Origin of the sequence: Arthrobacter sp. AOP36-C1-22 (assembly GCF_052377515.1) — a bacterium.
Classification (GTDB): Bacteria; Actinomycetota; Actinomycetes; order Actinomycetales; family Micrococcaceae; genus Arthrobacter_H.
On the sequence record NZ_JBQSWW010000005.1, the window covers coordinates 1 to 112,630 of the forward strand.

105 protein-coding genes, 5 tRNA genes, 1 pseudogene and 1 riboswitch are annotated in these 112,630 nt (G+C 66.6%); of the genes and pseudogenes, 42 read left to right on the forward strand and 69 right to left on the reverse strand.

The genetic code is table 11. The features are described from left to right. Positions 1-385: recombinase family protein (locus tag ACT3S6_RS04265; protein ID WP_444553923.1), on the forward strand; the 385-nt coding region annotated here is incomplete at its 5' end. Positions 386-491: 106 nt separating this feature from the next. Here ACT3S6_RS04265 and ACT3S6_RS04270 read toward each other — a convergent pair. Further along, positions 492-1,475, reverse strand: a complete 984-nt coding sequence (locus ACT3S6_RS04270) for a heme o synthase (RefSeq protein ID WP_444553924.1) — start codon at positions 1,473-1,475, stop codon at positions 492-494. A gap of 297 nt (positions 1,476-1,772) precedes the next feature. Between ACT3S6_RS04270 and tkt the strand changes: the two genes are divergently transcribed. From tkt to ACT3S6_RS04295, 5 genes are all read left to right on the forward strand, one after another. Beyond that, entirely contained in the window at positions 1,773-3,857 is a 2,085-nt protein-coding gene (gene tkt / locus ACT3S6_RS04275; RefSeq protein WP_444553925.1) for a transketolase, read from the forward strand. A 108-nt stretch (positions 3,858-3,965) separates the two neighbouring features. After that, positions 3,966-5,090, forward strand: a complete 1,125-nt coding sequence (tal, locus tag ACT3S6_RS04280) for a transaldolase (protein ID WP_444553926.1) — start codon at positions 3,966-3,968, stop codon at positions 5,088-5,090. Next, positions 5,087-6,715, forward strand: a complete 1,629-nt coding sequence (locus ACT3S6_RS04285) for a glucose-6-phosphate isomerase (RefSeq protein WP_444553927.1) — start codon at positions 5,087-5,089, stop codon at positions 6,713-6,715. Before tal ends, ACT3S6_RS04285 begins: the two co-directional genes overlap by 4 nt. 65 nt (positions 6,716-6,780) lie before the next feature. Next, the gene (gene zwf, locus ACT3S6_RS04290; RefSeq protein WP_444553928.1) at positions 6,781-8,352 is read left to right on the forward strand and encodes a glucose-6-phosphate dehydrogenase; all 1,572 of its coding nucleotides are present in this window, start codon (positions 6,781-6,783) and stop codon (positions 8,350-8,352) included. Further along, positions 8,349-9,290: a glucose-6-phosphate dehydrogenase assembly protein OpcA gene (locus ACT3S6_RS04295; RefSeq protein WP_444553929.1), complete on the forward strand. Its 942-nt coding sequence runs from the start codon at positions 8,349-8,351 to the stop codon at positions 9,288-9,290. Before zwf ends, ACT3S6_RS04295 begins: the two co-directional genes overlap by 4 nt. Before the next feature lie 126 nt (positions 9,291-9,416). Here the strand turns inward: ACT3S6_RS04295 and secG are convergent, their stop codons facing one another. The 13 genes from secG to ACT3S6_RS04360 all read right to left on the reverse strand — a co-directional run bounded on the left by secG (position 9,417) and on the right by ACT3S6_RS04360 (position 23,604). After that, positions 9,417-9,668 carry a preprotein translocase subunit SecG gene (gene secG, locus ACT3S6_RS04300; protein WP_444553930.1) on the reverse strand — a complete coding sequence of 84 codons (252 nt, stop codon included), beginning with the start codon at positions 9,666-9,668 and terminating at the stop codon, positions 9,417-9,419. 33 nt (positions 9,669-9,701) lie between these two features. Beyond that, positions 9,702-10,517, reverse strand: a complete 816-nt coding sequence (gene tpiA, locus ACT3S6_RS04305) for a triose-phosphate isomerase (RefSeq protein WP_444553931.1) — start codon at positions 10,515-10,517, stop codon at positions 9,702-9,704. A 6-nt stretch (positions 10,518-10,523) separates the two neighbouring features. Then, positions 10,524-11,753 (reverse strand): phosphoglycerate kinase, encoded by a 1,230-nt coding sequence (locus tag ACT3S6_RS04310; RefSeq protein WP_444553932.1) that lies wholly within the window; start codon positions 11,751-11,753, stop codon positions 10,524-10,526. Positions 11,754-11,779: 26 nt separating this feature from the next. Continuing rightward, positions 11,780-12,790, reverse strand: a complete 1,011-nt coding sequence (gap, locus tag ACT3S6_RS04315; RefSeq protein ID WP_444553933.1) for a type I glyceraldehyde-3-phosphate dehydrogenase — start codon at positions 12,788-12,790, stop codon at positions 11,780-11,782. Positions 12,791-13,051: 261 nt separating this feature from the next. After that, positions 13,052-13,681 carry a superoxide dismutase gene (locus tag ACT3S6_RS04320; RefSeq protein ID WP_444553934.1) on the reverse strand — a complete coding sequence of 210 codons (630 nt, stop codon included), beginning with the start codon at positions 13,679-13,681 and terminating at the stop codon, positions 13,052-13,054. A gap of 95 nt (positions 13,682-13,776) precedes the next feature. Then, positions 13,777-14,757 (reverse strand): DNA-binding protein WhiA, encoded by a 981-nt coding sequence (gene whiA / locus ACT3S6_RS04325; RefSeq protein ID WP_444553935.1) that lies wholly within the window; start codon positions 14,755-14,757, stop codon positions 13,777-13,779. A 2-nt stretch (positions 14,758-14,759) separates the two neighbouring features. Beyond that, positions 14,760-15,815, reverse strand: a complete 1,056-nt coding sequence (locus ACT3S6_RS04330; protein WP_444553936.1) for a gluconeogenesis factor YvcK family protein — start codon at positions 15,813-15,815, stop codon at positions 14,760-14,762. A 4-nt stretch (positions 15,816-15,819) separates the two neighbouring features. Beyond that, positions 15,820-16,713, reverse strand: a complete 894-nt coding sequence (gene rapZ / locus ACT3S6_RS04335) for an RNase adapter RapZ (RefSeq protein ID WP_444553937.1) — start codon at positions 16,711-16,713, stop codon at positions 15,820-15,822. 35 nt (positions 16,714-16,748) lie between these two features. Then, a complete protein-coding gene (gene uvrC, locus ACT3S6_RS04340; RefSeq protein ID WP_444553938.1) occupies positions 16,749-18,740 on the reverse strand; it encodes an excinuclease ABC subunit UvrC in 1,992 nt (663 codons plus the stop codon). A gap of 10 nt (positions 18,741-18,750) precedes the next feature. Further along, complete coding sequence (locus tag ACT3S6_RS04345; RefSeq protein WP_444553939.1) at positions 18,751-19,419, reverse strand: lysophospholipid acyltransferase family protein; 669 nt, start codon at positions 19,417-19,419, stop codon at positions 18,751-18,753. Further along, on the reverse strand, positions 19,420-20,124 hold the full coding sequence (locus tag ACT3S6_RS04350; RefSeq protein WP_444554047.1) for an HAD hydrolase-like protein: 705 nt from the start codon (positions 20,122-20,124) through the stop codon (positions 19,420-19,422). Positions 20,125-20,227: 103 nt separating this feature from the next. Next, on the reverse strand, positions 20,228-23,095 hold the full coding sequence (gene uvrA, locus ACT3S6_RS04355) for an excinuclease ABC subunit UvrA (protein WP_444554048.1): 2,868 nt from the start codon (positions 23,093-23,095) through the stop codon (positions 20,228-20,230). A gap of 131 nt (positions 23,096-23,226) precedes the next feature. Beyond that, a complete protein-coding gene (locus ACT3S6_RS04360) occupies positions 23,227-23,604 on the reverse strand; it encodes a GntR family transcriptional regulator (protein ID WP_444553940.1) in 378 nt (125 codons plus the stop codon). A gap of 110 nt (positions 23,605-23,714) precedes the next feature. Between ACT3S6_RS04360 and ACT3S6_RS04365 the strand changes: the two genes are divergently transcribed. Beyond that, positions 23,715-24,386, forward strand: a complete 672-nt coding sequence (locus tag ACT3S6_RS04365; protein WP_444553941.1) for an MBL fold metallo-hydrolase — start codon at positions 23,715-23,717, stop codon at positions 24,384-24,386. Positions 24,387-24,404: 18 nt separating this feature from the next. Here the strand turns inward: ACT3S6_RS04365 and ACT3S6_RS04370 are convergent, their stop codons facing one another. Next, entirely contained in the window at positions 24,405-24,608 is a 204-nt protein-coding gene (locus ACT3S6_RS04370; RefSeq protein WP_444553942.1) for a hypothetical protein, read from the reverse strand. A gap of 599 nt (positions 24,609-25,207) precedes the next feature. Between ACT3S6_RS04370 and ACT3S6_RS04375 the strand changes: the two genes are divergently transcribed. Continuing rightward, positions 25,208-26,371, forward strand: coding sequence for a S1C family serine protease (locus ACT3S6_RS04375; RefSeq protein WP_444554049.1), 1,164 nt, complete (start codon positions 25,208-25,210; stop codon positions 26,369-26,371). A gap of 48 nt (positions 26,372-26,419) precedes the next feature. Here ACT3S6_RS04375 and ACT3S6_RS04380 read toward each other — a convergent pair whose 3' ends face one another. After that, positions 26,420-27,217, reverse strand: a complete 798-nt coding sequence (locus ACT3S6_RS04380; RefSeq protein ID WP_444553943.1) for a trans-aconitate 2-methyltransferase — start codon at positions 27,215-27,217, stop codon at positions 26,420-26,422. 81 nt (positions 27,218-27,298) lie between these two features. Here ACT3S6_RS04380 and ACT3S6_RS04385 point away from each other — a divergent pair, with 81 nt between their 5' ends. Beyond that, positions 27,299-29,833 carry a DEAD/DEAH box helicase gene (locus ACT3S6_RS04385; RefSeq protein ID WP_444553944.1) on the forward strand — a complete coding sequence of 845 codons (2,535 nt, stop codon included), beginning with the start codon at positions 27,299-27,301 and terminating at the stop codon, positions 29,831-29,833. A gap of 37 nt (positions 29,834-29,870) precedes the next feature. Here ACT3S6_RS04385 and ACT3S6_RS04390 read toward each other — a convergent pair whose 3' ends face one another. Next, a complete protein-coding gene (locus ACT3S6_RS04390) occupies positions 29,871-30,725 on the reverse strand; it encodes a metal-dependent hydrolase (RefSeq protein WP_444553945.1) in 855 nt (284 codons plus the stop codon). Positions 30,726-30,865: 140 nt separating this feature from the next. On the opposite strand from ACT3S6_RS04390, the gene ACT3S6_RS04395 reads away from it, so the two are divergent. Continuing rightward, the gene (locus tag ACT3S6_RS04395; protein WP_444553946.1) at positions 30,866-32,206 is read left to right on the forward strand and encodes an alpha/beta fold hydrolase; all 1,341 of its coding nucleotides are present in this window, start codon (positions 30,866-30,868) and stop codon (positions 32,204-32,206) included. A gap of 14 nt (positions 32,207-32,220) precedes the next feature. Here the strand turns inward: ACT3S6_RS04395 and ACT3S6_RS04400 are convergent, their stop codons facing one another. The 6 genes from ACT3S6_RS04400 to ACT3S6_RS04425 form a co-directional block, all read right to left on the reverse strand. Beyond that, positions 32,221-33,564 carry an MFS transporter gene (locus ACT3S6_RS04400; RefSeq protein WP_444553947.1) on the reverse strand — a complete coding sequence of 448 codons (1,344 nt, stop codon included), beginning with the start codon at positions 33,562-33,564 and terminating at the stop codon, positions 32,221-32,223. A 49-nt stretch (positions 33,565-33,613) separates the two neighbouring features. Next, positions 33,614-34,645 carry a TerC family protein gene (locus ACT3S6_RS04405; RefSeq protein ID WP_444553948.1) on the reverse strand — a complete coding sequence of 344 codons (1,032 nt, stop codon included), beginning with the start codon at positions 34,643-34,645 and terminating at the stop codon, positions 33,614-33,616. 196 nt (positions 34,646-34,841) lie between these two features. After that, positions 34,842-36,944 (reverse strand): excinuclease ABC subunit UvrB, encoded by a 2,103-nt coding sequence (gene uvrB, locus ACT3S6_RS04410; protein WP_444553949.1) that lies wholly within the window; start codon positions 36,942-36,944, stop codon positions 34,842-34,844. A gap of 102 nt (positions 36,945-37,046) precedes the next feature. Further along, positions 37,047-37,379: a hypothetical protein gene (locus tag ACT3S6_RS04415; RefSeq protein WP_444553950.1), complete on the reverse strand. Its 333-nt coding sequence runs from the start codon at positions 37,377-37,379 to the stop codon at positions 37,047-37,049. After that, positions 37,376-38,023, reverse strand: coding sequence for a dephospho-CoA kinase (coaE, locus tag ACT3S6_RS04420; protein WP_444553951.1), 648 nt, complete (start codon positions 38,021-38,023; stop codon positions 37,376-37,378). The genes ACT3S6_RS04415 and coaE overlap by 4 nt, the downstream gene beginning before the upstream one ends. Positions 38,024-38,069: 46 nt before the next feature. Beyond that, positions 38,070-39,701: an FAD-dependent oxidoreductase gene (locus ACT3S6_RS04425; protein ID WP_444553952.1), complete on the reverse strand. Its 1,632-nt coding sequence runs from the start codon at positions 39,699-39,701 to the stop codon at positions 38,070-38,072. Positions 39,702-39,894: 193 nt separating this feature from the next. On the opposite strand from ACT3S6_RS04425, the gene ACT3S6_RS04430 reads away from it, so the two are divergent. Together ACT3S6_RS04430 and ACT3S6_RS04435 are read left to right on the forward strand one after the other, a co-directional pair. Continuing rightward, a complete protein-coding gene (locus ACT3S6_RS04430) occupies positions 39,895-40,587 on the forward strand; it encodes an IMPACT family protein (protein WP_444553953.1) in 693 nt (230 codons plus the stop codon). Then, on the forward strand, positions 40,584-41,738 hold the full coding sequence (locus ACT3S6_RS04435) for a class I SAM-dependent methyltransferase (RefSeq protein WP_444553954.1): 1,155 nt from the start codon (positions 40,584-40,586) through the stop codon (positions 41,736-41,738). Before ACT3S6_RS04430 ends, ACT3S6_RS04435 begins: the two co-directional genes overlap by 4 nt. Before the next feature lie 83 nt (positions 41,739-41,821). Here ACT3S6_RS04435 and rpsA read toward each other — a convergent pair whose 3' ends face one another. The 3 genes from rpsA to polA form a co-directional block, all read right to left on the reverse strand. After that, complete coding sequence (gene rpsA, locus ACT3S6_RS04440) at positions 41,822-43,300, reverse strand: 30S ribosomal protein S1 (protein WP_444553955.1); 1,479 nt, start codon at positions 43,298-43,300, stop codon at positions 41,822-41,824. Positions 43,301-43,524: 224 nt separating this feature from the next. After that, positions 43,525-44,853 (reverse strand): GNAT family N-acetyltransferase, encoded by a 1,329-nt coding sequence (locus ACT3S6_RS04445; RefSeq protein ID WP_444553956.1) that lies wholly within the window; start codon positions 44,851-44,853, stop codon positions 43,525-43,527. Then, positions 44,853-47,486, reverse strand: coding sequence for a DNA polymerase I (gene polA, locus ACT3S6_RS04450; protein ID WP_444554050.1), 2,634 nt, complete (start codon positions 47,484-47,486; stop codon positions 44,853-44,855). Before polA ends, ACT3S6_RS04445 begins: the two co-directional genes overlap by 1 nt. Positions 47,487-47,571: 85 nt before the next feature. On the opposite strand from polA, the gene ACT3S6_RS04455 reads away from it, so the two are divergent. Both ACT3S6_RS04455 and ACT3S6_RS04460 read left to right on the forward strand, forming a co-directional pair. Beyond that, positions 47,572-48,069 (forward strand): hotdog fold thioesterase, encoded by a 498-nt coding sequence (locus tag ACT3S6_RS04455; RefSeq protein WP_444553957.1) that lies wholly within the window; start codon positions 47,572-47,574, stop codon positions 48,067-48,069. A 76-nt stretch (positions 48,070-48,145) separates the two neighbouring features. Beyond that, entirely contained in the window at positions 48,146-48,397 is a 252-nt protein-coding gene (locus ACT3S6_RS04460; RefSeq protein WP_444553958.1) for a hypothetical protein, read from the forward strand. 12 nt (positions 48,398-48,409) lie between these two features. Here ACT3S6_RS04460 and ACT3S6_RS04465 read toward each other — a convergent pair whose 3' ends face one another. The 4 genes from ACT3S6_RS04465 to ACT3S6_RS04480 all read right to left on the reverse strand — a co-directional run bounded on the left by ACT3S6_RS04465 (position 48,410) and on the right by ACT3S6_RS04480 (position 51,126). After that, positions 48,410-48,832 (reverse strand): hypothetical protein, encoded by a 423-nt coding sequence (locus ACT3S6_RS04465; RefSeq protein WP_444553959.1) that lies wholly within the window; start codon positions 48,830-48,832, stop codon positions 48,410-48,412. Between the two features lie 75 nt (positions 48,833-48,907). Next, positions 48,908-49,486, reverse strand: a complete 579-nt coding sequence (locus tag ACT3S6_RS04470) for a dihydrofolate reductase family protein (protein ID WP_444553960.1) — start codon at positions 49,484-49,486, stop codon at positions 48,908-48,910. Between the two features lie 45 nt (positions 49,487-49,531). Beyond that, positions 49,532-49,768 (reverse strand): hypothetical protein, encoded by a 237-nt coding sequence (locus tag ACT3S6_RS04475; protein ID WP_444553961.1) that lies wholly within the window; start codon positions 49,766-49,768, stop codon positions 49,532-49,534. Next, positions 49,765-51,126 carry an anion permease gene (locus ACT3S6_RS04480; protein ID WP_444553962.1) on the reverse strand — a complete coding sequence of 454 codons (1,362 nt, stop codon included), beginning with the start codon at positions 51,124-51,126 and terminating at the stop codon, positions 49,765-49,767. Before ACT3S6_RS04480 ends, ACT3S6_RS04475 begins: the two co-directional genes overlap by 4 nt. 198 nt (positions 51,127-51,324) lie before the next feature. Here ACT3S6_RS04480 and ACT3S6_RS04485 point away from each other — a divergent pair, with 198 nt between their 5' ends. Further along, entirely contained in the window at positions 51,325-51,945 is a 621-nt protein-coding gene (locus ACT3S6_RS04485) for an L-threonylcarbamoyladenylate synthase (protein WP_444553963.1), read from the forward strand. 43 nt (positions 51,946-51,988) lie between these two features. Here the strand turns inward: ACT3S6_RS04485 and ACT3S6_RS04490 are convergent, their stop codons facing one another. After that, on the reverse strand, positions 51,989-53,167 hold the full coding sequence (locus tag ACT3S6_RS04490; RefSeq protein WP_444553964.1) for an acyl-CoA dehydrogenase family protein: 1,179 nt from the start codon (positions 53,165-53,167) through the stop codon (positions 51,989-51,991). Positions 53,168-53,251: 84 nt separating this feature from the next. Next, positions 53,252-53,866 (reverse strand): TetR/AcrR family transcriptional regulator, encoded by a 615-nt coding sequence (locus ACT3S6_RS04495; RefSeq protein ID WP_444553965.1) that lies wholly within the window; start codon positions 53,864-53,866, stop codon positions 53,252-53,254. A gap of 94 nt (positions 53,867-53,960) precedes the next feature. Here ACT3S6_RS04495 and ACT3S6_RS04500 point away from each other — a divergent pair, with 94 nt between their 5' ends. Continuing rightward, positions 53,961-54,896, forward strand: a complete 936-nt coding sequence (locus ACT3S6_RS04500; RefSeq protein WP_444553966.1) for a CoA transferase — start codon at positions 53,961-53,963, stop codon at positions 54,894-54,896. Positions 54,897-55,426: 530 nt separating this feature from the next. On the opposite strand, the gene ACT3S6_RS04505 is transcribed toward ACT3S6_RS04500, so the two are convergent. Next, positions 55,427-55,507: transfer RNA gene (locus ACT3S6_RS04505), tRNA-Leu, on the reverse strand. 154 nt (positions 55,508-55,661) lie between these two features. On the opposite strand from ACT3S6_RS04505, the gene ACT3S6_RS04510 reads away from it, so the two are divergent. After that, on the forward strand, positions 55,662-56,264 hold the full coding sequence (locus ACT3S6_RS04510; protein ID WP_444553967.1) for an ANTAR domain-containing response regulator: 603 nt from the start codon (positions 55,662-55,664) through the stop codon (positions 56,262-56,264). A gap of 80 nt (positions 56,265-56,344) precedes the next feature. Here ACT3S6_RS04510 and pyk read toward each other — a convergent pair whose 3' ends face one another. The 10 genes from pyk to hisI form a co-directional block, all read right to left on the reverse strand. Further along, on the reverse strand, positions 56,345-57,886 hold the full coding sequence (pyk, locus tag ACT3S6_RS04515) for a pyruvate kinase (protein ID WP_444553968.1): 1,542 nt from the start codon (positions 57,884-57,886) through the stop codon (positions 56,345-56,347). Positions 57,887-57,947: 61 nt separating this feature from the next. Continuing rightward, a complete protein-coding gene (locus tag ACT3S6_RS04520) occupies positions 57,948-59,405 on the reverse strand; it encodes a glutamate synthase subunit beta (RefSeq protein ID WP_444553969.1) in 1,458 nt (485 codons plus the stop codon). Then, positions 59,398-63,987, reverse strand: a complete 4,590-nt coding sequence (gene gltB / locus ACT3S6_RS04525; RefSeq protein WP_444553970.1) for a glutamate synthase large subunit — start codon at positions 63,985-63,987, stop codon at positions 59,398-59,400. The genes ACT3S6_RS04520 and gltB overlap by 8 nt, the downstream gene beginning before the upstream one ends. 416 nt (positions 63,988-64,403) lie before the next feature. After that, entirely contained in the window at positions 64,404-65,201 is a 798-nt protein-coding gene (gene trpA / locus ACT3S6_RS04530) for a tryptophan synthase subunit alpha (protein WP_444553971.1), read from the reverse strand. Further along, positions 65,198-66,499 (reverse strand): tryptophan synthase subunit beta, encoded by a 1,302-nt coding sequence (gene trpB / locus ACT3S6_RS04535; RefSeq protein ID WP_444553972.1) that lies wholly within the window; start codon positions 66,497-66,499, stop codon positions 65,198-65,200. Before trpB ends, trpA begins: the two co-directional genes overlap by 4 nt. 47 nt (positions 66,500-66,546) lie before the next feature. After that, the gene (gene trpC / locus ACT3S6_RS04540; protein WP_444553973.1) at positions 66,547-67,377 is read right to left on the reverse strand and encodes an indole-3-glycerol phosphate synthase TrpC; all 831 of its coding nucleotides are present in this window, start codon (positions 67,375-67,377) and stop codon (positions 66,547-66,549) included. A gap of 2 nt (positions 67,378-67,379) precedes the next feature. Continuing rightward, entirely contained in the window at positions 67,380-67,649 is a 270-nt protein-coding gene (locus tag ACT3S6_RS04545; protein ID WP_444553974.1) for an HGxxPAAW family protein, read from the reverse strand. Between the two features lie 122 nt (positions 67,650-67,771). Beyond that, positions 67,772-68,494 carry a Trp biosynthesis-associated membrane protein gene (locus ACT3S6_RS04550; protein WP_444553975.1) on the reverse strand — a complete coding sequence of 241 codons (723 nt, stop codon included), beginning with the start codon at positions 68,492-68,494 and terminating at the stop codon, positions 67,772-67,774. Further along, positions 68,491-70,047 (reverse strand): anthranilate synthase component I, encoded by a 1,557-nt coding sequence (locus ACT3S6_RS04555; RefSeq protein ID WP_444553976.1) that lies wholly within the window; start codon positions 70,045-70,047, stop codon positions 68,491-68,493. The genes ACT3S6_RS04550 and ACT3S6_RS04555 overlap by 4 nt, the downstream gene beginning before the upstream one ends. Positions 70,048-70,080: 33 nt before the next feature. Continuing rightward, on the reverse strand, positions 70,081-70,479 hold the full coding sequence (gene hisI, locus ACT3S6_RS04560) for a phosphoribosyl-AMP cyclohydrolase (RefSeq protein WP_444553977.1): 399 nt from the start codon (positions 70,477-70,479) through the stop codon (positions 70,081-70,083). Positions 70,480-70,570: 91 nt separating this feature from the next. Between hisI and ACT3S6_RS04565 the strand changes: the two genes are divergently transcribed. Beyond that, complete coding sequence (locus ACT3S6_RS04565; protein WP_444553978.1) at positions 70,571-71,206, forward strand: TIGR03085 family metal-binding protein; 636 nt, start codon at positions 70,571-70,573, stop codon at positions 71,204-71,206. 3 nt (positions 71,207-71,209) lie between these two features. Here the strand turns inward: ACT3S6_RS04565 and ACT3S6_RS04570 are convergent, their stop codons facing one another. The 3 genes and pseudogenes from ACT3S6_RS04570 to ACT3S6_RS04580 form a co-directional block, all read right to left on the reverse strand. Continuing rightward, the gene (locus tag ACT3S6_RS04570) at positions 71,210-71,569 is read right to left on the reverse strand and encodes a DUF488 domain-containing protein (RefSeq protein ID WP_444553979.1); all 360 of its coding nucleotides are present in this window, start codon (positions 71,567-71,569) and stop codon (positions 71,210-71,212) included. Positions 71,570-71,634: 65 nt separating this feature from the next. Then, positions 71,635-72,615: pseudogene (locus tag ACT3S6_RS04575) on the reverse strand (squalene cyclase). 59 nt (positions 72,616-72,674) lie between these two features. Then, positions 72,675-73,457 carry a DUF2785 domain-containing protein gene (locus tag ACT3S6_RS04580; RefSeq protein WP_444553980.1) on the reverse strand — a complete coding sequence of 261 codons (783 nt, stop codon included), beginning with the start codon at positions 73,455-73,457 and terminating at the stop codon, positions 72,675-72,677. A 121-nt stretch (positions 73,458-73,578) separates the two neighbouring features. On the opposite strand from ACT3S6_RS04580, the gene ACT3S6_RS04585 reads away from it, so the two are divergent. Both ACT3S6_RS04585 and ACT3S6_RS04590 read left to right on the forward strand, forming a co-directional pair. After that, positions 73,579-73,935 (forward strand): ArsR/SmtB family transcription factor, encoded by a 357-nt coding sequence (locus ACT3S6_RS04585; RefSeq protein ID WP_444553981.1) that lies wholly within the window; start codon positions 73,579-73,581, stop codon positions 73,933-73,935. Then, positions 73,932-74,480, forward strand: a complete 549-nt coding sequence (locus ACT3S6_RS04590; RefSeq protein ID WP_444553982.1) for an SRPBCC domain-containing protein — start codon at positions 73,932-73,934, stop codon at positions 74,478-74,480. The genes ACT3S6_RS04585 and ACT3S6_RS04590 overlap by 4 nt, the downstream gene beginning before the upstream one ends. 37 nt (positions 74,481-74,517) lie before the next feature. On the opposite strand, the gene ACT3S6_RS04595 is transcribed toward ACT3S6_RS04590, so the two are convergent. The 14 genes from ACT3S6_RS04595 to ACT3S6_RS04660 form a co-directional block, all read right to left on the reverse strand. Then, positions 74,518-75,237: a GNAT family N-acetyltransferase gene (locus tag ACT3S6_RS04595; RefSeq protein WP_444553983.1), complete on the reverse strand. Its 720-nt coding sequence runs from the start codon at positions 75,235-75,237 to the stop codon at positions 74,518-74,520. 22 nt (positions 75,238-75,259) lie between these two features. Continuing rightward, positions 75,260-76,030, reverse strand: a complete 771-nt coding sequence (hisF, locus tag ACT3S6_RS04600) for an imidazole glycerol phosphate synthase subunit HisF (RefSeq protein WP_444553984.1) — start codon at positions 76,028-76,030, stop codon at positions 75,260-75,262. A gap of 11 nt (positions 76,031-76,041) precedes the next feature. Next, positions 76,042-76,890, reverse strand: coding sequence for an ATP phosphoribosyltransferase (gene hisG, locus ACT3S6_RS04605; RefSeq protein ID WP_444553985.1), 849 nt, complete (start codon positions 76,888-76,890; stop codon positions 76,042-76,044). Positions 76,891-76,970: 80 nt separating this feature from the next. Then, complete coding sequence (locus ACT3S6_RS04610; RefSeq protein WP_444553986.1) at positions 76,971-77,234, reverse strand: phosphoribosyl-ATP diphosphatase; 264 nt, start codon at positions 77,232-77,234, stop codon at positions 76,971-76,973. A gap of 88 nt (positions 77,235-77,322) precedes the next feature. Then, the gene (ribH, locus tag ACT3S6_RS04615) at positions 77,323-77,805 is read right to left on the reverse strand and encodes a 6,7-dimethyl-8-ribityllumazine synthase (protein ID WP_444553987.1); all 483 of its coding nucleotides are present in this window, start codon (positions 77,803-77,805) and stop codon (positions 77,323-77,325) included. Next, the gene (gene ribB / locus ACT3S6_RS04620) at positions 77,805-79,121 is read right to left on the reverse strand and encodes a 3,4-dihydroxy-2-butanone-4-phosphate synthase (RefSeq protein WP_444553988.1); all 1,317 of its coding nucleotides are present in this window, start codon (positions 79,119-79,121) and stop codon (positions 77,805-77,807) included. Before ribB ends, ribH begins: the two co-directional genes overlap by 1 nt. Further along, positions 79,118-79,744, reverse strand: coding sequence for a riboflavin synthase (locus tag ACT3S6_RS04625; RefSeq protein WP_444553989.1), 627 nt, complete (start codon positions 79,742-79,744; stop codon positions 79,118-79,120). Before ACT3S6_RS04625 ends, ribB begins: the two co-directional genes overlap by 4 nt. Continuing rightward, positions 79,744-80,841: a bifunctional diaminohydroxyphosphoribosylaminopyrimidine deaminase/5-amino-6-(5-phosphoribosylamino)uracil reductase RibD gene (gene ribD, locus ACT3S6_RS04630; RefSeq protein ID WP_444553990.1), complete on the reverse strand. Its 1,098-nt coding sequence runs from the start codon at positions 80,839-80,841 to the stop codon at positions 79,744-79,746. Before ribD ends, ACT3S6_RS04625 begins: the two co-directional genes overlap by 1 nt. Then, entirely contained in the window at positions 80,838-81,542 is a 705-nt protein-coding gene (gene pnuC, locus ACT3S6_RS04635) for a nicotinamide riboside transporter PnuC (RefSeq protein WP_444554051.1), read from the reverse strand. Before pnuC ends, ribD begins: the two co-directional genes overlap by 4 nt. Before the next feature lie 97 nt (positions 81,543-81,639). Beyond that, a riboswitch (FMN riboswitch) is annotated at positions 81,640-81,772 on the reverse strand. Between the two features lie 20 nt (positions 81,773-81,792). Continuing rightward, positions 81,793-82,464, reverse strand: coding sequence for a ribulose-phosphate 3-epimerase (gene rpe / locus ACT3S6_RS04640; protein WP_444553991.1), 672 nt, complete (start codon positions 82,462-82,464; stop codon positions 81,793-81,795). 15 nt (positions 82,465-82,479) lie between these two features. Then, on the reverse strand, positions 82,480-84,006 hold the full coding sequence (locus ACT3S6_RS04645) for an RsmB/NOP family class I SAM-dependent RNA methyltransferase (protein WP_444553992.1): 1,527 nt from the start codon (positions 84,004-84,006) through the stop codon (positions 82,480-82,482). Further along, on the reverse strand, positions 84,003-84,950 hold the full coding sequence (locus ACT3S6_RS04650; RefSeq protein ID WP_444553993.1) for a methionyl-tRNA formyltransferase: 948 nt from the start codon (positions 84,948-84,950) through the stop codon (positions 84,003-84,005). Before ACT3S6_RS04650 ends, ACT3S6_RS04645 begins: the two co-directional genes overlap by 4 nt. Next, positions 84,947-85,519: a peptide deformylase gene (gene def / locus ACT3S6_RS04655; RefSeq protein WP_444553994.1), complete on the reverse strand. Its 573-nt coding sequence runs from the start codon at positions 85,517-85,519 to the stop codon at positions 84,947-84,949. Before def ends, ACT3S6_RS04650 begins: the two co-directional genes overlap by 4 nt. A gap of 94 nt (positions 85,520-85,613) precedes the next feature. Continuing rightward, positions 85,614-86,459, reverse strand: a complete 846-nt coding sequence (locus ACT3S6_RS04660; RefSeq protein WP_444553995.1) for a cytochrome — start codon at positions 86,457-86,459, stop codon at positions 85,614-85,616. 205 nt (positions 86,460-86,664) lie between these two features. On the opposite strand from ACT3S6_RS04660, the gene ACT3S6_RS04665 reads away from it, so the two are divergent. From ACT3S6_RS04665 to ACT3S6_RS04685, 5 genes are all read left to right on the forward strand, one after another. Then, positions 86,665-86,738 (forward strand) — tRNA-Gly (locus tag ACT3S6_RS04665). 63 nt (positions 86,739-86,801) lie between these two features. Further along, positions 86,802-86,872, forward strand: a tRNA-Cys gene (locus ACT3S6_RS04670). Positions 86,873-86,900: 28 nt separating this feature from the next. After that, positions 86,901-86,972 (forward strand) — tRNA-Val (locus tag ACT3S6_RS04675). Positions 86,973-87,006: 34 nt separating this feature from the next. Next, positions 87,007-87,083 (forward strand) — tRNA-Gly (locus ACT3S6_RS04680). Between the two features lie 134 nt (positions 87,084-87,217). Next, on the forward strand, positions 87,218-87,445 hold the full coding sequence (locus ACT3S6_RS04685) for an Rv0909 family putative TA system antitoxin (RefSeq protein ID WP_444553996.1): 228 nt from the start codon (positions 87,218-87,220) through the stop codon (positions 87,443-87,445). 92 nt (positions 87,446-87,537) lie between these two features. On the opposite strand, the gene ACT3S6_RS04690 is transcribed toward ACT3S6_RS04685, so the two are convergent. Further along, positions 87,538-88,146: a helix-turn-helix domain-containing protein gene (locus ACT3S6_RS04690; protein ID WP_444553997.1), complete on the reverse strand. Its 609-nt coding sequence runs from the start codon at positions 88,144-88,146 to the stop codon at positions 87,538-87,540. Positions 88,147-88,202: 56 nt separating this feature from the next. On the opposite strand from ACT3S6_RS04690, the gene ACT3S6_RS04695 reads away from it, so the two are divergent. Genes ACT3S6_RS04695 through ACT3S6_RS04705 form a run of 3 tightly spaced genes read left to right on the forward strand, consistent with a single transcriptional unit; the run spans position 88,203 to position 90,150 of the window. Next, complete coding sequence (locus ACT3S6_RS04695; protein ID WP_444553998.1) at positions 88,203-89,393, forward strand: benzoate/H(+) symporter BenE family transporter; 1,191 nt, start codon at positions 88,203-88,205, stop codon at positions 89,391-89,393. Positions 89,394-89,432: 39 nt separating this feature from the next. Next, positions 89,433-89,666, forward strand: a complete 234-nt coding sequence (locus ACT3S6_RS04700) for a class I SAM-dependent methyltransferase (protein WP_444553999.1) — start codon at positions 89,433-89,435, stop codon at positions 89,664-89,666. Then, complete coding sequence (locus tag ACT3S6_RS04705) at positions 89,647-90,150, forward strand: class I SAM-dependent methyltransferase (protein ID WP_444554000.1); 504 nt, start codon at positions 89,647-89,649, stop codon at positions 90,148-90,150. Before ACT3S6_RS04700 ends, ACT3S6_RS04705 begins: the two co-directional genes overlap by 20 nt. Before the next feature lie 7 nt (positions 90,151-90,157). Here the strand turns inward: ACT3S6_RS04705 and zapE are convergent, their stop codons facing one another. Beyond that, positions 90,158-91,198 carry a cell division protein ZapE gene (gene zapE, locus ACT3S6_RS04710; RefSeq protein ID WP_444554001.1) on the reverse strand — a complete coding sequence of 347 codons (1,041 nt, stop codon included), beginning with the start codon at positions 91,196-91,198 and terminating at the stop codon, positions 90,158-90,160. Between the two features lie 173 nt (positions 91,199-91,371). On the opposite strand from zapE, the gene ACT3S6_RS04715 reads away from it, so the two are divergent. Genes ACT3S6_RS04715 through ybaK form a run of 3 tightly spaced genes read left to right on the forward strand, consistent with a single transcriptional unit; the run spans position 91,372 to position 93,283 of the window. Next, complete coding sequence (locus ACT3S6_RS04715) at positions 91,372-92,283, forward strand: sulfurtransferase (protein ID WP_444554002.1); 912 nt, start codon at positions 91,372-91,374, stop codon at positions 92,281-92,283. A 29-nt stretch (positions 92,284-92,312) separates the two neighbouring features. After that, complete coding sequence (locus tag ACT3S6_RS04720; protein ID WP_444554003.1) at positions 92,313-92,759, forward strand: SufE family protein; 447 nt, start codon at positions 92,313-92,315, stop codon at positions 92,757-92,759. Between the two features lie 11 nt (positions 92,760-92,770). Beyond that, positions 92,771-93,283, forward strand: a complete 513-nt coding sequence (gene ybaK, locus ACT3S6_RS04725) for a Cys-tRNA(Pro) deacylase (RefSeq protein WP_444554004.1) — start codon at positions 92,771-92,773, stop codon at positions 93,281-93,283. Here ybaK and ACT3S6_RS04730 read toward each other — a convergent pair. Further along, positions 93,280-94,545 (reverse strand): alpha/beta hydrolase family protein, encoded by a 1,266-nt coding sequence (locus tag ACT3S6_RS04730; RefSeq protein ID WP_444554005.1) that lies wholly within the window; start codon positions 94,543-94,545, stop codon positions 93,280-93,282. The two genes, ybaK and ACT3S6_RS04730, sit on opposite strands and share 4 nt — an antisense overlap. Positions 94,546-94,664: 119 nt before the next feature. On the opposite strand from ACT3S6_RS04730, the gene msrB reads away from it, so the two are divergent. The 5 genes from msrB (at position 94,665) to ACT3S6_RS04755 (ending at position 99,499) form a co-directional block, all read left to right on the forward strand. Further along, positions 94,665-95,099 carry a peptide-methionine (R)-S-oxide reductase MsrB gene (msrB, locus tag ACT3S6_RS04735; protein WP_444554006.1) on the forward strand — a complete coding sequence of 145 codons (435 nt, stop codon included), beginning with the start codon at positions 94,665-94,667 and terminating at the stop codon, positions 95,097-95,099. 190 nt (positions 95,100-95,289) lie between these two features. Next, a complete protein-coding gene (locus tag ACT3S6_RS04740) occupies positions 95,290-96,681 on the forward strand; it encodes a DUF6421 family protein (RefSeq protein WP_444554007.1) in 1,392 nt (463 codons plus the stop codon). A 9-nt stretch (positions 96,682-96,690) separates the two neighbouring features. Next, a complete protein-coding gene (locus tag ACT3S6_RS04745; protein ID WP_444554008.1) occupies positions 96,691-97,422 on the forward strand; it encodes an SDR family NAD(P)-dependent oxidoreductase in 732 nt (243 codons plus the stop codon). A gap of 63 nt (positions 97,423-97,485) precedes the next feature. Next, positions 97,486-98,517, forward strand: coding sequence for a threonine aldolase family protein (locus ACT3S6_RS04750; protein WP_444554052.1), 1,032 nt, complete (start codon positions 97,486-97,488; stop codon positions 98,515-98,517). Continuing rightward, the gene (locus ACT3S6_RS04755; RefSeq protein WP_444554009.1) at positions 98,405-99,499 is read left to right on the forward strand and encodes a DUF817 domain-containing protein; all 1,095 of its coding nucleotides are present in this window, start codon (positions 98,405-98,407) and stop codon (positions 99,497-99,499) included. Before ACT3S6_RS04750 ends, ACT3S6_RS04755 begins: the two co-directional genes overlap by 113 nt. Here ACT3S6_RS04755 and ACT3S6_RS04760 read toward each other — a convergent pair. Beyond that, the gene (locus ACT3S6_RS04760) at positions 99,407-100,900 is read right to left on the reverse strand and encodes an L-lactate permease (protein ID WP_444554010.1); all 1,494 of its coding nucleotides are present in this window, start codon (positions 100,898-100,900) and stop codon (positions 99,407-99,409) included. The genes ACT3S6_RS04755 and ACT3S6_RS04760 overlap by 93 nt on opposite strands. A 239-nt stretch (positions 100,901-101,139) precedes the next feature. Between ACT3S6_RS04760 and ACT3S6_RS04765 the strand changes: the two genes are divergently transcribed. From ACT3S6_RS04765 to ACT3S6_RS04790, 6 genes are all read left to right on the forward strand, one after another. Continuing rightward, positions 101,140-101,748, forward strand: coding sequence for a DUF3000 domain-containing protein (locus ACT3S6_RS04765; protein ID WP_444554053.1), 609 nt, complete (start codon positions 101,140-101,142; stop codon positions 101,746-101,748). A 22-nt stretch (positions 101,749-101,770) separates the two neighbouring features. After that, positions 101,771-103,063: an HRDC domain-containing protein gene (locus ACT3S6_RS04770; RefSeq protein WP_444554011.1), complete on the forward strand. Its 1,293-nt coding sequence runs from the start codon at positions 101,771-101,773 to the stop codon at positions 103,061-103,063. 136 nt (positions 103,064-103,199) lie between these two features. Beyond that, a complete protein-coding gene (locus ACT3S6_RS04775) occupies positions 103,200-104,441 on the forward strand; it encodes a thiolase family protein (RefSeq protein ID WP_444554012.1) in 1,242 nt (413 codons plus the stop codon). A 3-nt stretch (positions 104,442-104,444) separates the two neighbouring features. After that, positions 104,445-106,574: a 3-hydroxyacyl-CoA dehydrogenase NAD-binding domain-containing protein gene (locus tag ACT3S6_RS04780; protein WP_444554013.1), complete on the forward strand. Its 2,130-nt coding sequence runs from the start codon at positions 104,445-104,447 to the stop codon at positions 106,572-106,574. A gap of 89 nt (positions 106,575-106,663) precedes the next feature. Further along, entirely contained in the window at positions 106,664-107,110 is a 447-nt protein-coding gene (locus ACT3S6_RS04785) for a Rieske (2Fe-2S) protein (RefSeq protein ID WP_444554014.1), read from the forward strand. A 51-nt stretch (positions 107,111-107,161) separates the two neighbouring features. Beyond that, entirely contained in the window at positions 107,162-107,590 is a 429-nt protein-coding gene (locus ACT3S6_RS04790) for a Rieske (2Fe-2S) protein (protein ID WP_444554015.1), read from the forward strand. Between the two features lie 19 nt (positions 107,591-107,609). Here ACT3S6_RS04790 and ACT3S6_RS04795 read toward each other — a convergent pair whose 3' ends face one another. The 5 genes from ACT3S6_RS04795 to dxs form a co-directional block, all read right to left on the reverse strand. Continuing rightward, positions 107,610-108,347: a hypothetical protein gene (locus ACT3S6_RS04795; protein WP_444554016.1), complete on the reverse strand. Its 738-nt coding sequence runs from the start codon at positions 108,345-108,347 to the stop codon at positions 107,610-107,612. Between the two features lie 11 nt (positions 108,348-108,358). Then, positions 108,359-109,333, reverse strand: a complete 975-nt coding sequence (locus ACT3S6_RS04800; RefSeq protein WP_444554054.1) for an aldo/keto reductase — start codon at positions 109,331-109,333, stop codon at positions 108,359-108,361. A 95-nt stretch (positions 109,334-109,428) separates the two neighbouring features. Further along, positions 109,429-110,001, reverse strand: coding sequence for a hypothetical protein (locus ACT3S6_RS04805; RefSeq protein WP_444554017.1), 573 nt, complete (start codon positions 109,999-110,001; stop codon positions 109,429-109,431). A 76-nt stretch (positions 110,002-110,077) separates the two neighbouring features. Beyond that, positions 110,078-110,665: a DUF402 domain-containing protein gene (locus ACT3S6_RS04810; RefSeq protein WP_443383500.1), complete on the reverse strand. Its 588-nt coding sequence runs from the start codon at positions 110,663-110,665 to the stop codon at positions 110,078-110,080. After that, positions 110,662-112,629, reverse strand: a complete 1,968-nt coding sequence (gene dxs, locus ACT3S6_RS04815) for a 1-deoxy-D-xylulose-5-phosphate synthase (RefSeq protein WP_443346163.1) — start codon at positions 112,627-112,629, stop codon at positions 110,662-110,664. The genes ACT3S6_RS04810 and dxs overlap by 4 nt, the downstream gene beginning before the upstream one ends. Position 112,630: the final 1 nt, after the last annotated feature.

A 112,630-nucleotide genomic window follows, 5' to 3' on the forward strand; every position in this document is an offset into this window, starting at 1 on the left:
CCCCCGCTCCGTCCGGGACGCCCACGAAATTGCCGATGACCTCGCCAGACGCGAAATCAAACTCAGCATCGGCGGTCCCGTCCATGACCCTACCGACCCAATGGGCAAACTCCTGTTCAACGTGTTGGCGATGATCTCCGAGTTCGAAGCTGACCTTATTCGGATGCGCACCCGCGAAGGAATGAAGGTTGCCAAGGCCAAGGGCAGGCTGCGGGGCAAGCAGCCCAAACTCTCAGCGAAGCAGGAAGAGCACCTCCTCGAACTGCACGCCGCTGGGGAACACAGCAAGGCGGAGCTACCTGAGCTGTTTAGCGTCGGTCGCTCCACTGTCTATCGAGCCATTGAACGCGGGCGGCTGCGCAACGCAAACCACGGAAGCCCCTGACATTACATGCGCTCGATTTCGAACAATTAGCTGCTCATAGTCGTCGGCAGGCAGAAGCCAAGCGGCCGGCCCCCGCAGTGCAGGGGCCGGCCATTGAGCAAAAGATTTAGCCGAAGATCGGAGTCCCGACGAACGGGTCGATCGCCAGCCCGACGAACAGGACCGTGAGGTAGCTGATGGAGATGTGGAAGACCTTCATCGCCTTGCGGTTCATGTCGCGTGGCAGGTGTTCTCGCTGTGCCTCGCGGTAGAGCACATGGGATTCGAAGATGAACCAGCCACCGGAAACCGCGGCCAGCACTGTGTAGACGATACCGGCGTCACCCATCGGAACCAGCAGCAAGGAGCAGGCGACGGTGGCCCAGGCGTACAGGACGACCTGCACGGACACGGTCCGGGCCCCGGCAATGGCCCCGAGCATCGGGACGTGGGCGTTGTTGTAGTCGTCGGCATACTTCATCGACAACGGCCAGTAGTGCGGTGGGGTCCAGAGGAAGATGATCAGGAACAGGATGATGGCCGGCCAAGCCAGGGTCCCGGTGACCGCTGCCCACCCGATGAGCACGGGCATGCAGCCGGCGATTCCGCCCCAGACGATGTTCTGCGAGGTGCGGCGCTTGAGGATCAGTGTGTAGAAGACCACATACAGCAGGATCGCGGTGAGTCCGAGGACAGCGGTGAAGAGGTTTGCACCGGCCCAGAGGATCCCGATCGAGGCCAAGCCGATCACGTACGAGAAGATCAGTGCTTCACGGGGCGTGGCTTCGCCGGTGACCAGCGGACGCTTCGAGGTCCGGTGCATGAGCCGGTCCATGTCCCGGTCGAAATAGCAGTTGAAGGCGCCGGCGCTTCCGGCGGCCAGGGCGCCACCCAGCAGGGTCGCCACGATCGTGATCAGGTCGGGGAAGCCGCGCTGCGCGAAGATCATGGTCGGCAGCGTGGTGACCAGAAGCAACTCGATGACTCGCGGCTTGGTCAGGGCCACATAGGCCCGGGCCTTGCGTCCGATGAAACCACCCAGGGATTCATCGGTTTGACGTGACGCACGAGGTGCGAGCTCTACGTCGGTCGGTACGGTCTTCACGGACATGCCACTCAGTTCTTCGCGGGAAATACACAGACAACCCCAATCATACCCTTTTACCGGCTGTAGAACTCAGGCATCTTTCCCCCAGCCGCGAACGCCCCGGAAATTATCGGAATAAACAGGCCACGGGCACCCCCAAAGAGATATGGTTGAAGCGATGTGCCGGAGCGCTGGAGCTCAGTATTCGTACGTGGGCGTGCAGCATCTGTGCTTCCCCCGACTCCACTCCTCGGCACCGACCGCCAATACAGGACCAGAGAGAGGGGCCGCCACGTGGCGCCACAGTCAGATGTTCGGGAATTGTCGTGGACGGAATCGGATCAGAAGGCCGTGGACAGCATCCGCGTCCTGGCAGCCGATGCGGTGGAGAAGGTCGGAAGCGGCCACCCCGGTACGGCGATGAGCCTGGCCCCCGCGGCCTATCTCCTGTTCCAGCAGCATCTGCGCCACGATCCGAGCGACCCGCATTGGATCGGCCGCGACCGGTTCGTCCTCTCCCCCGGGCACACCTCCCTGACGCTCTACCTCCAGCTCTTCCTCTCCGGCTACGGCCTGGAGATGAAGGACATCGAAGCGCTGCGCACCTGGGATTCACTCACCCCCGGACACCCGGAGGTCGGCCATACCAAGGGCGTGGAGATCACCACCGGCCCGCTGGGACAGGGCCTGGCCTCCGCCATCGGATTCGCCTACGCCCAGCGTCGCATGCGCGGCATGCTCGATCCGCAGGCGGCAGCAGGGACCAGCCCGTTCGACCACTCCGTCTTCGTGATCGCCTCCGACGGCGACCTACAGGAAGGCGTGACCTCCGAAGCCTCCTCCTTGGCCGGCCACCAGGAACTGGGCAACCTGGTCGTCATCTATGACGAAAACCACATTTCGATCGAAGACGACACCGACGTGTCCTTCACCGAGGACGTCCTCGGCCGGTACTCCGCCTACGGGTGGCACACCCAGCGCGTGGATTGGACCCGCACCGGCAACTACGTCGAAGACGTCAAGGCCCTGCACCTGGCCATCAACGAGGCCAAGGCCGAGACCAGCCGCCCGTCGATCATTTCGCTGCGCACCATCATCGGATGGCCCGCGCCGACTAAGCAGAACACCGGTGGCATCCACGGCTCGAAGCTGGGAACCGAGGAACTCGAGGCACTGAAGAAGGAACTGGGCTTCGACCCTGCCGCGCACTTCGCCCTCGATGACCAGGTCCTGGCCCATGCCCGCGAAGTCGCCGATCGCGGGGCCGCCGCCCACGCCGAATGGCAGAAGGGTTTCGACGCCTGGAAGGCAGCCAACCCGGAGAACGCCGCCCTGCTCGAGCGCATCCAGGCCGGAAGGCTCCCGGAGGGATGGGATGCCAACCTCCCCGAGTTCGAAGCGGGCAAGGATCTGGCCACCCGTGCCGCCTCGGGACAGGTCATCAATGCCATCGCCGATGTCCTGCCGGAACTCTGGGGCGGTTCGGCCGACCTGGCCGGCTCGAACAACACGACCATCAAATCGGCGCCGTCGTTCATCCCCGAAACCAAGCAGACGGACTCTTGGAAGGGCGACCCGTTCGGCCGGGTCCTGCACTTCGGCATCCGCGAGCACGCCGCAGCAGCCATCGTCAACGGGATCACCCTGGCGTCGCCGACCCGGGCGTTCTCCGGTACGTTCCTGATCTTCTCCGACTACCAGCGGCCGGCCATCCGGCTCTCGGCGTTGATGGGTGTGCCGTCCATCTATGTCTGGACCCACGATTCCATCGGTCTGGGCGAAGACGGTCCGACCCACCAGCCGGTCGAGCAGCTGGCCTCGCTACGTGCCATCCCGAACCTCGACGTCGTCCGCCCGGCGGACGCCAACGAGGTGTCCTGGGCCTGGAAGACGGTCCTGGAGAACACCTCCAACCCCGCGGGGCTCGTGCTCTCGCGTCAGGGACTGCCGGTCTACGACAGGAACCAGCCAGGATTCGGGCCGGCTTCCGGAGTCGCCGACGGTGGCTACGTGTTCGTCGATGCCATGCGTGACGGCCAGGTCGTGGACCCGGACGTGGTGCTCATGGGCACCGGTTCGGAAGTCCAGCTCGCCGTCGATGCCCGCGAGGCATTGGCCGCTGAAGGCATTGCCGCCCGGGTGGTCTCGCTGCCCTGCGTCGAGTGGTTCAACCGGGCGGAGCAGTCCTACCGCGACTCCGTCCTCCCGCCGTCGGTGAAGGCCCGGGTGAGCGTCGAGGCCGGCGTGGCCCAGGGCTGGCGCGAACTGGTCGGCGACGCCGGCCGCATGGTCTCGCTGGAGCACTTCGGTGCCTCGGCAGACTACAAGCGCCTCTACACCGAATTCGGCATCACGGCCGAGGCCGTGGCCCAGGCGGCGCGCGACTCGATCAACGCAGCGAAATAGCACGACGCCGGTCGGCCACTGGAATAGTGGCCGACCGGTTTCCGTTCCCGTGGCCCGAACCCGCAGGAACGGCGCAGACCTCATTTCCCTCCTGGAAGGATCCATCTCATGAGCAACCCCAACACCCAGGCCCTCTCCGATGCCGGCGTCTCCATCTGGCTCGATGACCTCTCCCGCTCCCGCCTGACCTCGGGTTCGCTGCAGAAGCTCATCGGCGAGCGGAACGTGGTCGGTGTGACCACCAACCCCTCGATCTTCGCCGCGGCCCTGTCCAAGGGCGACGCCGACTACACCGAGCAGGTGGGTGAACTCGCTGCCGCCGGCGCCGACGTCGAAGAAGCGGTCTTCCAGATCACCACCCAGGACGTCACCCGGGCCTGCGACCTCTTCGCCCCCGTGGCCACCGCCAGCCAAGGCATCGACGGGCGGGTCTCGATTGAGGTCGATCCCCGTTCGGCGCATGACGCAGCCGCCACCATCGCCGAGGCCAAGAAGCTCTCCGCCAAGGTCGACCGCGAGAACGTCTTCATCAAGATCCCGGCCACCGTCGAAGGGCTCGAAGCCATCACCGCGACGCTGGCGGCAGGCATCAGCGTCAACGTCACGCTCATCTTCTCGCTGGAGCGTTACCGCGCCGTGATCAACGCGTTCCTCTCGGGCATGGAGCAGGCCAAGGAAAACGGCCACGACCTGTCCAAACTGCACTCCGTTGCCTCCTTCTTCGTATCCCGCGTGGACACCGAGATCGACAAGCGTCTCGACGCCATCGGTACCGAAGAAGCCACCGCGCTCAAGGGCAAGGCCGGTCTGGCCAACGCCCGTCTGGCCTACCAGGTCTTCGAGGAGGACTACTCCTCCGAACGCTGGGGCGTCCTAGCCGCGTCCGGCGCCCGTCCGCAGCGTCCGCTCTGGGCGTCCACGGGGGTGAAGGATCCCGCGCTGCCCGACACCCTGTACGTCACCGGGCTCACTGCCCCACAGGTCGTGAACACGATGCCAGAGAAGACGCTGGATGCCACGGCCGACCACGCCGAGGTCACCGCCGACACGATCACCGGCACCTACGACGAATCGAACCGGGTCCTGGATTCGCTGGCCGCACTGGGCATCGACTACAACGAGGTCGTCCTGCTGCTGGAGAACGAAGGGGTGGAGAAGTTCGAGGCCGCCTGGACCGATCTGCTGGCCGATGTCCGCCAGGCACTGGAAGCAGCAGGAAAGGCGTCGGCATGAGTGCCCTGGGGTTCACGGCCACCGGAGCCGCACAAGCTGCCATCCAGGCGCATGTCCCTGCCCTGGTCGCCGAGAAGACGGCCTCGCGCATCGCGGCCAAGGACGACACCCTCTGGGGTCCCGAGGCCCAGGCCGAGGCCTCCAAGCGCCTCGGCTGGGTCGACTTGGCCGAGACCTCGCGTCCCCTGGTCGAGCCCATCCTGGATCTGCGCCGGGAACTGCAGGCGGACGGCATCGACCGGATCGTCTTGGCCGGAATGGGCGGTTCCTCGCTGGCACCCGAGGTCATCACCGCCACCGCCGACGTCGAACTCGTCGTCCTGGACAGCACCGACCCCGAAATGGTCGGCAATGCCCTGACCGACCGGTTGGCCACCACGGCTCTGGTCGTCTCCTCGAAATCCGGGTCGACCGTGGAAACCGATTCCCAGCGACGGGTGTTCTCCCAGGCGTTCGAGGATGCGGGAATCGATGCGGCATCGCGCATCATCGTGGTCACCGACCCGGGGTCCCCCATGGATAAGGCCTCGCGCAAGGCCGGCTACCGGGCGGTCTTCAACGCCAACCCGGACGTCGGAGGACGGTATTCCGCCCTCACCGCCTTCGGGCTGGTGCCTTCCGGTCTGGCCGGTGTGGATATCGCCACCTTGCTGGACGAGGCGGAGGAAGCCGCGGAATTCCTGGCCGACGACGACGAGGACAACCTCGGACTCGCCTTGGGCGCGGCCCTGGCCGGGACCACGCCGTTGCGCAATAAGATCGTCTTCGTCGACGAGGGATCCGGCATCGTCGGATTCGCCGATTGGGCCGAACAGCTCATTGCCGAATCCACCGGCAAGCACGGCACCGGCCTGCTACCGGTCGTGGTGGAACCCGGGGCCGAGGAGACGGTCCACCAGGCCGACGACGTGCTCCTGGTCCACCTGGTCTCCGACGACGAGGACCCGGTCATCGCCACCCAGGGACACCATGTGTATGTCTCGGGATCGTTGGGCAGCCAGATGCTGTTGTGGGAGTACGCCACCGTCGTGGCCGGCAAGCTGCTGGGCATCGACCCCTTCGACCAGCCGGATGTCGAGGCGGCGAAGATCGCTGCCCGCGGGCTCCTCGATGCCACCCCCGAGCCGGAGACCGCCCAATTGGTCGACGGCGACATCGAGCTCCGGGCCACCGAAGGCCTGCTCGAGGGGGCGGCAGGCGTCACGGACGCCGTGGCCAACCTGCTCGGTGCCCTGCCGGCCGACGGCTACCTGAGCATCCAGGCGTATCTGGATCGCATCGGGCACGCCGATCTGGCGACCCTGCGCGAGGATCTGTCCGTGGCCTCGAACCGTCCGACGACGTTCGGGTGGGGCCCACGCTTCCTGCACTCCACCGGGCAATTCCACAAGGGTGGACCCCGCATCGGGGTCTACCTGCAGATCACCGCCGACTCCGATACGGACATCAGCATCCCCGACCGTCCATTCACGTTCGGTGAATTGATCTCCGCCCAGGCCACCGGTGACGCCCAGGTGCTCGCCGACAACGGCCGCCCGGTCCTGCGCCTGCATTTGGGCTCCCGGGACGAAGGAATCCGCCAGCTGCGTGCCGCGATCAGCGCACTGCCCGGAATTCACCAGTAACATCGGGGGCGGGCGGCCCCGGTGGCCGCCCGCTCCCCCCGTTGTTTCACCACAGAAAGCACCCCATGGCAGATACCACCGCGCACAACCCCCTGCGCGATCGTCGGGACCGCCGCCTGAACCGGATTGCCGGGCCATCTGCCCTGGTGTTCTTCGGCGTCACCGGCGACCTGGCCCGCAAGAAACTCATCCCCGCGGTCTACGACCTCGCCAACCGCGGGCTCCTCCCGCCCAGCTTCGCCGTCGTCGGCTTCGGTCGCCGCGATTGGTCGCCCGAGGACTTCGTCGCCCAGGCCAGGGAATGGGTCCTGGCCAGCGCCCGGACCCCCTTCAACGAAACCGTCTGGGCCCAACTAGCCGGCGGCTTCCGCTTCGTCACCGGCGGGTTCGGCGATGAAGAAGCCTACGAACGTCTCGGCGAGACCCTGGATGAGCTCAAGATCTCCCGCGGCACCCGCGGAAACCACGTCTTCTACCTCTCCATCCCCCCGAACTCCTTCGAGCAGGTCTGTGAGCAGCTTTCCCGCCACGGGCTGGCCCAGGACGAGCAGATCCACGCCGACGCCTCCGCGGAGCCGCAGGAGCCGGCCCCCTGGCGCCGGGTGGTCATCGAGAAGCCCTTCGGCCACGATCTGGAATCGGCCCGCGAACTGAACACCATCGTGGAATCCGTTTTTCCCCCCGACGCGGTCTTCCGCATCGACCACTACCTGGGCAAGGAAACCGTCCAGAACCTGCTGGCCCTGCGTTTCGCCAACCAGCTGTTCGAGCCGCTGTGGAACGCCAACTACGTGGACCATGTGCAGATCACCATGGCCGAGGACATCGGCATCGGTGGCCGGGCGGGATACTACGACGGCGTCGGGGCCGCCCGCGACGTCATCCAGAACCACTTGCTCCAGCTGCTGGCCCTGACCGCGATGGAGGAACCGATTTCCTTCAACGCCGATCACCTGCGCGCCGAAAAGGAAAAGGTCCTCGCCGCGGTCAAACTCCCCGAGGACCTCTCCCGGCACTCGGCCCGCGGTCAATACACCGGGGGCTGGCAGGGAGGCGAGGAGGTCACCGGTTTCCTCGACGAGGAAGGGTTCAACCCGGAATCGCAAACCGAGACCTATGCCGCCATCCGCGTGGACATCAACACGCGCAGATGGTCCGGGGTGCCCTTCTATCTGCGCGCCGGCAAGCGGTTGGGGCGTCGGGTGACCGAGATCGCCGTCGTCTTCAAACGGGCGCCCAACCTGCTCTTCCGCGACAACGCCTCCGAGGAGTTCGGCCAGAATGCGGTGGTCATCCGCGTTCAGCCCGACGAAGGCGCCACCATCCGTTTCGGTTCCAAGGTCCCGGGCACGCAAATGGAGGTCAGGGACGTGACCATGGACTTCGGGTACGGCCACTCCTTCACCGAGTCCAGCCCCGAAGCCTATGAGCGGCTCATCCTGGACGTCCTGCTCGGCGAACCCCCCCTGTTCCCCCGGCATCAGGAGGTGGAGCTGTCCTGGAAGATCCTCGACCCGTTCGAGGACTATTGGGCGTCCCTGGACGAACAGCCCGAACCGTATGCCCCCGGAAGCTGGGGCCCGAGTTCGGCTGATGAACTGCTGGCCCGAGATGGAAGGACGTGGCGGCGACCATGATCGTAGACCTGCCGAACACCACCACCTCGAAGGTGGCCAAGAAGGTCATGAACCTCCGCGAGACCGGCGGTGTCGTCGCCCTGAGCCGCGTGCTGACGCTTGTGGTGGTCACGCAGTCCGGGTTCGAGGAGGAGGCCATCGCCGCGGCGAACCTGGCCAGCCGGGAGCACCCGTGCCGCATCATCGTCGTGGTCGAAGGGGCCACCGACGCCCCGACGAGCCTCGGGGCACAGATCAGGGTCGGCGGTGATGCCGGGGCCTCGGAAGTCATCGTCCTCCATGCCGACGGGGACCTGGCCACGGCCAACGAATCACTGGTCAACGCGCTCCTGCTCCCCGATGCCCCCATCGTCGCCTGGTGGCCCCATGGGATGCCCGAATGTGCCTCCGAAACGGCCATCGGCAGGATCGCGCACCGCCGGATCACCGATAGCCGGACCGCCGATGAGCCGCAAAAGGCGCTCTTCGCCCTGGCGAAGAGCCATGTGGCCGGGGACACCGACCTGGCGTGGACGCGGTTGACCCTCTGGCGGGCCCAATTGGCCGCCGTCCTAGACCAGCTCGATGCCTCCTGCCTGACGGCCGCCACCGTGAAGGGTTCGTCCTCGAGCCCCAGCGTGCTGCTGCTGGCTGCCTGGTTGACGCTCCGGCTGGACATCCCGGTCACGATCGCCTCCTCCTCCAACGGGACCGGGGTGCGCAGCGTGAGGTTCTCCCGCGAGGACGGCGACGTGGTGCTGACCCGCCCCCATGACGACGTGGCCGAGTTGTACCAGCCGGGACAGCCCGTCCAACGGGTGTCGTTGCCGCGGCGCAACACCTCGGTCTGTCTTTCGGAGGAACTGCGCCGGCTGGACCCCGACGAGGTCCTCGGCGAGGTCCTGCGGGAGGGTCTGGCCCAGACCAACCTGCGCTCCGTGACCGCTTCCGAACGCTGAGCCTGCGGGCACCACGAAACGCCAAAGAGGCGGCTTCCCCCGTGGGGGAAGCCGCCTCTTCATGGTTCTACGGCGGTGGGCGCGCCGGGCCTGGGCCCGGGATGCCCCCGCGGGGATTGCGGGGTCCTAGATCTCCGAGCTCAAGCGCATGATGATGCCCAGCGCCACGATGATCGCGCCCCAAGACACCCCGAGCACGACGGTGATCCGGTTGAGGTTCTTTTCGGCAACACCTGAGGACCCGAGACTGGTGGTCATGCCGCCGCCGAACATGTCCGACATGCCGCCTCCACGTCCCTTGTGGAGCAGGATCAGCATGACCAGCAACAGGCTCACGAGTCCCAGCACCACCTGCAGGACAATCTTGAGTGTGTCCACTACTACCTTTCGGTCGAGAACGGCCGCAGCCGGTTAGTCCGTCACCAGATGATGCTCGAACCTAATAATGTTAGCAAATTCCGCGGCGTCCAGGCTGGCACCCCCGACGAGCAGCCCGTCGACATCGCTGCCACGCATGATGGCGGCGGCGTTGGCGGCCTTGACCGAACCGCCATAAAGCAGCCGGATTCCTGCTGCCGTGTCGGCTCCGTAGAGACTCACGAGCTCGGCGCGGAGCGCCGCGGCCATCTCCTGGGCGTCCTCGGGTCCGGCGACTTCCCCGGTGCCGATGGCCCAGACGGGCTCGTAGGCCACCACGAGATCGGCGGCCTGGGCCGCATCCAATCCCGCCAGCGAGCCACGCAACTGCTCGAGCGTGTGCTCGACATGGCGCCCGGCCTGCCGGACCTCCAGGCCCTCGCCCACGCAGAGCACCGGCACCATTGAATGCCTGTAGGCTGCTGCGACCTTGCGGGAAAGCAACTCATCGGTTTCGCCGTGGATGGCCCGGCGTTCGCTATGCCCGACCAGGACATACCGTGAGCCGAGCTTGGAGAGGAAGGCCCCGGAGATGTCCCCGGTGAAGGCGCCGGAATCCTCCGGTGAGAGGTCCTGGCCCCCGTAGACGACCGGCAGGTCATCGCCGGCGACCAGCGTCTGGACGCCGCGCAGATCGGTGAACGGCGGGAAGACGGCGACCTCGACCCGGTTGAAGTCGTGTTTGGCATCCTCGAGGGTCCACGCCAGCTTCTGCAGCAGCGTGATGCCCTGGACATGGTCCATGTTCATCTTCCAGTTGCCGGCAATCAGCGGCTTCCGGTCGAATTGACCGTTCGTGGAGGTGGTCATAGGTGGCTAGTTCCCTTCGAGCGCGGTGAGTCCGGGCAATTCCTTGCCCTCCAGGTATTCGAGGCTGGCCCCGCCTCCGGTGGAGATATGGCCGAAATCGTCCTCGCTGAAACCCAGGGTGCGGACGGCTGCGGCGGAGTCCCCGCCCCCGACGACGGAAAACGCCTCGGAGTCCGCCAGGGCCTGGGCCACGGCCCGGGTTCCCCCGGAGAAGGCCTCGATCTCGAAGACCCCCATGGGGCCGTTCCAGAACACGGTGTTGGCGGAGCGGATGTAACTGACGAAGGCCTCTCCCGAGGCCGGTCCGATGTCGAGGCCCAGTCCGGTATCGCCGAACCGACCGTTTTCGATCCCGTCGACGGGGCGCACCTCGTGTTCGGCGTCGGCCCCGAACTTGGAGGCCACCACGACGTCGGTGGGCAGGATGATGTCGCAGCCGGTTTCCTTGGACCGGGCCAGGTATCCGCGGACGGTTTCGAGCTGGTCTTCCTCCAGCAATGATTTCCCGACCGGGTGTCCCTGGGCGGCCAGGAAGGTGAAGGCCATGCCACCGCCGATCAGCAGGTGGTCGGCGCGGCCGAGGAGCGTGTCGATCACCGCGAGCTTATCGGAGACCTTGGACCCGCCCAGGACGACGACGTAGGGCCGCTGGGGGCCCTCGGTGAGCTGACGCAACACCTCCATCTCGGTCCTGACCAGATCGCCCTGGTAGGAGGGCAGCAGTGCGGCGATGTCGACCACTGATGCGTGCTTGCGGTGCACGGCACCGAAGGCATCATCCACGTAGGCACCGTTGCTGCCGGTCAGGTCGGCCAGCTCACGGGCGAACGAGGCCCGTTCGTCGTCGTCCTTGCTGGTCTCGCGCGGATCGAAGCGGACGTTTTCCAGGACCAGCACGGAGCCGTCCTGGAGTTTCGAGGCCAGTTCGCGGGCGCTGCTGCCCACGACGTCCTGGGCCACCTCGACCGGGAAATCGGCGAGCTCGTCCAGCCGGTCGGCGGCGGGACGAATGGAGTACTTCGGCTCCGGGGCCCCCTTCGGGCGGCCCAGATGGGCCATCACCAGGACCCGGGCACCGGCCTCGGAGAGTTTCGCGAGGACGGGAAGGGACGCGCGGACACGTCCGTCGTCGGTGACGGTGGAGCCATCGAGCGGCACGTTCAGGTCGCTACGGACCAGAACGTGCCGCCCACGGACACCATCGGCGAGCAGATCGTCGAGAGTGTTGGAAGTCATGACTTCAGGCTATCGGATCGCCGCGACTACGCCAGCTTCGAGCCGACGTATTCGGTCAGGTCGACCAGGCGGCTGGAATAGCCGAATTCGTTGTCGTACCAGCCGATGACCTTCACGGTACTGCCGATGACCTTGGTCAGCGGCGCGTCGAAGATCGTCGAGTGCGGATCGGTGACGATGTCGCTGGAGACGATCGGGTCCTCGTTGTACTTCAGGTACGGGGCCAGCTGGCCCTCCTCGGCGGCCGCGCGGAATGCCGCGTTGACTTCCTCGACGGTCGTTTCGCGGGCCAGGGTCACGGTCAGGTCGGTGGAGGAGCCGGTCGGGACCGGAACGCGCATTGCATAGCCGTCGAGCTTGCCCTTGAGCTCGGGCAGGACCCGGCCGATCGCCTTGGCGGCACCGGTGGAGGTGGGAATCATGTTCAGCGCGGCGGCCCGGGCACGACGCGGATCCTTATGCGGGCCGTCCTGCAGGTTCTGGTCGGCGGTGTAGGCGTGGATGGTGGTCATCAACCCGTCGACGATGCCGAACTGGTCGTTGAGGACCTTGACCATGGGGCCGAGGCAGTTGGTGGTGCAGGAGGCGTTGGAGATGATGTCGTGGTTCTCCGGGTCGTACAGGTTGTCGTTGACCCCCATCACGATGGTGATGTCCTCGCCCTTGGCGGGGGCGGAGATGATGACCTTCTTGGCGCCGGCTTCCAGGTGCTTGCGGGCGCCTTCGGCCTTGGTGAAACGGCCGGTGGATTCGATGACGACGTCGGCACCGAGTGCGCCCCAGCCCAGATCGGCCGGATCCTTCTCGGCGAGGATGCGGATGCGGCGTTCGCCAACGACCAGATCCTGCCCATCGACGGACACTTCCTCGGAGAGCCGGCCGAGGACCGAATCGTATTTGAGGAGCATGGCCAGGCTGTCGATGTCAGCCAGGTCGTTGATGGCGACGATCTCGACGTCTGCCTGGTTCATGAGCGCGGCGCGCAGGTAGTTACGTCCAATGCGTCCGAAGCCATTGATGCCAACACGGGTAGTCACGTGAATATTCTCCTTGCCGGAAGGTAGCCACCACCGTGCTCCGGGTAGGGAGATATGGACGCGGGGATGGCAATGGAAATTTTGTGACACCCCGTTGTGTCCTTGGCCTGTGGGCCGACCGGTTCAGCGGGCTCCCGATCCGGGGAAAACCGGATGCGGGGCCCACTGAAGCCGTTGATAACATCTTACGCCATAAGGCCTTTGATGTGTGAGCAAAATTACCTGCTCTTTTCCCCGGGTCCGAGGACCCGGGGGCGCGGGCTACTTGCCCGGAACGATCAGCGACTTCGCGCCGGAGCGCGCCGCCTCGAAGCGGGCCGACACGTCGGCCCAGTTCACGATGTTCCAGAACGCCTTGACGTAATCCGCCTTGACGTTGACGTAGTCCAGGTAGAAGGCGTGCTCCCACATGTCCAACATCAGCAGCGGGGTGGTGCCCACCGGCACGTTGCCCTGCTGGTCGTAGAGCTGCTCGATGACCAGGTTTTCACCCAGGCCCTCGAAGGCCAGCAGCGCCCAGCCCGAGCCCTGCAGGCTCAGTGCGGCGTTGGTGAAGTGGTTGCGGAAGGCATCGAACGAGCCGAAGGCGTCATCGATGGCCGCAGCGAGCTCACCCTCGGGCTTGTCCCCGCCTTCGGGGGAAAGGTTCTGCCAAAAGATCGAGTGGTTGGTATGCCCACCGAGGTGGAACGCCAGATCCTTGGACAGCTTCGGGATGTTGCCGTACTCGCCCTTTTCGCGGGCCTCTGCCAGCTTGTCCAGCGCGGTGTTGGCGCCGGCGACATACGACGCGTGGTGCTTGCTGTGGTGCAGCTCCATGATGCGCGCGGAAATGTTCGGCTCCAGCGCCGCGTAGTCGTACGGCAGGTCAGGAAGTTCGTACTTCGCCATGATCTCCTCCATTTGTCTCTCACACGCCCGCTCTACGGGCATGCTGGTGGGTAGTGCTTCCCGTGCCTCGCGGCGACGGAAATCCAGCGGCTTGATCAGCCGTCGAGCATATCTGCGGTAACGCTGGCCTCGGTCCCGGGTATTCCCAGTTCAGCGGCCCGGCGGTCCGCCATCGCCAACAGGCGACGGATCCTTCCGGCGATGGCGTCCTTCGTCATCGGGGGGTCGGCCAGGTGGCCCAGTTCATCCAGGCTGGCCTGTTTATGCGCCACGCGGAGGGCCCCGGCATATTGCAGATGGTCCGGGACGTCGTCTCCCAGGATCTCCAGGGCCCGTTCCACCCGGGCACCCGCCGCCACGGCGGCCTGGGCCGAGCGGCGCAGGTTGGCGTCATCGAAGTTCGCCAGCCGGTTGGCCGTCGCCCTGACCTCCTTGCGCATGCGCCGTTCCTCCCACACCAACAACGTGTCGTGGGCGCCCATGCGGGTCAGCAATGCGGCGATGCTGTCGCCGTCGCGGATGACGACGCGGTCAACCCCCCGCACTTCGCGGGCCTTGGCGACGATATCGAGCCGCCGGGCGGCCCCGACCAGGGCCAGGGCCGCTTCGGGGCCCGGGCACGTGACCTCCAGTGCCGACGAGCGGCCGGGTTCGGTCAGCGAGCCATGGGCGAGGAAGGCTCCGCGCCAGACGGCTTCGGCGTCGGCGGTGGAACCGTTGACGATGACCGAGGGCAGTCCCCGGACCGGGCGGCCCCGGCCATCGAGCAGACCCGTCTGGCGGGCCAACGATTCGCCGTCCCTGACCACCCGGACGACATAGCGGCTGCCCCGGCGCAGGCCCCCCGCGGAGACGACGATGATCTCGGCGATGTGTCCGTAGACCTCGGAGATGGCCTGACGCAGCCGCCGGGCGGTGGCGGCAAGATCGACTTCCGCCTCGATGACGATGCGACCTGAAATGATGTGCAGTCCCCCGGCGAAGCGCAGGGTCGCCGACACTTCGGCTTTACGTACGGAGGACTTCTTGACGTCCAGCCGGGACAGCTCGTCCTTGACCGAAGCGGTCAGTGCCATGGCTACTCTTCCTCACGTCGCGTTGTATTCCGGGCAAACGCCTCAAAGACATCCTGATACTCCGCCGCAAGCCGCAGGGGCTCGTGGACGGCACGGTCATGCCCAGTAGCCACCTTACCGAAAAAGCACTCGGCGCCGAGCCGGCCGGCTGCCGCACGGAAGGCCTGCTCGTCATCGACGGACGATGGATCGGCCAGAACGGCGTCGATTCTCAGGTCCGGGGCGTAGCGGGCAATCACGTCAAGATGTGCTGCGGCGGTCATTCCCGAGGTCTCCTGGGTATCGGTGACCAGGTTCATCGTCAGCAGGCGACGGGCCGGGGTGTTCTGCAGTGCCTCACGCATTTCCGGCAGGAGCAGATGCGGCAAAACCGAGGTGTACCAGGAGCCGGGGCCCAGGATGACCCAGTCGGCCAGTTCGATGGCGTCCAACGCCTCGGGGCAGGCCGGGGCATCGGTGGGGGCCAACGTCACATTGCTGACCAGGGTGTCGTTTCCGGCTTCGGCCAGAGCCGCCTGCCCATGGATCCGTCGTCGGACTAGGCTTCCGTCCCCGGCGGTGGCCAGGACCTCCCCGGAGATGTATAGCGGCACGGTACTCATCGGCAGCACGGCGCCGCGGGCCCCGAGCAGGGCACCGGCCCAGCGCAGCCCGGCCACGGCATTTCCCAGCAGCTCCCATAGGGTGATGATCAGCAGGTTGCCCACCGCGTGGTTCTCCAGCGAGGTTTCTACCCCTTCGGAGCCGACGAAACGATGCTGCATGACGTCGCGCCAGGTCCGTCCCCAGTCCGATTCGTCACAAAGGGCGGCCAAGGCCATGCGTAGGTCACCGGGCGGCAGGACGCCCAATTCGCGGCGCAATCGTCCGGAGGATCCGCCGTCGTCGGCGACCGTGACGATGGCCGTGATGTCATTCGTGAGCCGCCGGAGCGCCGAGAGGGAGGCCGAAAGGCCATGTCCGCCGCCGAGTGCTGCGACCCGGGTGGTGGTCATCTCATCGCCGCTGCCCGCCGGACGTGGGGGAAGCATCGGCATCTGTCCGGTCAGGAACGTCATGGACTTACTCCCGGCCCAGATCGCGGTGGTTGACCATGACCGTGACGTTGGGGATCTGCCTGAGTCGGCGCGCCATCTCCTCGCTCACGGCCACCGACCGGTGCTTGCCACCGGTGCACCCGATGGCGATGGTCGCGTAGTGCTTGTTCTCGCGGCGATACCCCTCCAGGACCGGTTCGAGCGCTTCAAGATAGTGGAAGATGAAGTCGGCCGTCCCGTCGGCTTCCAGGACGTAGTCGCTGACGACCTTCTCCTGGCCGGTATGCGGGCGGAGCGCGGGTACCCAGTGCGGGTTCGGGATGAACCTGACATCGGCCAGGAAGTTCGCATCGGTGGGCAACCCGTATTTGAAACCGAAACTCATCACGTTCAGCCGCAGGACCACCGGTCCCGAATCGGAGAACAGTTCGATGATCGACCGGCCCAGGGCATGGACGTTCAAGGGGGTGGTGTCGATGACGATCTCTGCGTGGTCCTTGATTTCCTTCAGGACCTCGCGTTCGGCGGTGATGCCGTCGGAGATCCGCCCCTCCCCCTGCAGCGGGTGGGGACGCCGCCCCTGCTCGAAACGACGGATGAGCAGTTCATCGCTGGCGTCGAGGAACAACACCCGGTATTCGATCCCGGCGGCCCTGAGCTGGCCCAGGTTCTCGCGCAGTTCGGCGAACAGCGCCCGGCTCCGGACGTCCATGACCACGGCCAGCTTGGGGATGGACCCGGGGGTGCGGGCAACCAGATCGGTCAGGGTGCCCAACAGCTGCGGGGGCAGGTTCTCCACCACGTACCAGCCCAGGTCCTCCAGGGCGTGGGCGGCGGTGGTGCGGCCGGCACCGGACATGCCGGTCACGACCAGCATTTCTGATGCTTCGGGCTTGACGGGGCTCAGCTCGATACTCATGGTTTCAGTCTAGTCGTGTTCCGACACGGCCGTTCTCAGTCGAGCAGCTCCCCGGTGGTGGTGTTGACCGCCGGGGTGGCACCGTCGTCGTCCTCTGCGGTGTCGTCGGGCTCCTGCGGCAGGGCCAAGGCCTCGACCAGGTGTCCGGCCAGGACGGTTCCGACCCCCTTGACCCGGGTGAAGTCCTCGGCGGTCGCCGCCCGCATGCGCTTGAGCGAACCGAAGTGCTTGATGACCGCCTGGCGTTTGGCCGGCCCCAGCCCGGGAACCTGGTCAAGCAGCGAGGAGACCATCGAGGAACTACGTTTCTGCCGGTGGAAGGTGATGGCGAACCGGTGCGCCTCGTCACGGATGCGCTGGAGCAGGTACAACCCGTGGGACGCCCGCGGCAGAACCACGGGGAACGGATCCTCGGGCAGCCAGAGTTCCTCCAGCCGCTTGGCCAGCCCGGCGACGTAGACGTCGTCGATCCCCAGGTCCTCCAACGCCCGGACCGCCGCGGCGACCTGCGGCGGACCGCCGTCGACCACGACCAGGGAGGGCGGGTAGGCAAATTTCTTCGGCGGGGCCTTCTCACCCTGTTCCTCAATGCTGATCTCTCCGGAAATCACCGGCGCCATGGCCGCCTGGTCCTCGAGGTAGTGGCGGAATCTGCGGGTGATGACGTCGTACATGGAGGCCGTGTCATCCCGGGCCGCTTCACCGCTGATGGAGAACTTGCGGTATTCGGACTTCTTGGGCATGCCGTCCTCGACCACCACCATGGAGGCCACGACATTGGTACCCGAGACATGGGAGATGTCATAGCATTCGATGCGCATCAGCGGTATCGGCAGCGCGAGTGCCTCCTGGAGTTCCTGCAGAGCGGCACTGCGCGTGGTGATATCGGCGGCGCGGCGTGATTTATGCAGGCGCAGGGACTGCTCGGCGTTCTCCTTCACGGTGCCCATCAAGGTGGCCTTCTCCCCGCGTTGGGGCACCCGCAGGTTCACCGCGCTGCCGCGCAGCCCGCGCAGCCATATCGCCAGTTCCTGCCGGTTCTCCGGTTCAACCGGCACCAGGACCTCCCGGGGGATCCGGTCCCCACCGGTGTTCTCCCCGTAGACCTGCTGCAGCAGGTGTTCGATGAACTTCGGTCCGTCGGTGTCCTCCACCTTCTCCACGACCCAGCCCCGCTGCCCGCGGATCCGGCCGTTGCGGACGTGGAAGACCTGCACCGAGGCCTCGAGGTCGTCTTCGGCGACGGCGAAGATATCCGCCTCGGTGTCCTCGGAGAGCACGACGGCGTTGCGTTCGAACACCCGGCGCAGGGCTGCGATGTCGTCACGCAGCCGGGCTGCTTGTTCGTAATCCAGTTCGGCGACCGCGGCCTTCATCCGGCCTTCCAGATCCCGGATGAACCGGGTGCCTTCGCCTCCCATGAACTGGCAGAGTTCCTCGGCCAGTTTCCGGTGGTCTTCGGGGCTGATCCGGCCCACGCACGGCGCCGAACATTTGCCGATGTCCGCCAGCAGGCAGGGACGTCCGGTCAATTGGGCCCGGCGGAAGACCCCGGGGCTACAGGTGCGTACCGGGAAGACCCGCAACAACGTGTCGAGGGTTTCGCGGATCGCCTTGGCCGGATAGAACGGACCGAAGTACTTCACGTCCTTGCGGCGGTCTCCCCGCATGACTTGGGCGCGAGGGAACTTGTCCCCCATCGTCACCGCCAGGTACGGGTAGGACTTGTCGTCGCGGAACATGATGTTGAACCGCGGGGCGTACTCCTTGATCCACGTGTACTCGAGCTGCAACGCCTCGAGTTCGCTGCCCACCACGGTCCACTCGACACTGGCCGCGGTATGGACCATGGCGTGGGTCTTGGGGGCCAGCGTCGTCGGATTGGCGAAATAGGAATTCAGTCGCGACCGGAGGTTCTTGGCCTTGCCTACATAGATGACCCGTGTCGCGGGGTCGCGGAAGCGGTAGACGCCGGGAGACGTGGGTATCTCGCCGGTCCGCGGACGGTAACTGCTGGGATCGGCCATACCCCCAACGCTACTCTGCCGAGGGCGACTGGTTGTAGTTGCCTGACCGTTCCTGCCCGCTGAGCCCGGCGATGGCATCGACGATCTGATCGGTGGCCTGGCGTCGTTGCGGCAGCGGGTGCTTACGCCCGACATGCTCGAACTGCAGGGGCTCCCCCACCGAGAGCGTGAACCGATGCGGGACGATCCTGTTGCTCCCGGCCGGTTGCAGGCGTTCGGTGCCGATCAACCCCACGGGAACCACCGGCGCCCCGGTGGACAGGGCCAGCCAGCCCACCCCCGTCCTCCCCCGGTAGAGCCGCCCGTCCCGCGACCGGGTCCCCTCCGGGTAGATCCCGACGCCTTGGCCCGATTCGAGCAGGTCCACCAACGAGTCCAGCGCGGCAACGCTGGCGGCCTGTTCCCCGCGTTCGACGGGGATGGACCCCACGGACTCGAAAAAGGCCTTCATCGCCCGTCCCTTGACCCCCGGGGTGGTGAAGTACTCGGCCTTCGCGAAGAAGGCGACAGGACGCGGACAGATCGCCTGGATGATGATGCTGTCCAGGAAGGACAGGTGGTTGGAGGCGACGATGAACGGACCATCGGTCGGTACGTTCTCCAGCCCGATGATCTCCGGGCGGCAGAGCGTACGGATGGTTCCGCGGAAACCGGCGCGGACTCCTTCGAACATCCCCATCTAGGCGGAAGCCCCCCGGTGCGCTTGTGTACCGGCAGTGGCCGGGCCCAGCAGGCGCCCCAGTTCCTCGGCGGAGTGCACGACGGCGGCCGCGCCTGCCGCTTCCAACTCGCCGTCGGCGGCGAAGCCCCAGGACACGCCGAGGGCGGTCAGTGAGTTCGCCCGGGCTCCTTCGATGTCGTAGAGCCGGTCCCCGACCATGACGGTGTCTCCGGTCCCGCCGCCGGTGGCGTGGAGTGCGGCGGCCACGATATGGGCTTTCCCGGCGGTTGCCGGGGCTGTGGAGGCCTCTTCCGGGGCCGATCCGTGGATGGAATCGAAGAAGGCATCCAGGTCCTTGGCGGCCAGCAGCCGGCGGGCCAGCGGTTCGGGCTTGGAGGTCGCGACCGCCAGACGGCATCCTGCCTCACGCAGCTGGCCCAGCAGTGCGGGGATGCCGGAATAGACCCGGCTGGCGTCCAGGCCGTGGCGGTCATATTCGGTCCGGTAGTCGGCGATGACCCGAGGCAGGAGTTCCTCTGTCATGCCCGGGAGGCCCAGCAATCCGATGGCCAGCGGGGGCCCGATCAACAGGTTCAGGGCGTCGTCGCCCGGGTGGTCCAGCCCATTGCGTTCCAAAGCATGCAGGATGCCTCCGGTGATGCCTCCGGCGGGGTCCACGAGGGTGCCGTCGAGGTCAAAAAGCACGGTGCGGGCAGGAATCATCACCGGGATATTGTCGCACGGACCACCCGGGCTCCACGGCAGGCATGCCCGCCACGGCATACTCACGCGGCGCCTACGCCGCGCCGGGACGCCGGCCGGGACCCTAGCCGAGGACCTCGGCCAGGAACCTGCCGGTGTGGCTGGCCTCGACCTTGGCGACTTGTTCGGGGGTGCCCTGGGCGACGACCTGTCCCCCGCCGTGGCCGCCTTCGGGTCCGAGGTCGATGACCCAGTCGGTGCTCTTGATGACGTCGAGGTTGTGTTCGATCGTGATGACCGTGTTGCCCTTGTCGACCAGCCCCTGCAGGACCAGCAGCAGTTTGCGGATGTCCTCGAAGTGCAGACCCGTGGTCGGTTCATCGAGCACGTAGATGCTGCGCCCGTTCGAACGCTTCTGCAGTTCCGACGCGAGCTTCACCCGCTGGGCCTCGCCGCCGGACAGGGTCGTGGCGGGCTGGCCGAGCCGGACGTATCCCAGCCCCACGTCCACCAACGTCTTCAGATGGCGGGCGATCGGGGTGAAGGCCGCGAAGAACTCCGCCGCCTCCTCGATCGGCATGTTCAGCACATCGGAGATGGATTTGCCCTTGTACTGGACCTCGAGTGTTTCGCGGTTGTACCGGGCCCCGTGGCAGACCTCGCAGGGGACGTACACATCGGGCAGGAAGTTCATTTCGATCTTCAGCGTGCCGTCGCCGGAACAGGATTCGCAGCGCCCGCCCTTGACGTTGAAGGAGAAGCGCCCGGGCAGGTAGCCACGGACCTTGGCCTCGTTGGTCTCGGCGAAGAGCTTGCGGACATGGTCGAAGACCCCGGTGTAGGTCGCCGGGTTGGAACGCGGGGTCCGGCCGATCGGACTCTGGTCCACGTGGACCACCTTGTCGAGCTGGTCGAGGCCTTCGACGCGGGTATGCCGTCCGGCCACCTGCTTGGCGCCGTTGAGCTTATTGGCCATCACCTTATAGAGGATGTCGTTGACCAGCGTGGACTTCCCGGAGCCGCTGACCCCGGTGATGCCGGTCAGCACCCCGAGCGGGAACTTCACCGTGACGTCCTGCAGGTTGTTCTCCCGGGCGCCGACGACGGTGACCTGGCGTTTGCGATCGACCTTGCGGCGCTTGGCCGGCAATTCGATCCTGCGGCGGCCCGCGAGGTAGTCGCCCGTCATCGAATCGGTATTGGCCATCAGCCCTTCCAACGACCCCGAGTGCACGACGGTGCCCCCGTGTTCGCCGGCCCCCGGGCCGACATCGACGATCCAGTCGGCCTGATGGATGGTGTCCTCGTCATGCTCGACGATGATGAGCGTGTTCCCGAGGTCGCGCAGGCGGTTCAGGGTCTCGATCAGGCGTCGGTTATCGCGCTGATGCAGGCCGATGGAGGGTTCGTCCAGGACGTAGAGCACGCCGACCAGCCCCGAACCGATCTGGGTGGCCAGGCGGATGCGCTGGGCCTCCCCACCGGAGAGCGTTCCGGCGGCTCGTTCGAGGTTCAGGTACTCGAGTCCGACGTCGAGCAGGAAGCGCAGCCGGGCCTGGATCTCGATGAGCACCTGGTGGGCGATCTGCTTTTCGCGTCCCGACAGGACCAGGGCATTGAGGAAGTCGGCGCATTCGCGCATCGGCATGGCGGAGACTTCGGCAATGGACTTGCCGTTGATCAGCACCGACAGGGAGGCGGGGTTCAGCCGGGCGCCGTTGCACACGGGGCAGGGAATCTGCCGCATGTATTCCTCGTACCGGTCCCGGGCGTGATCGGATTCGGTTTCCAGGTGTTTGCGGTGGATGTACTGGATGACACCTTCGAACCCGGTGCTGTATTTGCGCTCCCGTCCGAAACGGTTGCGGTACTGGACCACGACCTTATGGTCCTTGCCGTTGAGGATCGCATCGCGCTGGACGTCGGTGAACTTGCGCCAGGGGGTATCCAGATCGAATTTCAGGTCGTCGCCCAGGCCCTGCAGCAGCCGGTTCCAGTATTGGGTGGTGGCCACGCCCAGCGACCAGGGCGCGATGGCCCCTTCGGCCAATGTCTTGCCCGGATCGGGCACGACGAGTTCCTCGTCGACCTCCAACCGGGTCCCGATGCCGGTGCACGCGGGGCAGGCACCGAAGGGGTTGTTGAAGGAGAACGAGCGCGGCTCGACCTCGTCGATCGCCAACGGGTGTTCGTTGGGGCAGGCCAGATGTTCCGAGAAGGCCCGGACCCGCGCGTCGTCCTGGGCGGGCAGGTCGACGAAGTCAGCGAGCACGCGGCCGTCGGCCAGGCCCAGGGCCGTCTCGATCGAATCCGTCAGCCGTTGCCGGATGCCGTCCTTGGCGACCAACCGGTCGATGACGACCTCGATGGTGTGTTTGTACTGCTTGCCCAGCTTCGGGGGGTCGCTGAGTTGGATGGTGTCCCCGTCGACCCGGGCACGGGCATAGCCCTTGGCAGCCAGCTCCTTGAAAAGGTCGACGAACTCGCCCTTGCGTGAGCGGACCACCGGAGCGAGGATCTGGAAACGCATCCCCTCCTCGAGCTCGAGCAGCTGGTCCACGATCGCCTGCGGGGTCTGCCGGGTGACCGGTTCATGGCACACCGGGCAGTGCGGGTGGCCGACACGGGCCCACAACAGGCGCATGTAGTCGTAGATCTCGGTGATCGTCCCGACCGTGGAACGCGGGTTCTTCGACGTCGACTTCTGATCGATCGAGACCGCCGGGGACAGTCCTTCGATGAAGTCCACGTCCGGCTTGTCGACCTGGCCGAGGAACTGGCGGGCATAGGCGGAGAGCGATTCGACATAGCGGCGCTGGCCCTCGGCGAAGATCGTGTCGAAAGCCAGGGAGGACTTGCCCGATCCGGACAAGCCCGTGAAGACGATCATCGCGTCCCGCGGGAGATCCAGATCCACATTGCGCAGGTTGTGCTCCCGGGCGCCCTTCACGAGAAGTCGCGACCGGTCGTGGGCACGCTCGATGGATTCCATGGAAACGCTGGGAACGGATTGCAATTCGCTGGAGGAAATAGCCACGGGTCCAGAGTAGTCGAATTCGGCCTCGAACACACGTTCGAAGACTCATGTTTTTGCGGGTTTCAGCGGGTTTGGACCGCCGGTGTTCACTGCACGCGGAAGGCGGCCCGCAGAAATTCAACGGCGCGGTCCTCCCCCACGCCCCAGGTCCTGGCCTGCGAGGCCAGTTCCTGGGCCGCGGACGCGAGTCTGCGGTCGCCCTCGGAGCCCGTGGCCAGGACGACGGTCCCGTGACGCCCTCGGGTCTGGACTGCTCCTGCCTGTTCGAGTTCCCGGTAGGACCGGGCCACCGTGTTCACGGCGACCCCCAGTCGTCCGGCGAGCGCCCGGACCGAAGTCAGCCGGGTTCCCGGAACCAGCTTCCCCGAACCGATGGCCTCCAGGATCTGTTGGCGGATCTGGTCATACGGGTTCTCAGGCACGTCCTTGCTGATGGCGACAAAATCCAAGACGTCGTCGTTCACTGGGTCTCCTCGGGGATCCGGGCCGGTCATCGCTGGCCGTGGCTTCGGGTGCCCCCCACAGTACCCGCCGGCGCTTTTCCCCCGCTCCGGCGAGCGCCTAGGCTGGCGGCATGAGCCCAGAGAATTCGCTGTTGCATGACCTGGCGGAGGTCACCATCCGCCGCGTGTCCGTTTCGTCGATGGACAACAACGCCTACCTCATCACCCATAAGCAGACCGGCGCGCAGGTGCTGATCGATGCCGCCGCCGACGCACCGGCACTGCGCGGTCTGATCAGTGAGGCCGCCGAGGACGCGGCGGTGACCCCGCACCTTGAGCTGATCGCCACCACCCACCAGCATTGGGACCACGTCCGGGCGCTGCGCGAGCTGGCCGATGAGACCGGCGTGCGGACGGCCTGCGGGGCCGACGACGTGGAAGGGATCCGGGCGGCCACGGGAGTCGAACCCGCTGTGGTCCTGGGCCAGGACGATATCGGGAACTTCGACGGCTTCGATCTGCGGGCCGTGCACCTGCGTGGACACACCCCCGGCTCCATCGCCTACGTGTATGAGGACCCCTCGGGCCCGACGCATATCTTCAGCGGTGACAGCCTCTTCCCCGGAGGCTTGGGGAACACCGATGGCGACCCCTCCCGGTTTGCCTCCCTGCATGAGGACGTCTCTGAGCGTCTCTTCGGGCAGTACCCGGATGACGCATTCGTCCATCCCGGTCACGGGAAGGGCACCACCCTGGGCGCGGAACGCCCGCAACTGGCTGAATGGAAACAGCGCGGCTGGTAGACGGCTGGCTGGCGCCCCCTACTCGTTATGCAGTTCCCGGACCTCTCCGAACGGGACCGTCTCCGACACCAGGGCCTGGACGCCAGATCCGAGGAATCTCACGAGGACCCCGTATTCGCCTTCGGCCACGGATTCCTGCATGACGGGTCGGACGGTATCGAGGAAGGCTGGTTCGGCCCCCTCCAGATAGCTCTGGTAGGCGCGGGGTAGTGGGTTTTCCATGGCCGGTTCCTCCTGTGCGGTGTTCCGTCGCTGCTGACCCCAGCTCTACCACCCCGGACACGGCACGGGAAGGTTTGACTGCGCGGAGGCCTCCCGGTCGGGCCACGGTTCCCGACCATGGAACTGTAGCTGGACGGGACGTCCCACGGCTCCCCATTCCGGGGGTTTCGAAGCCTCGGTGATACTTCAAGTTCCCGAGGGCAGCACCCCAGGGCAGGCGCCGTCCATACGCAGACACTTCCGTGCGGCAACAGATACCCCCGGCGTCGGGCCCCCCAGATTCCGCAGCCACTCCTCCCACCATCGGTCACCACGTGGTCCGCTGACTAAAGGCCGCGCCCTTCACCAGCCCCCGTAGAACGGGATCCCTTGAACACTGGTCCTAGCCGGCAGAACGCTCTAAGCTAAGTCAACTTTCGCGCTGTCCACCAAGATTGCCCGGGCGGCTCCGACGACAAGGAGAGTGAGCCGACGTGAAGCCCCGGACCGGAAAAACGTATCAGTTGATCGCGTTGGGAACCATCATCGGAACTGCCATCACCGGCTGCAGTGCCTTATCAGGCGGCGGAGCGGCCCTGACTGCTTCACCCCAAGCCGATGTGCCAAGACCTGCGGCCCCCTCGTCACCAGCGACCTCCTCCGCACCGGAACCGAAAACTCCATCCCCACCACCAAGCTCCCCACCCACTACACCAGCCGCCTCGAGTGAGTCGGTCGCGACGTGGCCCGAGACGGCACAGGACGTCACCAGCGGCCTGGCAAAAATCCAGGTCGTCACCTGTGACGGTGGAGGGACCGGCTCGGGTTTCCTGGTCGCGGATGACTTGCTCGTGACGGCAGCCCATGTCGTACAGGGGGCAACTTCAGTCACGACCCAGATCGACGGCGATCTCTCCGGGGCTCAAGTCATGGGAGTGAACAACAACGCTGATCTCGCCTTGTTGCGCCTGAACAACACCGCCCCGGGCCATGTATTTACCTTGCGGCAGGAGGATCCACCCGTCGGGACCGAGGTGGCGGCGCTGGGTTTCCCCTTTGGCGACGACCTTTCCTTCTCCAAGGGAACGGTCAGCGGGCTGAAACGAGGCGCGCCCGAATCCGAAGTGGACTCCGGCAACTTCGTCCTGACAGACACACCGGTCAACCCCGGGAACAGCGGTGGCCCTCTCATCACCCGGGACGGCTCGGTTGCAGGGGTCATGAGCATGCGTCCGGACCGCCGCAGTGAGAGATCCGTCGCTGGCATGGCCTATGCCGTCTCCGGACCCCGTACGGCACAAGCAGTCGAGGCATGGCAGCAACGGAACGTCCCGGTGCGGCCTGCCGAGTGCGAAGATGCCCTGGCCCGGAGCGTCGAGGTCGAGGTCTCCATCGACTCAGAGCACGATCAGGCCATGAACATTGCCCAGAGCCTGCAGATCCACGGTCAGGGCATCAACGATGGCGCCTACGAGGCGGCATTCGATTTTTTCACTCCTGAAATGCAGGAGGGCATGGGCGGACTGGGCACATGGCAGGCAGGTCTGGCCTCGTCGTACTGGCTCGGATTCAACGTCGTTGATGTCAGCGGACACGGCGACGACCTGGTGGCCCTCGTCCAGCTACAAACGGTGCAGGACACTGAAGACAGCAAGGACGGCCAGCAGGACTGTTCAGACTGGGCGATCGAGTACAAAATGCATTGGGACGGACTCAACTGGCTGATCAACGGTGCACGTAGCCCCTACGGGGATCCGCAGCAGTGCAACGAATCCGGCGGCTAGGCCGGTGCCAAGACCGCGGCCCTATCGGCCTCATGCGGGCCTCCATGCCTACCGCCGGTCCTCCTTGCGCCCGACCATGAAGATGCGCCGGAAGGGGAAGACCGTCAGTTCCCCGCCATCCGGGCCGGTGAAGGGAGGGTAGGCCTCACGGACCAGCGCGGCGTACTCCGCCTCGAACTCCGCGGCGTCGGCATCCTCCAGCACCGAGAGGATCGGGCGTAGTGCCGTACCGCGGACCCAGTCGAGCACCGGGTCGGGACCGTGCAGGATCTGCTCGTACGTGGTCTCCCACACGTCTGCTTCGAAACCATGGTCGAACATCAGGCGCAGGTACGTCTCCGGTTCGGCGACCGCGTCCTTGCGCAGCACCAATCCCTGCAAGCGGTCCGCCCACTGCGCTTCCGCGGCAAGTCCTCGCATCAACGCATGCGAGGGGGCCTCGAAGTTGCCCGGTACCTGGGCCGCGAACCACGCGCCCGGCTTGAGGGCATCGAGCCATCCCGCCATGAGCTCCCCGTGCCCGGGAATCCACTGCATCATCGCATTGCTGATGAGGACGTCGGTTTCCGCTTCGGGAGTCCAGGTTGCGGCGTCGGCTTCGGCGAAGTCCACACGGGGCCGCTGATGATCCGCGGTGGCCTTCCCGATCATTTCGGGTGAGGCATCCAGCCCGGTGATCCGGGCGTCGGGCCACCGATCGGCCAGTGCGGCGGTCAGCGGACCCGGACCGCAACCCAGGTCGACGACCCGCCTCGGGGCGTCTTCTTCGATCCGGGCGATCAGCTCGAAGAAGGGGCGGTCGCGGTGGGTGGCGAATTGGACGTACTTGGCGGGGTTCCATTTCATGGCCCCACCCTATTCCGGCCTCGACGGGTTCGACGCGTGCACACCGACGCCGGGGTCGCTGGACGATAGGCTGGAGGGACCATGAATCTTACTGACCTGCTGCCTGATTCCCCGCCGCGTGGGGCCACCGCCGAATCGACCTATGCCGCTTTCCTGACCTGGGCGGAGGATCGCGGGATTTCCCTGTATCCGGCGCAGGACGAGGCGGTGATGGAACTGGTCGAGGGCAACAACGTCATCCTGGCGACCCCGACCGGCTCCGGGAAATCCCTGGTGGCCGTCGCCGCCCACTTCCATGCGTTGGCCCGCGGGGACCGCAGCTATTACACGGCGCCGATCAAGGCGCTGGTCTCGGAGAAGTTCTTCGCCCTCTGTGAGATCTTCGGAGCCGAGAACGTCGGGATGGTCACCGGGGATTCCTCGGTGAACCAGGACGCTCCGATCATCTGTTGCACCGCGGAGATCCTCGCCAACATCGCCTTGCGCGAAGGGGGCGACGCCGATCTGGGCCCTGTGGTGATGGACGAGTTCCACTTCTACTCCGACCCGCAACGCGGTTGGGCCTGGCAGGTCCCGCTGCTGGAGTTGCCCCAGGCGCAGTTCCTGCTCATGTCCGCGACCCTGGGCGACGTCACCCGCTTCGAGGACGAACTCACCCAGCGCACGGGTCGGCACACCACGACGGTGGCCAACGCCGAGCGCCCCATCCCCCTGCATTACTACTATTCCGAGGAGCCGGTCCAGGAAGCCATGGAGGAACTGTTGTCCACCCAGCAGGCTCCCGTCTATGTGGTGCACTTCAGCCAGCTCGAAGCCATCGAACGCGCCCAGTCCCTGATGAGCATCAACGTGTGCACCCGGGAGGAGAAGGACCGGATCTCCGAACTGATCGCCGGGTTCCGTTTCGCCACGGGCTTCGGCAAGACACTGAACCGCCTGGTCCGTCACGGGATCGGGGTCCACCACGCCGGCATGCTGCCCAAATACCGCCGACTGGTCGAACAGCTGGCCCAGGCCGGCCTGCTCAAGGTCATCTGCGGCACCGACACCCTCGGGGTGGGCATCAATGTCCCCATCCGCACGGTGATGCTGACCGCACTCTCCAAATACGACGGCATCCGCACCCGGCCGCTGAATGCCCGCGAGTTCCACCAGATCGCCGGCCGGGCCGGACGAGCCGGCTACGACACGGCGGGAACCGTCGTCGTCCAGGCCCCGGAATTCGCCATCGAAAACAAGAAGTCGATGACCAAGGCCGTCGCGAAGTTCGGCGATGACTCGAAGAAGCTACGCCAGGTGGTCAAGAAGAAGCCGCCGCAGGGTTTCGTCTCCTGGTCCGAGAAGACCTTCGACAAGATGGTGGCCTCCACCCCCGAGCCCCTGACCTCGTCGTTCAAGGTCACCCACTCGATGTTGCTCAATCTGCTGGAGCGCCCCGGGAACTCCTTTGTCGCGGCCCGCAAGCTGCTGACCGAAAACCATGAGCCGCCGGCTCGACAGAGTGCCCTGCTGCGTCGGGCCCTGGGAATCCTGCGCGAGCTCCTGGCCACCGGGGTGGTCGAACGTCTGGAAGAGCCCGACGAACACGGGAACATGCTGCGCCTGACCGTTGAATTGCAGGAGAACTTCGCGCTGAACCAGCCGCTTTCCCCGTTCGCGATGGCCAGCCTGGAGATCCTGGACCGGGATTCACCCAGCTACGCCCTCGACGTGGTCTCGGTCATCGAAGCAACCCTGGAGAAGCCACGCCAGGTACTGAACGCCCAGGAAAAGAAGGCCCGCGGCGAAGCCGTGGCCGCGATGAAGGCCGAGGGGATGGAATACGAGGCGCGGATGAACGCGCTCGACGAAGTCACCTATGCGCAACCGTTGGCCGAACTGTTGGGCGAGGCCTTCGAGACCTACCGCAGCGGGGCCCCCTGGCTCGGTGATTTCGAGCTCGCCCCCAAATCCGTGGTCCGCGACATGTATGAACGGGCCATGTCGTTCGGGGAGTACATCGCCTTCTATTCGTTGGCGCGCTCGGAGGGCATCCTGCTGCGCTACCTGACCGATGCCTTCAAGGCGTTGCGCCAGACGGTGCCCCGCGATGCCTTGCGTGAGGATCTCGAGGACCTCATCGAGTGGCTGGGCGAACTGGTCCGCCAGACCGACTCCTCGCTGCTGGACGAATGGGAGAAGCTCTCCAGCGGGGAGATGCCCCAGGACCCCTCGGCGCAGATCACCCCGCCGAAGCCCGAACGCCTGACCTCGAACGAGCGGGCCTTCCGGGTGATGGTCCGCAACGAGATGTTCCGTCGTGTCCAGCTCTTCGCCGATGAGCAGGAACAAACCCTGGGCCAGCTCGACGGGCACCACGGCTTCGACGCCGATGCCTGGGCGGACGCCATGGACGACTACTTCGACGAACACGACGACATCGATGACGGGCCGGCCGCCCGCGGCCCCCAACTGTTGATCATCACCCCGTCCCCCACCGAATGGAAGGTCAGGCAGATCTTCAAGGATCCTGCCGGGAACAACGACTGGGGCATTGACGCCGTGATCAATCTGGCGGACTCCGACGAGGCGGGGACCGCCGTGGTGACCGTCACTGGTGTGGGCCGGCTCGACTAGGGCCCGGGCCCCGGCGCCGTCGCCCCGGGGTGGTGTCTCAGGGAAGGAACGCGGCATACAACGGCTGGGATCTGGCCGCGGCGATGCCCAGGACGGGCGCCATGATCCCCAGGAATGCGTAGAGCGAGACCGGTACGCAGAGCAACCATTCGCGCCAGGACCCGGCCACACCCAGGACCGGGACGGCCAGCCTGCCGCTGGGACGCCAGATCTGGCGCAGCAACGGGAGTCTGCGCAGCTTACTTGGCGCGCGTAGTCGAAGCGGCCACAGCAGGTTGCAGCCACCGACGGTCAGCAGGTCCCCCAGGACATGGGTCGCCGTTCCGAGCAGCACGGCCAACACGAACCAGTACTGCTCCTCGGGGGCGAAGAGGGCCACGAAGGCCCCGGCGGGAATGGACACCACCCACGGCAGTTTGCGCATGGCATCCGGGATGAACTTCAACGCCTTCAGGGCAAAGGCGATCAGCAGTACCGCCGACAGTCCCGCCCCGGGAAAGACCGTTCCCCACCGGGGGGAATGGACCTCCCAGAGGCCCAATGCATGGGCGATCAGGGTGAAGAGGGCGATCCCGAGCAGGGAATGGGTGCCGTTGCGATGTCCCCCGGCCACCCGGCCGATCCCGGCGCACATCAGGTTCGACACCGGCGGCAGCGACTGGGCGATGCTGGCGTGTCGGTGGTCGGCGTCGGGCAGCAGGGCCGCCCCGGCGCAGACCAGCGCCCCGGCGAGCACCCCGGCGTCAGAGACCTCCAGCAGGCCGAAACCCAACGGGATGCGGGCAGGGAGGAAGGAGAGCCACTCCGCCACCGGACCCAAGCCCAGTACCGGCTGGGTGGTGACGGCGATCCAGACCGCTGCACCACTGGCAGCATGGTGGCCTCCCATCATGGGCTTGGCTCTCTTTCATCCGATGGAAGACGGGTTGGTGCTTCGGCCTCCGACCGGCGGCCACGGCGGGTCCCAGCCTAGGGGCCCCCGGTGTCGATTGGACGTCGGGGGCCGGCGCCGGGGCCGGTAGTGTTGATCACATGACCGCCCTGATGCACCGTGTGTCCGCCACCCACGAGTTCCGCGGCCTCCGCGCCACCGAACACTACTTCACCGTCCCGCTCGACCATGGCCGGCCCGATGGTGAGACCATCACCGTCTTCGCCCGGGAGGTCTCCTCCCTGGAGCACGAGGACCCCGGCCAGCTGCCGTGGCTGCTCTATCTGCAAGGCGGGCCGGGAGCTGCCAGCCCCCGGGTCTCCTCGCTGACGGGATGGATGGCCGAGGCAGCGAAGACCTTCAGGATCCTGTTGCTGGACCAGCGCGGGACCGGGCTGAGCACCCCCGCCAACCGGCAATCATTGCCACTGCGGGGTGATGCCGCGGCGCAGGCCTCCTATCTGACGCACTTCCGTGCCGATTCGATCGTGCGTGATGCCGAGGCCATCCGTGCCGAACTGGGCATCGATTCGTGGAGCACCTTCGGGCAGAGCTTCGGGGGATTCTGTACCCTGACCTACCTGTCGCTGGCCCCCGGATCGCTGGACCGTTGTCTGGTCACCGGGGGCCTGGGGCCGGTCGACGGCGACCCCGAAGAGGTCTACCGGGCCACGTATGCGCGCATGGCCGCGCGCAACACCGAGTACTTCGCCCGGTATCCCGAGGACCGCCTGGTCCTGAACCGGATCATGCGCCACGTCGAGCAGGAACATGAGCAACTCCCCGACGGACGGGGCGTCACGGGTGGCCTCGTCCAGATCCTGGGCCAGTTCCTGGGCGGAAACACCCGGATGGACCAGCTCCACTTCGTCTTCGAATCGGCGTTCATCCCCACCCCCGACGGCCCCCGGCTGTCGGATGCCTTCACGGGGGTGCTGTTCCAGCAGGCCAGCCGGGGCCCGAATCCGCTCTACGCCCTACTGCACGAATCGATCTACGCGCACGGGCGGGCCACCCGCTGGGCCGCCGAACGCGTCGCCGCCGAGTTCCCCGAGTTCGATCCGGCCTCCGCCGAGCCCCTGCTTACCGGGGAGATGGTCTACAGCTGGTACTTCCGGGAGGATCCCCTCCTCCGACCGTTGGAGGACGTGGCCCGGATCCTCGCGGATCATGAGCAGTGGCCGGCCCTGTACGACGCCGAACAGCTCGCCGCCACCACGGTGCCTGTGGCGGCCGCCGTGTACTCCGATGACGTGTACGTGGACCGGGACATCAGCCGCGCCACGGCAGAAAAGGTCCGTGGCCTACGCGTCTGGGAGACCGCCGACTTCCACCATGACGGAATCGCCGACGACGGGGCGGGCATCTTCGCCCGGCTGCTGGGCATGACGTCCCCTTCCGACGCGGAATCGGCGGAGCCGGCCATCAGTCGGCCTGACTGAGGGTTCCCGGCGGCTCAGCCGGCGACGGCGTCGTCGTACCCGACCTCGAGGATCGTCCTACGGTGCCGACGCAGTTCGGCGACTCCCCCGAGCCCGACCAGCACCACCAGCACCAGGCAGGCCACGTTCAGCCCGCTGAAGCCCCAGAAGGCGAGCACCAGGCCCGAGCCGGCGGCGCCGATGGCCCCGGCGGCCCCCATGAGGGCGTCGGACAGTCCCTGGACGGGGACCCGGTGGCCGAGCTCAACGCTTTCGGAGACGAACGCGGAGCCGGCCACCGTCGCCAACGACCAGCCCACCCCCAAAAAGACCAGCCCCACGGTGACGGCCAGCTGACTTGCCGCCCCCACCGCGCAGCAGACCAGCGAGGAGGCCAACACCGCCTGTGCGGCCAGCATCGTCTGCCGGCGCCCCCATCGATCGGCCAGGATCCCGATGAACGGCGAGAGGGCATACATTCCGGCGATATGCAGTGAAATCGTGAACCCGATGAGCACCAGGACATCCAGGCTCGCATGGTGCCCTGCCATGGCTCCCCCGCTCGCCCCCGCGGCGATGGCGTCCAGGTCCTTGAAGTGCACCGGGGTCATGGACATCACGGCGACCATCACCAGATGGGAGATCACGATGGTGATGACCCCGAGCCGGGCCGCCGGATTATGCCGCAGCACCGACAGGCCGCCGCCCAGCGAGAGCCGTACCGGTGCCGGGGTGCCCGGTTCCCGGGAGCTGCCCAGCGGATCGGGCCGCAGCCCGATATTGAGGATCAGGACGGCGATCAGCATTCCTGCCATGGAGAAGATGAAGGGTCCGCTTTCATCGGGCAGGCCCAGGGACCGGCCCATGGCGGCGCCGGGGCCGATCAGGTTCGGTCCGGTGACGGCGCCGATGGTGATGGCCCAGACCACCAGCCCGAGGTCCCGACCCCGCGTGGCCGGTTCGGCGAGGTCGGTCGCGGCGAAGCGGGCCTGCAGGTTGGCGGCATTTCCGACCCCCAACAGCGCGGCCGAAACCAGGAGCAGCGGGAAACTCTCAAGGATCGGGGTCAGGAGCATTCCCAGGGCACCCAGCGCGGCGACGAGCATGCCGGCGGAGAGCGCCACCCGTCGTCCGCGCCGGATGGCCAATCCGGCCAGCGGAAGGGCGGTCAGGGCGCCGGCGACGGAGATCGCCATCGTGGTGGCGCCGGCGTAGGCATTGCTCCCGGTCAGATCCACTGCCATGAGCGATCCCAGGGCCAACCCCGAACCGTTTCCGAGGCCGCTGAAGAGCTGGCCGAGGGACAGCGAGAGGACCACCCGGCGTTGGTGGTTTCCGGGGATTGACTGCACCGGAACGGCGCCCTGGTTCTCGCTCACCGCTGTAGCCTACCAACGCCGGGGTGCCGCGGCGGCCCCGGGACGGGGGCTAGATGTCGTCCTCGTCGTGTTTGTCGGCATTGCTCCTGGCCTGCGCCTCGGCAGCCGCGCGCTTGCCTGCCGGACTGAGCAGGCTGGCGACGGTGGCGATCACGAGGGTGGCGACGATGACGATCAGAGACAGACCGGTGCTGATGTCCGGGATCCAGTCGATGCCCTGGCCCCCGTTGATGAACGGCAGCTCGTTCTCGTGCATGGCATGGAAGATGAGCTTGACCCCGATGAACGCCAGAATGATCGACAGGGCGTGTTTGAGGAAGATCAGTCGTTCCATCAACCCGCCGAGCAGGAAGTAGAGCTGGCGCAATCCCATCAGGGCGAAGATATTGGCCGTGAAGACGATGAAGGGGCTCTGGGTCAGGCCGAAGATGGCGGGGATCGAGTCGACGGCGAAGAGCAGGTCGGTCATGCCGATCGTGACGAAGACCAGCACCATCGGGGTGAACATGCGTTTTCCACCCACGGTGGTGCGCAGTTTGTTTCCGTCATACTTCTTGGCGACGGGGAGCTTGGCGGTCACCTTGGCGACCAGGCTGCTTTCGCCTTCACCTTCGTCGTCGTCGCTGTCGGTGGCCTGCTTCCAGGCGGTCCAGAGCAGGAAGGCGCCGAAGATGTAGAAGATCCAGGTCAGGTGCTCGATCAATGTCGCCCCGACCAGGATGAACCCGCCGCGCAGGATCAGCGCGATGATGATGCCGAACATCAGCACTTCCTGCTGGTAGTTCCGCGGGACGGCGAAGCGGGCCATGATGATGATGAAGACGAAGAGGTTGTCCACGCTCAGGCTGTATTCGGTGATCCAGCCGGCGACGAACTCCTGGCCGTAGTCGGGGCCCGCCTGCCAGAAGAGCACCCCGGCGAAGACGAGCGCGAGGGTGACGTAGAAACCGACCCACAGGCCGGCTTCCTTCATCGAAGGCTCATGGGGACGCTTGACCACATAGAGCAGGTCGAACAGCAGGATCAGGCCCAGGGCGGCCAGGGAAATGACTTCGAATTGGGTGGTCAGATGGTCCGACACGGTAACCTCTCGGGGCGCAGGAAGCGCCGGCAGGGGACAGGGGGCATTGCCGCAAGTCTCTCCGCCGCCCGGGATCGGGATCGGCCACTGTGCCCGGCCCGGCGGCATTGCCGGGCGTGTTGACGTCCACAGTGTTCGGGATACTCCCCTACGCCGGGCACAAGCCTACCCCACTGCGCTTGGGGCCTGTCGCGGATCAGGCGTGGCCGGCCTGCTGCATCTGACGCAGTTCCTTCTTCAGGTCCCCGACCTCGTCGCGGAGTCGCGCCGCCAATTCGAACTTCAGTTCCGCGGCGGCCCCGTGCATCTGCTCGGTCAGATCGGTGATCAGCCCCACCAGGTCCTCGGCCGGCGCCGCCGCCAACCCGTCCTGTCGGACCTGGGATTCGGCCTTGTCGGTGGTGGATTTGGAGCGGCGGGCCCCCTTGGCCAACCGCTGATTATTCAGCAGCTCCTGGGTATCGGCATCCTCGCGGGCCAATTGGTCGGTGATGTCCGCGATCTTCTTGCGCAACGGCATCGGGTCGACACCGCGCTCCTGGTTGTAGGCGTCCTGGATCTCGCGGCGCCGGTTGGTTTCGGAGATCGCGTGGGACATGGAGTCGGTGATCCGGTCGGCATACATGTGCACCTGGCCGGAGACGTTGCGTGCGGCACGGCCGATGGTCTGGATCAGCGAGGTCCCCGAACGCAGGAAACCTTCCTTATCCGCGTCGAGGATCGCCACGAGGGAGACCTCCGGCAGGTCCAGCCCCTCACGCAACAGGTTGATGCCGACCAGCACGTCGAAGACCCCCATCCGCAGTTCACGCAGCAATTCGACCCGGCGCAGGGTATCGACGTCGGAGTGCAGGTACTCCACCTTGACGCCGTGTTCGCTGAGGTAGCCGGTGAGGTCCTCGGCCATCCGCTTGGTCAGCGTGGTCACCAGGATTCGCTCGTTGTTCGCGGTCCGGGTCCGGATCTCCTCGAGGAGGTCATCGATCTGGCCCTTGGTGGGTTTGACGATGATCTCCGGGTCCAGCAGTCCGGTGGGTCGGATGATCTGCTGGACGAATCCGTCGGATTTGCCGAGTTCGTATTTGCCCGGGGTCGCCGAGAGATAGAGGGTCTGTCCGATCCGCTCCAGGAATTCATCCCATTTCAGCGGACGGTTGTCCATGGCCGAGGGCAGCCGGAAACCGTGCTCCACCAGGGTGCGCTTCCGCGACATGTCCCCCTCGTACATGGCGCCGATCTGCGGGATCGTCACGTGTGATTCGTCGACGACCAGAAGGAAGTCGTCGGGGAAGTAGTCCAGCAGGCAGTGCGGGGCGGTGCCGGGGCCACGACCGTCGATATGCCGCGAATAGTTCTCGATGCCGTTGCAGAACCCCATCTGCTGCATCATTTCCAGATCGTAGGTGGTGCGCATGCGCAGGCGTTGGGCCTCCACCAGCTTGTTCTGCCCCTCGAGTTCCTCCAGCCGCACCTGCAGCTCGTCCTCGATGTCCTTGATGGCCCGGTTCATCCGTTCCGGCCCGGCGACATAGTGGCTGGCGGGGAAGATGTACATCTCCTCCTCCTCGCGGATCACGTCACCGGTGAGGGGGTGCAAGGTGTGGATCTGCTCGATCTCGTCACCGAAGAACTCGATGCGCAGCGCCTGCTCCTCGTACATCGGGATGATCTCCACGGTGTCCCCGCGCACCCTGAAGGTCCCGCGGTGGAAATCCATGTCATTGCGGGCGTACTGCATCGACACGAATTTGCGCAGCAGTTCGTCCCGGTTCATTTCCATGCCCTTGCGCAGGGTGACCATGCCGGCGACGTATTCCTCCGGCGTCCCCAGACCGTAGATGCAGGAGACGGTGGCGACCACGACCACGTCCCGGCGGGTCAGCAGCGTGTTGGTGGCCGAGTGGCGCAGCCGTTCGACCTCCTCGTTGATGGAGGAGTCCTTTTCGATGAACGTATCGGTCTGCGGGACGTAGGCCTCGGGCTGGTAGTAGTCGTAGTAGGAGACGAAGTATTCGACGGCGTTGTTCGGCAGCAGTTCCCGGAACTCGTTGACCAGCTGGGCCGCCAGGGTCTTGTTCTGGACCAGGATCAGGGTCGGACGCTGGACCTGCTCCACCAGCCAGGCAGTCGTGGCGCTCTTGCCGGTACCCGTGGCCCCCAGCAGGACGACGTCCTTCTCCCCGCCGTTGATCCGTTCGGCAAGCTCGGCGATGGCCTGCGGCTGGTCTCCTGCCGGTTCGAAATCGCTGATGACCTCGAACGGGGCGACGACGCGGTTGATCTCCTGGGCAAGACTCATGGGTCCAAGGCTACGCTCTGCGTCGAGGGCTGTGCACGGCTACGGCTCAGGGCTTAAACCCGCAGGGCACGGACCGGGATGGACCCGCAGTCGCACCGGGCTTCAGGCCGGTGGGCGCTGGCGTTTGCCCGACCGTCCAGGAGGGTCCAATAAGCCGTCGTGTTCGAACCTGCCGAGGATGGCAACGAACATCTGCTGCGCGAAGACCACGCATCCCCCCAGGGCCAGCACGATCCCCGCCAACGTCATCCAGGCCGGCACCAGCACCTGCCAGCTCCACGGCGCCGACCCGGTCGTGAATTCAACGCGGCCACCGGCCACGAGCCACAGCACGATCGCCGCCACCCAGAGCACCCCGGTGGCCATGAACAGCCACGTCACCCATTTCATCCCGTACCCGAACCGGTAGGTCGCGGCCGGACCCTTGCGCCTCATCCCGGATCCCCGTCGCGTGGGCCCGGGCGTCCGGCCAGCCGCTGCAAAGTCCCGGTCCAGAGGTCATCCACCGCCGACTGCAGCTCCTGCAGGGTCCCGGAATTCTCCAACACGACATCACTGACGGCGGCCCGCTGTTCATCGGTGGCCTGGGCAGCCATCCGGGCCACGGCGTCGTCCTCGCCCATCCCCCGGTCCTGGACCATCCGGCGGACCCGTTCGGCACGGGGTGCTTGGACGGTGACGACGACGTCGAAGGAGGCGGCCTGCCCGGTCTCGACCAGCAGTGGGATGTCCTGGACCACGACCACGGGCCGGTCCGCCGTTTCCCGGTCGGCGGCTTCACCACGGATCCGGGCTGCTTCGGCGCGGACCCGTGGATGGACGATCCCGTTCAGTGTCTCGCGGGCCTGCGGATCGGCGAACACGATGCCGCCCAGCCGGGCACGGTCCAGTTCACCATCGGCGTCGACCAGGTCCGGGCCGAAAGCCTCCACGACCGCGGCCAGCCCCTCGGTGCCGGGTTCGAGCACCCGGCGGGCAATGGCATCGGCATCGATCAGCACCGCACCACGTTCGGCCAGGCGCGTGGCCACCGCGGATTTTCCCGAGGCGATCCCGCCCGTCAGTCCAACATCAAGCATGGCTCCAGCTTATGGCACCGCGTCCACAGGCGGGTCCGGAAACAGGTCACGCGAGCAGTTTGCGCAGGCCCACCGCATAGGCGGTCTTCGCGACCAGCGCGGCAGCCGGTCTGAGCGGGCGGGGAAGCCAGGAAGGTCGCAGGCTTTGGCGCCACACGACCTCCACGTCGGAGCCCTGCTGTTCGACAGTGGCCTCGACCTCACCGGCCACGGGTCCGAATTTCGACACGACCAACCTGCCGCGACGATTCCCCGTGGGTGCCTCGGCGCGGCGCACCAGCATCCGGTCCGACAGGGCGAAAGGGCCCAGCCGGGTCAGCCCGACGAATGCCAGGCCCTCACTCATCCGGGCACCCCGCGGGGTCACGTTAGTGAACGGGATGGCAGCACTGTGGGTGTCCAGATCCGTGAGTCTTGCCCACAGGGTGGCAGCATCACCGGGACGCCGCAGCCGCACTTCAAAGGTACCGGGGGTCTTCGACGCAGCAGGGCTGCCTGGCCCTCCACTGCCGAGTGTTGCGGCAGCCGCCGCCCCGCTGGCCAGCGCACCCTGGATGGAAGCCTCGCTCTGATCACCGGCCAGCACGACGCCGTCCAACGCACTGGTCGGTGGGGCATGCCCCGGGGAAATGACGGGCAGGGCGTCCCTGATGTCATGGCGAACGAGCAGCTGCCAGTCGGGGGTCTGGACACCGAGGATGGCTGCGGCCTGATTCAGCGCCGATTCGTCGTCCAGACCATGTGCTCCCACAGCGGTCGCCTGAACCAGGTGCCGACCCACCGGAGCGTAGGAAGGACAGACATTGGAGACGACCGACGTGTGGGCGAGCCGGACACCGGCGCGCGGATCAAGATGCAGGAACGGCAGTCGGCTGGGCTGGTGTTCGGTCGAAAACCACCACGTCGTCAGGGAGTGCATCGGCGGGGCCGTCTCGCCCAGCAGACGAGCGCTCGCCGTCGGACCGGCAGCGACCACGACCCGGTCGGCGGTGAAGCGTTCTCCCGCACCACAGCTGACGGTCCAGCGACCTGTCTGGCGGGTCAGGCTCTCCGCCACGTGCCCATACCGGATACGCCCCGCCAGTGGCGTGGCCAGCTGATGCGCGATCGCCGCCATTCCCTGCCCCGGCAAGGCGGGGGTTCCCACCGCGAAGTATCCGGCGAGCCGACGGGCGAAGCGGGCGGAAACCTCAAGATCAGGATCCCCGAGGACTCCTGCGAAGAACAGGCCCATGATCCCTCGCAACGGTGTCGAGAATGCCGCTCCGTCCAGGGATTCGTGGAGCGATAGCGAGTCATCGCCGGCCTTTCGTACCCACCGCAGGGCAGCCGGCAGATCCCTGGGCGCCAGCAAACCGCTGGCCAGCCCTCGGAGCCGGGAGGGATGGCGGAGCGGATCAGCGAGGACGCGGAGCCCCTCGTCGCCGCGCACTGCGACTCCGCGTCCCCAGGCCTGCAGACCAAGAGCCTGCAGATCCAACGCGCGACGCGCCTCGGGGTAGCGCGGGTTCAGGAGTTGGAATCCGCGGTCGCACCGGAAACCATCAATGACCTCGGTATCGACCCGTCCACCGACCCGACTGGTGGCCTCCAGCACCGTGACCTCATGTCCTTGGGCGGCTGCCAGTCCGGCGGCGTGCAGGCCCGCCAGGCCCGCGCCAATGACCACTACGTCCACGACTTCCCCGTTTCCTCCGAGCTGTCCGGAGTCAGGACGACACAGTCGCCATCCCTCCAGGCCCACGCCCCATGATGCGCGGGCCGGACGGACCACCCGGTGGTGGAGAGTCTACGGGGGATGTGACCATCCGGTAGTCCGACGGGCCGTGCTCCGCAGCCCTGGTCCCGTGAACTCGCATTAGACTGGACCGATGGGCGAAACGGGGAGTGCGGTGGTTCAATACACCACGGTGGCCGGCGATCACCAGCATGAGCTCGAGGTGAAACGGTCCCGGTTCATCACCTACCTGCGACGCACCACCACCGAAGCCGAAGCCCGGGATTTCATCGCCGAACTGCGCCGCAGGCATTTCGATGCGCGCCACCACTGCTCGGCGTTCCTGCTGGGCCCCGACCGGATGGTACAACGCAGTAGTGACGACGGCGAGCCCTCGGGGACCGCTGGTCTGCCGATGCTCGAGGCCCTGGCCAAACGCGAAATGCCTTCCGGACAATGCGATGTCAGTGACATCACCGCCGTCATCGTCCGGTATTTCGGCGGTGTGCTCCTGGGCGCGGGGGGTCTGGTGCGCGCCTACTCCCAGTCCGTCTCCGGAGCCATGGACAGCGCCGATCTTCTCGTGAGAAAACGCCTGGCAGTATTTGCCATCGACGCGCCCCATGCCGAGGCCGGACGGTGGGACAACGAATTGCGTCAGGACGGCACCACGATTCTAGGTACCGACTACGGACCCTCGTCGGCCACGTTGCGGGTGGCTGTCCCCGACGGACCCACTGCGGCGACGGACTTCGCGGAACGGCTGGCCACCCTGACGGCGGGAGCCGGAACAGCCGTAGCGCAGGGTACCGAATGGACGGATATTGCCGTGGCGGGACAACGATGAACACCCCGATTCCCGAAGGTCTCCGGCGCTGGCCCGATGTGGAGTCCCCCGAACTGCAGGCGTACGACGGCGCCGATCTCCTCCTGCTCGATACCGCGGCCGGGTACGGGCTCGGCACCTCGGAGGGGACGACGACGGTGGTCAACGACCACTATGGGGCCCTGGCCCTGGGCTCCGTGGCCGCCGGGGCCCGCGGGGTGCGGGTCCACCAGGACGCGCTATCGGGTGAACAAGCCATCGAAGCCAATGCCGAGAGGACCGGGGTCGGCTCCCCCGGCCAGGGGGAATCCAGCCTCACTCTGATGCCGTTGGGCGCCGGACTCTTCGCCGGGGCCCGGCTGGTCATCCTGCAACTGCCCCGGTCCTTGGCGGCGCTGGAGGAGATCGCGGCCTGGGCGGCAGCGCACGCGGACCCCGACGTGGCTCTCTTGGCCGGGGGGCGGACCAAACACATGTCCCGGGCGATGAACGACGTCCTCGAACGCCATTTCAGCCACGTCAGCGCCGGCCTGGGGGCCCGGAAATCACGCGTGCTGACCGCCAGGGCGCCCCGCCAGGACGGTGATCGACCCGTGCCACGTTTCCCGCTGGCTTCCGCCCACGACGTCGGGCTTGCCCAGCCGCTTGAACTGCGGGCCTTCGGCGCCACCTTCGGGGGCGCAAAACTTGATCCGGGCACGCGTTTCCTGCTGCCGCATCTGGCCGAAGCCCGGGACGCGGAGGAAGCGGTCGATCTGGGCTGCGGCAACGGCACCATTGCCGCCTACCTGGCCCTCACCCGCCCGGGACAAAGAGTGCTCGCCTGCGACCAGTCGGCCGCCGCAGTCGCCTCCACCCACGCCACCGCCGAAGCCAACGATGTGGCCCATCAGATCCTGGCGGTCAGAGATGATGCCCTGTCGGGTCTGGCCGATGGCTCGCGGGAGCTGGTCGTACTGAATCCGCCCTTCCATGTCGGCAACGCCATCCATGCGGGCATCGCCCTGAAGCTGATCGCCGCTGCCGGCCGCGTCCTGGCCCCCGGCGGGGAATTATGGTGCGTCTGGAACACCCCGTTGGGCTATCGTCAGCACCTGGCCAGGCTGGTGGGCCCCACCCGTCAGGTGGCCCGCAACCCGAAGTTCACGGTCACCGTCTCCAACCGGAGCTAGGCTGCCGCCTATTAAAAAAGGCGGGGCCCGCACACCATGGTGTGCGGGCCCCGCCCTGGCTGGTTCAGCCCGGTGGCTGAAGCCTAGGCTCCGGTGAGCTTCTCGCGCAGTGCGGCGAGGGCCTCGTCGGAAGCCAGCGTGCCGGCGTCCTCCGCCGGGGCCTCCGAGGAGTAGCTGGTGGAAGCGGACTCGCCCGCTCCACCGCCGCCGGCCTCGGGTGCCGTGGTGTCCTGGACCAGGTGTGCGGCCACCTGCTCCTTGTGGGCTTCCCAACGGGCCTGGGCGTCGGCGTACTGCTGCTCCCAGACGGCGCGCTGCGTCTCGTAGCCTTCGAGCCACTCGTTGGTCTCCGAGTCGAAGCCCTCCGGGTACTTGTAGTTGCCCTCTTCGTCGTACTCGGCGGCCATGCCGTACAGCGCCGGGTCGAACTCGGTGCCTTCGGGGTCGACCCCTTCGTTGGCCTGCTTCAGCGACAGCGAGATACGGCGGCGTTCCAGGTCGATGTCGATGACCTTTACGAAGAGCTCGTCACCCACGGAGACGACCTGCTCGGCCAGCTCGACGTGGCGCACGGCCAGCTCCGAGATGTGCACGAGGCCCTCGATGCCGTCTTCGACGCGAACGAATGCACCGAAGGGAACCAGCTTGGTGACCTTGCCGGGGACGACCTGGCCCAAGGCGTGGGTGCGGGCGAAGGTCTGCCACGGATCTTCCTGGGTCGCCTTCAGCGACAGGGAGACGCGCTCGCGGTCCAGATCGACCTCGAGGACCTCGACGGTGACTTCCTGGCCCACCTCGACAACCTCGTTCGGGTGGTCGATGTGCTTCCAGGACAGCTCGGAGACGTGCACCAGGCCGTCGACGCCACCCAGGTCCACGAAGGCACCGAAGTTGACGATGGAGGACACGACGCCCGGACGGACCTGGCCCTTTTCGAGCTTGTTGAGGAACGTGGAGCGGACCTCGGACTGGGTCTGTTCGAGCCAGGCACGGCGGGACAGGACCACGTTGTTGCGGTTCTTGTCCAGCTCGATGATCTTGGCTTCGATCTCCTGGCCGATGTACGGAGCCAGATCGCGCACACGGCGCATTTCGACCAGCGATGCCGGCAGGAAGCCGCGCAGGCCGATGTCCAGGATGAGCCCACCCTTGACCACCTCGATGACGGTGCCGGTGACGACGCCGTCCTCTTCCTTGATCTTTTCGATGTCGCCCCAAGCACGCTCGTACTGTGCGCGCTTCTTGGAGAGGATCAGGCGGCCTTCCTTGTCCTCCTTGGTGAGGACGAGGGCCTCGACGTTGTCGCCGACGGCGACGACGTCGCCCGGATCAACATCGTGCTTGATGGAAAGCTCGCGGGACGGAATGACACCCTCGGTCTTGTAACCGATGTCGAGCAGGACTTCGTCGCGGTCGACCTTGACGACGGTGCCTTCGACGAGGTCGCCATCGTTGAAGTACTTGATGGTGGCGTCGACAGCTGCGAGGAAGTCTTCAGCGGTACCGATGTCGTTGATCGCGACCTGCGGGGTACCGGTCTTCTCGTTGGAGGTGATGGTCATGTAGTAGGGGCTCCGATGTGGATAGAAACGTCAGTCGGAAGGCCGGAAGTCCCGGCATATTCCGAAGATGGAACTGAAATTGTTGCGAGACAGGGCATGAAACACCCCGGCAGTCGCCTTATTAGTTTAGTCCCCGGCCCACGAGCGGTCAAAACGTCGGGCGCGTCGCCATGGCGCCGATCGCACCGTGGCTTCGCGGCCGGATCCAGGCCCGGAAACCGGGTCTAGAAACCGTTGATCGCGTAGGGGGCCCGCCCCAGGTCCAGCAACCGGGCTGCGCGATCCACCGCGTCCTCGTTCCTGGCCAGCACCCGCCCGGCAGCTGCCAATGTCCGGACGCCGGTTCCGCCCAGGTACAGCGAGCCCAGCAAGCCGATATCCAGTTCCAGATCCGACGGCTCATCGGGGTCGGTTTCGACCCGGACGGATCCGATTCCCCCCTCCACGACCAGCTGGTAGCTTCCCGTCGTATATCCCTGCGGGTCGGTGATCCGCAGCCGCAGGGCCCCGTCCGCCGCATATTCCCGGGCGGCCAGTGCCGCGGGGACATCCAGGATGCGCAGCCACAACAGGTCCTCGGTCTCCGTGACGGCGACCTTGCGCGGATCGTCCAGGGACCACGGCAACGGGTCATCCGGGGCTGCAGAGTCATAGACGACCCGCTCGATGAGGTCATGGGCCCCAAGGTAGCGCCAGAGTTCACGCCGGGCGGCCGCGGTCGTCGCCACCAGATCGCGGACCTCCATGGTCAGCGGCGTGGTCTCCCAACCGGCGAAGGCATACGTCAGGAAACCCCGGGCGACCCCCTCGGCATCCAGATACACCGCCGCCCGCAGGGCAGGATCATCCTTGGCCTCCTCGGGGGCCAGCCGGGCGGTGGCGCGCAGGGTGTAGGCCTCCTGGCGTCCGATCGACCCGCGGTGTGTGGCGTGGAACTCCTCGAACAGGGAGGGGGCCAGCTCGAGCAGGGAGGAAGGATCCACGGTGAGGACCGTGCCTTCGGGCGGAGCCACCACGTTCAACCCGCCCTTCACGTCGACCTTGACCGTGTCCAGGGTGGTGGCCGGCCCGAAACCGAACCGGCCGTAAATGGTGCCCTCCGTCGCGGTCAGTGCCGCCATGGGCAGACCCGCAGCACGGGCGCGGTCCAGCGAATCGGTCATCATCGTCCGCAGGATGCCCCTGCGGCGATGGCTGGGCCGGACGGTGACCACGGTGATGAGGTGGCTGTCGATCATCCGCCCCGCGCCGGTGTTCAGCGTCTTGGTGAATTCGGCGAAGGTGGCCACCGGGATGGCCGGGTCCAGCGACGGCGCCGGGGCATCGTCGTCGTACACCCCCAACAGCCGACGCCCATCGACCCGGTAGGTGGCGGCGATGCGTGCCGCCTCGGCGGTGGTGTAGGGCTGGGCGTGGAAGCCGGTACGGACCGCGCGGAACCAGTTGGCGGTACGCGTGTCAGGGGCCGGCTCGACTTCGCCGGCGGCGGGGAGGATCCCCGCGTCGAAGATCTCATGGCGCAAGCCGTTGGTATGGGGGGTCGAATCATTCATCAGTGTGCTGCCTCCTGCCAGCTGTGCCCGGTGCCGATCTGGACATCGAGTGGGACCGAGAGCTCGGCCGCGGAGCCCATGTGGTCCTGGACCAGGGCGGTGACTGCCTCGAGTTCGCCGGGGGCGATTTCCAGGACGAGTTCGTCATGGACCTGCAGGAGCATGCGTGAACCCAGCTTCTGTTCGCGCAGCCCGCCGTCGACCCCGAGCATGGCGCGTTTGATGATATCCGCCGCCGACCCCTGGATGGGCGCGTTCAACGCAGCGCGTTCGGCCATGTCCCGCAGCTGGCGGTTGTCGCTGGCCAGATCCGGCAGGTAGCGGCGGCGTCCCTCGATGGTGGAGGTGTAGCCGTCCCGGCGGGCCTGGTCGACGACCGAGCGCAGGTAGTCGCGGACGGATCCGAAGCGGGTGAAGTAGTCCTTCATCAGCCCACGGGCCTCGTCCACGGGGACGTTGAGCTGTTTGGACAGGCCGAAGGAGCTGAGCCCGTAGGCCAGACCATAGGACATGGCCTTGACCTTGGCGCGCATTTCCCCGCTGACCTCCGCCGGTTCGACACCGAAGACATGTGAACCGACGAACCGGTGCAGGTCCTCCCCGTCCTTGAACGCCTGGATCAGTGCCTCGTCTCCGGAGAGGTGGGCCATGATGCGCATTTCGATCTGTGAATAGTCGGCGGTCAGCAGGGTCTCGTACCCGTCGCCGACCACGAAGACCTCACGGATGCGCCGTCCGGCCTCGCTGCGTACCGGGATGTTCTGCAGGTTCGGGTTCAGCGAAGACAGCCGCCCGGTGGCCGCAACGGTTTGGGCGTACGTCGTGTGGATCCGTCCGTCCTCGGCGAGGGACTTCTTCAGCCCCTCGACCGTCTGCCGCAGTTTGGTGGCATCGCGGTAGGCCATCAGCGAGGCCAGGAACGGGTGCCGGGTCTTGGCCAGCAGGTCGGCCAGTGAATCGGCGTCGGTGGTGTATCCGGTTTTGATCTTCTTGGTCTTGGGCAGTTCGAGTTCCTCGAACAGCACGACCTGCAGCTGTTTGGGCGACGAGAGGTTCACTTCATGACCGATCGCCGCATAGGCCTCGGCCGTTGCCGCATCGATGGTGGTGGTGAAATCGGCCAGCAGGTCATCGAGCTGTCGGGCGTCGATGGCGATTCCGGTGCGTTCCATCTCGGCCAGCACCACCGACAACGGCAATTCCATCTCCGCCAGCAATCCGGTCGCTCCACGTTCGAGGACCTGCCCGGCCAGGTACAGGCTCAGTTCCCGCACTATGTAGGCGGCCCGCACGGCCGCAGCGGCCTGGCCCGACCCCTCGAGTTCCAGTGCCAGCTGTCCTTCCTGCGCCTGTTCCTCGGCCTTGAGGGTCAGTCGCAGATGGTGCTGGGCGATATCTGCCAGTTCGTGGCTGCGCCGATCCGGCTGGATGAGATAGGCGGAGATCATCGTGTCGTCCACGACCCCGCGCAGTTCGATCCCGCGATCGGCCAGCAGTTTGTAGCCGGTCTTGAAGTCATGCAGGGCCAGTGGGTAGTGACCGCTGGCCAGGATGGTGCCCAGGGCCCCGTCGGCTGCCTCGTCGAGTTCCTCCAACCCGATGTAGGCGGTCGCCGCGTCGGCGGCCAGCGCGATACCCACCGCATCGTCCCCGCCGCCGGCGGAGCGCACCGTATCCAGCTGCAGGGCGATCAGGTGTCCCCCGTGGGCGCGGAACCACCCGGTCAATGCCTCGGCGTCGTCCAGCTCGGTCGGGGCCGGGACCTGCATCTCCGGCTCCGGTTCGGACTCGTCGGCTCCGAAGAGGTCGAACAGGCGCTTGCGCAGCGTGTTGAACTGCAGTGCGTCGAAGAGTTCCTCGATGGCGTCCTGGTTCGGGTGTTCCAGTTCCAGGGCCCCGAGCTCGACCGGCAGATCCAGGTCGGTGAGCAACCGGTTCAACCGCCGGTTGCGGCGGACGTCGTCCAGATGCGCCCGGAGGGATTCGCCGACCTTGCCCTTGATGGAATCGACCTGGTCCAAGATGGCTTCGAGTCCGCCGTATAGGTTGATCCACTTCGCGGCGGTCTTGGGTCCGACCCCGGGTACCCCGGGCAGGTTGTCCGCGGATTCCCCGACCAGTGCCGCCAGGTCCGGGTATTGCCCCGGCTGGACGAAGTACTTCGCTTCCACGGCCGCGGCGTCCATCGGCGGGATGTCGGAGATGCCCTTCTTCGGGTACAGGACAGTGGTCTTTTCGGTGATGAGCTGGAAGGCGTCCCGGTCCCCCGAGACCACCAGCACGTCCCAGCCTTCATCTTCGCCGACCCGGGCGAGGGTGGCGATGATGTCGTCGGCCTCGAAGCCGTCCATGGTGATCGAGGGGATGTTCATCGCCTCCATGACCTTCTGGATCAGATCGATCTGGCCGTGGAACTCCTCCGGGGTCTTGCTCCGGCCTGCCTTGTACTCGCTGTACTCCTCGGAACGGAAGGTGGGGGTGTCAAGATCGAAGGCCACCGCCACGTGGGTGGGTTTGCGCTGTTCGATCATTTTGATGAGCATCGAGACAAAACCGTAGACCGCGTTGGTGTGCTGTCCGGTGTCGGTGGCGAAGTTTTCCGCGGGCAGCGCGTAGAAGGCACGAAAGGCCATCGAGTGGCCGTCGATGACGAGCAGACGGGAAAGGTCATTGGCAGCGGTTTTGGTTGATTGACTCACAGGTGCCAGCCTAGTTCCCATGACGGACAAAGACACACGCGGCCCGGCCGCCAACGCAGGGCATGACGCCGGATCGAACCCCTTCGAGGAGCAGCTCGCACGGCATCAGGTGCCGGAACGGATGTGGCCGATGCTCAGCGGGCACGGGGTCGGGCCCCTGGTGGAGAAGCTGGGCATCATGTTCGAGGGCATCACCGCCGAACGGGTGGTGGCCACGATGCCGGTGGAGGGGAACCAGCAGGTGGCCGGGATCCTGCACGGCGGGGCGAGCGTCGCGCTCGCCGAAACGCTGGGTTCCTTCGCCGCCGCCGTCCATGCTGGCCCCACGGGCCGCCCGGTGGGGGTGGACATCAATGCCACCCACCACCGCGCCGGGATCTCGGGGTTGGTCACCGGGGTGTGCACCCCCATCCATCTGGGGCGCAGCACCACGACCCACGAAATCATCATTTCCGATGAGGAAGGCCGACGGGTCTGCACCGCCCGGATCACGAACATGATCCTGGGCCCCTCGTGACCGATGGCCGGGACGCACCGGCCGCCACCACATCCGACGCCCCGAGCCGGGTCCTCATCCCCGCAGCATCCGTCGGGTGGTTACCGAAGAACCGGTCTGCAACGGCAACACGGAGACCTGGAAGCAGTTGTTCTCGAACGACTCGATCCTGCTGTGGCACGGGCGTTCCTTCGCGCCCAAGCGCGCGCACGTCAAGGCGTTCCTCGCCGCCGACGGCCCGATGAAGACAGTGCGTTTCGGGAGTCGACGCCGCACCCGCCGCTGGCTGCGACTGGTGGCAGAAAACGGCCGCATCCCCACGGGTCCTCCGGGGGATGCGGCCAACTGAGGCTGGTGGGTCCTAGGTGGTCTTGCGCTTCTTCTTCCGCGCCGAATCGAGGATGAGGGCCAGCCCGATGCCGAGCATCCAGAAGTCCTTGGCGATGACCGTGCCCTCCTGGGTGGGGCGCAGCCCGTCATCGCGGGTCATCCCCGGGGTCTTGAAGTACATCGTCGCCATGGAGGCCGAGAAGGCAGTCAGTCCGAGGCCGGCCAGGCGGCTCGGTACGAACGGCAGCAGCAGGGAGGACCCCAGGACGATCTCCGTCGTGCTGAGCACCTTGCCGAATTGCTCCGGGTCGAGGTCGGCCAGCTGGGGAAAGGCGGAGGCACCCATCTTCTGCAGTCCGGCCGCCGCTTCGGGCTCCAACTGCAACTTGCCCACCCCTGAGTTGAGAATGAAGGCGCCGGTGGTCAGACGCAATGGCAGGTGGCTGAGTTTCATGGGTCGTGTCCTTTCGCTGCATACGGAGGTAGTGATCGAGCCTAGGACCGCTGGCGCCGTCGCGCCAATCGGTGGTTAGGAGCCGGTGTGGGGCACGGAGGGAGGCTTGCCGACGTCGTACCGGGTTTCACGCACTCCCCTGCCGAATTCACGACTGCCGGTGGGACTCAGTCCCATCGGGGCGCGCAGGCTCGCCAAAGGCCGTCCGCCGCCCAGCAGGAGGGGAATGGTGAACAGGATCAGCTCGTCGAGATGACCGGAGTCCACCAGTTGTCCGGCCAGCCCGCCGCCCCCGAGTACCCAGACGTCCTGGTCTCCGGCGTCCGCGGCGATATCGCCGGCCCATTCCCCGACGTCACCGCGGATGAAGGTCAGATCGGCGCCGGGCACGGCCGCCAGTTCCCGGTGGGTGAAGACCCAGCACGGGGTGTTCTCATACGGCCACCGGGCTCCGGTGTCGTCCATATGGGTGCTCAGCCAACGGTAGGTGTCGGCCCCCATGACCACGGCGCCGATCTCTTCGAGGAAGGCAGCTGCCGGATCGCGGAACCCCACATGGTAGTCGTCGTAGGTGGTCAGCCATTCCAGCGAGTCGTGCTCGTCGGCGATGTATCCGTCGACGCTGGCGGCTACGAAATAGCGGAAGCGGGTCATGGCCCCATGGTGCCATACCGGTTCCGTCGCCCCGCCGGGCGTGCGTCAGTGACCGCCCGAGCCCCCGAGCTGCGGCACGATCAGGTAGATGCCCAGCAGCACCAGGCAGCCGCACAGCACGAAGCAGACGACGGCCCCGGACTTCGCCAGACCGGCACCCCGGACTTCGTCTTCGGCGATCGCCTTGAGCCGGACGGCAAAGGAGTAGAGCGCCACGAGCGAGAGGGAGCCGATCAGGGTCACGAGCGTGACGGTCAGGAAGGAGAGCCATTCGATGTTCATCGCTTTTCCTCCGTTCCGCGTGCTTCGCGCTTCGGCGCCGAAGCTTCCTGTGCCCGGGACTTCGATCCCGACGCCGTGGGGACCTTCGTCTTGCCGTTGGCTTCCTTCTTCTTGTTCTTCTGAGCCTTCTTGAGTTCGCGGGCCATGCGCTCGGCCTCGGCCCGCTCGGCTTCACGTTGGCGTTTACGCATCTTGCGACGCTGCTTCTTCGTGGGGATGCTGATGGCACCACCTGCTTCATCGACATCGGAAACCCCGTTATGCGGGCCGATGATGTCCTTGCGGGAGAGCCACCAGATCAACAGGACGACGCCGAAACCGATGACGGCCACCAGAACCAAACCGACGTTCCCAAAGTAGGTCAGGGTAGCGGCCAAGGCGCCGACGACGGCAGCTGCCGGCAGCGTGAAGAGCCACCCGGTGGCGATCTTCCCGGCGGTACGCCACTGGACGGAGGCCCCCTTGCGTCCCAGACCCGAACCGATCACGGAACCGGAGGCCACCTGGGTGGTCGACAGGGCGAAGCCCAGGTGCGAGGAGGCTAGGATGGCCGCGGCGGTCGAGGCCTCGGCGGAGAAGCCCTGGGCCGGCTTGACCTCGGTGAGGCCGGTGCCCATGGTGGCGATAATGCGCCAGCCGCCCACGTAGGTGCCCAGAGCGATGGCCAAGGCGCAGGCGGCGATGACCCAGAAGTGGACGTGGCTTCCCGATTCCTGCAGCCCCGAGGCGACCAGGGCCAGGGTGATGACGCCCATCGTCTTCTGTGCATCGTTGGTGCCGTGGGCCAGGGCCACCAACGAGGAGGAGAAGACCTGACCGACACGGAAACCTCCGCGCTTGGGCGAGGAGAGGCCCGAAGGGCGCTTGGTCACCCAATAGGCCAATTTGGTACATAGGTAGGCAGCCAGGCCGGCGATCAACGGAGCCAGCAAGGCCGGAAGCAGCACCTTGGAGATCACGGTTCCGTAGTTGACGACGGAGAAACCGGCACCGGCGATCGCGGCACCGATGAGTCCGCCGAAGAGGGCGTGGGATGAGCTGGAGGGCAGACCGAGCAACCAGGTCAGCATGTTCCAGACGACGGCGCCCATGAGGCCGGCAAAGATGATTTCGGGTCCGATGGAGAACCCGTTGTCCCCTTCGTTGATCAGTCCGCCTGAAATCGTGGTGGCGACCTCGGTGGAGAGGAAGGCACCCACCAGGTTCAGGACCGCGGCGAGGGCTACTGCCGTCTTGGGCTTGATGGCGCCGGTGGCGATCGGGGTTGCCATGGCGTTGGCCGTGTCGTGGAACCCGTTCGTGAAATCAAAGAACAGAGCCAGGGCAATCACCAGGACAACGATGAGTGTGAGATCCATCTAGGAACCAATCTTGAGATGGCAAAAGAGCGCGGTCGTACCGCAGGGAGTAGTTCGACCCGGAAGTCATACCATGGTCACACATTCGTCACCCGCGGCGCACATTCATCTTAGGGCCGGCGGGGCGCCAGTCAACTCCGCGGTCCGTACGGCGGGGCGTCGCGTGCAAGTTCCGCCTGCGGGTCGTAGTCTCCTGTCATGGCTAGATTCTTCGACGTCCACCCTCAGGATCCGCAACCCCGTGCCCTCGGACAGGTCGTTGACCTGCTGCAGGACGGTGCGCTGATCGCCTACCCCACCGATTCCTGCTACGCGTTCGGCGCCCAATTGGGCAACCGGAAGGCCTTGGATCGGATCCGCACCATCCGACAGCTTGATGACAAACACCACTTCACCCTGATGTGTAGCAACTTCGCCCAGATGGGACGTTTCGTGGAGATGGGCAACGCGGTCTTCCGAAGTCTGAAGGCGGCCACGCCGGGGAGCTACACCTTCATCCTCAAGGCCACCTCCGAGGTCCCCAAGCGCCTGCTGCACCCGAAGAAGAAAACCGTCGGGGTCCGCATACCGGACCACCGGGTGGTTCAGGCCCTGCTGGCGGAGCTGGGCGAGCCCCTGCTGTCCACCACGTTGCTGTTGCCCGACGAGGAGAAACCCCTCACCCAGGGCTGGGAGATCAAGGAACGCCTGGACCACCAGGTCGACGCCGTCATCGACTCCGGTGAATGCGGCACAGAACCGACGACCGTGGTGGATTTCTCCAGCGGGGTGCCCGAGATCGTCCGGGTCGGCATGGGAGACCCCTCGCCCTTCGAATAGCTGGTCGGGCCCCGAACCAGTCGCGGGGCCCCACCGCCGGTCCTCATCTGAAGGCCGGGATGCCGGTGATGTGGTTGCCCAGGATCAAGGTGTGGACCTCGTCGGTCCCCTCGTAGGTGCGCACCGATTCGAGGTTGTTCGCATGGCGCATCGGCGCATGGTCCAAGGTGATCCCGTTACCGCCCAGGACCGTCCGCGCCTCCCGACAGATCCAGATCGCCTCCCGGCAGTTGTTCAGCTTTCCGACCGAGATCTGCACCGGCTCCAGGGTTCCTGCATCCTTGAGCCGTCCGGTATGGATGGCCAGCAGCGTGCCCTTCTGGATCTCCAGAAGCATATCCACCAGCTTGACCTGGGTGATCTGGTACCCGGCCAGCGGCTGATCGAACTGCATCCGCTCCTTGGAATACTCCAGGGCGGATTCGTAGGAATCCCTGGCAGCTCCCATCGCGCCCCAGATGATCCCGTAGCGGGCCTCGTTCAGGCAGGAGAACGGGCCGCGCAGCCCCTTCGCACCGGGGAGCAACGCCGAATCCGGCAACCGCACGTCCTCGAAGGTCAGATCGCATTGGATGGAGGCGCGCATCGACAGCTTCGGTTCGATCACGGTGGCCGTGAAGCCTGCGACGTCGGTGGGCACCAGGAAACCGCGGACCCCCTCGTCGGTCATGGCCCAGATCACGGCGATCTGGGCGATGGTAGCCAACCCGATCCACCGTTTGGCGCCGTTGAGGACCCATCCATCGCCGTCGTGCACCGCGGTGGTGGCCATCGCCGACGGGTCCGATCCGGCGGTGGGCTCGGTGAGTCCGAAACAGCCGATGACCTCTCCGGCGGCCATCGACGGCAGATACTTGTTCTTCTGCTCCTCGGTACCGAACCGGTGGATCGCCGACATGGCCAAGGACCCCTGGACCGAGACGAAGGTCCGCAGACCCGAATCACCGGCCTCCAGTTCCATCGCCGCGATCCCGTATTCGACGGCACTGCGGCCCGGACAGCCATACCCCTCCAAGTGCATGCCCAGCAAGCCCAGGCTGCCGAGTTCACGGGCCAGTTCCACGGGGAAACGGGCCTCCTCGTACCAGGTGGCGATGTTCGGTCGGATCCGTGAGTCCACGAAGGCGCGGACCGTGGAGCGCAGTTCGAGCTCGGGGGCGCTCAACAGACCATCGAGGTCCAGGACATCGGAAGCGGTGGCGGGCGTAATCCGTGCTGACATCATTCTCCTTTGAACGTTTACAGGGCGATCATACGGTGCCGGGCACGGAGTCCGGGGTCCCACCGGGGGGACGGTGCCTGCCGATCAGGATTTGACGCCCACATAGAGTTCCGGGGCGTTTTCGCCGGGTTCGCCGAACTCGTCGACGATGCGATTGGCCAGTGGTTGCAGCAGCTGCCGCCCGAGCTGGCGGACGATCGTGGTGACCGTCTGCTCGGTGACACTGCGATCAGTCGACACCACTCCGGCGTCCCGCAGGACGCGGGTCTGCTCGGCCGTCAACGCGGCCAGCCGGCTCAGGATGTCGCCGGGGCGTCCCGGTCCGTGCAGGAGGGACCGCCGCAGATAGTCGACGATCGTCGGATTGGCGTGCAGCATCCCGGCCACGGCCTCGTCCCGCAAGCCGAGGACCCGGCGAGGGCCCCCCTCGTTCGGCAAGGCTGCGAGGGTATCGGCGAAGAGCTCGACGACGAGGGTGTCCACGGCCTCCCGCAACCCGTCCTTGGTCCCATAGTGATGGGTGACCAGCCCAACGGTCACCCCGGCTGCCGTGGCGATCGCCCGCATGGAAGTGCCGTCCTCCCCCTGCTGCGCAAACAGGGTGAGCGCCGCATTGCGGATCCGGGCCTTGGAGGTCAGGTCGTTGGAGGACCATGCCGTCGACAGGCCTGCCGGGTTTGATGCCTTCGTTCTATCCACAGGGCTATGCTAGACCACAAACCATTGAACGATCGAACTGCATGCTGCACAACTGTACAAAGAGTAATTCAGGTCACAGTCATTAGGAGAGTTCATGTCCCACCCGCTGTCAGGCATTGTCGTGGTCTCGGTTGCCATCAACCTCCCGGGGCCGTTGGCCGCATCCCGGCTGACCGAGCTCGGAGCAACCGTCATCAAGGTCGAACCACCGCAGGGCGACCCGCTCCGGAGCGTCGCCCCCCACTGGTATGAGGAACTCGTCACGGGGCAGGACGTCGTCCCCCTGGACTTGAAGGACCCGGCCAGCAGGTCGGAGTTCGAAGAACTTCTCACCGATGCCGACGTCCTGCTGACGTCGATGCGCCCCTCGGCCCTCGCCCGGCTTGATCTCGGCGAGATACTGAAGACCCGCGGCATCGCCCTGGTGGAAATCGTCGGGCACGACGGCGCCCGGGCCGAGCAGCCAGGTCACGACCTCACCTACCAGGCCGAGCATGGAACACTGCTTCCCCCGGCCCTGCCGCTGGTACCGGTCGCCGACATCCTGGGTTCCGAACGCGCAGTGGTCGCCACCCTTTCGGCGTTGCGTCAGCGCGACCAGGGCCTTCAGGGCGTCCACGAGAAGGTGGTCCTCGAAGAGGCGGCGCACGCCGCAGCCGCCGGCACCCGGCACGGACTCACCTCTCCCGGTGCCGTCCTCGGCGGTGCGATACCTGCGTATGGAGTGTACGCAACAGCCGACGGATTCGTTGCCGTCGCGGCGATCGAACCACACTTCGCCGAACGACTCACCCGCCTCGTCGGTGGCACCCGCGAAGAACTGACTCGTTCCTTTGCCACCCGCCCCACAGCCTATTGGACGGCGTGGGGCCAAGAGCAGGACCTCCCCCTCGTCGCCGTCGCATCCCCCGGGGCGCTCCCGACTACGGAGCCGGTTTCCGCCGCTGCCGCCCCCCGGGAGCCTCCAGGCCCCCTCCGACCAGCGTCGGCCAGCATGCCCCGCCACAGGACTCCAGGAACAAGACCATGATCCTGGACGACTGACGCTCCCCTGGCTCGCCGAGGTACCCGCCGTCCGGTTCAGAACTGCAGGGCGTCAGCACCCAGCCCAAACGCCGGGGGCGGAGAAAGACGTCTCGACGGTTCCGCGATGTTCAAACACCACCACCAGCCATGGCGATCGGGTGATCATGGTGGCGCGCCCACACGAGCAGAAGGGCGGCAAAGTCTTGGTCCAACTCATGCAGCAGCTCCCCCCGGGGCACTTGTCCATCACCGATACCGCGCCGGCCGTATGCGGTCAGTGAGACGCGGGACCGCTGCCCACTCCCATGACCGCGAGGCATCCGCCCAGAACCTGCCGGCCTTCCAGCACCTCGCTGGGTTCGTGCATGCCGCGTGCGTCGCCGGCCCTGTGCTGCTGCACCGACCGGCAGACAAGGTCACGCAGCGGTGTCTGAAGATCGCCACTTCCAGCGCCCCGGAGACCCGGAAAGGCCAGGGGCTCCGCCCACGAAAAAGACCCCGATCCCCGGTCATCCGGGGGTCGGGGCCGATCGGTGCCCGAGGTGGGACTCGAACCCACACATCTCTCGATATCGCATTTTGAGTGCGACGCGTCTGCCATTCCGCCACTCGGGCCCAACTCGCCCCGCGGACTTGTCAAACCGCCCGAATCAAACGGGCAGAACATCACAGTCACGCGGTGCGCTAAACAACTCTACATGCCGATAGGCTTGTTACTGAATCCGAGAACCCACCGCCCCGATTTCCCGGGGCAGCCAGGAGAATCACCATGACAGAAGACACAGCCGAGGCAACTCCCTCGCCGGCCCGCCGGGTAGTTGTCGCCGAGGACGAGACCCTCATCCGGCTGGATATCGTCGAGATCCTCACGGGTGAGGGGTTCGAGGTCGTCGCCGAAGCAGATAACGGTGAGAAGGCGGTGGACCTGGTCCGTGAGCACCGCCCCGATCTTGTCCTGATGGACGTGAAGATGCCCGTGATGGACGGGATCTCTGCCGCGGAGATCATCGTCAAGGAGCGGATCGCCCCCGTCGTCCTGCTCACCGCCTTCAGCCAGAAGGAACTCGTCGAGCGGGCCCGCGAAGCCGGTGCCATGGCCTACGTCGTGAAGCCGTTCAGCCCGAACGACTTGATCCCGGCCATTGAAATCGCCCTGTCCCGCCACGAGGAGGTCATCGCCCTCGAACGCGAGGTCGATGACCTGCAGGAGCAGTTCGCCACCCGCAAGCTGGTCGAGCGCGCCAAATCCGTCTTGACTACCAAAATGGGGTTGACCGAACCCGAGGCCTTCCGGTGGATCCAGAAGACGTCGATGGACCGGCGACTGAGCATGCGCGAGGTCGCCGAGACCATCATCGCCCAGGTGAAGTAGCCGACCGGCAGCTTCTTCCTGAAAAGGTGCAAGTTGCCTGGCACCACCGTCGGACTTCAGTTGTCTGTTGCCCTTTGGGCCTAGTCGCCGTCGGGCCTCGGCGGGTTGGCCGGCTGGTCTTCGGCCGCCTGGGCCTTGGTCCGCCAGGGGCCGACCTTCTCCCGGAAAGGTGCCTGGTTCTTGCTGCCTTCCAGCAGCTGGCCGGCGTCGGCGATGTCCCCGACCCGGTGGATCCGCAGCGAATTCGTGGAACCGGCCTGCCCGGGAGGTGAACCGGCGGCGATCACGACCATGTCGTTGACCTCGGCCAGCCCCTCGGCCTGCAGCGATTGGTCGACCTGGGCCGTCATCTTATCGGTGTGGTCGGCGTAGTCGACGAGGCGGGGCTGCACGCCCCAGACCAACGTCAGGATGTTGTAGGTGTGCTTCAACGGAGTGAAGCCGAGCACCGGCTCCGAGGGGCGCAGCCGCGACAGGCGACGTGCCGAATCACCGGACTGGGTGAAGGCGACGATGAACTTGGCGTCCAGCTGGTCGGCGATCTCCACGGCGGCGCGGGTGATGGCTCCGCCGCGGGTGCGCGGCAGCGTGCCGAGCGCGGGGATGCGCTCCAATCCGTGGTCCTCGGTCGCGGAGATGATCCGTGCCATCGTCTCGATGGTCTCGATCGGGTACTGGCCCACCGAGGTCTCCCCCGAGAGCATGACCGCGTCGGCACCGTCGAGAACGGCGTTGGCGCAGTCCGACGCCTCGGCGCGGGTCGGCGTGGGTGACTCGATCATCGATTCGAGCACCTGGGTCGCGACGATGACCGGCTTGGCCCAGCGCCGCGCCAGTTCCACGGCACGTTTCTGGACCAGCGGAACCTGTTCCAGCGGCAGTTCCACCCCGAGGTCGCCACGGGCCACCATGATCGAGTCGAAGGCGTCGATGATCTCCTCGAGGTGATCAACGGCCTGCGGCTTTTCGATCTTGGCGATCACCGGAAGTCGGCGGCCTTCCTCGTCCATGATCTCGTGGACCCGTTCGATGTCCGAGGCGTTGCGGACAAAGGACAGGGCGATCATGTCCACCCCGGCGCGCAGGGCCCAGCGCAGGTCGTCTTCGTCCTTCTCGCTCAGTGCCGGGACGTTGACCGCGACGCCGGGGAGGTTGATGCCCTTGTTGTTTGACACCTCTCCACCGACGATGACCTCTGTGACGACCTTGCGGTCATCGACTTCGACCGCACGCAGGCCGACCTTGCCGTCGTTGATGAGCAGGCGATCTCCCACCTCAACGTCCTGGGGCAGGCCCTTGAACGTCGTGGAGCAGATGTCCTTGGTGCCCTCGATGTCGTCGATGGTGACGGTGAACCGGTCACCGACCTCCAACAGGTGCGGGCCGTCGGAAAACCGTCCGAGCCGGATCTTCGGGCCCTGGAGATCGGCGAACACGCCGACCGGGCGCCCGAGCTTCTCCGACGCCTGACGGACGTTGGCCAGGTTCTCGGCGTGGGTTGAATACTCGCCGTGGCTCATGTTCAGCCGGGCCACGTCCACACCGGCCTGGAGCGCCTGGAGCGTCTTCTCGAAGGTTCCTATGGCCGGCCCGAAAGTGGCCACAATCTTTGCGCGTCTCATACCGAAAGCCTATCCGCCTTAAAGTCGTCCGAAAACGGGGAAGCGGACGAATCCGCGACCCTCACATCATGTCGATGGGTCGATCGCTCGGTGCCACGGGGGCGGGCAACCGCGTCTCACCCATCAGGTACTTGTCCACTGCGGCGGCACAAGAGCGCCCTTCCGCAATGGCCCACACGATCAGCGACTGTCCGCGTCCGGCGTCACCGGCAGCAAACACGCCTGGCGTGTTGGTCATGTAGTAACCGTCTCGGGCGACATTGCCCCGGTCATCAAAATCGATCCCGGCCTGCTCATTCAGACCGGCGGGTTCCGGCCCGGTGAAGCCCAAGGCCAGAATCACGAGGTCGGCGGGAATCACATGTTGTGTTCCGGCCTTTGGCCGTCGGGCGCCGTCGACGTATTCCGTTTCCGAAACCATGACGCCGGTCACACGACCGTCCTCTCCTACGAACTCTACCGTAGATGCCAGATAGGTCCGGTCACCGCCTTCCTCATGTGACGAAGCCACTTCGAAAAGAGTCGGACTCATCGGCCAGGGCTGGTGGGGCGAGCGTTCCCGCGGAGGCTGACGGCCGATGGCCAACGAGGTGACCGAGACGGCCCCCTGGCGATGCGTGGTGCCGATACAGTCGGATCCAGTATCCCCACCCCCGAGGATTACCACGCGCAGCCCTTCGGCGCTCATCGGCCGTGGCTCAGGGTTCCCGGCCACCCAACGGTTGGAGGGAACCAAGTAGTCCATCGCGAATTCGACCCCGTCCAATTCCCGACCAGGCAGGGGCAGATCTCGCGGTACGGTGGCCCCAGTGGCGACCACGACGGCGTCGTATCGTCGACGTAATTCGTCCCACGTAATGTCACGTCCCACCTCGATATTGCACCGAAAGCGGGTGCCCTCGGCCCGCATCTGTTCAACGCGTCGTTCCAGCACCCGTTTTTCCATCTTGAAGTCCGGGATCCCGTACCGCAGCAAACCACCGATGTCGTCGTCACGTTCATAGACCGCCACCGTATGCCCGGCACGGGTCAACTGTTGCGCCACAGCCAGACCGGTGGGCCCGGAGCCGACCACGGCAATCGTCTGGTCGGTATGGCGTTCGGCCATGACCGGGACGATGGACCCATCCTCGAAGGCCTGCTCGGCGATCGATACCTCGATCTCTTTGATGGTCACCGCCGGTTGGTTGATACCCAAAACGCAGGAACTCTCGCACGGTGCCGGGCAGAGCCGCCCGGTGAACTCCGGGAAGTTGTTCGTCTCATGAAGCCGCTCGCTTGCTTCGGCACGACGTCCCTGCCAGGTCAAGTCATTCCATTCCGGGATCAGGTTGCCCAGCGGGCAACCCTGATGGCAAAACGGAATACCGCAATCCATGCAGCGCGAGGCTTGTTCACGCAGCACACCCTCCTCCTGGCGTTCGTGGACCTCCCGATAATCCATGATGCGCACCCGCACGGGGCGGCTCGGCGCGGGAACCCGTTCGGTGACGGTCAGGAATCCGCGGGGATCAGCCATGATTAGCCTCCAAAATTCGGGTCCAGACAGTGACTCCGTCGGGGTCGAGTCCTTCACGTTCGGCCTGGCGCAGGGTGGCCATGACCGCCGCGTAGTTCCGGGGAACGACGGCGGTGATACGTGCCGCGGTGGCCGGGAAGTCGAAGAGCAGCCCTGCGGCGAGCGTGGAGCCGGTTTCCTCGGCATGACGGGTCAATAACGCCTTCACGAGATCGCGTTCCGCGGTTTCCAGCGGACGCAACACCAAGTCCCCCGTCTCGATCGCCTGCCGGTTGAAGGCTCCGCGGTCGGCATCGAGGAGATAGGCGATGCCGCCCGACATGCCAGCCCCGAAATTCCTTCCGGTCCGGCCCAGGACCAGGGCGGTGCCACCGGTCATGTATTCGCAGCCGTGGTCCCCGATGCCTTCGGCCACCGCCGTGGCACCGGAGTTGCGGACCAGGAAGCGTTCGCCGACCAGCCCGCGCAGGAACATCTCACCACTGGTGGCCCCGTAGCCCACGACATTTCCGGCAATGACATTCCGTTCGGCCACCAGGGTGCTGCCGCGACCGGGACGGAGAATGATCCGTCCGCCGGAAAGTCCCTTGCCGACATAGTCGTTGGCGTCACCCAACAGCCGCAGGGTGATGCCCGCCGGGAGGAAGGCGCCCAGCGACTGTCCGGCAGGCCCCGTCAGGGTCACGTCGATGGTGTCGGTGGCCAGTTCTTCGATGCCGAACCGCCGGGTCACCTCGTGGCCAAGCAGGGTGCCCACCGAACGATCGGTGTTCGCCACGTCCAGCGCAATGCGCACCGGCTCCCGGGTCTCGAACGCCTCCGCGCTCAGTTCGATGAGCTGGTTGTCGAAATGTCGCTCGAGCTGGTGGTCCTGGCCGATGAGGTTGCGCACCGGCGAGTCCCCGCCGACCGCATCATCCAGCACGGGACGCAGGTCCAGGCCCTCGGTCTTCCAATGCCGAACCGCCTCGCTGGTGTCCAGCAATCCGGCCTGCCCGATGGCCTCCTCCAGGCTGCGCAATCCGAGTTCGGCCAGCAGTTCGCGGACCTCCTGGGCCAAAAATTCGAAGAAGTTCACCACGAATTCGGGTTTTCCGGTGAAACGCGACCGCAGCAACGGGTTCTGGGTCGCCACCCCCACGGGGCAGGTATCCAGATGGCAGACCCGCATCATCACACAACCCGAGACCACGAGGGGGGCCGTCGCGAAGCCGAACTCCTCGGCCCCCAGCAGGGCGGCGATGACGACGTCCCGACCTGTTTTGAGCTGACCGTCCACCTGCACCACCACGCGCTCACGCAGCCCGTTCAGTCGCAGCGTCTGTTGCGCCTCGGCCAGGCCGAGCTCCCACGGGGCGCCAGCATGTTTCAGGGAGTTCAGCGGCGAGGCCCCCGTTCCGCCGTCGTGCCCTGAAATGAGGACGACGTCGGCGCGTGCCTTGGTCACCCCGGCGGCCACGGTGCCAATACCAATGCCCGAGACCAGTTTGACGTGGATCCTGGCCCGCGGATTGGCCCGTTTGGCGTCGTGAATCAGCTGCGCGAGGTCTTCGATGGAGTAGATGTCGTGGTGTGGTGGAGGGGATATCAGGCCCACCCCCGGAGTGGAATGCCGGGTCCGGGCAATCCACGGGTACACTTTCTGGCTCATCAGCTGTCCGCCCTCACCGGGTTTCGCGCCCTGGGCCATCTTGATCTGGATATCCTCCGCCTGCGTCAGGTACAGGCTGGTTACCCCGAAACGACCCGAAGCGATCTGCTTCACCGCCGAACGCCGTTCGGGATCCAGCAGCCGGTCGATATCTTCGCCCCCCTCACCGGTGTTGGATTTGCCGCCGAGCCGGTTCATCGCGATCGCCAGCGTCTCATGGGCTTCCTGTGAGATGGAGCCGTAGCTCATCGCCCCGGTAGCGAAACGCTTGACGATCTCCGACACGGGTTCCACGTCGTCGATCGGGACAGGTCGCCGGTCCCCGGTTTTGAACCGCAGCAGGCCGCGCAGGGTCATCAGCTCCCGCGACTGGTCGTCTATGCCCCGGGTATAGGCCTTGAAGATGTCGTAACGGCGCTCCCGGGTGGAATGTTGCAGCCGGAACACTGTTTCGGGATTGAACAGGTGGGGCGGACCGCCGCGACGGTATTGGTATTCGCCGCCGGTCTGCAATCGCTTATGGGGTTCCTCGACGCCGTCGGGCGGGTAGGCGAAGGCATGCCGGGACGCCGTTTCGGCGGCGATGACGTCCAGGCCGACACCGCCCAACGGGGAATGCGTGCCAGTGAAGTACTGGTCAATGAACTGGGCGGAGAGCCCGAGCGCATCGAAGGTCTGGGCGCCGCAGTAAGAGGCCACCGTCGAGATGCCCATCTTGGACATGATCTTCAGCACCCCCTTGCCCAGCGCCTTGATCAGGTGGTGGTGGGCGGTCGCAACCGTCACGTCGCCCAGATGGCCGGCGTCGGACATCTCCTCCACGGTCTCCAAGGCCAGATACGGGTTGATGGCCGAGGCCCCGAAACCGATCAGCACGGCCACATGATGGACCTCGCGGACGTCGCCGGCCTCGATCACCAGTGATGTCTTGGTGCGGTTCGCGCTGCGCAGCAGGTGGTGGTGCACCGCCGAGGTCAGCAGCAGGGAGGGGATCGGAGCCCACTGGGAGTTGGAGTCCCGGTCCGAGAGCACCACGTACTTCACCCCGCGGTTGAGTCCTGCGGACACTTGCTCGCAAATCTCCTGCAACCGGTTTTTCAGTTCGCCCGCTCCCCCGCCGACCCGGTACAGGCCGCGCACCTTCAACGAGGACTTCACCCCGGTTTCATCGCGGATATTGGCGATCTTGGCCAGCTCGTCGTTGGTGATGACCGGGAAATCCAAGGACACGTGGCGGGTTCCCACCTGCGCCGGATCCAGCAAGTTGCCGTCGGGGCCGATCGAGGTGGTCATGCTGGTCACCACTTCTTCCCGGATCGAATCCAACGGCGGGTTGGTGACCTGGGCGAAGGACTGCACAAAATAGTCGAACAGCAGCCTCGGGCGCTCGGAGAGGACGGCGATCGGGGTATCGCTGCCCATCGCGCCCAGCGGTTCGGCGCCGTTGCGGGCCATCGGCGCCAGGAGGATGCGTTTTTCCTCTTCGGTGTAGCCGAAGGTGCGCTGACGCAATTGGACCGAGGCAGGGTTATGCGAAACGTGTTCGCGGTCGGGCAGCTCATCCAGGGACATCAGGTTCTCCCCCACCCATTCACGCCACGGCTGGGCGGCGGCGACGTCCGCCTTGATTTCCTCGTCTTCGATGATCCGCCCGGCCTCGGTGTCGATCAGGAACATCCTGCCCGGGGCGACGCGCCCCTTGCGCACGATCCGATCCTCGGGAAAGTCCAGCACGCCGACCTCGGAGGCCAACACGACCAAGCCCTCGTCGCTGACCCAGTAGCGGGCCGGGCGCAGGCCATTGCGGTCCAGCACGGCGCCGACCAGACTTCCATCGGTGAAGGCGACCGCCGCCGGTCCGTCCCACGGTTCCATGAGCATGGAGTGATACTGGTAGAAAGCCCGCAGGTCCGCGCCCATCTCGGTGTGGTTTTCCCACGCTTCAGGAATCATCATCATGATGGCTTGGGTGACGGGCCGACCCGAGAGCATCAGCAGTTCGGCCACCTCGTCGAAAGAGGCCGAATCGGAGGCCCCCGGCGTGCAGATCGGGAACAGGTCATCCGGGTCCTCCCCCAACAGGGGCGAGGCGAGCTGGGACTGGCGGGCCCGCATCCAGTTGCGGTTCCCGCGCACCGTGTTGATCTCGCCATTATGGGCGATGGCGCGGAACGGCTGGGCTAGCGGCCAGGACGGGAACGTGTTGGTGGAGAACCGCGAATGGACGATGGCCAGCACGCTGGTAAAGCGCGGGTCCGACAGATCCGGGTAGAACGGTTCGAGTTGTGCGGTGGTCAGCATCCCCTTGTAGACCAGGGTGCGCGAGGAAAGCGAGGGGAAGTAGACTCCATATTTGTTTTGCGCACGTTTGCGCAGACGGAAGGTGCGGCCATCCAGCCGCAGCGGATCGCAGGCCTCGCCCGGGTCGGCTTCGACGATGAAGAGCTGGACCATTCGGGGCATGCACGAGCGGGCCAGGGCCCCGATCAAGGACGTCACTGTCGGAACCGTGCGCCAGCCCAGGACCTGCAGGTCCTCTCCGACCGCCAGTTCCTCGATCCCGGCCCGGGCCGCGGCTTCGCCGGCGTCGTCATCGGGGAGGAAGGCCATTCCGGCGGCGTAGCGGCCGGGGGCGGGCAGCTCGAAGTCGACGACTTCCCGGAAGAATTCATCGGGCAGCTGGGTGAGAATTCCGGCTCCGTCTCCAGATCCCTCGTCGGCGCCGACGGCGCCGCGGTGTTCGAGGTTACGCAGGGCTCGAAGTGCGTTGTCCACGATCTGATGTGTGGGTTTTCCGTGCAGATTGGCGACCATCGCCAGGCCGCAGGCGTCTTTTTCCTGGTCGGGCTGGTACAGGCCCTGGGCCCGGGGTAGAACCGAGAAGCGGGTGAAGGGCGAGGACGCGTCCTCGCCCCGGCCTCGGGGGGGCATTTTGCTGGTCTCCGGTCGGGTTCATGGGGTTCCTCTCGTGCCGACTCGGCGGGACCCGCCATCAACACGACAGGCCTTACCGCAGGTACAGGTGTTCGAAGGACGGTGTACCGGGGGTGAGGGGCATCAGGGCCTTCGACCGAGCGTCGCAGAAAACCTGGGGATCCGGTTCGGCGTCGTATCGGTGGCTCACATCATCGTGAAGTGTGGCCGCGTCGACTCGTGGTGACGGTGAGGCTGCATCCGCATCTTCTCCGCGAACGGGTGCTGGCCCGTCGGAGGAAAACCGTTTTTTTAGAGTAGCAGTAGTTTGGCTGACGGAGGAGGGGCCGACTGATTTTTTTGCGTAGGGCGCGTCCGGCCTCGGGAAGGCCGGGGCGCGGGACGACAGCTGGGCTCCGCCGTCGTCCCGCTCGTCAGGAACCCGCAGAAGCGGTGCGTCCACTCAATTCGGCGGCCAGCGCGGCCACGGCTTTGACCCCACCGTCGCGCAGGGCGGCTACCAGAGCGGTGCCGACGATGACGCCGTCTGCGTAGGCACCTATTTCACGGACGTGCTCGGCTTTGGAGACCCCGAGTCCGACGCAAGCCCGTGGCGCTCCCGCCTCGTGCGCGGCATCAACGACGGCCTGGGCGGCGGAGGAGACCGAAGTCCGGGCTCCGGTGACCCCCATGATCGATACGCAGTAGACGAAGCCGCGACTGGCTTCCACCGTGGCGCGCATGCGTTCGGGGGTGGAACTCGGGGCAACGAGGAAGACCCGGTCGAGACCGTATTGATCGGAGGCCTCGAACCATTCGGAGGCTTCGTCGGGCACGAGGTCAGGGGTGATCAGTCCCGCACCACCTGCTTCTGCCAGGCGACGAGAGAACTCGTCAACACCGAGGCGTAGTACCGGGTTCCAATAGGTCATGACCATCACCGCGGCATCGCAACGCTCGGTAATACCGCGGACGATGTCGAAGACCTGGGCGACGCGGAATCCCTGGGCCAGCGATTGCACGGTGGCTGCCTGGATGACCGCCCCGTCCATGACCGGATCAGAGTAGGGGATGCCCACCTCGATGATGTCGGCGCCGTTTTCGGCGACGGCTACCGCTGCGTCGATGGTGGTCTGGATATCGGGGAAGCCGGCGGGCAGGTAGGCAATCAGTGCCGGACGGCCCTGGCTGCGGGCCCGCTCAATGGCTGCTTCTGAAGTCATACGGGTCATTTTTCTGCCCCTTCGTCCGTGTCGATGAGGTGGAACCATTCGGCAGCGGTCCCCACATCCTTATCACCGCGGCCCGAAAGGTTCACGATGATCGTCTTCTCCTGCGGATCCGCCGCCGTTTCGGCAAGCTTCCGGCCGACGCGCAAGGCCCCGGCCAGGGCATGTGCCGATTCGATCGCGGGGATGATGCCTTCGGTCCGCGAGAGCAGGCTGAAGGCATCCATGGCCTCGGTATCGGTGACCGGTTCGTAGGTGACCCGGCCGATGTCATGCAGGTAGGAGTGTTCCGGGCCGACGCCGGGGTAGTCCAGTCCCGCCGAGATCGAGTGCGATTCGATGGTCTGGCCGTCCTCGTCCTGCATGAGGTAGCTGCGGGCTCCGTGCAACACGCCCGGACGCCCCAAGGTGATGGTGGCCGCATGGCGGTCGGTGTCGACGCCATCGCCTCCCGCTTCAAAGCCATAGATCGCCACGGAGGGGTCGTCGAGGAATCCGTGGAAGATCCCGATGGCATTGGAGCCGCCCCCGATGCAGGCGCAGACGGCATCGGGCAGCCGGCCGGTCTGGGCGATGATCTGTTCGCGGGCCTCCTCGCCGATGACCTCGTGGAAGTAGCGGACCATGGCCGGGAACGGGTGGGCCCCGGCAGCTGTTCCCAACAGGTAGTGGGTGTTGTCGACGTTGGCGACCCAATCCCTCAGGGCCTCGTTGATCGCGTCCTTCAGCGTCTGGGAACCGGCGGTCACCGGTACCACCTCGGCGCCCAGCAGACGCATCCGTGCCACGTTCAGGGATTGCCGACGGGTGTCCTCGGCCCCCATGTACACCACGCATTCCATGCCCATGAGGGCGGCGGCGGTGGCACTGGCGACCCCGTGCTGACCGGCCCCGGTTTCGGCGATGATGCGGGTCTTGCCCATCCGCTTGGCCAGGAGCGCCTGGCCGATGACGTTGTTGATCTTATGGCTACCGGTGTGGTTCAGGTCCTCACGTTTGAGGAAGACCCGCACACCCCCGGCGTGTTCGGAGAAGCGCTTGGCCTCGGTCAGCAACGAGGGACGTCCGGAGTAGTTGCGGTTCAACTCGGTGACTTCGTCGATGAACTCCGGGTCGGCCTTCGCCTTCTCGAACGTATCGTTCAGTTCGTCCAGGGCCGCGATCAGCGACTCGGGCATCCAACGGCCGCCGAAATCACCGAAGTACGGGCCCGGGGCGTGGCGCAGGCTCCTGCCCTCGGCCAGGAAGGCATCGGCGGGGTGCTCCGCGGAAGCCGCGGGATCTTCTGGGGTCTGGCTCATGCGTGGCCTTCCTTCGTTCAGGCGTGGTGAGGGCTGTCCGGGGTGGGTCAGCGTCCACGCGGGGGCTTGGCCGCGCTGCCGACCTCGATGAACGAGCGCAGGGCGGTGAGTGGGTCGTTGTCCTTGACCAGTGCCTCGCCGACCAGCACCGCATCCGCCCCGTGGGAGCCGTAGAGCGCGACGTCCTCGCGGCCACGGATCCCCGATTCGGCGACGATGACCACCGAGTCCGGGATGTCCCCGGAGAGCCGGGCGAACGTTTCCCGGTCCACGTCGAGGGTCTTGAGGTTGCGGACGTTGACACCGATGATGCGGGCGCCGACGCGCACGGCCCGCTCGACTTCCTCGGCGGTATGCGTCTCCACCAGGGCGTTCATGCCCAGGTCGTGGGTCAGGTCGAGGAAGCTGCCCAGTTCCTCGTCGTCCAGGGCGGCAACGATCAGCAGGACCAGATCGGCGCCGTGGGCGCGGGCCTCGTGGATCTGGTAGGCATCGACGGTGAAGTCCTTGCGCAGAAGGGGGGTGTCCACGGCGGCCCGGACGGCATCGAAATCGGCCAGGGACCCGCCGAAACGGCGTTGTTCGGTGAGCACCGAAATCACCGATGCTCCCCCATCGCGGTACTGACGGGCCAGAACGGCCGGTTCGGGGATATCGGCCAGCGCCCCCTTGGAGGGGCTGCGCCGTTTGACCTCGGAGATCACATGGAGCACCTGATCGCGTCGGGAGGGATCGACGTGGCCCCCCAGGGCGGCGAGGGCGTCGCGGGCTGGCGGTGCCGCCTGGGCACGGGCCCTGATGGCGGCGTCGCCGACCCGCAACCTTCGATCGTGCAGGTCCTCGCGAACTCCGGAAATGATGTCCTCGAGAACACTCACGACTAGTGTCCGTCGTTGTTGGACCGGTGTCCGCCGACGCCGAACCCGATGATGCGCATGACCAAGCCGGCGATCAGGCCCAAGATGATGATGGCGACGCCGATGTAGACACCGACCTCGGCGTAGAGTGCGAAGGAGATGCTGCCGATCAGGAAGCCGATGAAGATGATTCCGACGCCCGTCCAGGCGGCGATGCTGTTTCCGTGTCCCACGGGCTCGGTGAGAACCGGGTCCGGGCCGTGTTCTGTCTGGACGGTCGTGTTGCTTGCCATGATCTGATCTACTCCTCAGTGCCTCAAGTATCCCCGGTCTCATTCGGGGCCAAACTGTGTTCCATTCTGCCATTCTTTTGGCTGCGATGAGGCCATGTTGCCCCACGCGTACCCGGGTGTGGCTAACCCGTGGGGTCCTCGCCCCGGGTCAGGCTGTCCCAACCGTCGATTTCGTCCATCGACTCCTCGTCCTCGGGCTGTTCCTCGGACGAGGTCGGAGCCCCGCTCCCGGGGCGCTGCGCCGTGGCCGGGGCCGCGTCCCCGGCGACCGTGTCCGCAACCGGGGTGGCAACGGCCTGCGTGGCCGGTGCGGGAGTGTATTTCCGGCTCGTCTTCCACCGGTGCCCGGCCACGGCCAACCACACGGCGGTGGCCATGATCCAGACTCCGATGACCACCGTCAGCCACGGCCAGAACGTCAATTGGTAGTCACCGTTGACCCTCAGCGTCCCTGCGGCCGCGCCCACCGTCGAAACGGAGGCGGCGACCGGGTCGGAGAGGGCGCTGATCGCCGAAGCGGCGATCCCCAACCCCGAGAGGAGGATCAATACGGCGATGATCCATCGGGCCATCCGTCCGGCGATCGCCGCGGCGACCGAACCTGCCAGCACGACCACGGCCAGAGCCGCCACTGCCGTTGCGGCATCATCACCGGAGACATCGAAGGGCTGTACGTTGATGGCGCCGCTGGATGGAATGACCCGGACCCAGGTCCGGGTGCTCATCGCCAGGGCGGCAATGGCCCCGATGACGCCGGCGGAGACGACCATGCGTTTGGACATCCAGCGTCCGATCACCTTTCGTTCAGGGTCCTGGTCGCTGGTTGGGGTGTTGGTCTGGCTCATGCGTCCTCCTCGGGGACAGCCGGCTGCAGGGTCCGGGCGGCCCAGACGGCCCGAAGCGGTGCCGCCGCCTTGTTGATGCTTTCCAACGACTCGCCATCCGGGTCGGAATCGGCGACGATCCCGCCACCGGCCTGGACGTAGGCCCTTCCGTCCTTCAACAGGGCCGAGCGGATCGCGATGGCCAGGTCCATGTCCCCGGCGAAATCCAGGTAGCCCACGACGCCGCCATAGACGCCTCGGCGGTGGGGTTCGAACTCGTCGAGCAGTCGAAGGGCCCGGGGTTTCGGAGCCCCGGACAGCGTGCCTGCGGGGAAGGTGGCCGCCAACACGTCATAGGCGGTGGCCTGTGGTTCCAGGCGTCCGACGACGTTGGAAACCAGGTGCATGATGTGGCTGAAACGCTCGACCTCCATGAACTGGGTGACCTCGACGCTCCCGGGCTCGCAGACCTTCGAGAGGTCATTGCGGCTCAGATCCACCAACATGAGGTGCTCGGCACGCTCCTTCTCATCGGAGAGCAGGTCCTTCTCATGGAGGGCGTCGTCTTCGTAGGTCTCCCCGCGGGGCCGTGAGCCGGCGATGGGGTGGGTGACGACGTGACGTTCGTTGACGGTGACCAGCGCCTCCGGCGAGGATCCGACCACCGCGTAGGTATCGCCGTCGGCATCCTCGAGGTTGTAGAGGTACATGTACGGGCTCGGGTTGGTGGTGCGCAGGATCCGGTATACATCCAGCGGGTCAGCGGCGCAGTCGAGTTCGAACCGTCGGGAGACCACCACCTGGAAGACCTCCCCATCGACGATTGCTTCCTTCCCGCGCAGGATGGCCTGGCGGTAGCCGTCTTCATCCCAGCTTTCGGTGACTGCCGCCATGAGCTCGGCGGTGGGGATCCGGTTCCCGGAGAAGACGGTCGCCGATCCCGGCGCGGTGTCGGTCAAGTTCCCGAGCATGACGTGCAGCCGGGACACGGCGTCGGCGTAGGCTTCATCGACCCCCGTGTCGGCCCCGTCCTGGTTGATCGCATTGGCGATGAGGGTGAGCGTGGAGTCGCGGTTGTCCAGAACTGCCATATCCGCCACGAGGTTCATCGCCAGCTCCGGCAGGCCCAGGTCATCGGGTGGGGGGTCGGGCAGCTTCTCCCAATGGCGCACGCTGTCCCACCCGATGAAACCGACCATTCCCGAGGTGAACGGGGGCAGTCCGTCGAGGGGTTCGGTGCGCAACCGGGCCACCGTATCCCGCAGGACCTCCACCGGGGTCCCCTCGGTCGGGACCCCGGCCGGAGGGGTCCCGATCCAGTGGGCCTGGCCCCCACGGGTGGTCAACGTCGCCGAGGAACCGCATCCGATGAAGGAATAGCGGCTCCAGACACCCCCCGCTGCGGCGCTTTCCAGCAGGAAGGTGCCCGGCCGGCCGCCCGCGAGTCGTTCGTAGACGGCGATGGGCGTGACGGTATCGGCCAGGACGCGCAGGTTCACCGGGATGACGCTGCGACCCCGCGCCAGTTCACGGAATTCCTCGAGAGTGGGGGAAACAACCCCGAATTCATGCATGCTGTACTGGATTTCCTTGCGTCGTTGGAAGCTTCATACGTTGGCCGCGGACGGTCCTTCGACGGCGGGAAGGGCCCGGCCGTCGAAACAAGTCCGCGTTCCGGTATGGCAGGCGGCCCCGATCTGATGGACCTGGACCAGCAGCGCATCCCCGTCGCAATCGCGGGCTACCGAGCGCACCAGTTGCTGGTGCCCCGAGGTGTCGCCCTTGCGCCAGTAGCTCTGGCGTGATCGGGACCAGAAGGTGACCCGCCCGCTCGTCAGGGTCCGGCGCAGGGCCTCGTCGTCCATCCATCCGAGCATCAGCACCTCGGCGGTGTCGTGTTGTTGGATGATGGCGGCCACCAGGCCGTCGGCGTCTCGTTTGAGGCCCGCAGCGATCTCGGGATCGAGTGCGGGATCCGGACTCCGGGGGGCTGGGTTCTGCGGCATCGCCTCCAGTCTACTGGCCGTGGACTCGCGCCACGCAGTCGGTGACTCGGGTACCGGGCCGTAGGCCCCGGAACGTGCTAGCTTCGGGGTAATGCGATACGTACACCCGTCCCGTGAAGTCCTCGCCGAAGTCCTGCTGGCAGCCGGCCCGGACGAGGCGACGTTGTGCGCCGGTTGGAAGACACGACACCTGGCGGCACATCTGGTTCTGCGCGAACACAGCCTTTGGGCTGCGGGCATCGCCATCGGGGCGTTTCGTGCCCCCATGGAACGCCGATTGCAGCAGGCGGCCCGTCGGGCCGAGGATCCCGGACATTATGCGGAGTTGGTGGACCGGTTCCGCCGAGGCCCCTCCGCGCTGTCTCCGTTGGCCCTTCCGTCCGTGGGCCATGCCGCGAACCTCATCGAATTCTTCGTCCATGCCGAGGACGTCCGCCGGGCCATGGATCGGTGGGCCCCGCGTGTGCTGGACACCGATTACGCGGATGTCCTGTGGGAGTCCCTGATCCGTCAGGCGGCGGTCTTCTACCGGGGCACCGACGTGGGCATCATCCTGCGCCGGCCGGAGGGACAACGCCACGTCGTCCGCAAGGCGTCCACCTCCGTGGCCATCACCGGGGACCCCGGAGAGCTGCTGATGCATGCCATCGGACGACGCGAACACGCGTTGGTGACCTTCGAAGGGTCCCCCGACGCGCTGGCCCTCTTCTCCAGCTCCGAACAGTAGCTTCTAGGATTCTTCCAGGATCCTGGCCAGGACGGCCGCCTGGCTATGGTCGATGTCCTTGGTGGCGGACAACAGCGTGAGCCGTTTGCCGCGCACGCTGTCCTTCAGCTTTTCGAGTGCGGCCCGGCCTTCGTCGGAATCGAGTTCGGAACGGTATTTCCTGGCGAACTCCTCGAACTTCTCCGGATCGTGCCCATACCATTTGCGTAGTTCCGTCGACGGGGCCACGTCCTTGTTCCAATCGTCGAGCGCGGCATCCGCCTTCTTCACCCCCCGCGGCCAGATCCGGTCCACCAGGACCCTGGTGCCGTCGTTGTGGCCGGGCTCCTCCTGGACTCTTCGGACCCACACATTCAGTGGCATTGCCCCTCCTCGGATGGCTTTTCTCGGAGCATACCCCGGCTGGGCCCCGAGGTGAACGCCCCTAATCAGTCCCGCTCCCCGGCGTCTGGTTCCCACCAATCGAGTACCCGCAGGCCGGACCAGGTCAACCATTTCGACGGTTCACCGGGCGGCACATCGACGTCGAACCACGTGGCGCCGAGCAGCCGCGCCGCCTGGCGCCACGTCGCGTCTGCCGTCCGGGCGGCACGGACCACCTCGATTGCGTCGGCCAGCCGGGGATCCGGCGCGGTGCCTTCCAGCAGTGCCACCTCCCGGAAATGTTCCAGTGCGGCAAGGGCGCTGTACCGGTGGCGGCTCGGATGGAGGAACTCGGAGACGAAATCCCCGATGGGTTCCCCGGTCGTGGCCCGGTAGAGAAGTCGTCGTTCCAGCAGGTACTCCTCGCCCCCGTGGCGGGCGGCCCGCAGCGAGGTGTCGCCCGTCAGCTGCTCGTGGGCGAGCAGGCCGCGCACGGCGTTGAGCGTCGAGTGCACGGACGATCGAATCGAGTTCCCTTCTTCTGCTTCACAATTCCAGCCACCATCGGCCAGCCGGTAGGCAGGAAACCACTCGATGAGTCATGAGACATCAGCCCCGAGCCACGCGCCGTTTGCCAGTGTGAACGAATTGATGCAGACATCGACCTCGCCGCCCCAATAGGGCAGGTCGTCATATTCCCAGGTGCTGTTCCTGTCGAGTTTTTCGGCGGTTCCTGCCAACACGCCGGCCTCCAGCCCCCAGTCGCGCAGGTCCTTCAGCGCCCAGGTGGTCGCCGTCCAGGGCTGTCCCGGTTCCCTGGCCTCGGCACTGCCCAAGAACCCTGCAGGAAAGTAGGCTCCCCCGGCCCATTGGCCATCCGGGTCCTGCTTCGAGAGCAGGCGGGCACCGTAACCCGCGGTGGCGATCCGTGATCGCGTTTCCTTCCACACCGCCGGATGCGCGCCGGCAACATCCCTCTGGACCTGCCAACGCAAGGCAGGATCCGAGTCCAGAAGCCAGTCGAGCATCTCCGGTCCGGTTGCCATTCCTGCAGGTTACCGCCGGGGCCGCCGCGGGGAAAGGGGGATCCGCGGCCATCCTGCGGTCACTGCTGCCCCGATGCCCCGGCCGGGTTCCACATCCATGGGGAGGCCAGATGGAGGACATCGCGGATCCGCTGCCCTACCGCGGTGGAATGCCGGACACGAACCCCCCGGCCCTGGTACGACATTTCTTCGTCCGTCAGCAGCTGGACCACGCGGAGCGTCCGGATCGAGTTGGAGACGAAGGCGGGCACGGGCCCGGAGTCGGCCCGCAGGAATGCTTCTTCGAGGGGATCCAGCCAGGAGAGGGCATCGTCCGGGGTGAGACGCGGATTCGCCAGGGTGATGGCCAAGGCATACCCCCGCCGGTCGTCCTCCTGGTCGCGCCAGATCCCCGGGCCCTGGTGCAGCATCCTCAGGGCCGCCAGGTCAAGGGCGGGCCGCGGTGATTCCCGGGCCATCCATCCGAAGGCACCGAGCACGTCCGCCCCGTGGGCCACGGCATGGAGCCACCCGCGGACGTCGTCGTATCCGGTGGTTTCTTCTTCGGTGGCGTACCAGGTCGCGAAATCGTCGAACCACCCGGGTTCAGCAGCGTCGTGGAGGATGAGTGGGATCAGCACCAAGGCGGCGAAGCTCCGCACTTCCACGCGAGGGTCGGCCAGTCGTTGCACCGCGGTCGAGCCGACCCGCCTGCGTTGTGCCGGAGAAACAGCCGGCGAATCCAGTATTTCGTAGAGCCTGCCCAGCGACTCCCCGTCCCTGATGAGGGGGTCCGGCGAGCTGAGGTCGTCGAGGAGCCCGGCGATCTCCGCCTCGTAAATATTTCCGTTCGGCTGGGACATTCCCTGAAACTAACACGCAGCCGTCCCATGGCACAGCCTGGATGCTGGTGGCCAGGAGGACCCGTTTCGATTCCAGGAATTACCCCTTGTGTTATATAACCAAATGCACAATGTTCGATGAGTGGATGTCTTTCAGGTGTTGGCCGACCCGGTCCGTCGTCGCATCGTCGAGCTGCTCGGCGGTGGTGAACGGCCCGCGGGAGAAATCGCCCAGGCGTTGCACGTCGAGTTCGGGATCAGCCAACCGGCGACATCGCGCCACCTCCGCCTATTGCGTGAATCCGGGGTGGCGGTGTGCACCAACCACGGCGCCCAGCGCCGATATCACTTGGATCGGGCCACCTTGGATGTCGTCGCCACCTGGCTTCAGGACGTGCGCAGCTTCTGGCACCAACGCCTGGACGCCCTGGACACGGAACTATTCCGGGGAAGACCCGCAAACGCAGTGGACGAGCTCATCGAGGAGGACATCTCATGACCACGGATTCCGAAGGTGACATCGATGCGGAGAACCGCAGCGTACGATTCGTCCGCCACTATGCCTTGGGCCGGGAAGACCTCTGGCAGGCCTTCACCGACCCCCAACGGCTGGCCCGGTGGCTGGGCGCCGTGACCGGTGATATGCGGGAGCACGGCCGATACGGTCTTGACTTCGGAGACGGCGAGACCACGTCCGGCCGGATCACCACCTGCCGCGAACCCGACCAGCTCACGGCCACTTGGGAATCCCCCGGTGAGGGGACCACGCAGGTGGACGTCCACCGCTCCGATACCGGCACCGACACCCGGGTGGTCTTGACCCACGCTTCACTACGCCCGGAAGACCTGCCTGGGTATGCGGCGGGCTGGCACACGCATCTGGACCACCTCGATACGGACCTGAACGGCCATCGGGCGTCCGGATGGTCCGAAAGGTACAACGAGTTGTTGCCCCGGAACACCAGTCATGGGCCGGGTGTCCCGGCCACTGGCCAAGGATCGTGGGCGAAGGATGCCCCCTCGCTCCCGCCACCGACGACATGACCGCCGCCGGCAGGGGGCGCCGTGGTGCTGAAGAAGCCTAGAGGGCGCGGGTGCGGTAATGATAGGTGGATGCGGTGCTGAAGCCCAAGGCGTTGTAGAGCACGATGGCCCCCACATTGGACTCCCGGACCTGCAGCCAGACACCGTCCAGTTCACGGCGGTAGGCCTCATGCAGGACGGCTTCCATCACCAGCCGCGAATACCCCCGGCGCCTGGCTTCGGGGCGCGTGGTGACACAGTAGATGCCGCCGTGGTTCTCCACGATGGCCAACCGGGCGATCGATTCGATGCGTCCGTCCACCCGCAACGAGATGTAGGTCGCCGGCACCCCTGTGAGGATGCGGCGGGATACCGCCCGGTCGTCCTCGGCGGCGGGGCCGTCCTGGTACCAGAACAGCTCCAGCCAGTCCTGCGGGGGTTCGTCGGTGAATTCCAGGCGTACGTCGGGGACGATCTCGGCGAAACGGTCCAGTTCCGAGCCGTCCATGACCTGGACCAGGGTCGGCGTGCCCACGGTATAGCCGCGGGCCGCCAGATAGGCATCCAGATCGGCGGGCTGGGCCGACGGGGAGATCTGGAAGGTCGAGTTCAGCCAGCGCGCGGCACTGCGCGTCTCGACCTCCTCGAGAGCGGCATCGAGGTCATTGGGTGCGGCAACCGGGAGCACGGAATTGGCGCGCTGGCTGATGCCGGCGGAAAAACGCAGGGTCCACCCTCCGACGGCGCTCTTTTCAAGAGCCGGCCAGGCGGCATCCATCAGCCGGTCTAGCTCTTCTGGTTCAGCGAACAGGATAACCTGCCTCCTTGATGGCTTGTTTGACCTGGGCGATCATATCGACCGGGCCGAAATGGAAGATCGACGCCGCCAGCACCGCATCGGCTCCGGCGGCCACTGCCGGCGGGAAATCCGCGGGTGCCCCGGCACCGCCGGAGGCGATGAGCGGCACGTTGACCGCCGCGCGGACGGCGGAGATCATTTCGAGGTCGAATCCGTTCTTGGTCCCGTCGGCGTCGATCGAGTTCAACAGGATCTCACCCACCCCGCCGTCGGCCGCCTCACGGGCCCAGTCCACGGCGTCGATCCCGGTACCGGTCCGCCCCCCATGGGTGGTGACTTCGAAACCAGAGGGCAGCGAGGGGTCGCTGCTGCGCTTGGCGTCGACCGAGAGGACCAGGACCTGGGAGCCGAATCGCTCGGTGATCTCCCGGATCACCTCCGGACGCTTCACGGCCGCCGTGTTGATCGACGCCTTGTCGGCCCCGGCGCGCAGCAGGCGGTCGACATCCTCGACCGAGCGGACCCCGCCGCCGACGGTCAACGGGATGAAGACCTCTTCGGCGGTGGTGCGTACGACGTCGAACGTGGTTTCCCGGTCCCCGGAGGTGGCGGTCACATCCAGGAACGTCAGTTCATCGGCTCCTGCTGCGTTGTAACGCTGGGCCAGTTCCACGGGATCCCCGGCATCGCGCAGGCCCTCGAAGTTCACGCCCTTGACGACACGTCCTGCATCGACATCGAGGCAGGGGATGACACGGATGGCTACAGTCACGGGTGGATCCCCTAAATACGGATGGCGTGGATGTTGGTCACGAGGATGGCGCGGGCGCCCAGCTCATAGAGTTCGTCCATGATGTTGTTGGCCTGGGCCTGTTTCACCATCGAACGCACCGCCACCCAGTCGCCGTCGTGCAGCGGGGAGACCGTGGGTGATTCCAGGCCCGGAGTCAAGGCGCACGCCCGGGAGACGAGGTCCTTGCGGATGTCGTAGTCGAGCATCGCGTAGCGGCGGGCCACCAGGACGCCCTGCAGTCGGCGGGTGAGGATCTCCAACCCGTGGGGGTGTTCGCCGGTCCGTCCGATGAGCACGGCCTCGGACTCCAGGATGGCTTCGCCGAAGGTCTCCATGCCGGCCGCGCGCAGGGTGCTGCCCGTTTCCACGACGTCGGCGATGGCGTCGGCGACACCGAGTCGTACCGAGGATTCCACGGCGCCGTCCAGACGGACCACGGCCGCGTCGATCCCCCGTTCCTCGAGGTAGCTCTTCAGCAACACGTCGTAGCTGGTCGCCACGCGCTTGCCTTCGAGCTGTTCGACGGATGAGAAGTCCCCGACGGGTCCTGCGAAGCGGAAGGTCGAGGCGCCGAGTCCCAGCGGAAGGAGTTCCTCGGCATCTCCGTTGACCCCGGCATCGACGAACAGATCACGGCCGGTGATGCCCACGTCGAGGATGCCGCGTCCGACGTAGACGGCGATGTCCCGGGGACGGAGATAGAAGAATTCGATGTCATTGTCCGGATCGACCATGACCAGTTCGCGGTTGTCGCGGCGCTGGCGGTACCCGGATTCGTTGAGCATGGCGGTGGCGGCCTCCGAGAGGGCGCCTTTATTCGGTACGGCTACTCGCAACATGGCGGTGCTCTTTTCTGTGCTGGTTTTCGGTGGTCTGGGCTCCCTGGGCCGCCGACCCCGCCGAGTGCGGGGTCGGGCGGCTAGAGATGCTTGTAGACGTCTTCCAGCGACAGTCCCTTGGCCAGCATCATGACCTGCAGGTGGTACAGCAGCTGCGAGATCTCCTCGGCTGCTTCCTCGTCGGTCTCGTATTCGGCGGCCATCCAGACTTCGGCTGCTTCTTCCACGATCTTCTTGCCGATGCCGTGGACACCCGAATCCAGCTCCGTGATGGTGCGGGAACCCGAGGGTCGGGTTTGTGCCTTTTCGGCCAGTTCGGCAAAGAGGGTGTCAAAGGTTTTCACCCTTCAAGCCTAGCCGTTGGCGAAGCGCCGCCCCGACTCCGACGTTTCAATGTGACGAAACCGACGGTGCGGGGCGGCGCCGGGAACACTATTCCGCGGACAGTGCCAGGGCAGTCAACAGCGCCGCCGACATGGCTTCATGTCCCTTGTCCTCCACCGAACCGGCCAGCCCGGCACGGTCCAGGGCCTGCTGCTCCGTATCGCAAGTCAGCACGCCGAAGCCCACCGGGACGCCGGTCCTGATCGAGACCTCGGTCAATCCCGCCGTCGCCCCCTGGCAGACGAATTCGAAATGCGGTGTCCCCCCGCGGATGACCACGCCCAGGGCCACGACGACGTCGTAGTCCGGTGCGAGCCGGGCTGCGGCGACGGGCAGCTCGAAGGTGCCCGGGACCCGGACGAGGCGGGGCTCTGGAAGGCCTGCCTCGTTCGCGGCCCGCAACGCGCCGTCGACGAGTCCGTCCATGACCTGCTGGTGCCAGCTGGCGGCAACGACCACCGCACGCAGTCCGGCTTTTCCTGCTGCCTTCAGTTCATCGGCTCCGGTATCCGGTGCTCCGTGTCCGCTCATCAGTGGTGCTCCTTCGTGGTGGGTGTGCTGGGTTGCGAGGGATCCGTCGAGGCGAAGGCCTCGGCCAGGATGCGGTGGGACATGCGTTCGCGTTTGGTCTGCAGGTACCGGGTGTTCTCCGGGCGGGCGACGATGGTGCTGGGGATCAATTCCACGACGTCGACCCCCGATTCCCGCAGCCATTGGGCCTTCAACGGATTGTTCGTGATCAGTCTGATCCGGTCCAGGTCCAGGCTGTGCAGGATCGCCGCAGCCGCGTCGTACCGACGGGCGTCGATGGGAAGTCCCAGCTGTTCATTGGCCTGGACCGTGTCGGCGCCACCGTCCTGCAGCGAATAGGCGCGGATCTTATTGGCCAACCCGATCCCCCGGCCCTCGTGGCCGCGCAGGTAGATGATGGTTCCCCCGTCCACCGCAATGGCTGCCAGGGCGGCGTTGAGCTGCTCCCCGCAATCACACCGATAGGACCCGAAGACGTCTCCGGTCAGGCATTCCGAGTGCAACCGCACCAGCGGGATCTCGGTGCTGTCATGCTGCGGGGTGGGCGCCGTCAGGGTCAGGTGTTCCAACCCGGTCTGGCGTTCGGTCCAGGCCTGGGCGGCGAAGGTCCCGTGCTCCGTGGGCACGGCGACCACCGGTCCCCCGAGCACCGCGGAGGGGGTGGACGGTTCAGGGGCGGCATCCTGCTGGCTTTCGAGCCGGGCCGCGAGGTCCTCGATGCTGATCAGCGGGATCGAGAATTCATCGGCGAAGACCCGCAAGGCCGGTAGACGCATCATGGACCCGTCGTCGTGGATCAGTTCAGCGATCACTCCCACCGGCTGCACGCCCGCCAGACGGCACAGGTCCACGCTGGCTTCGGTATGTCCACGCCTCACCAGCACACCGCCGTCGACGGCCCGCAGGGGGAACATGTGTCCCGGACGGTTGATCACCGTCCCGTCGCTGGCCGGATCCGCGAGCAGGCGCGCGGTCAGGGCCCGGTCCGCCCCGCTGATGCCGGTGGTGATTCCCGCCGCCGCATCGCAGGAGACCGTGTAGGCGGTGCCCTTGGCGTCCTGGTTGTCCTCGACCATCGGGGGCAACCCCAACTGGTCGGCCCGGTCCCCTGGCAGCGGGACACAGAGCACGCCGGAGGAATACCTGATGGTCCAGCCCAGCAGTTCGGGGGTGGCGAATTCGGCGGCGAAGATGATGTCGCCTTCGTTTTCGCGGTCCTCGTCATCGACCACGACGACGGGGCGTCCGGCAGCCATCGCCGCCACGGCGGCGTCCACCGGGTCCAGCAGGGACTCGCCCTGCTCCCGGGGGCTCATCGCCGGGCTCCTTCGGAGAATGCGGCAAGCCGCTCGGCATATTTGGCCATCACGTCGACCTCCAGATTCACGGTGTCCCCGGGCTGGCGCTGCCCCAGGACGGTTTCCCTCAGCGTGGTCGGGATGACCCCGACCTCGAAATATTGTTCGGCCTCCGCGGCCTCGGAGACGGTGGTGACCGTCAACGAGACCCCGTCCACGGCGATCGAGCCCTTGCGGGCCACATAGCGGGCCAGTTCGCGGTCCAACCCGAATCGCAGGCGCACCCAATTGCCTTCGTCCTCGCGTTCCAGGACGGTTCCGGTGCCGTCGACATGGCCTTGGACGACGTGACCGTCCAGGCGCCCGCCAGCGGGCACGCAGCGTTCGAGGTTGACCTGCTCCCCCACCGCCAGCGTGCCGGTGGTGGTCAGTCGAAGGGATTCGCCCATGACATCCAGGTCCACGGCATCGCCGGTGATGGCCGTGGCCGTCAGGCACACGCCGTTGACGGCCAGGGATCCGCCGAGGCCCAGATCCGAGGCATGCCCCGGGGCGTTGATGCGCAGGATCGCTGCGTCCTGTCCCGGAACCGCGGAAATCTCTTCGACATTCCCTAATCCGGTGATGATGCCCGTGAACATTAGCGGGTCCCTTCGTGCTCGGAGGCCCGGTCTGCGGGCCCTGGTTGTGGTTCAAGATGCAGGACGACGTCGGAGCCCAGCAGTTGGTGGGCCGGCCCACCGGCGTCGTCGAATCGGAAGTGTCCGGCCTCCGCCAGCGTGCCGATCCCCAGATCACCCACGGCATGGCGTCCTGCTCCCAGGAAGATCGGGGCCTGGTACAGCCAGATCTCATCCACGAGATCGGCGGCCAGGAACGCCGTGGCGATCGAGGCGCCGCCCTCGATCATGGCGTGGTCGATGCCCCGTGCGGATAGGGCCGCCAGCACCGCCGCCGGATCGTGGGTGCGGAGCTGGACGTGGTGGTCATCGGCGGCCACCGCTGCCCCGCCGGGCAGTTCGCGGTGGCCCATGATGACACGTAGCGGTTGGCGTGGTGCTGCGGTCCCTGCGGGGGTCCGGGCGGTGAGTCGGGGATCGTCGGCGAAGATCGTTCCCGTTCCGGCGATGATGGCTTCGCTACGGGCCCGGATCAGATGGGAGTGCTCGCGGGAACCGGCACCGGTGATCCACTGGCTGGTTCCGTCGGCGGCGGCGATCCGGCCATCCAGGCTCTGCGCCAGATGCAGGCTCGTGAAGGGCCGGTCGGCGGCCCGGGCGCCAATCCACCGGTGGTTCAGCAAGCGGGCCTCGGCTCCCAATAGCCCCGACACGACGTCGACCCCGGCGTCCGAAAGGATTTCCGCCCCGCCACCGGCCCGTGCGGTGCCATCCGTGGCCGCATGGACGACCCGGCCGATTCCGGTGGCGGCAATGGCCTCGGCGCAGGATCCGGTCCGGCCCCGGTGGGAGCACGGTTCCAGGGTGGCCAGCATCGTCAACCGGGAGGCTTGTTCGGAGGTGACCGGACCCAGCTCGTCCAGGGCCGCGGCTTCGGCGTGGGCGGTGCCCGCCCCGCGGTGCCAGCCGCTGGCGACGGGGCGCCCGGTTTCATCCAGGATGACCGCACCGACCAGTGGGTTGGCCCCGCGGATGCCGCGGCCGGCCAGTTCCAGGGCCAGTTCCATCCCCTCCTGTTCGGCCCGGCTGGTCGGGGGGCCCACCGTCTGCCCGCTCATGCTGAGGTCCGCGTGATCGGATCGGGCATGGCGGTCTGGACCAGGGCCTGTTCCCGGTTCCGGGCCCTCCACCAGACGAAGAACCCCGCGAGGGTGAAGCCGCCGTAGAAGAGGTACATGAAGGCGCTGGCATAGTAGCCGGCGCTGAAGAGCAGCGGCACCCCGACGACGTCGACGACGACCCAGAGCAGCCAGAACTCGACCCATCCCTTGGCCATCCCCCAGGTCGCCAGGAGCGAACCGACGAAGGTCCAGGCATCGGCCCAGACGGGTTCGTAGGAGCCGAGGATGCGGAAGAGCGGGGTCAGCGCGACCGTTCCCACGATCATGATCCCGCCGAGCGCCCAGCGCTCGCGGCCGGTGGCCCACCGGGGGGTGACCGCGGTGCCCGTTCCATCACCGCTGGCTTGTTTCCAGCGGCGGTAGCCGTAGACCGAGACGGCGATGAACATGATCTGCCGACCCGCCTGGCCCAGGAGGTTGGCCGCGTGGCCGGTGTCGAAGATGCTGCCGACGAAGACGGTCAACAGCAGCAGGTTGCCGACGATGCCGACCGGCCAGGCCCAGACCTTGCGGCGCATGCCGCCGACGGCGCTGGCCAGACCGAAGATGTTGCCGACGACTTCCCGCACCAGAAGCGAGCTGTTGCCGACCGGAATATTGGCGTTGAAGATATCAATGAGCCACCGCAGGGATTCCATCATTCCTCCTCATGAGCCGCGGCGGCTCCGGGGGAACGACAGTTGAGGCATCGGCGGACGGGGCGTCGAGGACGCCACCGGTCACCAGACCAGCCCTGTACGTGCTTCTCCCATCCAGACTTTAACTGTCGGTACTGGAATTCCACCAGTTCAACCTCGGCGCCGTGAGGCACCTCGGGTCGCGGACTATAACCGCCGGTTCGGACTTACACCGACCCCGGAGCACGTGTTGTTTACTTATGTCCCTAAACTATAGCCCCGACTCGGTGTGTTCGACGACATGTCGTAATGCGTCGACGGCCGCGGCGGGATCCTCGGTGCCGTAAACGCTGGAACCGGCCACGAAGACATCTGCTCCCGCCTCCGCGGCACGCAGGATGGTTTCGCGGGTGATTCCCCCATCGACCTGCAGCACCAGCGGCAATCCGGAGCCCTCGATGGCGGCCCGGGTCCTACGGATCTTGGGCAGGATGAGGTCCAGGAAGGACTGGCCGCCGAAACCGGGTTCGACGGTCATCAGCAGCAACATGTCCAGTTCCTCGAGCATGCCCAGATACGGTTCAACGGCAGTGGCAGGGCGCAGGGCCATGGCCGCCTTGGATCCACGCGCCCGAAGTTCGCGGGCCAGCCGGACCGGGGCCGCCGAGGCTTCGGCATGGAAGGTCACGGAGTCGACCCCGAGGTCGGCGTAGTCCGGGGCCCACCGGTCGGCGTCTTCGATCATCAGGTGCACGTCCACCGGGAGCGTGCTGACGTCGGCGATGCGTTTGACCACGGGCAGGCCCAGGGTCAGGTTCGGGACGAAGTGGTTGTCCATGACATCGACGTGCACGGCATCGGCGGTCCCGATGCGGTGCAGCTCGGCCTCGAGGTTGGCGAAGTCGGCGGAGAGGATGCTGGGGTGGATCCGGCAGGGGGACATGGGTCTACCTTTCGTCTACTCGGGCTGTTCGGTCGGCTCGACATCGGCGTCGAGGGTGATCAGGGCCAGGAACATGGCGTCGGTGGAGTGCAGATGCGGCCACAGCTGGACGGTGTTCCCTCCCGACGCACGGTCGGTACCGGAGATGCCGCCTTCGAGCGAGACGGCATTGACGGCGGCGGCGGTATCGAGGAGCCGGGCTGTCGGGGTCCGGCGCAGGGCGTCCTCCAGCACGGCCAACGATTCGGCCGGGTGGGGTGAGCAGGTGGCGTAGGCCAGGACGCCGCCGGGCCGCAGGGCCTTCAGCGCCGCATCGATCAATTCATCCTGCAAGGTGGTCAGTTCGGCCACATCCGCCGGGGTCTTGCGCCATCGGGCTTCGGGCCGGCGCCGCAATGCGCCCAGCCCGCTGCACGGGGCATCGACGATGATCCGGTCGAAGCGCTGATCGGCCGGGATCCCCAGATAGCGTCGCCCATCACCGACCACGACGTTCCAGGCCTGTCGATCCACCGGCCGCAGGGCCTTGCGGACCAGCTCGGCACGGTGTTCGGCCGGTTCGTTGGCGGTCAGTTCGGCGCCTTGCTGCGCGGCCAGACCGGCCAGCAGGGCGGCCTTGCCGCCCGGGCCGGCGCAGAGGTCCAGCCAGTCGGTGTCGCGTCCCTCGATCTCCACGGAGGCCAGGGCGCGGGCCAGCAATTGCGAGCCGGCATCCTGGACCCGGGTGGTTCCGCGGTGGATGGAGGAGAGCTTGGAGAGGTCTCCCCCGCTGTAGTAGGCCGAATCGGGGGCCAGCCGTCCCGGGGTCGCGCCGTGGTCGAAGGCTTCATCGAGGGATCCGACCCCCGGCAGGGCCACCAGGTTGACCACCGGGGCCAGGTTGTCCGCGGCAAGCAGGTCGGTGATTTCGGCCGCATCCCGGCCGTGGGCGACCAGGCCCTGGCGCAGGGCCCTGACCACCCATTCCGGGTGGCTGTATTCCAGAGCCAGCCTCGAGATCTCGTCCTGGACACCGTCCAACAGCAGCGTCTTCCAGGCGTCGGCGTCGTTCCGTGCGACCTTGCGCAGGACGGCGTTCACCAGCCCGGAAGGACCGGCGCCGATCACCGCCCGGGCCAGGCCGACGGTTTCATCCAGTGCCGCGTGGTGGGGAACGCGCATGGCCAGCAGCTGGTGGGCGCCCAGCCGGAGCGCGTCAAGGATTGCCGGATCCAGTTTTTCCAGCGGACGGTCCACGCAACGGGAGAGGACGGCGTCGTAGAATCCGCGACCCCGGAGGGCGCCGTAGGCCAGTTCGGTGGCGAATCCGGCGTCCCGTCCGCTGAGCCCGTGTTCGCGCAGGCGGCCGGGCAGGACCAGGTTGGCGTAGGCGTCCTGCTCGGCGACGGCCCGCAGGACCTCGTAGGCGACCAGTCGGGCGGGGTCGGCGATCCGCCGGCGTTGGGAGGGTGCCGAAGCACTGAAGTTCCGGTGGCCCGAACCGCCCCGGTTGCGTTGGCGTCCGGCGTCGTTGCGGCGTTCACCGCGTGGGTCCTTGCTCATGAAAAGGAGACCTGCTTCCCTGTTGCGCCTTCGTCGTCGATATCCAGGCCGCGGGCCCAGTCGGAGGCCTTCATCATCTTCTTGCCCGCCGGTTGGACCTGGTGCAGTTCCAGGGCATGTGAGCCGGTTCCGACCAGGACGCGGGGCGTCCGGCCGGGCAGGACACGGAGCACGGCCGGCTCCAGATCCGTCACCGAGGGCTCAAGGCCGACGGCACCGAGTTTGAACCGCTTGCCGTCCAACAACGTCCAGGGACCGGGTTCGGGGATCGTGCCGTTGATGCGCCGCCGGATCGCCAGCGCCGGTTCCGCCCAGTCGACATGCGCGTCCTCGAGGCCCAGCTTGGGGGCCAGCGTCACCGGCCCGCTTTGGGGTACCGGCGACAAGCGGCCGGCGTCGATCCCATGCAGGGTCTGCGAGAGCAGGACGGATCCGCTGTGGGAGAGCCTGTCCAGCATGGCCCCCGCGGTATCCTCCGGGGCGATGTCCTCGGTCAGCATCCCGTACACCGGGCCGGTATCCAGGCCTTCCTCGAGGCGGAAGGTCACCGCCCCGGTGACATCGTCGCCATGGATGATCGCGTGCTGGACCGGGGCGGCGCCGCGCCAGGCCGGCAGCAGCGAAAAGTGCAGGTTGACCCAGCCATGCCGGGGCACCTCCAATGCCCGCGGTGGCACCAGTCCCCCGTAGGCGACGATGGCGGCGATCTCGGCTTCGGTCCGGGCAATGGCCGAGATGACGTCCTCGTCGATCCTGTTGGCCTTGATGACCGGCAGCCCCAGTTCGGCCGCACGAGCGGCGACGGGCGAGGGCGTGAGGACGCGTTTGCGTCCGAGCGGGGCGTCTTCGCGGGTCAGCACGGCCACTACTTCCAGGCCGTCGGAGATGAGCTGGTCCAGGCACGGCACGGCAACCTGCGGCGTTCCGGCGAACAAGACCCTCATCGAGCTGCCCCGAAGGTCCCGCCGCCGAAGCTCGATCCCACCGCAGTGGCCCGGCTGCCGCGGATTTCCGAGGCGACGTCGTCGTAGCCGGAGTCCCGGATGCGCCTCAGGGCCTCCTTCTTATCGGCTCCACGCAGGCGGTCGATGTAGAGGCGGCCGTCGAGGTGATCGGTTTCGTGTTGCAGGCAGCGGGCGAGGACGCCCTCCGCCTCGATGACCAGCGGTGCCCCGGTCATATCGGCCCCACTCACGCGGGCCCAGCCGGGCCGGGGCAGGCGGTATCCCAGACCGGGGACCGACAGGCAGCCTTCGAGGGCTTCGTCCTCGTCGGCTCCCCCGACTTCCAGGACCGGGTTGACCACGTGGCCGTATTGGTCCCCGACCCGGTAGGTGAAGACGCGCAGACCGACGCCGACCTGGGGCGCGGCCAGTCCGACGCCGGAGACGGCGTCCATCGTTTCGGTCATGTCCTGGACCAGGCGGGCCAGTTCGGGCCCGAACCTGGACACGTCCTCCGCGGGGGTCCGCAACACGGGGTCCCCCACGATGCGGATTTCCAGAATCGTCATGACTGTATGCTCCTGACGCCGTATACCCGGCAATGTGCTGTGGAAAGTCGTCCGGTGGCCCTGCTGGCGGCAGCACCGGTACGCAGGAACCAGTCTACTGGGCCGGGGGCGGTCCCACAGCCCGCAGCGCGGTCCCGGCCTCGGAGACCTTCACCCCCGATTCCCAGACCCGGCGCAAGGCGAAGAACCTGCTCCAATAGGCCGGCAGAACCTCGGGCGGGGCCATCAGGGTGCGCACTTCGGTCTGCCCCACGGCCACCCCGAGCAGCATCGGATCCTCGCCGTAGGGCCAGGGCTCCCAGGTTCCGGCCTCGGCGTCGACCACGACCTCCTCGGCCTTGTAGCCGGCGGCCAACTGCATGACGACCTTGGGATCCAATGCCTTGACCCGCCCGTCCCGATCGGTGCCCTTGGTCTTGTAGTCGATCAGGCATAGCCGTCCACCGATCCGGGCGACCAGGTCCAGGGTTCCCGCATAGCCCACCGTGTGGTTCCAGACGGTGACCTCGGCAGCGATCGGTTCCACCCGGTATTCGTCCCACCAGTCATCGAAGCGCGAGGCGAATCCGCCTTCGTCCTTTTCCAGGAGGACCTCCCGTGCCTCGGCGGCGGAATGCGGACGTCCCAAGGCCCGCAGCGCCACCTGTTCGCAGTAGTTGTGGACGCGGTCCCCGCGGGCCGCGGCCTCGTTGCGGTAGGTTTCCGCGGCGTTGGAGGCGTCCCGCGCCACGGTGCGCAGCTTGGCCTTGTTGCCGACCGCTGCGCCGAGCCGGTCGTCCTGGGTGACCGCCGTGGCGGCCATGTGCCCGATCCAGCCGTCCAGGGACATGGACGCCTGGCCGATCACCGTGGTGATGGAGGGGACCTCGGGCAGGCCGTTGATCTTGCGGGAGTACATGCGGCCGTACGTGGTCTGGTGGGCCAGGGCAGGTGAAGTCATGCCCACGATTCTGGCATGCCGGTCCGACGCATCGGGTGCCGCACCGGCGATCCAGGCGCCGTTCGTCCCCCTGATTCCGCCCTCCGACGCTCCCATGACATCCCCGATTTGGAACTTCGGGGAATCGTCGTATAGAGTTTTTACTCGTTGGAACGCACCGGTTCGGAAAGCTAAAAGCGACCGAAACGGAGCAGTTCTCCGACATGCGGACATAGCTCAGTTGGCTAGAGCGCCACCTTGCCAAGGTGGAGGTCGCGAGTTCGAATCTCGTTGTCCGCTCGCAAGTCACTGTAACGGTCGATTCGTCGATCGAGCCGGGACCGGGAAACCGGTCCGGGTCACGGTGGGGTGGCCGAGTGGCTAGGCAGCGGCCTGCAAAGCCGTATACGCGGGTTCGAATCCCGTCCCCACCTCGCATACGGTAATGTTGCACCCTGAAGAGGGCGATTAGCGCAGCGGTAGCGCGCTTCCCTGACACGGAAGAGGTCACTGGTTCGAACCCAGTATCGCCCACTGAAACTGCTCCGCCACGGCGGAGCGTTTTTATGCGGACATAGCTCAGTTGGCTAGAGCGCCACCTTGCCAAGGTGGAGGTCGCGAGTTCGAGTCTCGCTGTCCGCTCCACGAACCGCCGGATGACCCCAGGGTCGACCAGGCGGTTTTTTTGTTGCCTTCCCCTCGAATTGGCCGGCGGTCCGCCGGTATGATGGTGATCACACGGAAGCCTCGAAGGCTTCCCGGAGGAGAGGAGGTGGCACTTGGCTTTTTTTGACGAGCTCAAGGGCAAGGCCGAGGGACTCAAGGACAAGGCCGCGACAGTGGCCGAAGACGGAGCCGAGAAGCTCCGTGGGGCCGTAGGCGGTGTCGGCGGTTTCGTCGACGAGAAAACCGGTGGCAGGTATTCCGAGCAGGTGGAACACCTCCAGGAATCCGCCCACCACCTTCTCGACAAGGCAGCCGGCAACGACTCGAATCCTCCGACCTAGAATTCCACGCGTCCCCCACAGGACGCCTGCCGGCCCACGAGCACGGCAAACAGGTGCCGGTCCCGCCGGGAGGCGGGGCCGGCACCTGCCCGTTAACGCCCGGCGGCCCCGGGGATCGGCGGATTGATGATGGTCAGCACCCCTTCGGCACCCACGTCCGATGAGTAGACATGTCGACCAGAGGACTCCCATGACAGGGCCTGCCCGGCCTTGATCCGTTTGGTCCAGCCCTCCGGCCCCACCTCGGCCTCCCCCCCCACGAGGACCAGGCGTTCGGCCACGCCCCGTCCATGGGCCGGGGAAACCCTCCGGCCCGGACCGATCGTGAGCCAATACACTTCGATCAACGACCCGTCGGCAACCCGGCGGGCCTCCAGCAACCGGGCCGATACCGGACCGCCTCCCACCGAGATCGCTCCATCGCCCGGCAGCGGCCCGGCTCCCCCGGTGGCCTGCGAGGCCACCGGCTGGTGTCCGTCATCGGTGGAGACGAAGCCGGCCAACGGGACTCCCAGCACCCCGGCGACGGCATAGAGGGTCTCCAAGGTCGGGTTGCGCTGCCCGTGCTCGAGTTCGGAGAGCGTCCCCTTGCCGATGCCCGCGGCCGTGGCCAGGCCGGTCAGCGACAGCCCGGCACCTTGCCGGTGCGTGCGGATCCGGTTGCCGACGTGGAGCATGCGGGGATCGATTGCGGCTGACATGGACCCAGACTACGCTGAGAGTCGTTCCGTAAACAGAACCACCGTCAGTCGAGGTCATGTCCCATACTCCAGTTCCCACCGCCCCGGGCGATCTCGTCCGCCCACTGACTGCCGGTCTGGTCACCGCCCTGGTGGGATTCACCTCCTCCTTCACCGTCGTCCTGGCCGGGCTCAGCGCCGTGGGCGCCAGCCCCGGGCAGGCCGCTTCCGGGCTACTGGCGCTGACCATCTCGTTCTCCTTGTGCACCGTTGCCATCGCGGTCACCACGCGGCGTCCGGTGACCTTCGCCTGGTCGACTCCCGGTGCCGCCTTGCTGGCGGCCGCCGGCGGGCTCGGGCTCGGCTGGGACGAGGCCGTCGGCGGTTTCGTGATGTGTGCCCTGCTGATCTTCCTCACCGGTGCCGTCCCGGTCATCGGGCGGCTGCTCGGAAGGCTTCCGGCACCCCTGGCCCAGGCGATGCTCGCCGGGGTCCTGTTCGAACTCTGTCTGGCCCCGTTCCACGCACTGGCCAATGTCCCGCTCATGGCCGGGGCGATCATCCTGGTCTGGCTCGTGTGCATGCGCTGGGCGCCTCGGTGGGCCGTCCCGGCTGCCATGGCCGCCACGTTGCTGATCGTCCTGTTCAACGCGGCCCAGACCGGAACGGCGCTGCCCGGCGATCTATGGCCCCGGTTGGAATTCACCCTGCCGAAATTCACCTGGGCCGGAGCCACCGGCGTCGCGGTGCCCCTGTACATCGTGACCATGGCCTCGCAGAACATCCCCGGGATGGCCGTCCTGTCCGGGTTCGGTTACAAGACCCCCTGGACCGCCTCCATGCTGGCCACCGGCGCCGCCGGACTCGGCGCCGCCTTCTTCGGCGGGCATGCCATCAACCTGGCCGCGATATCCGCGGCCCTCGCCGCCGGCGAGGAAGCCGGACCCGACCGTTCGCGCCGCTGGATCGCCGCGGTCTCCGCCGGCGGCTTCTACTTCCTCCTCGGTCTGGGGGCCACCGTGGTGGGGGCGATCGCCGTCACCGCCCCCGAGGGCCTGCTGACCGCAGCCGCGGGTCTGGCGCTCTTCGGCACCCTGGGTGCCGCGGCCTCTTCCGCCCTCGAGGACCCACGCTCCCGGTTCGGGGCGTTGACCACGTTCATGATCACCGCCTCCGGCGTCGCGTTCCTGGGGGTCGGCGCCGCATTCTGGGGGCTGGCCGGGGGGCTGTTGGTCAGATGGGCGATAGAACGTCCGGGACGCCATTAGGCTGAGATCATGGTGGACCCCTAGGGCGACGAGGATCTCGTGGCCCTCTACGAAACCGCTCACCCGGCAGGGCGGGACCACGAGTATTACCGGTCGCTCGCCGACACCCTCGGTGCCGGAAAGATCATCGATCTGGGGTGCGGCACCGGGCTGCTGACCCGAACCCTCACGGCCCCCGGGCGCGAGGTCATCGGTGTGGACCCGAGCCCCCACGATGCTCGGATACGCCCGCCGCCGGCCCGGGGCGGGTGCGGTGAGGTGGATCGACGGTGATGCCCGTGTCCTGGACCCCTCGGCTCCTGCCGATCTGGTGCTTTGCACCGGGAACGCCTTCATGCACATCGGCACGGACGAGCTCGTGGAGACGCTCGACCATCTTCGACGCAGCCTCACTCCGGGCGGGGCCTTGGCCTTCGAAACGCGCAACCCGGCCCACCGCGAATGGAAGAACTGGACTCCGGACCAAACAACCCATGTCCGCCCGGCAGCATTCGGGACCTTCACCGAATGGTTGGAAGTCACATCGGTGTGCCCCGGCGTCGTCGTCTTCGACAGCCATAACCTCTTCGCCAACGGAACCGACAGGATCTTCACCAGCGCCCTGTACTTCCGCACCGAAACCGAGCTGATCGAAGCGTTGGGCGCTGCGGGCTTCGAGCACGTCGAGGTCATGGGTACTTGGGAAGGCGATCCCGTGGCTGCCCGGCACCGGTTGCTCATCGTGCTCGCCACCACGGGCGTCACGACCACCTCATGAACCGAGGCTAGATCGCCACTTCGGCCTTCTGGCCTTCTCGGGCCAGGGCCGTCAGCCGCGACACGGCACGGGAGTACTTCTTCTGGTACCCCCCGGCCATCATCTCCTCGGTGAACAACTCGTTGAACGGTTTCCCACTGGCCAGGACGGGAACGTCCTTGTCGTAGAGCCGGTCGGCCAGCACGACGAAGCGCAGGGCCAGCGACTGTTCGGTGATGGTCCGGACCTCGTGGAGGACCAGGATGTCGATATCGTCCACCAACTGCCGGTAACGGCTGGGGTGGACGCTCGACAGATGCTTCACCAGCGCTTCGAAGTCATCGATGGCCAGGACCTTATCGGCATAGAGTTCGGTGGCGGTGGACTCCAGGGCGGCATCATCCACGGGCCGGGGCGCCTCGGGCAGGCCACGGTGGCGGAAGTCGTCGCCGTCGATGCGCAGGACATCGAACTGGTCCGCCAGCACCTGGATCTCGCGCTGGAAGTCCACGGCGGCGAAGCGCCCCTCGCCCAAGGAGCCCGGCAGGGTGTTCGAGGTCGCCGCGAGTTTGACTCCGGCATCGGATAGTTCACGCATCAGCCGCGACATCAGCACCGTGTCACCGGGATCGTCGAGTTCGAATTCATCGATGCACACCAGGTTGTAGCCGCTGAGGACCTCCACCGTCTTGCGGAACGACAGGGCGCCGACCAGGTTGGTGTATTCAACGAACGTACCGAAGGCCTTGGGGCCGGGAACCGCGTGCCAGAGGGAGGCCAACAAGTGGGTCTTGCCCACGCCGAACCCGCCATCGAGATAGATGCCGGCCTTGGTCTGCGGTCCCTTCCCCCCGAAGATCCGTCCCAGCAGGGACTTCTTCGAGCCACCGACGCCCTCGGCGAAGGCCCGCAGGGCCTCCACCGCCTCGGTCTGTGAAGGCTGCGCCGGATCCGGACGGAAGGTGTCGAAGGAGACCACGCCGAACCGGTAGGACGGATGGAATCCGGCCAGGAGTTCGTCGGGCGAGACCTGGGGGATGCGTTCGGTCAGGTGTTCGATGTGTGCCACGGGCGGGGTCGGTTCCTTTGTGAGGGGACGGGCCGGCACGCGGGGCGCACCATGACCAACTTTACGCCCCGCGCGCAAAGCCACCGGCACGTGACGCCCGACCCAGCAGGCCGGCACCCGAAGACGTAGGCTGGAGACAGATCCCCAGCCACCGTGTGAAACGAGGAATCCTCATGGGCCTTGCCGCCGATACCACTGCCAAGTTCTCCGCCTATGCCCATCCCGGGCGCTTGGTCTCCACCGATTGGCTGGCCGAGCATCTGAAGGATGACGGCCTGGTCGTCGTGGAATCCAACGAAGACATCCTGCTCTACTCCACCGGGCACATCCCCGGCGCCGTGAACATCGACTGGCACACCGACCTGAACGACGAGGTCACCCGCGATTACGTCGAGGGTGAAGCCTTCGCCCGGCTCATGGGGTCCAAGGGCATCACCCGGGAGACCACCGTGGTGATCTACGGGGACAAGAGCAACTGGTGGGCCGCCTACGCACTCTGGGTCTTCACCCTGTTCGGCCACGAAGACGTCCGGCTGCTGGACGGCGGCCGCGATAAATGGTTGGCCGAAGGACGCGAGACGACTAGGGAAAAGCCCCGGCCCGAAACCGTCGACTACCCAGTGGTCCCCCGCAACGACGACGCGATCCGAGCCTTCCGCGAGGATGTCAGCGCCCACTTCGGCAAGCCGTTGATCGACGTACGCTCCCCCGAGGAATACACCGGCGAACGCACCCACATGCCGGACTACCCGCAGGAAGGCACGTTGCGCGGCGGGCACATCCCCACCGCTGCCTCGGTTCCCTGGAGCAAGGCGGCCAACGAGGACGGCACCTTCCGCAGCCGTCCCGAGCTGGAGGCCCTCTACTTGGACGAGGCGGGGCTGAAGCCCGGGGACGACGTCATTGCCTACTGCCGGATCGGCGAACGGTCCAGCCATACCTGGTTCGTGCTCAAGCACCTGCTCGGCTTCGATTCCGTTCGCAACTACGATGGTTCCTGGACCGAATGGGGCAACGCGGTCCGGGTTCCGATCGCCGTCGGTACCGAGCGTGGCGAGGCCCCGGCCTCGTCATCCCGCAGCTAGGCCCCCCGCCCACCAAGGAGCATGCACCCATGAGTGAGACTGCCATTCCCTCCGCCCTGGCGGAGATCATCGATGACTTCAACGCAATCACCGAGCGCGAGCGCCTCGAATTGCTCCTGGAGTTCTCCGACGAACTACCCGCCCTGCCGGAGCGGTTCGCCGAACACCCGGAGTTGCTGGAACGGGTCGTGGAATGCCAGACCCCGCTGTTCCTGACCCTGGAGATCGCCGATACCGACGCCCGGGAAGTCAGTCTGTTCTTCTCGGCGCCGCCGGAGGCCCCGACCTCCCGGGGTTTCGCGGGCGTCCTGGCGGAAGGCCTCGATGGCTTGCCGGCCGCCGAGATCCTCGCCGTACCCAACGACATGCCCGACCGGCTCGGGCTGACCCGGGCCATCACCCCGCTGCGCATGCGCGGGATGTCCTCGCTGCTGGGCCGCATCAAACGCAAGGTCGCCGAAGGCCTGGCCGCGTAACAGGCCCCGTGATGTCCAGGAAGAAGCACGCCCACGACGCCGGTGGCACCCCGGCCACCCTGCTCCTGGACGCGGACGGGGCCGAATACGGGACCCATGCCTACGCGCATGATCCGCAGGCTCCGTCCTACGGTGCCGAAGCCGCGGAGGCCCTGGGGGTGGATCCCGCCCGGGTCTTCAAGACCCTACTGATCGATACCGGCCGCCCGGGGTCCGAGGCGCTCGCGGTGGCGGTCGTCCCGGTGACCGGGTCGCTGGATCTCAAGGCGGCGGCCATGGCCCTGCACGTGAAGAAGGTCCATCTGGCGCAGGCGGCCGACGCGCAACGCCGTACCGGCTATGTGTTGGGCGGGATCTCCCCGCTGGGTCAACGACACCCTTCCACGACGGTCCTTGATGATTCCGCACTGGACTGGCCCACGATCCACGTCTCGGGCGGGCGTCGCGGGCTGGAGATTGAATTGGCTCCGCAGGATCTGATCCGGTTGACCGGCGCGCGTCCGGTTCCGCTGGCCGGCCCCTAGCCCTTCGGGCCGCGGCCCCGGCTGCCGGGATTCCCCGCCCCGGGTTTGGGGGCCACGATGATCCGCGAGAGCCACCGGATGACCGTCTGCTCCCAGCGTTCGGGATCGACGTTCCACTCGCGGGTATGTGCCGCGAGCGTGAAGCGTTCGAAGGTGACCATCTCGGGATTGAGTTCGGCCAGCTGGGCCGAGGGGCCCACCGGCACGAAGTCGTCGTCTTCGCTATGCAGGATCAGGGTGGGAACGCGCAGCTGGTCGGCCTTGGCGATCCAGTTCAGCTCCTTCAGGTCCACCGGGGCCGCCAGTCCGGTGATCGCGCGGCCCGCCCGGTTGGAGAGCAACCATTGCCCGAGCCGCCCGACGGCTTCGGGGATGCGGTTGACCTTGGCCTGGTGGCGCAGGACGTCGATCCAGTTCACCACGGGGCCATCCAGGACCAGTGCCTGGATATGGCGCTTATGCCGAGATTTATCGGCCACCTGCAAACTGATGGCCCCGCCCATGGACCAGCCCATGAGGATCACGTTGCGTGCCCCGTGCTGAAGGGCGAAGTCGATCCCGGCGTCGACGTCCTCCCATTCGGTGCTGCCCAGTCCGTAGCGCTGATCGGCGGCCGACGGGGCCACCCCGTCGTTGCGGTAGGACAGCAGCAGTGAACTGATGCCCAGTTCCGCAGTGGTGGACAAGGCCCGCAGGCCCTCGGTGCGTGCCGCCCCGCGGCCGTGCACCATGATCGCCCAGGTGTCGGCGCGATCGGTTCCGGGAACCACCCAGGCCGGGGCGTTGCCCACCGACGTGGGGATGTCCACGCTCTCGAAGGCGAACCCGGCGTCCTCGGGGGTCTCGTAGACCGCGCCGGACCACCAGCCACGCACCGCGGTCTCCAGGTTTCCCGAGTACACGTGCTCCACGCGGCGGGCGATGGTGCCTTCGGCCGGGGTGAAGGAGAGGATCTCCCCGATCCTGGCGTGGCCGCGGCCGACGTCGAAGTACAGCGAATAGGTACCGGGATCGGTGGTTTCGGCGGTGGCGGGCAGGATCACTTCCATTCCCTCGTCCCCGCGCACGACGGCGAGGATCGCCAGATCCTCGGTCTTGCGTACCGGAAGCACCACTTGCCGGGCGAAGTATCCGGCCAACGCGGAGGCACTGGCGGCCAGCAGGGAGCCGGCGGCGACACCGGCACCGGCACCGAGGACGGCCCACCGCATCATGGGGGCCTGGGGGGTCGCAGGGTCGGCGGTCCGTGTGTACTCGCGCATGTACCCATCATGGCAAGTCAACCCGGGTGCGCCAAGTCCCCGCCGGCTCATCAGCTCACCCGGAGGTCCGGACCGGCCACCGCGGGAATGGCCGGGCCTCCCCGGGCGTTGGACCGGATGTGAGTACATTTTCTGATTCGAACGCCCAGTCCTTCCCCGTCACCAAGACCGATGAACAGTGGAAGGAAGAACTCAGCACCGAGGAATACCAGGTGCTTCGACAAGCAGGGACGGAGCGCCCCTTCACCGGCGAGTACTGGGATAGCACCACCGAAGGTGTCTACGCCTGCCGGGCCTGCGGGGCCGAGCTGTTCACCAGCAAGGAGAAGTTCGGCTCCGATTGCGGGTGGCCCTCCTTCTTCGCTCCCCTGGCCGAAGGGACCGTGCGCTATCTGCATGACAAGTCCCTGGGCATGGAACGCATCGAGGTCCGCTGCGCTTCCTGCGATTCCCATATGGGGCACGTTTTCGAGGGCGAGGGGCTGGACATCCCCACCGACCAGCGCTTCTGCATCAACTCGGTGTCGCTGACCCTGCGTCCCGCCCAGGCCTAGCGGCGACTGCCACGGCAGCCTGCCCCCGCGCTGGGTCTGCGGAAGGTATTCCTCCGCACAAGCATGAGTATCTCTTGGCCTCACTCGCTCCACACGCCAGCAGTGCTTGATCTCTCCTAGGCTGGAACCACCACGGCAGCAGGCCGGCGCACCCAGCGCGGCCCCGGAGATGATTCGAGGTGCAGGACCGATGTCCCAGGCAACCATGACCCATGACACCACCAGCGGACACGGCGAGGACCTCGCCAACCATCCCTCGTGGCTTGAGCTGAAGGCGGCGGCCACCGCCTTCCACGAGCTGCAGGTCAAGGACGGTTCGGTCCCCGAAGCAGACGATCGGGCCCGCGCTGCGGAATTGACCACCACCATCACCAATGCCGTGGCGGAACTTCGCCCCCTGTTCGAGCACGACGACGAATACCTGGATCAGGTGGTCGCCGACTTCAAGGCCTGGGCCGAGGGCGGTTTCGGTATCCCGGATTTCCTGGACTCGCTCCAGGCCTTCCAGCCGCAGCTGGACCGCGTCGACGGGCTGCGCCACCTCGTCCTGTTCCCCATGTACACGCAGAACGGGTCATCGAACCGTTTCGTCGAAGCCGTGCTGGTCGAGGTCATCTGGCCCGACTTCATCGCCGAACTGGAAGCCGGGGACTACTCCAATAAGCTCTTCGTCCCGCTGCGCTTCCTGGACTTCACCCCCGGCTACGACACCAACGCCGCGGTACTCTTCCCCGAGTCGGTGGCCATGCGCGAGACCCCGGCGTTCACTTGGGGCGCGATCTTCCAGGACCGCGAAGCCGCCCGCTACCGCCGGGTCGTCGCCGCCGCGGCCGAGATCACGAATCTCGATCTGCCGGCCGAGGCCGCCGAACTCCTGGCCGACCAGAAGCTGACCGAGGAAACCTTCATCATGTGGGACATGATCCACGACCGCACCCACATGCGCGGGGACCTGCCCTTCGATCCCTTCATGATCAAACAGCGCATGCCCTTCTTCCTGTACTCCCTGGAGGAACTGCGCTGCGATCTCACCGCCTTCCGCGAATGCGTCAAGATCGCCGCCTCCCCCGCCTCGGACCCCGAGACCGCCCGGCATGCCCGCCTAGTACAGTACACGGTGATCTTCGACCGGATCTTCCGCTTTGCCATCACGGGCAACCGCGTGCGCAACTACGACGGGCTCGGCGGACAGCTGCTCTTTGCCTGGATGCACCAGCACCACGTGCTGCACTGGACCGATACCAAGCTGACCATCGACTGGGACGCCATCGCCCAGGTCGTCAGCTCCTTGGGCGATGCCATTGACGATCTGTACTGGCGCTCCATCGACCGGCCGAAGATCTCCCACTGGCTGGCTGCCTACGACCTGGTCTCCTCCACGCTCACCCCGCACCCGGCCTCGGTCTGGGCGAAGGGCAAGGAAGCCCTGCCGCTGACGGAGCCCCTGAAGGAAATGACCAACCAGGTCCTCGACGATGAGTTCCCGCTGTCGATGTTCTACGAGGCGCTGGGCAAGAAGATGAAGCCGGTCATTGAATCCACGGTCGGCATCACCGCCGGCGACGTCCCGGCCTCGGCCTAGACTAGCCAGATGAGCACACCGCATATACCCACCGTCCTCATTGCCGGCGCCACGTCCTCCTCGGGGGTGGCCGCCGCCCGGGCACTGCATGATTCCGGGGCCCGGGTCCTGGCCGTCGGGACCAACGCGGCCCGGTTGGAAGAACGCCTGGGGTTCGTCTCGGAGCGCTACGCCACCGATCTGGGCGACTACGCCGCCACCACGGCGCTGGCAGAACGGATCCACGCCGAGGTCGGAGCCATCGACGGGCTCATCCACCTGGTCGGCGGTTGGCGGGGAGGCAAGGGACTGGCCGGACAATCGGATGAAGACTACGACTTCCTGCACCGCAACGTCGTCACCACCCTGCGCAACACCTCCCGGGCCTTCTACCAGGACATCGCCGACTCCCCCGTCGGACGGCTCGCCGTGGTCTCTTCCACTGCGGTCCAGCGCCCCAGCGCGTCGGGAGCGAACTACATCAGCGTCAAGGCCGCGGCCGAAGCGTGGACCATGGCCACCGCCGGGGGCCTGCGGGCCGCCCAGTCCGGCCATAAGCAGGATCCCGTCCCCCAGCGTTCCGCCGCCGTCGTTCTGGTCATCAAGGCCTTCGTCGACGCCGCGGCCCGCGAGGCCGAACCCGAGAAGGAATTCACCGGGTTCACCGACGTCGCCGATTTCGGCAGTGCGGTCGCCGGACTGTTCGACGCCGATGCCGGGACCTTGAACGGCACCCGTTTGTCCCTGGTGCCGCAGGCATAGACTGGGACGACTTCCCACCAGCAACTTCTGAGGATAAACGTGAGCACATCCCTGCACGACACCATGGTCCGCGGCTTCGCATCGGATAACTACTCGGGGGTCCATCCAGAGATCATCGAGGCCTTGATCGCCGCCAACGGCGGCCACCAGATCGCCTACGGCGAAGATGAATACACCGAGCGGCTCGGGCACGTCATCCTGTCCCATTTCGGGCCGGCCACCGAAGCCTTCCCGATGTTCAACGGAACCGGGGCCAATGTGACCGCACTGCAATCGTTGCTGCCCCGGTGGGGTGCCGTGGTCTGCGCCGATACGGCGCATATCCATGTCGACGAGAATGGTGCCCCCGAACGCGCCGGCGGGATGAAGCTGCTGACCGTGCCGACCCCGGACGGCAAACTGACCCCCGAGCTGATCGACCGGGAGGCCTGGGGCTGGGGCGACGAACACCGCGCCCAGCCGTTGGCGGTCTCCCTGACGCAGTCCACTGAACTGGGCACGCTGTACACGATCAAGGAACTGAAGGCGATCACCTCCCATGCCCACGAATTAGGCATGAAGGTCCATATGGATGGGGCCCGCCTCTCCAACGCCGCGGCGGCATTGGACGTGCCCCTGCGGGCGTTCACCCGCGATGCGGGGATCGATGTGTTGAGCATGGGGGGCACCAAGAACGGGATGATGTACGGCGAAGCGATCGTCGTACTGGATCCGGAGGCCGCCACCGGGCTGAAATACCTGCGGAAGATGAACATGCAGCTCGGATCGAAGATGCGCTTCATCTCCGCCCAGCTCATCGCCCTGTACGGCGGTGACCTCTGGCAGCGCTCGGCGTCCCACGCCAATGCGATGGCCCAGCGGCTCCGGGCCGCGGTGGAGGACATCGACGGATTGGAAATCACCCAGCCCACGGAGTCCAACGCCGTGTTCGCGAAGCTGCCCCCCGCAGCGGCCGACCGGGTGCGCGAGGACTTCCGCTTCTATGACTGGGACGAAGCCACCGGCGAGGTCCGGTGGATGTGCGGCTTCGACACCACCGAGGAGGACGTCGACCGCTTCGCCGCGGCCATCCGCACGGAGGTCGCTGCTGGCTAGCGCCAACGCCCGCTCCACCACGCTCGAGCAGCGCCTCGAGTCCCTGGCCCATCGCCTCATCGGCCGCTTCCCCGACAGCAGGACGGCCAGGGTCCTGATCGAATTCGCGGTCTTCACGTCCAAACAGGCGTGGGCCTGCGTCTTCGGGGCGGCCATGCTGGTGGTCTTGTTGGCCACCCGGCTCTGGTACCCCCAGGACGTGGCCCTGGCCCGCAATGATGCGGTCACCCTCGCCGCGGTCCTCATCCAAGTGCTCATGGTCGTCTTCCGTCTGGAGACGCTGCGCGAGCTGCGGGTCATCGTGTTGTTCCATGTGGTGGGCACCGGCATGGAATTGTTCAAGACCGGTGTCGGGTCGTGGATCTATTCGGGCGAGGGACTGCTCCATCTGGGCCACGTCCCGCTGTACAGCGGCTTCATGTACGCGGCGGTCGGCTCCTACATGGTCCGGGTCTTCCGGCTCTTCGATCTGCGCTTCGATCGCTATCCCCGCCGCTGGGCCACCGCCGTGCTGGCCGCCGCCATCTACCTGAACTTCTTCACCCACCACTACATCGTCGATCTGCGCTGGGTGCTGATGGGGGCGGTGGCCGTGGTCTTCGGTCGCAGCTGGATGCATTTCCGGATCTTCCGGGTGCGGTTGCGGATGCCGCTGGTGCTCGCCTTCGTGCTGGTGGCCCTGTTCATCTGGTTCGCCGAAAACATCGCCACCTGGTCCAATGCCTGGGCCTATCCCGACCAACTCGACGGCTGGCAATTCGTCTCGATCAGCAAACTCGGCTCCTGGTTGCTGCTCATGATCATCTCGGTGGTGCTGGTCGCCTGGGTCTACCCTCCGCAGCCGCCTGAACCGTGGCGGGTCCAGCCGCGGGCCAGCGATGGAACCGGGTCAGAAGAGAACCCAGGTGACCAGCCCCAGAACCGCCGAAACGACGATCAACAAACCGAAGATCCGCGGCAGGACCCACCGGTTGACCGCTGATTCGGCATCCAGCGGGTCCTCGGGCCCGCCCCCGGCTCCCCCGCCGGTCGGGGCCCCCACCGGGGTCGCCACGGCCAATTCATAGGCCAACAGCAGCCGTGAAGGCGCAGCCATCGTTGCCATTGAGGCGGCCACGTTGGTCGCTGCCACCATCTGCAGGACCGAACTGCCCAGTTCGGTGGCCACCTGGGTCTGGGTGGCGGTCAGCATGGCGTTGGCGGCGGTGTTCGACCCGGTGATGAAACCGGCCAGGGCGTTCACTGCCGGGGCGATCACCAGATAACTGCCGCCCATGGCGGCCAAGGCCGTTCCCAGCTCCGCGCCCATTCCGGTGGACGCCAGTACCGAACCCAGGACGGTGAAGCAGAAGGTCACCACGCCCACCGGGAGCCACGTCCCGAAGGCCGAGGCCGCCCGGCGCCGCAGCCGCGTTTCCGGCCCCCCGCTACCGTTTCGCTGCCCCGGACCGAAATGGGCAACCAGACAGGCGCAGACGAGCCAGGTCGCCGGGCTGCTGATCGCGCGCAGGCCCAGCTGCGTCTCCCCCAGGGACGACACCACGGCCCGGGTGGTGAGCAACCCGGCAGCCATGACGGCATAGGGCAGGGCGGCCCGGGCCACCACCCATCCGGCAGCGACGAGCGATCCGCGCCATCGATACACCAGCAGATGCCCGGCGATGGGAACCAGCGAGCCCATCACCCCCGCCAAGGGGGTTCCCAGCAGGATGTTGGCCCCGAGGATCCCCGCCCAGAGCAACAGGGCACTGGCCACGGCGCCGCCGAACAGCCGGCCCACGGACCCTTCATGGCGCAGCAGGAACGTCACCAGCAAGGCCGCCCCGAGCATGACCGGCAGGGAAATGATCGCCGAACGGATCCCGACCTCCAGCAGCGAGGTCCCCGATAGTTCGGAGGCCAGCAGGGTCCCGGGGCCGAGCGCACCCCAGGGAACGGCGAGCAGCCCGAGCAGCGAGAAGATCGTCGATCGTGGCACCGTGTGTCCGATCAACCGCAGGATCGGCACGCCCACGGTGACCCCGATGCCGAAACCGGTCACCGATTCGGCGAAGGGGACGATCCCGAAGACCACGAGCAGCGTCCCGGTCCGCCGTGACGGGGCACTCGAGCGTAGCCAGCCGGAAATCGAGGCCATCGCACCCGTGGTGGACATGATCCGGCTCAGCAGGACCCCGGCATAGAGGATCAGCAGGATCTCGATGATGGTCGGGGCGAAGGCGCCCAACGACCCGGCGACCACCGACCAAGGCGTCGGGAAGAAAAGCAGGGCCACCACCAGGCCCACCGCCAAGGACCAGACGGATATCCGGGTGGATCTGATGCCCAGGAAGAACAACACGCCCGCGAGCACGATCGGTACGGCAGCGGCTACAGCCAACATGGTCCACCTCCCGGTTCCTTGATCGTCCATGGCGCGTGGCGGCGAACAGCACGCCCCGAACGACCGTAGTCCACCGGGCCCGAACCGGCACGGTGCACCGCTGTGCCACGGGGTCCTCCCCCAGCGGCGGGCTCCGCCCCGCAGGACAACGGCGAGCCTTCCGGGCCCCCCGGACCGATGACCCTAGACTCGGTTCCGTGACCGCTCTTGGCGACCTGGCACAGGTTCCCCCAGACTTCATGACGGCGCTCTCCGGACTCCGTCAGGCCGATTGCCGTGCCGAAATGCACTTGGCCGAAATCCCGGCCCCCGCACGGCTGGCTCCGTTCGCGGTGGCTCTTTCCGCCGAGGTCCTGGACTCCCCACCGCGGGTCCATGGGTCCCCCCACGGCCCCGCGGCGACCGCACTGACTGAGTCCCGCAGTGCCGATGAGGACAATGAATTGGCGACGGGACGATTCATCCTGCTGCACGATCCCGATGGCTCCGACCTCTGGAACGGCACCTTCCGCATCGTCACCTACATCCGGGCCCAGCTCGACGCCGAGATGGGCAACGACCAGATGCTCGGTTCCGTGGCCTGGACCTGGTTGCTCGATGCCCTGCACGAGAACGACGCCGATTATGCCGAGGCCGGGGGAACCGCCACCCGGATGCTCTCGCAGAGCTTCGGCAGTCTGCAGGAGCGGCCCGAAACCATCGACATCGAGTTGCGGGCCTCCTGGACCCCGCAGGGTGCCGAGCTCCGGTCCCATCTGGAGGCCTGGAGCGATATGGTGTGCACCTTCGCCGGTTTGCCACCCCTGCCGGAGGGCGTGACGGCCCTTCCACGCCGCCGCCGGAGTTGAATCCACTAGAATTGGTTCCATCATGACCACTTCGCACACCGACAGCACCCCCGCCCCCACCGATCTCGAGGATCCGACGCCCCCGGCGCCCGAACCCACCCCGCTGACGGAACCCCGCGATGGAGTTCCCCCCGTGGTCAACACCGACGCCGGTCTGCTCCGTGCCGCCCGCGCCCTGGCGGCCGGTAGCGGGCCGGTGGCCGTGGACGCCGAGCGGGCCTCGGGGTTCCGCTACGGCCAACGCGCCTTCCTGGTCCAGCTCCGCCGCCGCGGCGCGGGGACCTGGCTGATCGACCCGGTTCCCTTCAACGACCTACTCCCCGTGAACGAGGCCCTGCAGGGGGTGGAATGGATCCTGCATGCGGCCACCCAGGACCTTCCCTGCCTGGGGGAACTCGGGATGCACCCGGACGCGCTCTTCGATACCGAGTTGGCCGGGCGCCTCGCCGGCCTGCCGCGCGTCGGCCTCGGCCCGGTCGTGGAGTCCCTGCTGGGCCTGCGGCTGGCCAAGGAACACTCCGCCGCCGACTGGTCCACCCGCCCGCTTCCCGATTCCTGGCTCAGATACGCCGCCCTGGATGTCGAGGTCCTCGACGAGCTGCGGATCGCCCTGGCCGAGCTGCTGGAGGAATCCGGCAAGCTGGGGTTCGCGGCCGAGGAATTCGAGGCCATCCGCACCGCCCCGGCCCCGGCCCCGCGCGTTGATCCGTGGCGCCGGACCTCGGGCCTGCACCAATTGCGCGACCGTCGCCAGCTCGCTGCCGTCCGGGCCCTGTGGCTCGAACGGGAGTCGTTGGCGGAGAACCGCGACGTCGCCCCCGGCCGCCTCATTCCCGATGCCGCACTGATCGCGGCGGCCAAGGCCATGCCCACCACCGTCCCGCAGATGCTCAAGACCCCCGGTTTCCATGGTCGGGCGGCCAGCAAGGAAGCCCCGCGCTGGTTGCGCTGCCTGCAGTCGGCCCGGCATGCCGACGAGCTGCCACCCATGCACATCCCCACCTCGGCCCCACCGCCGGCCCGCACCTGGCCGGATAAGGACGAGGCCGCGGCCCGCCGCCTGGGCACCGCCAAACCCCGGGTCGCCCGGCGGGCCGAGCAGTTGGAGATGCCCACAGAGAACCTGCTGACCCCCGACACCCTGCGTCGGCTGGCCTGGCGACCACCGGAGGAGGTCACCCCGGAAGCCATCGCCGCCGCCCTGGCCGAACTGGGAGCCCGTGACTGGCAGATCCACGAAACCGCTCCGATCATCACCGTCGCCTTCCTGGATCCCGATCCCCTGCCGAAGAAGCACGCTTCCAAGGCCGAATGACCGGCCCCGCCCACCTGCTGCGGGGGTCTTGCGGCCCACCGGTGACACGGCGGGTCCCGCACGCCTTGCGCCTCTAGTTACTCACCGGTAACATATGGACTGGATCACATTCATTCCACGCAAGGAGTCACCCCCAGTGAGCCCAACATCCGCACGCGCGCTGCCGCGCAACCGGCAGGTCCGCGACGTCGTGTTCGTCGACGGCGTCCGCACCCCCTTCGGCAAGGCCGGAGACAAGGGCATCTACCACGGCACCCGCGCCGATGACCTGGTGGTCAAGTGCATCCGCGATCTGCTGCGCCGCAACCCCGAGGTCCCGGCGGAGCGCATCGACGAGGTCGCCATCGCCGCGACCACCCAGACCGGTGACCAGGGCCTGACCATCGGCCGTACGGCGGCCTTGCTGGCCGGACTGCCCCAGTCCGTTCCAGGCTTCGCCATCGACCGGATGTGTGCCGGAGCGATGACCGCGGTGACCACCACCGCCTCCTCCATCGCCTTCGGCGCCTACGACGTCGTCGTGGCCGGCGGTGTCGAGCACATGGGCAACCACCCCATGGGCGCCGATGCCGATCCGAACCCGCGCTTTGTCTCCGAACGCCTCGTGGACCCGGCGGCCCTGAACATGGGCAACACCGCCGAGAACCTGCACGACCGTTTCCCGGCCATCACCAAGGAACGGGCCGACCGTTACGCCCTGGCCAGCCAGAAGAAGCTGGCCGCCGCCTATGAGGCCGGCGACATCCAGCCCGACCTGGTTCCCGTCGCGGCGCGCCGCCCGGGTGAGGGATGGGCCCTCAACACCACCGACGAACCGCCCCGGCCCGGGACCACGCTCGAGGACCTGGAGTCCCTGCGCACCCCCTTCCGCGCCCACGGCCATGTCACCGCCGGCAATGCCGCCGGACTGAACGACGGCGCCACCGCGGCCCTACTGACCTCCTCCGAGACGGCCGAGGAGCTCGGGCTGGCCCCGAAGATGCGCCTGGTCGGCTACGCCTTCGCCGGCGTCGAACCACAGGTCATGGGCATCGGCCCGGTCCCCGCCACCCAGAAGGCCCTGGCCCAGGCCGGCCTGACCATCGAGGACATCGGGCTCTTCGAGATCAACGAGGCCTTCGCCGTGCAGGTCCTGTCGTTCCTGGACCACTACGAGATCGCCGACGACGACCCGCGGGTGAACCGCTATGGTGGGGCCATCGCCGTCGGGCACCCGTTGGCCTCCTCGGGCGTGCGGCTGATGAACCAGCTCGCCCGGCAGTTCGAAGCCGACCCCTCCGTGCGCTACGGCCTGACCACCATGTGCGTCGGCCTGGGCATGGGCGGCACCGTCATCTGGGAAAACCCCCACCACGCCGACTACGGGAAGGACGCCTGAGACATGGCCACCAAGGATTTTGACCGCTTCGAGGCACTCGCCGAGCAGGTCCCCGACGAAATCATCACCCACACCCTGGTTTCCGACGTCACGCTGGCCTCCGGGGCGACGCTGGCGTTGCTGACCCTGGACAACGGGCTGGACCACAGCAAGCCGACCACCCTGGGCCCGGGAACCCTCATCGAATTCGGGCGGGAACTCAACCGCCAGCACGAGAGGGCGGCTGCCGGGCAGATCCAGGCCCTGGCCGTCACCGGAAAACCCCACTTCCTCGTCGCCGGGGCGGACCTGACGACGGTGAAGACGCTGAAGAAATCCGCCAGCGGGGCACTGATGGCCGATCTCGGTCATGCCGCCTACGATCTGCTGGCCGATCTCGGGGTCCCCACCTTCGCGTTCATCAACGGCGTTGCCCTCGGCGGAGGGCTGGAGGTCGCGCTGGCCGCGAACTACCGCACCGTCTCCTCCGGGGCCAACGGCCTCGGTCTCCCGGAGGCGTTCATCGGCCTGGTCCCCGGATGGGGCGGCGTCTACCGCCTGCCGCGCCTGATCGGCCCCGAAGCCGCCACGACGGTGATGATCGAGAACCCGTTGAACAACAACCGCTCGTTGGCCGGCCCGGCCGCCTACAAGCTGGGCATCGCCGATGCCCTGTTCGAACCCGCCGACTTCCTCGAGCAGTCCCTGGCTTGGGCGGATACCGTCCTGTCGGGGGCCGAGGTGGCCCGGCCGAACGCCGTGGATCCGGCCGCCGATCCGGCTGTGGCCGAACGGTGGGATGCCGCCGTCGCCAAGGGCCGGGCCTTCGTCGAGGCGAAGACCGCCGGCGCCGCTCCGGCCCCGGGCAAGGTCCTGGATGTGTTCGAGGCCGGCAAGACGATCAGCCAGGGGGAATCGGCGCGGCTCGAATGCGCCGCCCTGGTCGAACTGATGCAGACCCCGCAATTCCACGACACCGTCTACTCCTTCCTGGATCTGGTGCAGAAGCGGGCCAAGCGCCCGGCCGGGGCCCCGGACCGCAAGCTCGCCCGCCCGGTCACCAAGATCGGTGTCGTCGGGGCCGGGCTGATGGCCGGACAGTTCGCCCTGCTCTTCGCCAGGTTGTTGAAGGTCCCGGTGGTCATCACCGATATCGATCAGGGCCGGGTGGACAAGGGCCTGTCCTACATCCATGGCGAGGTCGATAAGCTGCTGGCCAAGAAGCGGATCTCCGCGGACGCGGCCAACCGCACGAAGGCGCTGGTCACCGGTTCGGTCTCCAAGGAGTCCTTCGCCGACGCCGATCTGGTCATCGAGGCCGTCTTCGAGGAACTCCAGGTCAAGAAGCAGGTCTTCGCCGAGGTGGAGGCCGTGGTCTCCCCCGAATGCATCCTGGCCACCAACACCTCCTCCTTGTCGGTCACCGAGATGGCCGCCGATCTGTTACACCCCGAGCGGGTGGTCGGTTTCCACTTCTTCAACCCGGTGGCCGCCATGCCGCTCATCGAGATCGTGCGGGCCCCCAAGACGGACGACGCCATCCTGGCCACCGCCTTCGCCGTGGCCAAGGACCTGCGCAAGACGGCGGTCCTGGTCAAGGATGCGGCGGCCTTCGTGGTCAACCGTGTCCTGCTGCGCCTGATGGGCGAGGTGTCCAACGCCTTCGACGACGGCACCCCCGCCGAGATCGCCGACAACGCGTTGCGCCCGATGGGTCTGCCGATGAGCCCGTTCACGCTCCTGGCCATGGTCGGGGTCCCGGTCGCCCAGCACGTCACGGAATCCCTCCATGAGGCCTTCGGCGACCGTTTCCGAGTCTCGGCGAACCAGCAGGCACTGATCGACCACGGCGTGAAGTCCCTCTGGGTCCAGCACGACGACGGCACCCGGTCCATCCCGGACTCCACCCTCGAGCTGCTCAGCTTCGGTTCGACGCCGAGCACGTCCGAGGAGTTGCTGGTCCGCACCCAGGAGGCCCTGGCCGAAGAGATCGGCCTCATGCTCGACGAGGGGGTCGTCGCCGGTCCCGAGGACATCGACCTGTGCATGATCCTCGGCGCCGGATGGCCGATGCACCTGGGCGGCATCACGCCGTACCTGGACCGCGTCGGTGCCTCCGAACGCATCCGGGGGGCCCGCTTCCACGCGGAGTGACCCACCGGATCCTGTGAGTTGTCCGACATGACGGCGATGCCCCGCTGACGGGGCATCGCCGTCATGCGCGGTCATGAAAGGATCAGGGCATGAACACCTCAGCACAACCGTGCCGCCGTCTGGTTCTGGGTTCCACGCTCGCCCTCGGCGCGGGCACGACGCTCGCCGCCTGCGGCGATGGTTCCTCCGCGGCGCCGCAGAACACTTCCCAGCCCGTGCCGGAACCGGCCGGGAACCCCTTGACCGTCGCCCCCGTGGCCGATCTCCCCGTGGGGTCCATGGTCAACGTCGACGCCGAGGCCACCGGCGAGACGTACCTGCTCTACCGCAAGGACGAGGAAACGGTCCTGGCCTATACGGCCGTCTGCACGCATGCGGGCTGCCGGGTGGGCCCGGGCGAGGAGGACTTCATCTGCCCCTGCCACGAATCGCATTTCGACCCCGCCGACGGCACGGCCACCGGTGGCCCCGCCCGTGAGGCCCTGACCCGCTTCGCGGCGGAAATCGCCGATGGGCAGATCCTGCTCTACCCCTGAGCCCCCCGTGGTGTTCCACGCTGGTTCCCCCCGGGATGCCACAATGGCAGCATGGAACACTTCACAGCACACACCACGGGACGACGGGCCGTTCTGGGCGGATCATTGGTCCTGGGGGCCGGGGCGGCGTTGGCGGCCTGCGGTAGCGGATCCTCGGTCGATGAGATCCCCGAACCCAGCGGCGAGGCCACGAAGGCAACCACCACCGACGAATTGGCGGTGGGCCAGAGCGCCTCGGTGGCCGTTGACGGTGACACCTACCTGCTCTGGCGCCAGGACGAGGACACCGTCCTGGCGTATACGGCGGTCTGCACCCATCAGGGCTGCACGGTGGGTGTGACCAAGAAGGATTTCAAATGTCCGTGCCACGGTTCCGAGTTCTCCCATGAAGACGGCTCGGCCGTGGTCGGGCCGGCGTCGAAGCCCCTGGCGCGTTTTGCCGCGGAGATCAAGGGCAAGGACGTCCTGATCTACCTCTAGGCGGTCCCGCGTCCCGGGATCAGGGGCGGGCTCCGTGGAGCAGGAAGCGGGCCGTTGAATCCTGCAGCCCGGCAATGGTTTCCCAGGCCGCTGAGCCGGCGTCGTCTCCGACGCGCACGGAATACGCCCCGGCCCATTCGCTGGCCAGGATCTCCCCGTCGACGACCCAATGGCTGGCCCCGCGCTGGTCGTCGTCGAAACGGTCGAAGCGCAGCACCGGTCCCCCGTCGAGGGACGGGGCCACGTAGGCAGGGGGGCGGGGATCCTCGACCGCCACCAGGCGGGTCTGCTGGACCTGTCCGTCGTCGTCGCGGATGCTGCTCCAGGCCGCTTCGGCCCGTCCGCGACCCACCAGGTTGCGCACCACGAGGAATTCCCCGTAGCCCGGGACCGTTCCCGCCGGGGCCTGCCGGCTCACCCCCGTGGGGAGTTCGCGCCCATCAGGGGTGATCAACGATTCGGCGCTGACGACGGGCAGGCTGCCGGTGTGGGTCCAGTTGGCCGGATTATGCAGCAGGACCGGTTGGTCCATGCCGCTGGAATGGAACCAACTCAGATCCCAGTCGGGTCCAGGCACGAAGCGGATGCGTGACTCGGCCAGGTAGTCCCCCGATTCGTCCTCGATGGCGATGCGGGTCAACAGCACCGAATATTGCCAGATGCGGTGCAGGGCACCAACACGTTGGCCACCCACCCAGAACGTTTCCCAGCGTTCGAAGTCCGGCAGCGTGTTCAGGTCCTCCACGGGTTCGGCCATGAGGTCCCTTCCTAGAAGAGGGCGACTTTCGGTTCACGAGGAAAGATCCGGTCCAGTTCCGCCAGGTCCTCGGCGTCGGGCTTCCACTGGGCGGCGGCGGCATTCTGGTGGATCTGCTCCACCCGGGTGGCTCCGGCGATGACGCTGGACACCGGGTCCTGGGCCGCCAACCAGGAGAAGGCCACCTGCACCGGTGTCAGTTCCCGTGCCGAGGCGAAATCGGACAGTTCGGACAACTGGTCGAAGTCGACCTTGTCCAGCAGGTTCTGCCGCGAGTGGCTCAGCCGGCTGCCGCCGGGCGCCTGCCGTGACGTGTATTTGCCGGTCAGCAAGCCATTGGCCAGCGGGAAGTAGGGCAGCACGCCCAACCCGTAGGCATTCGAGGCCGGGAGAACTTCGAGTTCGGCCCGGCGGTCGAGCAGGTTGTAGTGGTTCTGGCTTGAGATGAACCGGGTGTAGCCTCCACTGCGGGCGGTGAATTCGGCATCGGCGATCTGCCAGCCGGCCCGGTTCGAATGCCCGATGTAGCGGACCTTGCCGGAGGCCACGAGGTCATCGAGGGCGGCCAGCGTCTCATCGATGGGGGTCAGGTCGTCGGGGGTGTGGAACTGGTAGAGGTCGATGTAATCGGTCCCCAGCCGGCCCAGGGACGTCTCCACGGACTGCATGATGTACTTGCGGGACCCTCGGGCCCCGAAGTCCCGGCCGTTGGCTCCCCCGGCGTCCATGCCGAATTTCGTGGCCACCACGACCTCGTCCCGCCGCGTGCCCAGGGCCTTGCCCAGGCGGGTCTCCGCCAGTCCTGGTTCGCGCCCATAGGTGTCGGCGGTGTCGAACAGGGTGATGCCGGAGTCCAGGGCCGCGTGCACGATCGCGTTGGTGCCCTCCTGCGATTCGGTGGCGGTGCCGCTGCGGCCGAGGTTGTTGCACCCCAGGCCCACGACGGAGACACTCAGCCCCGAGCGGCCCAGCCGACGGTATTCCATCTCGGGGTGTGGCTGGGCGGTGGCGGCGCGGGTCGAATTGCTGGAGGAGCTCATGGGATGCGTCCTTTCGGAAGGAGGGGCTGGACGGGAACGGATCAGGCCACGGAGAACGGAGTCTTGGGCGGCATCGGATACTTCTGTTTGGCCGCCTCGGGGGCGTCGTGGGGTGCCACACCGATGGAAAGTTTGGTGAAGTCGAGTTTGGCCTGCCGAATGCACGTGGTGATCGCGGTGACCGCCTTGCCTGGCTCCGGGGAGAGGATGCGGATATTGAGTTTACGGGGGGCAAAGTCGCTCGACTCCACCGTGCCCAGACCGCGCCAGGCCAGATGGCCGCGCAGCGCTTCCATCGCCTTATCGCGCAAGTATTCGTCGCGCTGGGTTCCTTCGGTGGTCTTCAACGCATATTGGGCAATCACCCACGATTGGTCGGCCCCGGTCAGTTCGGCAAACCCGTCCGTGGCGCATTGGTCGGCGAAGGCCTCCATCAAACCCGCCCCCCGTTCGGCATCGACGTCGACGGCTTCCTTGGTGGTGGACAAATTTCCGACGGTGCCGTGGTTGATCACGAACTGGCCGGCTTCCTCGCCCTCGCCCTGCTCGAACCAGGCCTCACGGAATTGCAGGACCCCGTCGTCGTCGCGGCGGTAGGTGCGCTGGATCGGCATGCGATTCTCCTCGGTTCGGGCCTGTGCTCATGCTGTGGTTCGGCGCCCCCGCTTCGGTGGCGGCGCGTCGACGCATCTAGCCTACTGCCTGTGCCAGCAGCCGGTGTCCGCGCTCGAACCAGGCGTCGGCGCACACCCCGAACGGTTCCTTCAGGGTTTTCACGCCCACCAGCAACTCCTGGGCGGCGGCACGCATCCGCTCTGCCAGTTCTTCGGGGTAGCCCATGGACAGGGCGTGCTCCTCGAATTCGTCCTCGTCGTCGAGGTAGATGCCCCGGCGCGTGGAACGGACCACGTCCAAGTCCATATCAACGGAGTTGAACTCCCACCCGGAGGGCTTCAGCGCTTGCCAGCCCAGATTCCGGGAGACATCGATATAGAGCCGGAAGTGACCGGGATGGGAATCGTCGTAAAACGTGGCGACCCAATCGGCTGCGTGGGGAAACAGGCAAATGGCATCCGACTCCGCGGCGAAGGCAGCGCCGGGTCGGGCCACCAGCGAACCTGCCGGTTGGATGACCCAGTGCCCGTGTTCGTCGGCCCCCAGGTACCTGCCGGGGACGACCCAATGCGGCCAGCCATCATGTTTCCACGCCCGGGCGATCACCACGTCACCTACGGAAATGTCACCGGGGGCTGCAGCCAACGATTCTAGCCGGCTCATAGGCGGGGTATCTGGCCGGTGGGGGCGTCCTGGCCGGGTAGCGGCCGGGCGAAGGGGACCTTGGTTCCCAGCACCTGGGCCAGGGTGTCCTGGGTGATCTGGTTGGCGGTCAGGCCAACCCGCTCCAGGATCTGGTTCCGAGAACCGTGTTTGAGGAACTGCGTCGGCAGGCCCACTTCGTTCAGTGCCGTATCGACACCTGCGGCACGCATTTCCTGGCGGATCCGCGAGCCGACGGCGCCGGCCTTCACGCCGTCCTCGATGCAGACCACGATCCGGTGGCGCGCCGCCAAGGAGATGATGGATCGGGCGACCGGAAGGACCCAACGCGGATCCACCACCGTGGAACTCACCCCCTGGGCCTCGAGCCGTTCTGCGACCTCCAGGCTCAATCCGGCCATGGAACCGACAGCGACGATGAGGACATCCCGCTCTCCTTCGCCGTGCCGCGCCAGCACGTCCACGCCGTCGTCGAGACGTTCAATGGCTTCCAGTTCCTGACCGACACTGCCCTTGGAGAAGCGCAGGACGGTGGGGGCATCGTTGATGGCTACGGCTTCGCGCAGTTCCTCACGCAACCGGGTGGCGTCGCGCGGTGCCGCCAGGGAGAGCCCGGGGACCGACTGCAGCAACGACATATCCCACATCCCGTGGTGGCTCGGCCCGTCGGGGCCGGTGACCCCGGCCCGGTCCAACACCACGGTTACTCCGGCACGGTGCAGGGCGACGTCCATGAGCAGCTGGTCGAACGCCCGGTTCAGGAACGTCGCGTAGAGCGCCACCACCGGGTGCAGGCCACCGAAGGCCATGCCGGCGGCGCTGGTCAACGCATGCTGCTCGGCGATACCGACGTCGATGACCCGTTCCGGGTGGCGGGCGGCCATCGTGGACAGCCCGACCGGGATGAGCATGGCTCCGGTGACGGCGACGATGTCTCGGCGTTCGTCGGCGATCTCGGCAATCTCTTCGCCGAAGACCGAGGTCCAGGACTGGGCTCCGGGCCGGGAGACGGGTTCGCCGGTTTCGGGGTCGATCACGCCCACCGAATGCATCTGGTCGTTCGGGTCGGCCAGGGCGGGACCGTAGCCACGCCCCTTCTCGGTGAGCGTATGCACGATCACCGGGCCCTCGTACTGCCGAGCCTGCTGCAGGGCCTCTTCCACGGCCTCCTGGTTGTGCCCGTCGATCGGGCCGATGTACTTCATGCCCAGATCCTCGAACAGCCCCTGCGGGGCCCACCAGTCCTTCATGCCCTTCTTGGTGGCGTGCAGCGACTTATAGGCAAAACGGCTCACGGCGCCGCCTTGCTGAAGTCGGTCCTTCCACCAGTTCAGGGTGTCTTCGTAGACGGGGTGGGTCCTGACCTTATCCAGGGTGCGTTGGCGCAGGGCGCCCAACTGGTCGGCCAGACCGCCGACGGTGGGGGCGTAGGACCGGCCATTATCGTTGACCACGATCACGACCCGGCGATCCTTATCGGCGGCGATGTTGTTCACGGCCTCCCAGGCCATGCCGCCGGTCAGGGCTCCGTCCCCGACGACGGCGACGACGTAGCGGTCCCCTTCCCCGGAAAGCTTCCGGGCCCGGGAGATGCCCTCGGCCCAGGATAGCGAACTGGAGGCATGCGAGGACTCGACGATGTCGTGGACCGATTCGGAGCGTTCGGGGTAGCCGGCGAGCCCGTCCTGTTGGCGCAGCGTGGAGAAGTCCTGCCGCCCGGTCAGCAGCTTATGAACGTAGGACTGGTGTCCTGTATCGAAAACGATGGAATCACGCGGGGAATCGAAGACCCGGTGGATCCCCAACGTGAGCTCCACGACCCCCAGATTCGGGCCCAGATGTCCTCCGGTACGGGAGACGTTGGCAATCAGGAAGGCCCGGATCTCCTCCGCCAATTGCTGAAGCTGTTGCGCACCCAGACCACGCAAATCGCGCGGCTCATGGATGGTCTCGAGCAATCCCATG

What these genes read in the sequence shown, in the direction of transcription:
- ACT3S6_RS04270 (WP_444553924.1), bottom strand. Translation starts at nt 1,475, where the DNA reads ATGTCCGTGAAGACCGTACCGACCGACGTAGAGCTCGCACCTCGTGCG.
- tal (WP_444553926.1), top strand. Translation starts at nt 3,966, where the DNA reads ATGAGCAACCCCAACACCCAGGCCCTCTCCGATGCCGGCGTCTCCATC.
- ACT3S6_RS04285 (WP_444553927.1), top strand. Translation starts at nt 5,087, where the DNA reads ATGAGTGCCCTGGGGTTCACGGCCACCGGAGCCGCACAAGCTGCCATC.
- zwf (WP_444553928.1), top strand. Translation starts at nt 6,781, where the DNA reads ATGGCAGATACCACCGCGCACAACCCCCTGCGCGATCGTCGGGACCGC.
- ACT3S6_RS04295 (WP_444553929.1), top strand. Translation starts at nt 8,349, where the DNA reads ATGATCGTAGACCTGCCGAACACCACCACCTCGAAGGTGGCCAAGAAG.
- tpiA (WP_444553931.1), bottom strand. Translation starts at nt 10,517, where the DNA reads ATGACCACCTCCACGAACGGTCAATTCGACCGGAAGCCGCTGATTGCC.
- ACT3S6_RS04310 (WP_444553932.1), bottom strand. Translation starts at nt 11,753, where the DNA reads ATGACTTCCAACACTCTCGACGATCTGCTCGCCGATGGTGTCCGTGGG.
- ACT3S6_RS04320 (WP_444553934.1), bottom strand. Translation starts at nt 13,681, where the DNA reads ATGGCGAAGTACGAACTTCCTGACCTGCCGTACGACTACGCGGCGCTG.
- whiA (WP_444553935.1), bottom strand. Translation starts at nt 14,757, where the DNA reads ATGGCACTGACCGCTTCGGTCAAGGACGAGCTGTCCCGGCTGGACGTC.
- ACT3S6_RS04330 (WP_444553936.1), bottom strand. Translation starts at nt 15,815, where the DNA reads ATGACGTTCCTGACCGGACAGATGCCGATGCTTCCCCCACGTCCGGCG.
- rapZ (WP_444553937.1), bottom strand. Translation starts at nt 16,713, where the DNA reads ATGAGTATCGAGCTGAGCCCCGTCAAGCCCGAAGCATCAGAAATGCTG.
- uvrC (WP_444553938.1), bottom strand. Translation starts at nt 18,740, where the DNA reads ATGGCCGATCCCAGCAGTTACCGTCCGCGGACCGGCGAGATACCCACG.
- ACT3S6_RS04345 (WP_444553939.1), bottom strand. Translation starts at nt 19,419, where the DNA reads ATGGGGATGTTCGAAGGAGTCCGCGCCGGTTTCCGCGGAACCATCCGT.
- ACT3S6_RS04350 (WP_444554047.1), bottom strand. Translation starts at nt 20,124, where the DNA reads ATGATTCCTGCCCGCACCGTGCTTTTTGACCTCGACGGCACCCTCGTG.
- uvrA (WP_444554048.1), bottom strand. Translation starts at nt 23,095, where the DNA reads ATGGAATCCATCGAGCGTGCCCACGACCGGTCGCGACTTCTCGTGAAG.
- ACT3S6_RS04365 (WP_444553941.1), top strand. Translation starts at nt 23,715, where the DNA reads ATGAGCCCAGAGAATTCGCTGTTGCATGACCTGGCGGAGGTCACCATC.
- ACT3S6_RS04370 (WP_444553942.1), bottom strand. Translation starts at nt 24,608, where the DNA reads ATGGAAAACCCACTACCCCGCGCCTACCAGAGCTATCTGGAGGGGGCC.
- ACT3S6_RS04380 (WP_444553943.1), bottom strand. Translation starts at nt 27,217, where the DNA reads ATGAAATGGAACCCCGCCAAGTACGTCCAATTCGCCACCCACCGCGAC.
- ACT3S6_RS04385 (WP_444553944.1), top strand. Translation starts at nt 27,299, where the DNA reads ATGAATCTTACTGACCTGCTGCCTGATTCCCCGCCGCGTGGGGCCACC.
- ACT3S6_RS04390 (WP_444553945.1), bottom strand. Translation starts at nt 30,725, where the DNA reads ATGATGGGAGGCCACCATGCTGCCAGTGGTGCAGCGGTCTGGATCGCC.
- ACT3S6_RS04395 (WP_444553946.1), top strand. Translation starts at nt 30,866, where the DNA reads ATGACCGCCCTGATGCACCGTGTGTCCGCCACCCACGAGTTCCGCGGC.
- uvrB (WP_444553949.1), bottom strand. Translation starts at nt 36,944, where the DNA reads ATGAGTCTTGCCCAGGAGATCAACCGCGTCGTCGCCCCGTTCGAGGTC.
- ACT3S6_RS04415 (WP_444553950.1), bottom strand. Translation starts at nt 37,379, where the DNA reads ATGAGGCGCAAGGGTCCGGCCGCGACCTACCGGTTCGGGTACGGGATG.
- coaE (WP_444553951.1), bottom strand. Translation starts at nt 38,023, where the DNA reads ATGCTTGATGTTGGACTGACGGGCGGGATCGCCTCGGGAAAATCCGCG.
- ACT3S6_RS04430 (WP_444553953.1), top strand. Translation starts at nt 39,895, where the DNA reads ATGGGCGAAACGGGGAGTGCGGTGGTTCAATACACCACGGTGGCCGGC.
- ACT3S6_RS04435 (WP_444553954.1), top strand. Translation starts at nt 40,584, where the DNA reads ATGAACACCCCGATTCCCGAAGGTCTCCGGCGCTGGCCCGATGTGGAG.
- rpsA (WP_444553955.1), bottom strand. Translation starts at nt 43,300, where the DNA reads ATGACCATCACCTCCAACGAGAAGACCGGTACCCCGCAGGTCGCGATC.
- ACT3S6_RS04445 (WP_444553956.1), bottom strand. Translation starts at nt 44,853, where the DNA reads ATGAATGATTCGACCCCCCATACCAACGGCTTGCGCCATGAGATCTTC.
- polA (WP_444554050.1), bottom strand. Translation starts at nt 47,486, where the DNA reads ATGGCCTTTCGTGCCTTCTACGCGCTGCCCGCGGAAAACTTCGCCACC.
- ACT3S6_RS04455 (WP_444553957.1), top strand. Translation starts at nt 47,572, where the DNA reads ATGACGGACAAAGACACACGCGGCCCGGCCGCCAACGCAGGGCATGAC.
- ACT3S6_RS04465 (WP_444553959.1), bottom strand. Translation starts at nt 48,832, where the DNA reads ATGAAACTCAGCCACCTGCCATTGCGTCTGACCACCGGCGCCTTCATT.
- ACT3S6_RS04470 (WP_444553960.1), bottom strand. Translation starts at nt 49,486, where the DNA reads ATGACCCGCTTCCGCTATTTCGTAGCCGCCAGCGTCGACGGATACATC.
- ACT3S6_RS04475 (WP_444553961.1), bottom strand. Translation starts at nt 49,768, where the DNA reads ATGAACATCGAATGGCTCTCCTTCCTGACCGTCACGCTCGTGACCCTG.
- ACT3S6_RS04480 (WP_444553962.1), bottom strand. Translation starts at nt 51,126, where the DNA reads ATGGATCTCACACTCATCGTTGTCCTGGTGATTGCCCTGGCTCTGTTC.
- ACT3S6_RS04485 (WP_444553963.1), top strand. Translation starts at nt 51,325, where the DNA reads ATGGCTAGATTCTTCGACGTCCACCCTCAGGATCCGCAACCCCGTGCC.
- ACT3S6_RS04490 (WP_444553964.1), bottom strand. Translation starts at nt 53,167, where the DNA reads ATGTCAGCACGGATTACGCCCGCCACCGCTTCCGATGTCCTGGACCTC.
- ACT3S6_RS04500 (WP_444553966.1), top strand. Translation starts at nt 53,961, where the DNA reads ATGTCCCACCCGCTGTCAGGCATTGTCGTGGTCTCGGTTGCCATCAAC.
- ACT3S6_RS04510 (WP_444553967.1), top strand. Translation starts at nt 55,662, where the DNA reads ATGACAGAAGACACAGCCGAGGCAACTCCCTCGCCGGCCCGCCGGGTA.
- pyk (WP_444553968.1), bottom strand. Translation starts at nt 57,886, where the DNA reads ATGAGACGCGCAAAGATTGTGGCCACTTTCGGGCCGGCCATAGGAACC.
- ACT3S6_RS04520 (WP_444553969.1), bottom strand. Translation starts at nt 59,405, where the DNA reads ATGGCTGATCCCCGCGGATTCCTGACCGTCACCGAACGGGTTCCCGCG.
- gltB (WP_444553970.1), bottom strand. Translation starts at nt 63,987, where the DNA reads ATGCCCCCCCGAGGCCGGGGCGAGGACGCGTCCTCGCCCTTCACCCGC.
- trpA (WP_444553971.1), bottom strand. Translation starts at nt 65,201, where the DNA reads ATGACCCGTATGACTTCAGAAGCAGCCATTGAGCGGGCCCGCAGCCAG.
- trpB (WP_444553972.1), bottom strand. Translation starts at nt 66,499, where the DNA reads ATGAGCCAGACCCCAGAAGATCCCGCGGCTTCCGCGGAGCACCCCGCC.
- ACT3S6_RS04545 (WP_444553974.1), bottom strand. Translation starts at nt 67,649, where the DNA reads ATGGCAAGCAACACGACCGTCCAGACAGAACACGGCCCGGACCCGGTT.
- ACT3S6_RS04550 (WP_444553975.1), bottom strand. Translation starts at nt 68,494, where the DNA reads ATGAGCCAGACCAACACCCCAACCAGCGACCAGGACCCTGAACGAAAG.
- ACT3S6_RS04555 (WP_444553976.1), bottom strand. Translation starts at nt 70,047, where the DNA reads ATGCATGAATTCGGGGTTGTTTCCCCCACTCTCGAGGAATTCCGTGAA.
- hisI (WP_444553977.1), bottom strand. Translation starts at nt 70,479, where the DNA reads ATGCCGCAGAACCCAGCCCCCCGGAGTCCGGATCCCGCACTCGATCCC.
- ACT3S6_RS04565 (WP_444553978.1), top strand. Translation starts at nt 70,571, where the DNA reads ATGCGATACGTACACCCGTCCCGTGAAGTCCTCGCCGAAGTCCTGCTG.
- ACT3S6_RS04570 (WP_444553979.1), bottom strand. Translation starts at nt 71,569, where the DNA reads ATGCCACTGAATGTGTGGGTCCGAAGAGTCCAGGAGGAGCCCGGCCAC.
- ACT3S6_RS04580 (WP_444553980.1), bottom strand. Translation starts at nt 73,457, where the DNA reads ATGTCCCAGCCGAACGGAAATATTTACGAGGCGGAGATCGCCGGGCTC.
- ACT3S6_RS04590 (WP_444553982.1), top strand. Translation starts at nt 73,932, where the DNA reads ATGACCACGGATTCCGAAGGTGACATCGATGCGGAGAACCGCAGCGTA.
- ACT3S6_RS04595 (WP_444553983.1), bottom strand. Translation starts at nt 75,237, where the DNA reads ATGGATGCCGCCTGGCCGGCTCTTGAAAAGAGCGCCGTCGGAGGGTGG.
- hisG (WP_444553985.1), bottom strand. Translation starts at nt 76,890, where the DNA reads ATGTTGCGAGTAGCCGTACCGAATAAAGGCGCCCTCTCGGAGGCCGCC.
- ribH (WP_444553987.1), bottom strand. Translation starts at nt 77,805, where the DNA reads ATGAGCGGACACGGAGCACCGGATACCGGAGCCGATGAACTGAAGGCA.
- ribB (WP_444553988.1), bottom strand. Translation starts at nt 79,121, where the DNA reads ATGAGCCCCCGGGAGCAGGGCGAGTCCCTGCTGGACCCGGTGGACGCC.
- ACT3S6_RS04625 (WP_444553989.1), bottom strand. Translation starts at nt 79,744, where the DNA reads ATGTTCACGGGCATCATCACCGGATTAGGGAATGTCGAAGAGATTTCC.
- ribD (WP_444553990.1), bottom strand. Translation starts at nt 80,841, where the DNA reads ATGAGCGGGCAGACGGTGGGCCCCCCGACCAGCCGGGCCGAACAGGAG.
- pnuC (WP_444554051.1), bottom strand. Translation starts at nt 81,542, where the DNA reads ATGGAATCCCTGCGGTGGCTCATTGATATCTTCAACGCCAATATTCCG.
- rpe (WP_444553991.1), bottom strand. Translation starts at nt 82,464, where the DNA reads ATGTCCCCCTGCCGGATCCACCCCAGCATCCTCTCCGCCGACTTCGCC.
- ACT3S6_RS04645 (WP_444553992.1), bottom strand. Translation starts at nt 84,006, where the DNA reads ATGAGCAAGGACCCACGCGGTGAACGCCGCAACGACGCCGGACGCCAA.
- ACT3S6_RS04650 (WP_444553993.1), bottom strand. Translation starts at nt 84,950, where the DNA reads ATGAGGGTCTTGTTCGCCGGAACGCCGCAGGTTGCCGTGCCGTGCCTG.
- def (WP_444553994.1), bottom strand. Translation starts at nt 85,519, where the DNA reads ATGACGATTCTGGAAATCCGCATCGTGGGGGACCCCGTGTTGCGGACC.
- ACT3S6_RS04660 (WP_444553995.1), bottom strand. Translation starts at nt 86,459, where the DNA reads ATGACTTCACCTGCCCTGGCCCACCAGACCACGTACGGCCGCATGTAC.
- ACT3S6_RS04690 (WP_444553997.1), bottom strand. Translation starts at nt 88,146, where the DNA reads ATGTCAGCCGCAATCGATCCCCGCATGCTCCACGTCGGCAACCGGATC.
- ACT3S6_RS04695 (WP_444553998.1), top strand. Translation starts at nt 88,203, where the DNA reads ATGTCCCATACTCCAGTTCCCACCGCCCCGGGCGATCTCGTCCGCCCA.
- ACT3S6_RS04715 (WP_444554002.1), top strand. Translation starts at nt 91,372, where the DNA reads ATGGGCCTTGCCGCCGATACCACTGCCAAGTTCTCCGCCTATGCCCAT.
- ACT3S6_RS04720 (WP_444554003.1), top strand. Translation starts at nt 92,313, where the DNA reads ATGAGTGAGACTGCCATTCCCTCCGCCCTGGCGGAGATCATCGATGAC.
- ybaK (WP_444554004.1), top strand. Translation starts at nt 92,771, where the DNA reads ATGTCCAGGAAGAAGCACGCCCACGACGCCGGTGGCACCCCGGCCACC.
- ACT3S6_RS04730 (WP_444554005.1), bottom strand. Translation starts at nt 94,545, where the DNA reads ATGCGCGAGTACACACGGACCGCCGACCCTGCGACCCCCCAGGCCCCC.
- ACT3S6_RS04740 (WP_444554007.1), top strand. Translation starts at nt 95,290, where the DNA reads ATGTCCCAGGCAACCATGACCCATGACACCACCAGCGGACACGGCGAG.
- ACT3S6_RS04745 (WP_444554008.1), top strand. Translation starts at nt 96,691, where the DNA reads ATGAGCACACCGCATATACCCACCGTCCTCATTGCCGGCGCCACGTCC.
- ACT3S6_RS04750 (WP_444554052.1), top strand. Translation starts at nt 97,486, where the DNA reads ATGGTCCGCGGCTTCGCATCGGATAACTACTCGGGGGTCCATCCAGAG.
- ACT3S6_RS04755 (WP_444554009.1), top strand. Translation starts at nt 98,405, where the DNA reads ATGACTGGGACGAAGCCACCGGCGAGGTCCGGTGGATGTGCGGCTTCG.
- ACT3S6_RS04760 (WP_444554010.1), bottom strand. Translation starts at nt 100,900, where the DNA reads ATGTTGGCTGTAGCCGCTGCCGTACCGATCGTGCTCGCGGGCGTGTTG.
- ACT3S6_RS04765 (WP_444554053.1), top strand. Translation starts at nt 101,140, where the DNA reads ATGACGGCGCTCTCCGGACTCCGTCAGGCCGATTGCCGTGCCGAAATG.
- ACT3S6_RS04770 (WP_444554011.1), top strand. Translation starts at nt 101,771, where the DNA reads ATGACCACTTCGCACACCGACAGCACCCCCGCCCCCACCGATCTCGAG.
- ACT3S6_RS04780 (WP_444554013.1), top strand. Translation starts at nt 104,445, where the DNA reads ATGGCCACCAAGGATTTTGACCGCTTCGAGGCACTCGCCGAGCAGGTC.
- ACT3S6_RS04785 (WP_444554014.1), top strand. Translation starts at nt 106,664, where the DNA reads ATGAACACCTCAGCACAACCGTGCCGCCGTCTGGTTCTGGGTTCCACG.
- ACT3S6_RS04790 (WP_444554015.1), top strand. Translation starts at nt 107,162, where the DNA reads ATGGAACACTTCACAGCACACACCACGGGACGACGGGCCGTTCTGGGC.
- ACT3S6_RS04795 (WP_444554016.1), bottom strand. Translation starts at nt 108,347, where the DNA reads ATGGCCGAACCCGTGGAGGACCTGAACACGCTGCCGGACTTCGAACGC.
- ACT3S6_RS04800 (WP_444554054.1), bottom strand. Translation starts at nt 109,333, where the DNA reads ATGGAATACCGTCGGCTGGGCCGCTCGGGGCTGAGTGTCTCCGTCGTG.
- ACT3S6_RS04805 (WP_444554017.1), bottom strand. Translation starts at nt 110,001, where the DNA reads ATGCCGATCCAGCGCACCTACCGCCGCGACGACGACGGGGTCCTGCAA.
- ACT3S6_RS04810 (WP_443383500.1), bottom strand. Translation starts at nt 110,665, where the DNA reads ATGAGCCGGCTAGAATCGTTGGCTGCAGCCCCCGGTGACATTTCCGTA.
- dxs (WP_443346163.1), bottom strand. Translation starts at nt 112,629, where the DNA reads ATGGGATTGCTCGAGACCATCCATGAGCCGCGCGATTTGCGTGGTCTG.